This window comes from Nonomuraea sp. NPDC059023, from assembly GCF_042740095.1.
Classification (GTDB): Bacteria; Actinomycetota; Actinomycetes; order Streptosporangiales; family Streptosporangiaceae; genus Nonomuraea.
The window spans coordinates 110,317-220,797 of the sequence record NZ_JBHYIO010000013.1; the positions used below are offsets into that span (position 1 = coordinate 110,317).

The 110,481-nt window shown below is 71.5% G+C and carries 113 protein-coding genes and 1 pseudogene (2 of these 114 cut by a window edge); 72 read left to right on the forward strand and 42 right to left on the reverse strand.

Translation table 11 applies throughout. From position 1 onward, the window contains the following. The 4 genes from ACFWYW_RS23000 to ACFWYW_RS23015 all read left to right on the forward strand — a co-directional run. Positions 1 to 118 carry the 3' portion of an endonuclease/exonuclease/phosphatase family protein gene (locus ACFWYW_RS23000; RefSeq protein WP_379612552.1) on the forward strand. The gene continues 800 nt to the left of window position 1, outside the view, so only the last 118 of its 918 coding nucleotides appear in the window; its start codon lies off the left edge, out of view; the stop codon is at positions 116 to 118. Positions 119 to 205: 87 nt separating this feature from the next. Next, positions 206 to 1,003: a hypothetical protein gene (locus ACFWYW_RS23005; protein ID WP_379612553.1), complete on the forward strand. Its 798-nt coding sequence runs from the start codon at positions 206 to 208 to the stop codon at positions 1,001 to 1,003. Further along, entirely contained in the window at positions 1,003 to 2,109 is a 1,107-nt protein-coding gene (locus ACFWYW_RS23010) for a sensor histidine kinase (RefSeq protein ID WP_379612554.1), read from the forward strand. The genes ACFWYW_RS23005 and ACFWYW_RS23010 overlap by 1 nt, the downstream gene beginning before the upstream one ends. After that, a complete protein-coding gene (locus ACFWYW_RS23015; protein WP_379612555.1) occupies positions 2,106 to 2,747 on the forward strand; it encodes a response regulator in 642 nt (213 codons plus the stop codon). Before ACFWYW_RS23010 ends, ACFWYW_RS23015 begins: the two co-directional genes overlap by 4 nt. A gap of 51 nt (positions 2,748 to 2,798) precedes the next feature. Here the strand turns inward: ACFWYW_RS23015 and ACFWYW_RS23020 are convergent, their stop codons facing one another. Together ACFWYW_RS23020 and ACFWYW_RS23025 are read right to left on the reverse strand one after the other, a co-directional pair. Next, positions 2,799 to 4,019 (reverse strand): serine hydrolase domain-containing protein, encoded by a 1,221-nt coding sequence (locus ACFWYW_RS23020; protein WP_379612556.1) that lies wholly within the window; start codon positions 4,017 to 4,019, stop codon positions 2,799 to 2,801. 218 nt (positions 4,020 to 4,237) lie between these two features. Beyond that, positions 4,238 to 4,798, reverse strand: a complete 561-nt coding sequence (locus ACFWYW_RS23025; protein ID WP_379612557.1) for a TetR/AcrR family transcriptional regulator — start codon at positions 4,796 to 4,798, stop codon at positions 4,238 to 4,240. A 76-nt stretch (positions 4,799 to 4,874) separates the two neighbouring features. Here ACFWYW_RS23025 and ACFWYW_RS23030 point away from each other — a divergent pair, with 76 nt between their 5' ends. Next, on the forward strand, positions 4,875 to 6,599 hold the full coding sequence (locus tag ACFWYW_RS23030) for an amidohydrolase (protein WP_379612558.1): 1,725 nt from the start codon (positions 4,875 to 4,877) through the stop codon (positions 6,597 to 6,599). Between the two features lie 22 nt (positions 6,600 to 6,621). Here the strand turns inward: ACFWYW_RS23030 and ACFWYW_RS23035 are convergent, their stop codons facing one another. Further along, positions 6,622 to 7,551 carry an SDR family oxidoreductase gene (locus ACFWYW_RS23035; RefSeq protein WP_379612559.1) on the reverse strand — a complete coding sequence of 310 codons (930 nt, stop codon included), beginning with the start codon at positions 7,549 to 7,551 and terminating at the stop codon, positions 6,622 to 6,624. A 158-nt stretch (positions 7,552 to 7,709) separates the two neighbouring features. Here ACFWYW_RS23035 and ACFWYW_RS23040 point away from each other — a divergent pair, with 158 nt between their 5' ends. From ACFWYW_RS23040 to ACFWYW_RS23055, 4 genes are all read left to right on the forward strand, one after another. Continuing rightward, a complete protein-coding gene (locus ACFWYW_RS23040; protein WP_379612560.1) occupies positions 7,710 to 8,219 on the forward strand; it encodes a PadR family transcriptional regulator in 510 nt (169 codons plus the stop codon). Then, positions 8,216 to 8,908, forward strand: a complete 693-nt coding sequence (locus ACFWYW_RS23045; protein WP_379612561.1) for an ABC transporter ATP-binding protein — start codon at positions 8,216 to 8,218, stop codon at positions 8,906 to 8,908. Before ACFWYW_RS23040 ends, ACFWYW_RS23045 begins: the two co-directional genes overlap by 4 nt. Beyond that, on the forward strand, positions 8,905 to 11,391 hold the full coding sequence (locus ACFWYW_RS23050; protein ID WP_379612562.1) for an FtsX-like permease family protein: 2,487 nt from the start codon (positions 8,905 to 8,907) through the stop codon (positions 11,389 to 11,391). The genes ACFWYW_RS23045 and ACFWYW_RS23050 overlap by 4 nt, the downstream gene beginning before the upstream one ends. Positions 11,392 to 11,511: 120 nt before the next feature. Further along, positions 11,512 to 12,153 carry a TetR/AcrR family transcriptional regulator gene (locus tag ACFWYW_RS23055; RefSeq protein ID WP_379612563.1) on the forward strand — a complete coding sequence of 214 codons (642 nt, stop codon included), beginning with the start codon at positions 11,512 to 11,514 and terminating at the stop codon, positions 12,151 to 12,153. Here ACFWYW_RS23055 and ACFWYW_RS23060 read toward each other — a convergent pair. Both ACFWYW_RS23060 and ACFWYW_RS23065 read right to left on the reverse strand, forming a co-directional pair. Beyond that, on the reverse strand, positions 12,124 to 12,543 hold the full coding sequence (locus tag ACFWYW_RS23060; protein WP_379612564.1) for a VOC family protein: 420 nt from the start codon (positions 12,541 to 12,543) through the stop codon (positions 12,124 to 12,126). The genes ACFWYW_RS23055 and ACFWYW_RS23060 overlap by 30 nt on opposite strands. Then, positions 12,540 to 13,436, reverse strand: a complete 897-nt coding sequence (locus ACFWYW_RS23065; protein WP_379612565.1) for a sigma-70 family RNA polymerase sigma factor — start codon at positions 13,434 to 13,436, stop codon at positions 12,540 to 12,542. Before ACFWYW_RS23065 ends, ACFWYW_RS23060 begins: the two co-directional genes overlap by 4 nt. Positions 13,437 to 13,528: 92 nt before the next feature. Here ACFWYW_RS23065 and ACFWYW_RS23070 point away from each other — a divergent pair, with 92 nt between their 5' ends. From ACFWYW_RS23070 to ACFWYW_RS23095, 6 genes are all read left to right on the forward strand, one after another. Further along, a complete protein-coding gene (locus tag ACFWYW_RS23070) occupies positions 13,529 to 13,942 on the forward strand; it encodes a VOC family protein (protein ID WP_379612566.1) in 414 nt (137 codons plus the stop codon). Positions 13,943 to 14,016: 74 nt separating this feature from the next. Next, positions 14,017 to 14,178, forward strand: a complete 162-nt coding sequence (locus ACFWYW_RS23075) for a hypothetical protein (protein ID WP_379612567.1) — start codon at positions 14,017 to 14,019, stop codon at positions 14,176 to 14,178. Positions 14,179 to 14,276: 98 nt separating this feature from the next. Next, a complete protein-coding gene (locus ACFWYW_RS23080; protein ID WP_379612568.1) occupies positions 14,277 to 14,648 on the forward strand; it encodes a DoxX family protein in 372 nt (123 codons plus the stop codon). A 29-nt stretch (positions 14,649 to 14,677) separates the two neighbouring features. Further along, a complete protein-coding gene (locus tag ACFWYW_RS23085; RefSeq protein WP_379612569.1) occupies positions 14,678 to 15,871 on the forward strand; it encodes a cytochrome P450 in 1,194 nt (397 codons plus the stop codon). Positions 15,872 to 15,994: 123 nt separating this feature from the next. Beyond that, on the forward strand, positions 15,995 to 17,476 hold the full coding sequence (locus ACFWYW_RS23090) for an FAD-dependent oxidoreductase (RefSeq protein WP_379612570.1): 1,482 nt from the start codon (positions 15,995 to 15,997) through the stop codon (positions 17,474 to 17,476). Then, positions 17,473 to 18,087: a TetR/AcrR family transcriptional regulator gene (locus ACFWYW_RS23095; RefSeq protein ID WP_379612571.1), complete on the forward strand. Its 615-nt coding sequence runs from the start codon at positions 17,473 to 17,475 to the stop codon at positions 18,085 to 18,087. The genes ACFWYW_RS23090 and ACFWYW_RS23095 overlap by 4 nt, the downstream gene beginning before the upstream one ends. A 17-nt stretch (positions 18,088 to 18,104) precedes the next feature. Here the strand turns inward: ACFWYW_RS23095 and ACFWYW_RS23100 are convergent, their stop codons facing one another. Next, entirely contained in the window at positions 18,105 to 18,974 is an 870-nt protein-coding gene (locus tag ACFWYW_RS23100) for a sigma-70 family RNA polymerase sigma factor (RefSeq protein ID WP_379612572.1), read from the reverse strand. Between the two features lie 84 nt (positions 18,975 to 19,058). Here ACFWYW_RS23100 and ACFWYW_RS23105 point away from each other — a divergent pair, with 84 nt between their 5' ends. Next, a complete protein-coding gene (locus tag ACFWYW_RS23105; protein WP_379612573.1) occupies positions 19,059 to 19,403 on the forward strand; it encodes a VOC family protein in 345 nt (114 codons plus the stop codon). A gap of 31 nt (positions 19,404 to 19,434) precedes the next feature. Continuing rightward, positions 19,435 to 19,866, forward strand: coding sequence for a DoxX family protein (locus ACFWYW_RS23110; RefSeq protein WP_379612574.1), 432 nt, complete (start codon positions 19,435 to 19,437; stop codon positions 19,864 to 19,866). An 8-nt stretch (positions 19,867 to 19,874) separates the two neighbouring features. Here the strand turns inward: ACFWYW_RS23110 and ACFWYW_RS23115 are convergent, their stop codons facing one another. From ACFWYW_RS23115 to ACFWYW_RS23125, 3 genes are read right to left on the reverse strand one after another with little or no spacing between them, the layout of a single operon-like run. Then, the gene (locus ACFWYW_RS23115; protein ID WP_379612575.1) at positions 19,875 to 20,765 is read right to left on the reverse strand and encodes a phosphotransferase enzyme family protein; all 891 of its coding nucleotides are present in this window, start codon (positions 20,763 to 20,765) and stop codon (positions 19,875 to 19,877) included. 24 nt (positions 20,766 to 20,789) lie between these two features. Further along, the gene (locus ACFWYW_RS23120) at positions 20,790 to 21,161 is read right to left on the reverse strand and encodes a hypothetical protein (protein ID WP_379612576.1); all 372 of its coding nucleotides are present in this window, start codon (positions 21,159 to 21,161) and stop codon (positions 20,790 to 20,792) included. A 48-nt stretch (positions 21,162 to 21,209) separates the two neighbouring features. Further along, complete coding sequence (locus ACFWYW_RS23125; protein ID WP_379612577.1) at positions 21,210 to 22,082, reverse strand: helix-turn-helix transcriptional regulator; 873 nt, start codon at positions 22,080 to 22,082, stop codon at positions 21,210 to 21,212. Positions 22,083 to 22,183: 101 nt separating this feature from the next. Between ACFWYW_RS23125 and ACFWYW_RS23130 the strand changes: the two genes are divergently transcribed. The 5 genes from ACFWYW_RS23130 to ACFWYW_RS23150 all read left to right on the forward strand — a co-directional run bounded on the left by ACFWYW_RS23130 (position 22,184) and on the right by ACFWYW_RS23150 (position 27,402). Then, the gene (locus ACFWYW_RS23130; RefSeq protein ID WP_379612578.1) at positions 22,184 to 23,605 is read left to right on the forward strand and encodes an MFS transporter; all 1,422 of its coding nucleotides are present in this window, start codon (positions 22,184 to 22,186) and stop codon (positions 23,603 to 23,605) included. 134 nt (positions 23,606 to 23,739) lie between these two features. Continuing rightward, complete coding sequence (locus ACFWYW_RS23135) at positions 23,740 to 23,928, forward strand: hypothetical protein (protein WP_379612579.1); 189 nt, start codon at positions 23,740 to 23,742, stop codon at positions 23,926 to 23,928. Between the two features lie 240 nt (positions 23,929 to 24,168). Then, entirely contained in the window at positions 24,169 to 24,366 is a 198-nt protein-coding gene (locus tag ACFWYW_RS23140; protein ID WP_379612580.1) for a hypothetical protein, read from the forward strand. A gap of 22 nt (positions 24,367 to 24,388) precedes the next feature. After that, complete coding sequence (locus tag ACFWYW_RS23145) at positions 24,389 to 26,590, forward strand: MarR family transcriptional regulator (protein ID WP_379612581.1); 2,202 nt, start codon at positions 24,389 to 24,391, stop codon at positions 26,588 to 26,590. Between the two features lie 401 nt (positions 26,591 to 26,991). Then, positions 26,992 to 27,402 (forward strand): VOC family protein, encoded by a 411-nt coding sequence (locus tag ACFWYW_RS23150; RefSeq protein WP_379612582.1) that lies wholly within the window; start codon positions 26,992 to 26,994, stop codon positions 27,400 to 27,402. A 215-nt stretch (positions 27,403 to 27,617) separates the two neighbouring features. On the opposite strand, the gene ACFWYW_RS23155 is transcribed toward ACFWYW_RS23150, so the two are convergent. Further along, entirely contained in the window at positions 27,618 to 28,217 is a 600-nt protein-coding gene (locus tag ACFWYW_RS23155) for a TetR family transcriptional regulator (RefSeq protein ID WP_379612583.1), read from the reverse strand. A 78-nt stretch (positions 28,218 to 28,295) separates the two neighbouring features. On the opposite strand from ACFWYW_RS23155, the gene ACFWYW_RS23160 reads away from it, so the two are divergent. The 6 genes from ACFWYW_RS23160 to ACFWYW_RS23185 all read left to right on the forward strand — a co-directional run bounded on the left by ACFWYW_RS23160 (position 28,296) and on the right by ACFWYW_RS23185 (position 33,278). Then, a complete protein-coding gene (locus ACFWYW_RS23160; RefSeq protein WP_379612584.1) occupies positions 28,296 to 29,648 on the forward strand; it encodes an FAD-dependent monooxygenase in 1,353 nt (450 codons plus the stop codon). 1 nt (position 29,649) lies between these two features. Beyond that, complete coding sequence (locus tag ACFWYW_RS23165) at positions 29,650 to 30,834, forward strand: FAD-dependent oxidoreductase (protein WP_379612585.1); 1,185 nt, start codon at positions 29,650 to 29,652, stop codon at positions 30,832 to 30,834. After that, on the forward strand, positions 30,831 to 31,103 hold the full coding sequence (locus ACFWYW_RS23170; protein ID WP_379612586.1) for an FAD-dependent monooxygenase: 273 nt from the start codon (positions 30,831 to 30,833) through the stop codon (positions 31,101 to 31,103). Before ACFWYW_RS23165 ends, ACFWYW_RS23170 begins: the two co-directional genes overlap by 4 nt. 124 nt (positions 31,104 to 31,227) lie before the next feature. Next, positions 31,228 to 31,653 carry an SRPBCC family protein gene (locus ACFWYW_RS23175; RefSeq protein ID WP_379612587.1) on the forward strand — a complete coding sequence of 142 codons (426 nt, stop codon included), beginning with the start codon at positions 31,228 to 31,230 and terminating at the stop codon, positions 31,651 to 31,653. A 116-nt stretch (positions 31,654 to 31,769) separates the two neighbouring features. Continuing rightward, a complete protein-coding gene (locus ACFWYW_RS23180) occupies positions 31,770 to 33,068 on the forward strand; it encodes an erythromycin esterase family protein (protein WP_379612588.1) in 1,299 nt (432 codons plus the stop codon). A gap of 24 nt (positions 33,069 to 33,092) precedes the next feature. Next, positions 33,093 to 33,278 (forward strand): PKD domain-containing protein, encoded by a 186-nt coding sequence (locus tag ACFWYW_RS23185; protein WP_379612749.1) that lies wholly within the window; start codon positions 33,093 to 33,095, stop codon positions 33,276 to 33,278. On the opposite strand, the gene ACFWYW_RS23190 is transcribed toward ACFWYW_RS23185, so the two are convergent. From ACFWYW_RS23190 to ACFWYW_RS23205, 4 genes are read right to left on the reverse strand one after another with little or no spacing between them, the layout of a single operon-like run. After that, positions 33,271 to 33,891 carry a response regulator gene (locus tag ACFWYW_RS23190; protein WP_379612589.1) on the reverse strand — a complete coding sequence of 207 codons (621 nt, stop codon included), beginning with the start codon at positions 33,889 to 33,891 and terminating at the stop codon, positions 33,271 to 33,273. The genes ACFWYW_RS23185 and ACFWYW_RS23190 overlap by 8 nt on opposite strands. Beyond that, positions 33,888 to 35,096, reverse strand: a complete 1,209-nt coding sequence (locus ACFWYW_RS23195; protein ID WP_379612590.1) for a sensor histidine kinase — start codon at positions 35,094 to 35,096, stop codon at positions 33,888 to 33,890. The genes ACFWYW_RS23190 and ACFWYW_RS23195 overlap by 4 nt, the downstream gene beginning before the upstream one ends. 37 nt (positions 35,097 to 35,133) lie before the next feature. Beyond that, the gene (locus ACFWYW_RS23200; protein ID WP_379612591.1) at positions 35,134 to 36,975 is read right to left on the reverse strand and encodes a hypothetical protein; all 1,842 of its coding nucleotides are present in this window, start codon (positions 36,973 to 36,975) and stop codon (positions 35,134 to 35,136) included. After that, the gene (locus ACFWYW_RS23205; protein WP_379612592.1) at positions 36,960 to 37,727 is read right to left on the reverse strand and encodes an ABC transporter ATP-binding protein; all 768 of its coding nucleotides are present in this window, start codon (positions 37,725 to 37,727) and stop codon (positions 36,960 to 36,962) included. The genes ACFWYW_RS23200 and ACFWYW_RS23205 overlap by 16 nt, the downstream gene beginning before the upstream one ends. Positions 37,728 to 37,865: 138 nt before the next feature. On the opposite strand from ACFWYW_RS23205, the gene ACFWYW_RS23210 reads away from it, so the two are divergent. Then, entirely contained in the window at positions 37,866 to 39,320 is a 1,455-nt protein-coding gene (locus ACFWYW_RS23210; protein WP_379612593.1) for a hypothetical protein, read from the forward strand. Here ACFWYW_RS23210 and ACFWYW_RS23215 read toward each other — a convergent pair. Beyond that, positions 39,286 to 40,296: an alpha/beta fold hydrolase gene (locus ACFWYW_RS23215; RefSeq protein WP_379612594.1), complete on the reverse strand. Its 1,011-nt coding sequence runs from the start codon at positions 40,294 to 40,296 to the stop codon at positions 39,286 to 39,288. The two genes, ACFWYW_RS23210 and ACFWYW_RS23215, sit on opposite strands and share 35 nt — an antisense overlap. Positions 40,297 to 40,537: 241 nt before the next feature. On the opposite strand from ACFWYW_RS23215, the gene ACFWYW_RS23220 reads away from it, so the two are divergent. Then, positions 40,538 to 41,569, forward strand: coding sequence for a hypothetical protein (locus ACFWYW_RS23220; RefSeq protein ID WP_379612595.1), 1,032 nt, complete (start codon positions 40,538 to 40,540; stop codon positions 41,567 to 41,569). A 177-nt stretch (positions 41,570 to 41,746) separates the two neighbouring features. On the opposite strand, the gene ACFWYW_RS23225 is transcribed toward ACFWYW_RS23220, so the two are convergent. After that, positions 41,747 to 41,998 (reverse strand): hypothetical protein, encoded by a 252-nt coding sequence (locus ACFWYW_RS23225; RefSeq protein WP_379612596.1) that lies wholly within the window; start codon positions 41,996 to 41,998, stop codon positions 41,747 to 41,749. A 171-nt stretch (positions 41,999 to 42,169) separates the two neighbouring features. On the opposite strand from ACFWYW_RS23225, the gene ACFWYW_RS23230 reads away from it, so the two are divergent. From ACFWYW_RS23230 to ACFWYW_RS23240, 3 genes are read left to right on the forward strand one after another with little or no spacing between them, the layout of a single operon-like run. Beyond that, entirely contained in the window at positions 42,170 to 43,000 is an 831-nt protein-coding gene (locus ACFWYW_RS23230) for a helix-turn-helix domain-containing protein (protein WP_379612597.1), read from the forward strand. Between the two features lie 46 nt (positions 43,001 to 43,046). Further along, positions 43,047 to 43,481 (forward strand): SRPBCC family protein, encoded by a 435-nt coding sequence (locus ACFWYW_RS23235; RefSeq protein ID WP_379612598.1) that lies wholly within the window; start codon positions 43,047 to 43,049, stop codon positions 43,479 to 43,481. Positions 43,482 to 43,494: 13 nt separating this feature from the next. After that, complete coding sequence (locus ACFWYW_RS23240) at positions 43,495 to 44,355, forward strand: hypothetical protein (protein WP_379612599.1); 861 nt, start codon at positions 43,495 to 43,497, stop codon at positions 44,353 to 44,355. Between the two features lie 3 nt (positions 44,356 to 44,358). Here ACFWYW_RS23240 and ACFWYW_RS23245 read toward each other — a convergent pair whose 3' ends face one another. Then, positions 44,359 to 45,057, reverse strand: coding sequence for an NAD(P)-dependent oxidoreductase (locus ACFWYW_RS23245; RefSeq protein WP_379612600.1), 699 nt, complete (start codon positions 45,055 to 45,057; stop codon positions 44,359 to 44,361). 146 nt (positions 45,058 to 45,203) lie between these two features. Here ACFWYW_RS23245 and ACFWYW_RS23250 point away from each other — a divergent pair, with 146 nt between their 5' ends. Continuing rightward, the gene (locus tag ACFWYW_RS23250) at positions 45,204 to 45,437 is read left to right on the forward strand and encodes a hypothetical protein (protein WP_379612601.1); all 234 of its coding nucleotides are present in this window, start codon (positions 45,204 to 45,206) and stop codon (positions 45,435 to 45,437) included. Further along, positions 45,434 to 46,357, forward strand: a complete 924-nt coding sequence (locus ACFWYW_RS23255) for an RNA polymerase sigma-70 factor (protein ID WP_379612602.1) — start codon at positions 45,434 to 45,436, stop codon at positions 46,355 to 46,357. Before ACFWYW_RS23250 ends, ACFWYW_RS23255 begins: the two co-directional genes overlap by 4 nt. 153 nt (positions 46,358 to 46,510) lie before the next feature. On the opposite strand, the gene ACFWYW_RS23260 is transcribed toward ACFWYW_RS23255, so the two are convergent. After that, a complete protein-coding gene (locus ACFWYW_RS23260; protein WP_379612603.1) occupies positions 46,511 to 47,521 on the reverse strand; it encodes a hypothetical protein in 1,011 nt (336 codons plus the stop codon). A gap of 243 nt (positions 47,522 to 47,764) precedes the next feature. Between ACFWYW_RS23260 and atpE the strand changes: the two genes are divergently transcribed. Continuing rightward, positions 47,765 to 47,998 carry an ATP synthase F0 subunit C gene (gene atpE / locus ACFWYW_RS23265; RefSeq protein WP_379612604.1) on the forward strand — a complete coding sequence of 78 codons (234 nt, stop codon included), beginning with the start codon at positions 47,765 to 47,767 and terminating at the stop codon, positions 47,996 to 47,998. 87 nt (positions 47,999 to 48,085) lie between these two features. On the opposite strand, the gene ACFWYW_RS23270 is transcribed toward atpE, so the two are convergent. After that, positions 48,086 to 48,574, reverse strand: coding sequence for an RNA polymerase sigma factor (locus tag ACFWYW_RS23270; protein ID WP_379612605.1), 489 nt, complete (start codon positions 48,572 to 48,574; stop codon positions 48,086 to 48,088). Next, positions 48,571 to 49,035 carry a hypothetical protein gene (locus ACFWYW_RS23275; protein WP_379612606.1) on the reverse strand — a complete coding sequence of 155 codons (465 nt, stop codon included), beginning with the start codon at positions 49,033 to 49,035 and terminating at the stop codon, positions 48,571 to 48,573. Before ACFWYW_RS23275 ends, ACFWYW_RS23270 begins: the two co-directional genes overlap by 4 nt. Before the next feature lie 72 nt (positions 49,036 to 49,107). Between ACFWYW_RS23275 and ACFWYW_RS23280 the strand changes: the two genes are divergently transcribed. Further along, a complete protein-coding gene (locus tag ACFWYW_RS23280) occupies positions 49,108 to 49,539 on the forward strand; it encodes a DUF3995 domain-containing protein (RefSeq protein WP_379612607.1) in 432 nt (143 codons plus the stop codon). A gap of 16 nt (positions 49,540 to 49,555) precedes the next feature. On the opposite strand, the gene ACFWYW_RS23285 is transcribed toward ACFWYW_RS23280, so the two are convergent. The 5 genes from ACFWYW_RS23285 to aztB form a co-directional block, all read right to left on the reverse strand. After that, positions 49,556 to 50,095, reverse strand: coding sequence for a hypothetical protein (locus ACFWYW_RS23285; protein ID WP_379612608.1), 540 nt, complete (start codon positions 50,093 to 50,095; stop codon positions 49,556 to 49,558). 118 nt (positions 50,096 to 50,213) lie between these two features. Then, positions 50,214 to 51,347, reverse strand: coding sequence for a zinc metallochaperone AztD (gene aztD, locus ACFWYW_RS23290; RefSeq protein WP_379612609.1), 1,134 nt, complete (start codon positions 51,345 to 51,347; stop codon positions 50,214 to 50,216). A 14-nt stretch (positions 51,348 to 51,361) separates the two neighbouring features. Continuing rightward, positions 51,362 to 52,237 (reverse strand): zinc ABC transporter substrate-binding protein AztC, encoded by an 876-nt coding sequence (gene aztC, locus ACFWYW_RS23295; RefSeq protein WP_379641059.1) that lies wholly within the window; start codon positions 52,235 to 52,237, stop codon positions 51,362 to 51,364. Further along, positions 52,234 to 53,340: a hypothetical protein gene (locus ACFWYW_RS23300; protein WP_379612612.1), complete on the reverse strand. Its 1,107-nt coding sequence runs from the start codon at positions 53,338 to 53,340 to the stop codon at positions 52,234 to 52,236. The genes aztC and ACFWYW_RS23300 overlap by 4 nt, the downstream gene beginning before the upstream one ends. Continuing rightward, entirely contained in the window at positions 53,340 to 54,167 is an 828-nt protein-coding gene (gene aztB, locus ACFWYW_RS23305; RefSeq protein ID WP_379612613.1) for a zinc ABC transporter permease AztB, read from the reverse strand. The genes ACFWYW_RS23300 and aztB overlap by 1 nt, the downstream gene beginning before the upstream one ends. A 52-nt stretch (positions 54,168 to 54,219) precedes the next feature. On the opposite strand from aztB, the gene aztA reads away from it, so the two are divergent. The 6 genes from aztA to ACFWYW_RS23335 all read left to right on the forward strand — a co-directional run bounded on the left by aztA (position 54,220) and on the right by ACFWYW_RS23335 (position 57,335). Continuing rightward, positions 54,220 to 54,897 (forward strand): zinc ABC transporter ATP-binding protein AztA, encoded by a 678-nt coding sequence (gene aztA, locus ACFWYW_RS23310; RefSeq protein WP_379612614.1) that lies wholly within the window; start codon positions 54,220 to 54,222, stop codon positions 54,895 to 54,897. Positions 54,898 to 55,073: 176 nt separating this feature from the next. Then, a complete protein-coding gene (locus ACFWYW_RS23315; RefSeq protein WP_379612615.1) occupies positions 55,074 to 55,892 on the forward strand; it encodes a permease-like cell division protein FtsX in 819 nt (272 codons plus the stop codon). A gap of 196 nt (positions 55,893 to 56,088) precedes the next feature. After that, on the forward strand, positions 56,089 to 56,688 hold the full coding sequence (locus ACFWYW_RS23320) for an acyl-CoA reductase (RefSeq protein ID WP_379612750.1): 600 nt from the start codon (positions 56,089 to 56,091) through the stop codon (positions 56,686 to 56,688). After that, positions 56,685 to 56,951, forward strand: a complete 267-nt coding sequence (locus ACFWYW_RS23325) for a hypothetical protein (RefSeq protein WP_379612616.1) — start codon at positions 56,685 to 56,687, stop codon at positions 56,949 to 56,951. The genes ACFWYW_RS23320 and ACFWYW_RS23325 overlap by 4 nt, the downstream gene beginning before the upstream one ends. Continuing rightward, a complete protein-coding gene (locus ACFWYW_RS23330) occupies positions 56,948 to 57,082 on the forward strand; it encodes a hypothetical protein (protein ID WP_379612617.1) in 135 nt (44 codons plus the stop codon). The genes ACFWYW_RS23325 and ACFWYW_RS23330 overlap by 4 nt, the downstream gene beginning before the upstream one ends. Before the next feature lie 82 nt (positions 57,083 to 57,164). Further along, positions 57,165 to 57,335: a cytochrome P450 gene (locus ACFWYW_RS23335; protein ID WP_379612618.1), complete on the forward strand. Its 171-nt coding sequence runs from the start codon at positions 57,165 to 57,167 to the stop codon at positions 57,333 to 57,335. A gap of 208 nt (positions 57,336 to 57,543) precedes the next feature. Here the strand turns inward: ACFWYW_RS23335 and ACFWYW_RS23340 are convergent, their stop codons facing one another. Further along, a complete protein-coding gene (locus ACFWYW_RS23340) occupies positions 57,544 to 58,170 on the reverse strand; it encodes a fasciclin domain-containing protein (RefSeq protein WP_379612619.1) in 627 nt (208 codons plus the stop codon). A gap of 40 nt (positions 58,171 to 58,210) precedes the next feature. After that, complete coding sequence (locus ACFWYW_RS23345) at positions 58,211 to 59,701, reverse strand: molybdopterin-dependent oxidoreductase (RefSeq protein WP_379612620.1); 1,491 nt, start codon at positions 59,699 to 59,701, stop codon at positions 58,211 to 58,213. Positions 59,702 to 59,783: 82 nt separating this feature from the next. Between ACFWYW_RS23345 and sigK the strand changes: the two genes are divergently transcribed. From sigK to ACFWYW_RS23430, 17 genes and pseudogenes are all read left to right on the forward strand, one after another. Next, the gene (sigK, locus tag ACFWYW_RS23350) at positions 59,784 to 60,389 is read left to right on the forward strand and encodes an ECF RNA polymerase sigma factor SigK (protein ID WP_379612621.1); all 606 of its coding nucleotides are present in this window, start codon (positions 59,784 to 59,786) and stop codon (positions 60,387 to 60,389) included. Continuing rightward, positions 60,386 to 61,102 (forward strand): anti-sigma factor domain-containing protein, encoded by a 717-nt coding sequence (locus tag ACFWYW_RS23355; RefSeq protein WP_379612622.1) that lies wholly within the window; start codon positions 60,386 to 60,388, stop codon positions 61,100 to 61,102. The genes sigK and ACFWYW_RS23355 overlap by 4 nt, the downstream gene beginning before the upstream one ends. A 42-nt stretch (positions 61,103 to 61,144) precedes the next feature. Beyond that, a complete protein-coding gene (locus ACFWYW_RS23360) occupies positions 61,145 to 61,738 on the forward strand; it encodes a TetR/AcrR family transcriptional regulator (RefSeq protein ID WP_379612623.1) in 594 nt (197 codons plus the stop codon). Positions 61,739 to 61,817: 79 nt separating this feature from the next. Then, the gene (locus ACFWYW_RS23365) at positions 61,818 to 62,954 is read left to right on the forward strand and encodes an aromatic ring-hydroxylating dioxygenase subunit alpha (RefSeq protein WP_379612624.1); all 1,137 of its coding nucleotides are present in this window, start codon (positions 61,818 to 61,820) and stop codon (positions 62,952 to 62,954) included. Beyond that, positions 62,951 to 63,718 (forward strand): alpha/beta fold hydrolase, encoded by a 768-nt coding sequence (locus ACFWYW_RS23370; protein WP_379612625.1) that lies wholly within the window; start codon positions 62,951 to 62,953, stop codon positions 63,716 to 63,718. Before ACFWYW_RS23365 ends, ACFWYW_RS23370 begins: the two co-directional genes overlap by 4 nt. After that, complete coding sequence (locus ACFWYW_RS23375) at positions 63,715 to 64,965, forward strand: MFS transporter (RefSeq protein WP_379612626.1); 1,251 nt, start codon at positions 63,715 to 63,717, stop codon at positions 64,963 to 64,965. The genes ACFWYW_RS23370 and ACFWYW_RS23375 overlap by 4 nt, the downstream gene beginning before the upstream one ends. 15 nt (positions 64,966 to 64,980) lie before the next feature. Continuing rightward, on the forward strand, positions 64,981 to 65,943 hold the full coding sequence (locus ACFWYW_RS23380; protein WP_379612627.1) for an LLM class flavin-dependent oxidoreductase: 963 nt from the start codon (positions 64,981 to 64,983) through the stop codon (positions 65,941 to 65,943). Continuing rightward, entirely contained in the window at positions 65,940 to 67,118 is a 1,179-nt protein-coding gene (locus ACFWYW_RS23385; RefSeq protein ID WP_379612628.1) for a cytochrome P450, read from the forward strand. Before ACFWYW_RS23380 ends, ACFWYW_RS23385 begins: the two co-directional genes overlap by 4 nt. A 3-nt stretch (positions 67,119 to 67,121) precedes the next feature. Further along, on the forward strand, positions 67,122 to 68,348 hold the full coding sequence (locus ACFWYW_RS23390; protein ID WP_379612629.1) for an NADH-ubiquinone oxidoreductase-F iron-sulfur binding region domain-containing protein: 1,227 nt from the start codon (positions 67,122 to 67,124) through the stop codon (positions 68,346 to 68,348). Positions 68,349 to 68,351: 3 nt separating this feature from the next. Beyond that, the gene (locus ACFWYW_RS23395; RefSeq protein ID WP_379612630.1) at positions 68,352 to 68,540 is read left to right on the forward strand and encodes a ferredoxin; all 189 of its coding nucleotides are present in this window, start codon (positions 68,352 to 68,354) and stop codon (positions 68,538 to 68,540) included. Between the two features lie 31 nt (positions 68,541 to 68,571). Next, positions 68,572 to 69,009, forward strand: coding sequence for a YybH family protein (locus tag ACFWYW_RS23400; protein ID WP_379612631.1), 438 nt, complete (start codon positions 68,572 to 68,574; stop codon positions 69,007 to 69,009). Beyond that, positions 69,006 to 69,893 carry a DUF1028 domain-containing protein gene (locus ACFWYW_RS23405; RefSeq protein WP_379612632.1) on the forward strand — a complete coding sequence of 296 codons (888 nt, stop codon included), beginning with the start codon at positions 69,006 to 69,008 and terminating at the stop codon, positions 69,891 to 69,893. The genes ACFWYW_RS23400 and ACFWYW_RS23405 overlap by 4 nt, the downstream gene beginning before the upstream one ends. Further along, positions 69,845 to 70,732 (forward strand): dimethylarginine dimethylaminohydrolase family protein, encoded by an 888-nt coding sequence (locus ACFWYW_RS23410; RefSeq protein ID WP_379612633.1) that lies wholly within the window; start codon positions 69,845 to 69,847, stop codon positions 70,730 to 70,732. The genes ACFWYW_RS23405 and ACFWYW_RS23410 overlap by 49 nt, the downstream gene beginning before the upstream one ends. Before the next feature lie 60 nt (positions 70,733 to 70,792). Continuing rightward, positions 70,793 to 70,864, forward strand: a pseudogene (locus tag ACFWYW_RS23415) (helix-turn-helix domain-containing protein); the annotation flags it as partial. 83 nt (positions 70,865 to 70,947) lie between these two features. Then, complete coding sequence (locus ACFWYW_RS23420; RefSeq protein WP_379612634.1) at positions 70,948 to 72,387, forward strand: aldehyde dehydrogenase family protein; 1,440 nt, start codon at positions 70,948 to 70,950, stop codon at positions 72,385 to 72,387. An 8-nt stretch (positions 72,388 to 72,395) separates the two neighbouring features. Then, positions 72,396 to 73,973: a class I adenylate-forming enzyme family protein gene (locus tag ACFWYW_RS23425; RefSeq protein WP_379612635.1), complete on the forward strand. Its 1,578-nt coding sequence runs from the start codon at positions 72,396 to 72,398 to the stop codon at positions 73,971 to 73,973. Between the two features lie 274 nt (positions 73,974 to 74,247). Further along, on the forward strand, positions 74,248 to 74,859 hold the full coding sequence (locus ACFWYW_RS23430; protein ID WP_379612636.1) for a TetR/AcrR family transcriptional regulator: 612 nt from the start codon (positions 74,248 to 74,250) through the stop codon (positions 74,857 to 74,859). On the opposite strand, the gene ACFWYW_RS23435 is transcribed toward ACFWYW_RS23430, so the two are convergent. From ACFWYW_RS23435 to ACFWYW_RS23455, 5 genes are all read right to left on the reverse strand, one after another. Beyond that, the gene (locus tag ACFWYW_RS23435) at positions 74,856 to 75,014 is read right to left on the reverse strand and encodes a hypothetical protein (RefSeq protein ID WP_379612637.1); all 159 of its coding nucleotides are present in this window, start codon (positions 75,012 to 75,014) and stop codon (positions 74,856 to 74,858) included. The two genes, ACFWYW_RS23430 and ACFWYW_RS23435, sit on opposite strands and share 4 nt — an antisense overlap. A gap of 314 nt (positions 75,015 to 75,328) precedes the next feature. Then, complete coding sequence (locus ACFWYW_RS23440) at positions 75,329 to 75,676, reverse strand: DoxX family protein (protein WP_379612638.1); 348 nt, start codon at positions 75,674 to 75,676, stop codon at positions 75,329 to 75,331. A 93-nt stretch (positions 75,677 to 75,769) separates the two neighbouring features. After that, positions 75,770 to 76,747, reverse strand: a complete 978-nt coding sequence (locus ACFWYW_RS23445; RefSeq protein WP_379612639.1) for a hypothetical protein — start codon at positions 76,745 to 76,747, stop codon at positions 75,770 to 75,772. Positions 76,748 to 76,778: 31 nt separating this feature from the next. Continuing rightward, the gene (locus ACFWYW_RS23450) at positions 76,779 to 77,312 is read right to left on the reverse strand and encodes a flavin reductase family protein (protein ID WP_379612640.1); all 534 of its coding nucleotides are present in this window, start codon (positions 77,310 to 77,312) and stop codon (positions 76,779 to 76,781) included. Further along, a complete protein-coding gene (locus ACFWYW_RS23455; protein WP_379612641.1) occupies positions 77,306 to 78,271 on the reverse strand; it encodes an LLM class oxidoreductase in 966 nt (321 codons plus the stop codon). The genes ACFWYW_RS23450 and ACFWYW_RS23455 overlap by 7 nt, the downstream gene beginning before the upstream one ends. Before the next feature lie 80 nt (positions 78,272 to 78,351). On the opposite strand from ACFWYW_RS23455, the gene ACFWYW_RS23460 reads away from it, so the two are divergent. Then, positions 78,352 to 78,969, forward strand: coding sequence for a TetR/AcrR family transcriptional regulator (locus tag ACFWYW_RS23460; RefSeq protein ID WP_379612642.1), 618 nt, complete (start codon positions 78,352 to 78,354; stop codon positions 78,967 to 78,969). 70 nt (positions 78,970 to 79,039) lie between these two features. Further along, positions 79,040 to 79,273: a hypothetical protein gene (locus tag ACFWYW_RS23465; protein WP_379612643.1), complete on the forward strand. Its 234-nt coding sequence runs from the start codon at positions 79,040 to 79,042 to the stop codon at positions 79,271 to 79,273. Positions 79,274 to 79,284: 11 nt separating this feature from the next. Here ACFWYW_RS23465 and ACFWYW_RS23470 read toward each other — a convergent pair whose 3' ends face one another. Genes ACFWYW_RS23470 through ACFWYW_RS23490 form a run of 5 tightly spaced genes read right to left on the reverse strand, consistent with a single transcriptional unit; the run spans position 79,285 to position 84,695 of the window. Further along, a complete protein-coding gene (locus ACFWYW_RS23470; RefSeq protein ID WP_379612644.1) occupies positions 79,285 to 80,526 on the reverse strand; it encodes a Gfo/Idh/MocA family protein in 1,242 nt (413 codons plus the stop codon). A gap of 10 nt (positions 80,527 to 80,536) precedes the next feature. Beyond that, the gene (locus ACFWYW_RS23475) at positions 80,537 to 81,703 is read right to left on the reverse strand and encodes an ROK family protein (protein ID WP_379612645.1); all 1,167 of its coding nucleotides are present in this window, start codon (positions 81,701 to 81,703) and stop codon (positions 80,537 to 80,539) included. Positions 81,704 to 81,763: 60 nt separating this feature from the next. Then, entirely contained in the window at positions 81,764 to 82,582 is an 819-nt protein-coding gene (locus ACFWYW_RS23480) for a carbohydrate ABC transporter permease (protein ID WP_379612646.1), read from the reverse strand. Then, a complete protein-coding gene (locus tag ACFWYW_RS23485) occupies positions 82,579 to 83,370 on the reverse strand; it encodes a carbohydrate ABC transporter permease (RefSeq protein WP_379612647.1) in 792 nt (263 codons plus the stop codon). The genes ACFWYW_RS23480 and ACFWYW_RS23485 overlap by 4 nt, the downstream gene beginning before the upstream one ends. Before the next feature lie 59 nt (positions 83,371 to 83,429). Then, positions 83,430 to 84,695, reverse strand: coding sequence for an extracellular solute-binding protein (locus ACFWYW_RS23490; protein WP_379612648.1), 1,266 nt, complete (start codon positions 84,693 to 84,695; stop codon positions 83,430 to 83,432). A gap of 247 nt (positions 84,696 to 84,942) precedes the next feature. On the opposite strand from ACFWYW_RS23490, the gene ACFWYW_RS23495 reads away from it, so the two are divergent. From ACFWYW_RS23495 to ACFWYW_RS23520, 6 genes are all read left to right on the forward strand, one after another. Continuing rightward, positions 84,943 to 86,475: a phosphodiester glycosidase family protein gene (locus ACFWYW_RS23495; RefSeq protein WP_379612649.1), complete on the forward strand. Its 1,533-nt coding sequence runs from the start codon at positions 84,943 to 84,945 to the stop codon at positions 86,473 to 86,475. 119 nt (positions 86,476 to 86,594) lie between these two features. Beyond that, positions 86,595 to 86,993 carry a VOC family protein gene (locus tag ACFWYW_RS23500; protein ID WP_379612650.1) on the forward strand — a complete coding sequence of 133 codons (399 nt, stop codon included), beginning with the start codon at positions 86,595 to 86,597 and terminating at the stop codon, positions 86,991 to 86,993. A 42-nt stretch (positions 86,994 to 87,035) separates the two neighbouring features. After that, positions 87,036 to 87,374, forward strand: a complete 339-nt coding sequence (locus ACFWYW_RS23505; RefSeq protein ID WP_379612651.1) for a YciI family protein — start codon at positions 87,036 to 87,038, stop codon at positions 87,372 to 87,374. Next, positions 87,371 to 88,585 (forward strand): RNA polymerase sigma factor, encoded by a 1,215-nt coding sequence (locus tag ACFWYW_RS23510; protein WP_379612652.1) that lies wholly within the window; start codon positions 87,371 to 87,373, stop codon positions 88,583 to 88,585. Before ACFWYW_RS23505 ends, ACFWYW_RS23510 begins: the two co-directional genes overlap by 4 nt. Positions 88,586 to 88,744: 159 nt before the next feature. After that, positions 88,745 to 89,371 carry a MarR family winged helix-turn-helix transcriptional regulator gene (locus ACFWYW_RS23515; protein ID WP_379612653.1) on the forward strand — a complete coding sequence of 209 codons (627 nt, stop codon included), beginning with the start codon at positions 88,745 to 88,747 and terminating at the stop codon, positions 89,369 to 89,371. Positions 89,372 to 89,607: 236 nt separating this feature from the next. Then, on the forward strand, positions 89,608 to 90,198 hold the full coding sequence (locus tag ACFWYW_RS23520) for a protoglobin domain-containing protein (RefSeq protein WP_379612654.1): 591 nt from the start codon (positions 89,608 to 89,610) through the stop codon (positions 90,196 to 90,198). A gap of 14 nt (positions 90,199 to 90,212) precedes the next feature. On the opposite strand, the gene ACFWYW_RS23525 is transcribed toward ACFWYW_RS23520, so the two are convergent. After that, entirely contained in the window at positions 90,213 to 91,190 is a 978-nt protein-coding gene (locus ACFWYW_RS23525) for a phosphotransferase (RefSeq protein ID WP_379612655.1), read from the reverse strand. 79 nt (positions 91,191 to 91,269) lie between these two features. Between ACFWYW_RS23525 and ACFWYW_RS23530 the strand changes: the two genes are divergently transcribed. After that, a complete protein-coding gene (locus ACFWYW_RS23530; protein WP_379612656.1) occupies positions 91,270 to 91,647 on the forward strand; it encodes a hypothetical protein in 378 nt (125 codons plus the stop codon). 26 nt (positions 91,648 to 91,673) lie between these two features. Here ACFWYW_RS23530 and ACFWYW_RS23535 read toward each other — a convergent pair whose 3' ends face one another. The 3 genes from ACFWYW_RS23535 to ACFWYW_RS23545 form a co-directional block, all read right to left on the reverse strand. Next, entirely contained in the window at positions 91,674 to 92,984 is a 1,311-nt protein-coding gene (locus ACFWYW_RS23535; protein ID WP_379612657.1) for a TolB family protein, read from the reverse strand. Then, positions 92,981 to 93,472: a SigE family RNA polymerase sigma factor gene (locus ACFWYW_RS23540; RefSeq protein WP_379612658.1), complete on the reverse strand. Its 492-nt coding sequence runs from the start codon at positions 93,470 to 93,472 to the stop codon at positions 92,981 to 92,983. The genes ACFWYW_RS23535 and ACFWYW_RS23540 overlap by 4 nt, the downstream gene beginning before the upstream one ends. 103 nt (positions 93,473 to 93,575) lie before the next feature. Then, complete coding sequence (locus tag ACFWYW_RS23545; protein WP_379612659.1) at positions 93,576 to 98,885, reverse strand: SDR family NAD(P)-dependent oxidoreductase; 5,310 nt, start codon at positions 98,883 to 98,885, stop codon at positions 93,576 to 93,578. Positions 98,886 to 99,218: 333 nt separating this feature from the next. Here ACFWYW_RS23545 and ACFWYW_RS23550 point away from each other — a divergent pair, with 333 nt between their 5' ends. Together ACFWYW_RS23550 and ACFWYW_RS23555 are read left to right on the forward strand one after the other, a co-directional pair. Continuing rightward, a complete protein-coding gene (locus ACFWYW_RS23550; protein WP_379612660.1) occupies positions 99,219 to 105,503 on the forward strand; it encodes an amino acid adenylation domain-containing protein in 6,285 nt (2,094 codons plus the stop codon). After that, positions 105,494 to 108,553: an amino acid adenylation domain-containing protein gene (locus ACFWYW_RS23555; RefSeq protein WP_379612661.1), complete on the forward strand. Its 3,060-nt coding sequence runs from the start codon at positions 105,494 to 105,496 to the stop codon at positions 108,551 to 108,553. Before ACFWYW_RS23550 ends, ACFWYW_RS23555 begins: the two co-directional genes overlap by 10 nt. Before the next feature lie 13 nt (positions 108,554 to 108,566). On the opposite strand, the gene ACFWYW_RS23560 is transcribed toward ACFWYW_RS23555, so the two are convergent. Next, positions 108,567 to 109,040 carry an Lrp/AsnC family transcriptional regulator gene (locus tag ACFWYW_RS23560; RefSeq protein WP_379612662.1) on the reverse strand — a complete coding sequence of 158 codons (474 nt, stop codon included), beginning with the start codon at positions 109,038 to 109,040 and terminating at the stop codon, positions 108,567 to 108,569. A 191-nt stretch (positions 109,041 to 109,231) separates the two neighbouring features. On the opposite strand from ACFWYW_RS23560, the gene ACFWYW_RS23565 reads away from it, so the two are divergent. Beyond that, positions 109,232 to 110,481, forward strand: the 5' portion of a protein-coding gene (locus ACFWYW_RS23565; RefSeq protein ID WP_379612663.1) for a transaminase. 94 nt of this gene lie beyond the right edge of the window; only the first 1,250 of its 1,344 coding nucleotides appear in the window; the start codon lies at positions 109,232 to 109,234; its stop codon lies beyond the right edge, outside the window.

Genomic DNA, 110,481 nt, shown 5'->3' on the forward strand with positions numbered 1-110,481 from the left:
ACGGTTCACCTCCTGCGACTCCGACCAGTCGCTGATGGACCGGACACCGAACGTCAAGGACGTCTCGCCCAACGGCTACTCCGACCACGCGCCCCTGATCGGCTACCTCAAGGTCTAGCGAGCCCTGTCAATACCTCTCAGGTCAGATCTCGTCTGGACCTGACGCGGACGCGGCCGGCGGGCCCCGGCCGCGATCGTTGGCGTCATGCGACTTCAACGTATGCGGATCTCGGCGCTGATCGTTCTCGCGCTCGTCGCGGCAATCGCGCTCGTGCCGTTCCCCACGCTCCCCTACACCACGGGCTTCGCGCCGCACTGGGTGACCGTCCTGGCCGCCGTGCTGGGCGCGATCTTCGTGATGAAGCCGCACCCGGTGGGGCTGCTGCCCGCCGTTCTGCTGCTGTGGTCGGCGGGCGGCGTCGTGCTGGACGGCTTCCGCGCGTTCTTCGCCGTCACCGGGATTCCGGCGGGAGAGTTCGCGCGTGTGGACTGGCCCGGTATGGCGCTGCGCGGGCTCAGCCTGACGGGTTGCGCGCTGCTGGGTGCGGTGCTGCTGCCGCGCCTCAGGGTCCCGGGCGGGGCGTGGCCCGGCTACGGCGCGTTCGCGATCGGGTTCGTCTATCCCATGGCCAAGCTGTACTGGTCCGCGGGCGGCACGCTGCTCCGTCCCATGGGCTATGACGAGGGCTTCCCGGCCGGCGAGCTGGTCATGCTGCTCATCGGGGCGGTGGGTTCGCTGGCCCTGGTTCAGCGGTGGGGGCGCCGGCTGCCGCGGCGGCTGGTGCTGACGGGCGGCTGGGCGGGCGCTGCTATGTTGACCACCATGGGGGCCATGTCCGTTTTCGGTACGTTGTCGCAGATGCTCGGCCTCACCGAAGGGCCCGTGCCCCTGTCCGACCCGGCCGCAGTGGTGACGGTCGGGCTCGTGTACGGGAGCTGGCTGCTGTTCGGGCTGGCGGTCGGCGCGGCCACGCTGTCCTACCAGCGGGCGACGCCGCGGTGATGCCGCGGCGCGCGGACCTGGCCCTGGCGTTCGTCGCCGGCGTGCCGCTGCTGTCGCTGTCGGTGGTGGTGGCGGTGCTGTCGGTGCCGGGTGTACGCGCGGCCCTGCTCGTGGGCGCCTGCCTGGTGGCGCACGCGGCCCTCGCCTACCGGCGGCGGCTCTGGGCCTTCGTCGTGGTCGCCGCCGCCTTCGCCGTCCAGGTCGCCGTGACCGGGTTGTTCCTCGTGCTGCCGTCCGTGGCCGTCTTCCCGATCGCGATCTACTCCTGCACCGCGTACGGCAGGCGTTTCCCGCCCCTGGCCGCGGGACTGGCCGGGGCCGGGGTGGCGGCCTACCGATTCGCCCACGACCCGTCGGTCACCGCCGCCCACCTGGGGCCCGATCCATGGCTCCTGCTCGGCCTGCTGGCCTCGATGGTGATGGCCTCCTGGGGCTTCGGCCTGTACCGGCGAACCCAGCTCGCCTACGTCGCGCTGCTGGAGGAGCAGGCCGAGGCGTCGGCCGCACGGGCGACGCTGGCCGAGCGGGCGCGGATCGCCCGCGAGATGCACGACGTGATCGCGCACGCCCTGGCCGTGATCGTCGCCCAGGCGAGAGGCGGCCGGTTCGCGCCGGAGCGGGCCACGGACGTGCTGGCCACCGTGGAGGAGACCGGCCGCCGGGCCCTGACGGAGATGCGCGGCCTGGTCGGCGTGCTCCGCACCGACACCGCCCCGCTGGACCCCTCCCCCGGGCTGGCCGCCCTGCCCGCCCTGCTGTCCGCGTCGAGCGCGTCCGGCCCCGTCGAGACGGGTACGGCCGGCTCCATCGGCCCGGCCGCCGAGCTCGCCGCCTACCGGGTGGTCCAGGAGGCGCTCACCAACACGCTCAAGCACGCGGGCCCCGCCGCGACGGCCGCCGTGCACCTGGACTGGACGCCTGACGCCCTGGTCGTCACCGTCACCGACGACGGCACGAGCCGCGGGGCGGCGGACGGCCGGGGGAACGGCCTGGCGGGGATGCGCGAGAGGGTGACGGCCGTGGGCGGCACGCTGGTGGCGGGGCCGCGCGAGGAAGGCGGGTTCGCGGTGGTGGCCCGCCTGCCGTACCGGAAGGAGAGCTTGTGATCCGGGTGTTCGTCGTGGACGACCAGGACCTCGTCAGGACGGGAACGGTCATGGTGCTTCAGGCGCAACCGGACATGGAGGTCGTGGGCGAGGCCCGCGACGGCGCCGACGCGCTGGCCCGGCTGCGCACCGTGCGGGCCGATGTCGTGCTCATGGACGTGCGCATGCCCCGCATGGACGGCGTGGCCGCCACCCGCGAACTGCTCGCCGGCACTCCGGAGGCGCCGAAGGTGATCGTGCTGACCACCTTCGATCTGGACGAGTACGCCTTCGCCGCGCTGCGTGCCGGGGCCTCCGGATTCCTGCTCAAGGACGCGCCCGCCGAGGAGATGCTGGCGCCCGTGCGCACCGTGCACGAGGGCGACGCGGTCATCGCGCCCTCCACCACCCGCCGCCTGCTCGACCACGTGGCTCCCACCCTCCCCGCGCCGGGACCCGACCCGCTGACCGCCCGCGAACGCGAAGTCCTGCGCCACATCGCCAGGGGCCACACGAACGCGGAGATCGCGGGCCTGCTGTTCCTGTCGGAGGGCACGGTGAAGACGCACGTGGGCCGCATCCTGGCCAAACTGGGGCTGCGCGACCGCGTCCAGGCCGTCATCTGGGCCTACGAACACGGCCTGACCCGCCCGCGCTGACGGCAGTCCGGCACCGGCCCGGCACGGCGCGGGTGGTGGCCGCGCTGATCGTCAGTTGCCTTGCGTCGGGGAGCCGGATGGGCAGAACTCCGCCTGCAACACGGTCTTGATCGTGTCGAGCGAGTTGTTCCGGCCGTACCGGTCGATGTTCATGTTGGTGGCGATCATGCGCTTGGCGTCCCTGGTGCCCATCGCGAAGGAGAACCCGCCGGTGATGGCGCCGCCGATGCCCCACACCTTCACACCGCACGACAGGTCCCACGAAAAGACACCGGTGCCGTACGTGGTGGCGGGGATCCACGTGTCCTTCCAGCTGCCGTCCGGCAGCTCGATCCCGGTCTTGACCATGGTGAACATCTCCCGCTGCTGGGCGGGCGGGAGTAGCTTGCCGCGCAGCAGCGCGCCGGCGAATCGGCGCAGATCGCCGAGGGTGGAGACCACACCGCCGGCCGCCCAGCCGGTGGTGGCGCTCTGGTCGGTCACGTCGTAGACCTTGGCGTCGTCTTCCGCGGCGAACAACGTCGAGTAGTGCCGGGGGTGCGAGCCGCGTATCTTCGTCTCCGTGCCGGGCAGGTACGTCCCGGTCAGGCGCAGCGGGCGGACGATCCGCCGCGAGATCTCCTTGGCGAGCGTCCTGCCGGTCACCTTCTCGACGATCATCCCGGCGAGGATGTAGCCGGTGTTGGTGTACACGAAGCCGTCACCGGGCGCCTCGAAGGAGCGCGGATTGCGCAGGCCGATCTTGACGAGCTGCTCGGGCGTGTAGGCGTCGTAGCGGTGCTTGAGCCACGCGGGGCCGGAGAACTTGGCGAACTCCTCCTTGTCGTTGCCGTAGTTGAAGATCCCGCTGGTGTGGTTGAGCAGGTGCCTGATGGTGATCGTGCCGCCGTCGTTGCCGTTGCCCGTGACCAGGCCGGGCAGCCACTTGTCCACGGTGTCGTCGAGGCTCAGCTTCCCCTCTGCCGCCAGTTGCAGGACCACGGTCGCCGTGAACGGCTTGGCGGCGCTGCCGATCCTGAACCGCTCGTGCGGCTGACGCTTGCGGCCGGTGCGGGTGTCGGCCACGCCCGCCGAGCCGAACCACCGCCCGTGACGGTCGCGTACCTCGGCGGTCATTCCGGGCACACCGGCATCGGCCACGGCCCGGTCGAGCGCCTTCTGCACCTGGGTGTGGCCGGGGGCGTCCGCCGCGGCGGGGGCCGCGGTCACCGTCCCCACCAGCATCACCGTGGCCAGGAGAAGCCCTGCCGTTGAGGGGAGAGATGTGGTCATGTCGATTCCTTCCCGGCGGGCGACACAGATCGCCCGGCTCGCGATAGTACTCATTCAGTGCGAGCCAAAAGCTATCTTGCATTCACAGAATCCGCAACATAAATCCTTGATGCATTTGCATTTACGCAGGCCAATAGCGATAAGGCTTGCAATGAATGTGACGATGAACGCAAGGCGAGAAGAAGCCAACTTGCAATGAGATGCCGATGAATGCACGATCAGCCGTCAGCGGGCCCCGGCCGGATGCCGTCGAGCAGGGTGGACAGCACCATCCCGGGGGCGTCTCGGGGTGCGAGCCTGCCGAGTTCGATCGACTCCCACGCGCCGTAGACGGCGCCGTTCAGCGACGAGACGATCCACCAGGCGGCCAGGTCGGAGCGGAGCACCCGCGCCCGCTGGCCGCGTTTCACCAGGTCGATGACGAGGTCGTCGAGCGCGTCGAAGCGGGCGTGGAGGGCGTGCTCCTCGTCGAGGCCGCGTTCGCGATGGATGAACTCCAGTTGCGGGCCGAGCGGGATCAGGGCCGAGAGCAACCGGCGCAGCGCGGCCTCGGCCTCCTCGCCCGGCGCCGCCAGCCCCGCGTTCGCGTAGGCGCGTTCGACCCGGTCGACGGCTTCGGTGGCGACCGCGACGAGCAGCGCCCGCCTGGTGGGGTAGAGGCGGTGCAGGGTCGTCCGGCTCACCCCCGCCGCGGTCGCCACCTCGGCCAGCGACGCCGTGGGGTTGGCCAGCAACGCCTGTGTGGCGATCTCTACGAGCGTTCCCGATGATCCGCGCATGGCCTGCGAGCTTAGCAGCACTGCTCTGTTTGAAACGTTGTTGTTTCAAATGGAGCATGTGAGTACCATGCGCGGCATGGCTCATCCCCTCCCCCGCCGCACCTTGCTCACCGCCCCGATCGGGCTGCTCGGCACGGGTTGCGCCCCTGCCCACGAGAAGCGCTCCGATCGGCTGATCGTGGGGGGCCGGGTGTACACGGTGGACCCGCGGCGTCCGTGGGCGGAGGCGGTGGCGATCTCGGGCGACCGGATCCAGGCCGTCGGCTCCCGCGCCGAACTCGACCCTCTGGTGGGTCCGCGTACCGAGATCATCGACGCCGAGGGCGGGCTGGTGCTGCCCGGGTTCCACGACGTGCACTGCCATCCCATCGAGGGTCTGTCCGGGCAGACGGAGGACGACTGCCTGCTCGACTTCGACGCCGACGCGCGTCGCCTCGTCCAGCAGGTACGCGCCTGCGCCGGCCACGGGCGGCACGGCTGGGTCACCGGCTACGGCTTCGACATCACGCGGCTGCACCCCTCCGAGCGGGCTCCGCGCGACCTGCTGGACGCCGCCGTCCCCGACCGGCCGGCGCTGCTGTACGACCAGAACGGGCACGCGGCCTGGCTCAACAGCCGGGCCCTGACCGCGCTCGGCATCGACCGCGACACCCCCGAGGTCGCCGGCGGCCTCATCCTGCGCGGGCCCGGCGGCGAGCCGAACGGCCTGCTGCTGGACAACGCCATGATGGTCTACTCCAACGAGCTGGTGCGGTCACTCCCCTCCGACGAGTACCCGGTGCTGCTGGCCAGCCAGCGCAAGCTGGCCGAGGCCGGCATCACCTCGGTCGCCGACGCCCGCGTCACCTGGCGGGGCCGCCACCATCAGCTCGACCTGTGGCAGCGGGCAGAGCGCGAGGGCAGGCTCGCCGCGCGCACCACGCTCGGGCTGTGGGCCTACCCGGAGCTGGAGGACGATCTCCAGCTCCCCGCCCTGACCGGCGCCTTCCGGCACCGCCCCGGCGGCATGCTCAGCACCGGCGAGGTCAAGATCTGCGCCGACGGCATCACCAGCAATCTCACCGCCGCCCTGCTGGAGCCGTACCTGATCGACACCCCCGTGCCCGGCGACCGCGGCCTGAACTACTTCGACGCCGACCGGCTGGCCCGCTACGTGACGAGGCTGGAGCGGACGGGCTTCACCGTGCACATCCACGCGATCGGCGACCGCGGCATCCGCGAGGCGCTCGACGCCGTCGAGACGGCCCGCCGGGCGAACGGCGACCTCGGGGCCCGCCACCGGATCACCCACATCGAGTACCCCCACCCCGACGACCTGCCGCGCTTCGCCCGGCTCGGCGTCGTCGCCGACTTCCAGACCTCGGCGCCCGGCATCGACGTGCCCGCCTACCGCCGCGGCGACGAGCCGGTCCTCGGCCGCGAGCGCACCGGGCGGCTCCAGCCCATCCGCGCCCTCATGAACAACGGCGCCACCGTCACGCTGAGCAGCGACTTCAACGTCGGCGCGCTCTCCCCGCTGCCCAACATCGCCGCGTCCCTGCGCATCGGCCCGCACGCCGTACCGAGCCTCGGGCATGCCATCCGCGCCTACACCCTCAACGCCGCCTACGCCCTGCGCCAAGAGCGGTTCACCGGCTCCATCGAGCCGGGCAAGCTCGCCGACCTCGTCATCCTCGACCGTGACCTCTTCGCCCGCCCGGCCGGGGAAATCGAGCAGGCCACCGTTCGCCACACCCTGCTCGGGGGCCGTCACACCTTCGGACCGGCCGGCGAGGGGCACGCGTCCCGGTTCACCGGATAGGACGGCCGCCCACGGGGCGCGGTCAGCGGAAGCGGTCGGCGTTCTCGATGGCCCAGTCGTCGTAGGTGCGCGGCGGGCGTCCGATGAGGTCGCGGACCGAGGGCCGCTGGTCGAGGGTCCACTGGGTCAGTTCGGCCAGTCGCGTGCCGTACTCCTCAAGGGCGTACAGCGTCACGTCGATTCCGCTGTCGGGCCAGCCGTCGCGGTGCCAGCCGGCGCGGCCCTCCTCGGGGGTCACCTCGGCGACGTCGATGGCCCGGCCGATGGCCTTGGCGATGCTGTCCAGCCGTGACCGGGTGCTGAGCGGCACGCCGACCGCCTCGACGACCGTTCCCACATGGGCCCCGGTGCGCAGGACCGCCAGGGCGACGGCGGCGAGATCGTCCTCGTGGATGAACGGGTAGTGGCCCATGCCCAGGAAGGGCTCACGGACGGCCAGTCCGGCGGGGATGGTTCGCGGCCAGTCCGATCCGGTGGCCGGGTAGGTGCCCTCGATCATGGCGCCCATCACGGCCGAGGGACGGATGTGCGTCCATTCCATCCCCGAGCACTCGACGGCCTTTTCGATGGCCAGCCAGAACCAGGTTTCGGGGGGATAGTCGGCTTCGTACTCGGGCCCGTGAGAGGACAGCACCGCGATGCGGCGGACACCGGCGGCGAGCGCCAGGTCAAGCGCGTCCCGCACGGTCGAGGGGTGGGCGCCGGCGAGGAAGACGCCGTCGACGTCGTCGAAGGCGGCGGCGTGTTCGCGCGGCCGGGTGATGGAGCCCTCGACCACCTCGGCCCCGGCCGGCCAGCCGTCCAGGAGACCGCTCTCCGCGAGCACCCGTACCCGGACGCCCGTGGCGAGCAGCTGACGCGCCAGGCTCCTGCCGATGATCCCGGTCGGGCTGCTGCCCGCTTCCCTGCGCGCGGCGACCACGGTCAGCAACACCCGCTCGACTTCACCCATCACAAAATCTCCCAGTCGGCTCGACGGAGATCTTGCGCCATCCCGGGGTCGTTCAACCACCGGGGAAGGGTGCGGATCTGCCCGCAAACTATCACCATCGGCGCCTTGGCCGTCAATCTCCTTGAGCAGGGCATACCGCGTATGCATACTAAGTACTCATGCCAGTCAGACACGGGCTGCTCGCGCTCCTCGGCAGGGGGCCGCGGCACGGCTACCAGCTGCGGGTCGAGTTCGAGGCGTCCACAGGGGCGACCTGGCCGCTCAACATCGGCCAGGTCTACACGACGCTGTCCCGCCTGGAGCGCGACGGCCTGGTCGAGGCGGGCGAGGCGGATGCGCAGGGCCGGGTCGTCTACACGATCACCGCGGCCGGTCAGGAGGAGGTGGCGCGCTGGTTCAGCACCCCCGTCATCCCGTCCGACCGGCCGCGGGACGAGCTGGTCATCAAGCTGGCCGTGGCCGTCGCGGCCAAGCAGGGGGACGTCGCCGAGGTCATCAACACACAGCGGACGGCGACCATGCGCACCCTTCAGCAGCTGACCAGAGCCAAGCGCGCCGCCACGGGCGGCGCGGCCCAGCGGCTCGTGCTCGAATCCATGATCTTCCAGGCTGAGGCCGAGCAACGGTGGCTGGACCACTGCGAGGCCGTTCTCGAGGAGGAAAGATGACGTTTGTACGGCTGGCCGAGGTGGCCAGGGTCCATGGCGAAGGGGCGACGGCCGTACACGCGCTGAAGGGTGTGAGCCTCGCGGTCGACGAGGGAGAGCTCGTCGCGGTCATGGGCCCGTCCGGGTCCGGCAAGTCGACCCTGCTCAACCTCGCGGGCGCGCTGGACCGGCCCTCGTCGGGGACGGTGTACCTCGGCGAGCAGGACCTGTCCGCTGTGCGCGACCTGGCGGCACTGCGGCGCCGCCGCGTCGGCTACGTCTTCCAGGACCTCAACCTGATCACGTCGCTGACCGCGGCGGAGAACGTGATGCTGCCGCGCGAGCTCGACGGCGTGCGCCCTGGCCCGGCCAGGAAGGAGGCCATGGCGGTGCTGGCCGAGATCGGCACGGCGGACGTGGCGGACCGCTTCCCCGAGGAGCTGTCCGGTGGCCAGCGCCAGCGCGTCGCGATCGCCCGCGCGCTGGTGGGTGAGCGGCGGTTGCTGCTGGCCGACGAACCGACCGGCGCGCTCGACACGCCCACCGGCGACGAGATCATGCGGCTCTTACGGGCCCGCTGCGACGCGGGCGCGGCGGTCCTGCTGGTCACCCATGAGCCGCGCTACGCCGCCTGGGCCGATCGGGTGGTGTTCCTGCGCGATGGGATGATCACCGACACCACGGACACGTCGCTGGTGAGTGCCCGATGAGCGCCGGGCTGGTCGCGCTGCGCCTCGCCCGCCGGAACGTGTGGCGTTCCCGGGGCCGGAGCGCGCTCATCATGACGATGATCGGCTTACCCGTCCTGGTGATCGCGGCGGTGCTCACCCTCATCGAGACCGTGACGATCAATCCGCGCGAGGGGCTGGTGGCCGAGCTCGGCGCGGCCGACGCCCGCCTCGTCCAGGCACCGAAGGGCATGGTGCTGCGGCAGCAGCCGGACGGGATGAGCTGGAGCACGGGAGACGACGCGGCGGCCACTCCCGGGCTCAGCTCCGCCGAGGTCGCGGCCCTGCTCGGACCGGACACCCGGCTGCTCCCGTTCAGCGAGGGCGTGCTCCGGCTGGGCGCCGAACGGGTCGACGCGCTGGAGATCGACCTGCGCGACCCCCTCACCAGCGGGATGATGACCCTGAACGAGGGCAGGCTGCCCGCGGCCGCCCACGAGGTCGTGGTGACACCCGCGCTCGGCCTGCGACCCGGCGGCCTCCTGCGGCCACCCGGCACGCCGCCGCTGACGGTGGTGGGCGTGGTCGAGCACCCGCACCGGCCCACGCTCCGCAAGGTCGTGGGCCCGGATCTGCCGCTGGCGTCCATGGATGAACTGTGGACTCCATACGAGTACGGCGCCGGCTGGCTCGCCGACACCGCGAAGCCCGTGTCATGGACCGATGCGCCCGCGCTGAACCAGGCCGGCCTGTACGTCACCGCCCCCGCCATCATCCCCGGCTCCGCGTCCTACTCCCCCGGTGTCCAGTACACGGTCGGACTCGGCGCCATGGTGATCATGGTGGTGCTGGAGACCGTGCTGCTGGCCGGGCCCGCCTTCGCGGTCGGGCTCAGGAGACGGCGTCGGGAACTGGCCGAGATCGCCGCCCAAGGCGGCTCGGCCGGGCACCTGCGGACGATCGTGCTGGCCGACGGGCTGGTCCTCGGCGGCGCGGCCACCATCGTGGGGAGCGTGCTGGGCGTTGGAGCCGGACTGCTCGGCGCCCAGGTCGTGGCGCGCTGGGGCGGGCAGGCCGGCCCGGTCGACGTGCCGTGGGCGCCGGTGCTGGGTGTGGCCGCGCTGGGCCTGTTCGCCGGGATCGTGGCGGCGCTGGTGCCGGCCGTACAGGCGGCTCGTCAGGACCCCGCGAGCGTGCTGGCCGGCCGCGCGCCCGCGGTGGCCGACCGGCGCGGATGGCCTGTGCTGGGGGTCGTTCTGGTGCTGGTCGGGCTGGGGGCGACCGTGGTGGCGCGGCGCCAGCCTGGCCCGGTGTGGGTGTGGGCCGCCGCGGTGCTGGTCATGATCGGCCTGGTGGTGCTGACTCCCTGGCTGGTGCGCTTCACGGGCCGGGTGGCCCCTCGGCTGCGGCTTCCGCTGCGGGTGTCCGTCCGCGACGCGGTCCGCCATCGATCCCGTACGGCGAGCGCCGTGGCGGCCGTCATGGCGGTCACGGCCGCGGTCGTCGCCGTGGGCATCGGCACGCAGAGCGAATTCGTGGACCGGCGCAACGCCTACACCTCGGCGCGACCGACCGGCACGCTGGCGATCTGGGGCGGCACCATGGCCGACGGGACCTGGACCAGGCTTCGCGCGGAAGCGGTCCGGCAGTTGCCGGGCGTGCCGCTGACCGCCGGCTATCAGGCGAACGACGCCCAGGGCCGCCGCTACGCGCTGCGGTACACGGTGCGATGGAACGGCACGCGCACGCGGCGCACGGCGGCCATCGGAGACCAGGCCCTGCTCAGGCTCCTGCAAGGGCGCCACGATCCGCGGGCGGCCGCGGCGCTGGCGAGCGGTAAGGCCGTGGTGTTCGACGCGGCGGCGGTGCGCGACGGCAAGCTGGCGCTACGGGCGGGTTCGACATCGGGTCCCCCGCGCAAACTCGAGGTGCCGGCGGTGCTGGCCACACCCGCCGCCGAGCACCAGGGTGGCGCCCTGCTGCCGCGTGCCCTCGTCGAGCAGGCCGGTTTCACCACGGTGGAGCGCCAGCTCTACGCCATGTACCGGCCGTCGGCCGACTCCACGCTGGGGCGCGATCTCGCCAAGGTGACCCCCCGGGTGACGGTCGCCTCCGAGGACGGCTTCCGCAATGTGCCCTCCCCCAGCTTGTGGGGATGGCTTGCGGGCGCTCTCGTCCTCGTCGTCGGTGGCACGCTGGCCGCCACGCGCCTGGCGGCCGCCGACATGCGGCCAGAACGCTCGACGATGATGGCCATCGGCGCGCCGCCGGGGACGTTGCGGATGGTCGTGGCCGGCCAGGCCCTCTACATCTCCGGGCTGGGCGCGCTGGTGGGGCTGGGCGCGGGAACGGTGACGGGCGTGGCGCTGAGCCGGCCGATGACGACGTACGGCGCCGGAGATCCCGCCACGATCGCCCTGCCGTGGCCGTTCTTGATCGCCGTGGTGGTGGGCCTGCCCGTTCTGGCGACGGCGGCGGCACTGATCACCCGGACCAGACTGCCCCTGGCCCCTCGCATCCCCTGACCCGACCATTCCATGCCGTGCTGGGCCCGCACCCGCCAGACTGGTGGTGGTCACGGTGACCATCAGTTGAGTTTACGATTCGTGTATTGAATATAAGCTCTGACACGACTTGGTGCGATCATGGAGAATGAGACAGGGCGGCGCCGCTACACCTCGCTGCGCCGCGTGACGCAGGCACATCAGACGCGAGCGGAGATCGCCGACGCCGCGCGCAGGCTGTTCCTGTCCCAGGGGTGGGCGACGACCACCGTGCGGGACGTCGCCCGGGAGGCGGGGGTCTCCGTTCCGACCGTGTACGCGGCCTACCAGAACAAGGCGGGGCTGGTCTGGGCGCTGGCCGATGCCGCGGACATGGCCGCGGGGCTGCCCCAGACGCTCGATGAGCTGGAGGCCACCACCGACCCCCGAAAACACCTGGCCACGATGGCCGGCTACGACCGGCGTCTTTTCGAGCGCGCGGGCGATCTGATCGCGCTGATGCGGGACGCGGGCCGTACCGAGCCCGATTTCGCGGACTTTTACCTGCGGGGCCGGCGACAGGTCGGCGAGTACCGCACCCAGGTGTTCTCCTCCTGGCCGGACGGCGCGCTCCGCCCCGGGCTCGACATCCCGACCGCCGTCGACATCTACGCCGCCCTGTGCAACATCGACGTCTACACCACCCTTCACATCGAACGCTCCTGGTCGCCCGACCGGATCGAGAGCTGGTGGGGTGAGGCGCTGGCCCGCGAACTACTGAACCCTTCGGCCGGCACCCCATGAGATCCAACGTCGCGACCCGGCAGGCTCGGCGGGTTCGGTGAATCGCAGCATGTTGCCGGACGGGTCGAGGAAGGCACAGTCCCTGGTCCCGTCGGGCCGGTTGATCGGTTCTTGCATCACTTCGGCGCCCGCGGCCTCGATGTGCGCGAAGGTGGCGTCGCAGTTGTCGGTCGCGAAGGTCAGACCGCCCAGCGATCCTGTGCCGGGTGCCGTGAGGTGGATCCGGATGTGCGGCTGCGCGGGCGGGGTGACGCTCACCCATCGCATCCCCTCGTGCGCGACGTCCTCGCCGGCCGCGAAGCCGAGCACGTCCCGGTAGAAGCCGAGCGCCTCATCGACGTCATGGACGGCTAGAGCACAGGAGGCCAGCCGGAGGTCCGGGCCGGTCACCGCCGCTCCTTGTCGCTCGCGGTGAGGACGACGATGTCGAGGTCGCGCAGCCGTTCCGGATCGGTGTCGATGACGATACGGGTGATCTTCCCGTCGCTGACGGTGAACGCGAACACGGCCTTCGGCCGGCCGAGATGAAACCAGGCCGCCGCCGCGACGCCGTCGACCAGAGCGAGCCGGGCGGCCTCGGCCCGTCCGGCGAAGAAGGTCGCCACCGCGTGGCTGCCGCGGACCTCGCCGACCACGACATCCGGATCGAGGATCTCCAGCAGGGCGGCGAAGTCCCCGTTGCGGGAGGCGGACAGGAAGGCGGCGACGATCTCCCGCTTCGGCGACCGCGCGGCGTCGGAGGCGTCGGCCGCTCCTTGCAACCGGCGCCGGGCGCGGCTGGCGAGCTGCCGGGCCGCCGCCGGGGAGCGTTCGATGATCTCCCCGATCTCGCCGAACGACACCGCGAACACGTCGTGCAGGACGAACGCGAGCCGCTCGGCGGGCGTCAGCGTGTCCAGCACCACCATCAGCGCGGCACCGACCGAGTCCGCCAGCAGCGCCTCCTCCTCCGGGCCGGACGGGCCGGTCGGATGCATGCCCGCGTGCGTACCCGGGGGGAGGCTCGTCCGCGGTGCGGCCGGTTCGGGCGGCAGCACGCCGGCCGGCTCCTCGCGCCGGTTGCGGCGTGCCTCGAGCATGTTCAGGCAGACGCGGGCGGTGATCGTGGTCAGCCAGCCGGCCGGGTTCTCCAGGTCGCCGGTGCCGGCGCGGCTGACCCGCAGCCAGGTTTCCTGAACCGCGTCCTCGGCCTCGCCGGGTGAGCCGAGCATCCGGTAGGCCAGCGCGTGCAGGCGGTCCTTGTGCTCGGTGAACCGCTCGCTCAGCCAGTTCTGCTCGGCCATCTGTCACATTCCTCCGTTTCGCCGGTCATACCTATTGACCGGCGAACGCACGCCGATGTGACGTCCCCGGGCGAGACATAGGGAGATATGCCATGAAAGCGCACGTCAGCTCCATCCTTCTCGGCGTCCGGGATATGGACCGGGCCAAGCGGTTCTACACCGAGGGGCTCGGCTGGAAGATCAAGGACGACTACGGCATCTCGGTGTTCTTCGCATCGGATGGAGCCTCGCCCGTCGGCTTCTACGGCCGCGAAGGCCTGGCCGGCCAGGTGGGCACGAGCGCGGATGGCAGCGGTTTCAGCGGGCTGGTGCTGACCTACGTCGTCCGTAGCGAGGCGCGGGTGGACGAGATCATCGCCGAGGCTCAGAAGGCCGGCGCCACGATACTCAAGCCGGCCGGCGCCCTGCCCTGGGGCGGGTACGGCGGCGTGTTCGCCGACCCGGACGGCTACATCTGGAGCCTGGGCTACAGCGCCCACGGAACGGACCAGCCCTACGCGGAGTAGCCGGCAAGCCCGGGTGTCCCCTCGGAGGTGGGTTCGTTCGTCGAGCCGGGTTCACCGGGCCGAAGGCCGACAGGGTGCGTGCGGCGTTCGTCCCGGTCGGCCGGGTGGAGCTGCTGCGGCGCGGGGCGCTGACGCGGATGCTCAAGATGCCGGTGATCTCCCGGTTGTTCGTGCCGTGGCAGCGCAGGGTGGCGTTCATGAAGGAGATGGACTTCGCCCATCCAGCGCCCGCCTGAAAGGCATGGGCCACGGTGGTGTCCCCGTGGCGGCCGCTCGTTCGTCGCCTGGACAGCGGGAATCCCCGAACGTCGACGACAACAGATGAGACACCTCTATGAACATGTTCCTGTGGATCGTGCAGGCGGTCCTCGCCGCCATGTTCGCCATGTCCGGCCTGGAGAAACTCCTCCGGCTCAAGGACAAGCTGACCGGCAAGTACCCGTGGGCGCGGATGTTCTCCCAGACGGCCGTGCGGGCCATCGGCGTGGCGGAGCTGCTGGGCGCGATCGGGCTGATCGTGCCGGCCGCCGTCGGGATCGCACCCGTCCTGACGCCGATCGCCGCGACCGGGCTGGCGATCATGATGGCCCTGGCCGGGGCCATGCACCTGCGCAGGAAGGAGCCGGCCGGGCTGAGGGCCACGTCCGTCCTGCTCGTGCTCTGCGTGCTCGTCGCCTGGGGGCGGTTCGGCCCCTACGGCTGGTGAACGTGCCCCATAAGGACGGATGGACGAACATGACGCAAACGAACCAGCCGCCGCTGCAGATGCGGCGGAACGGATTGGACCCGGCGGATGAGCTGGCCCGGGCCCGCGACGATGAGGGCGTGGTCCGGGTGGAGACGCCCTGGGGCCTGCCCGGGTACCTGGTCTGCCGCCACGAGGACGTCCGCCGGGTCCTTGCGGATCCGGAGCGGTTCAGCAGCGCCCTGACGCCGCTTCGCGGAGCCGGCGCCCTGGACCCCGGCGAGGTGGCCAGGATGCGCGCCGGGCAACTGATCGGGCTGGACCCGCCGGTCCATACGCGGCTGCGCCGGATGCTCACCCCCGAGTTCACGGTACGGCGGATGCGCCGGCTCGAACCGCGGATCGTCGAGATCGTCCAAGCGGCTCTGGACGATCTGGAGCAGGCGGGCAAGCCGGCCGATCTGGTGGCGCACTTCGCGCTGCCGGTGCCGTCCTTGGTGATCTGCGAGCTGCTGGGCGTGCCGTACGCCGACCGCGCCGCGTTCCAGGATCGTTCCGTGCGCCAGCTGGACACCTCCCTGCCGGCGGAGGAACTGGCCGCGGTGCGGCGGGAGGAGCGCGCTTACCTGGCCGGCCTGGTCGCCCAGGCACAGGCCGATCCGGGCGAGGACATGCTCGGCATGCTGGTACGCGAGCACGGCGACGAGCTCAGCACCGACGAGCTCATCGGCGTCGCCGGGCAGCTGCTGCTGGCCGGGCACGAGACGACCTCGAACATGCTCGGCCTGGGCGCCCTGGCCCTGCTGCGTCATCCGGACCAGGTCGCGATGATCCGTGACGACCCGGCGCGGATCGAGCCCGCCGTCGAGGAGTTGCTGCGGTGGCTGTCCATCTCCCAGTCCCCTCCGCCCCGCACCACGACGACCGAGGTGGAGATCGCCGGGCAGGTCATCCCGGCGGGCGCGCTGGTGATCTGCTCGCTGCCCGCCGCCAACCGCGACCACGCGTTCGTCGCCGAGCCGGACCGGCTCGACGTCACCAGGGAGTCCGCCGGTCATGTCGCGTTCGGCCACGGGGTGCACCACTGTCTCGGCGCGCCGCTGGCGCGCATGGAGATGCGCATCGCCCTGCCCGCCCTGCTGCGGCGCTTCCCCGGCCTCGCTCTCGCCGACCCCTTCGAGCAGACGAGCTTCCGGACCTTCAGCGTCGCGTTCGGCCTGAACGCGCTACGGGTGACCTGGTGAGGAGGTAAGGCCGACGCGACCCGGCCCGAGCCGTCAGCCTCTAGGAGCACGCGCTGGACAAGACCGGCCCATCAGCGGCATTATTTATTTACGGAACCGTCTCGTAAATATATTGGAGGTTCGATGGACGCGGACGTCCTGGTAGTCGGAGCCGGACCGGTGGGGCTCGCGCTGGCGTGCGGGCTGCTCCAGCACGGCGTCTCGGTACGTGTCATCGACAGGGCCGCGCTCCCGGCCACCACCTCCCGGGCGAACTTCGTACACGCGAGAGGCTCGGAAGTGCTGGACCGGCTGGACGCCCTCGACGGCCTGGCGCAGGAGTCGGTACGGGCGATGACGATCACCACCTACGCCGGCGACCGGCCGATGATGCGCATCCGGTTCGGCGACCCCGGGCTGGGCACCGCCGCCCCGCCCATGGTGATCTCCCAGGCGCGGGTCGAGGCGCGGCTGCGTGAACGGCTGGCCGCCCTCGGCGTCCGGCCGGAATGGGGCAACGGCCTGGTCGAGGCCCATCAGGACGGCACCGGCGTCACCGCGATGCTGGCCGACGGCTCCACCGTCCGGGCCGGCTGGATGGTGGGCTGCGACGGCACCGGCAGTGCGGTGCGTAAGCTGGCCGGCATCGGCTTTCCCGGGGTGAAGGTCAGCGAACGGTTCCTGCTCGTCGACGGCCACCTCGACGAGCCGGCGCTGGACCGGTCGGGCACCAGCGGCTGGGTGCACGCCGACGGCATGCTGGGCGCCATGCCGATGCCGGGCGGCCTGTGGCGGCTGATCGCGTACGACGCCGCCTTCCAGGATGACAAGCCCGGCGAGGAGCAGATCGCCGAGCGTATGCGGCGTATCCTCCCCGCGCGGACCGGCCTGTCCGGCCTGAACCTGGGAGAGGTCACCTGGGCGTCGCTGTTCAGCGTGCACCGGCGGCTGGCCGACGCCTACCGCGCCGGACGCGTCCTGCTGGCCGGGGACGCCGCGCACGTGCACGCCCCGTTCGGCGGCCAAGGCATGCTCACCGGGCTCGGTGACGCCGAGAACCTCGCCTGGAAGCTCGCCCTCGTCGTTCAGGGCCGGGCCGGGGACGCCCTGCTGGACACCTACCAGGCCGAACGCCGCCCGCTGGCCACGGCGGTGTTGCGCGGCAGCACCGCCGCCACCAAGGTCAACATCGCGGGCAGCCCGCTCGGCCGGCTGCTGCGCGACCAGGTACTGCTGCGCGTCTTCAACCGGGCGTGGATCCAGCGGTGGACCACCTACACCACCTCCCAGCTGTGGGTGAGCTACCGGCGCGGCCCGCTCGGCGGCAGGCGCGGCGCCAAGCCCCGCCCCGGTGACCGCGTCGGCGATCTGGCGTGCGAGCGTCCCGACGGCGGCCGCACCCGGCTGTACGCCGAGTTGCGAGGCACCTGGGCAGTGCTCGGCGACGGCCCCGGCGCCGAGTCCGCCTTCGAGGCGGCCCGGCGGCGGCTCGGCGACCGCGTCGTCCGGCTCCGCCCCACCGCGCCCGCCGGCGGGCTCGCTCTGCTCATCCGCCCTGACGGCCACCTGGCCTGCAAGGGCGGCTCCACCGAGGTCACCCGCTGGCTGGACGGAGCCCTGGCATGACCGCCACCCGAGGCCGGGGACGTCCGCGCGACCCCGGAACCGACACCGCGATCCTGGCCGTCGCGCTGGAGCTGTTCGTCGAGCGGGGGGTCGAGGGCACCAGCATGGAGCAGGTCGCCAAACGCGCCGGCGTGGGCAAGCTGACCCTCTACCGCCGCTGGAGCAGCAAAGAGGACCTGCTCGCCCAGGCCATCGAGCAGTGGGTACGCGCCGAGGTGATCCCGTCCGCCGCCGACGTCCACGCCCTGCGGCCGCGTGACATCGTCGAGCGCGTGCTGCCCGCGGCGGCCGAGATGGCGGCGAGCGCGGACTTCCGGGCGCTGGTCGCCCGCATCATGGGCTCGGCGGTGAGCCACCCGCGGCTGATGGCCGTCTACTGGGAGCACTACATCCTGCCCCGCCGCGAGCTGGCCGCCGTGATGCTGCGCCGCGCCCAGCAGGACGGCACCGTGGCCGCCGACGCCGACCTGGACGTGCTGATCGACATGATGGCCGGCGCGGTCACCTACCGTGTCCTGCAGCCCACCCCGCCGGACGCCGCCGAGATGCTGCGGTACCTCACCGCGATCTACCGCCAGGCCGGGCTGTACCCGCCCGCGCGGGACGGCTGATCGCCCGGCCGGCGTGGTCAGTCCTCGACGACCTCCAGATGGAGTTCGCGAAGGTGATCGGGATCGGCGATCAGGTTGATCTCGGTGATCCGCCCCGCGGCGATCGTGAAGTCGAACGCCATGCGCGGCTGACCGCCCCCCGACCAGAGGGCCCCGGCGGCCCCGTCGATCAGCGCCAGCCGCGCGCCTTGGGCACGGCCGCGGAAAGTCCCGGCCACCGCCGTGGCGCCGCGGAGCCGTCCGGACGCGCCCGTCAGCACGGCCGTACGATCGGCGTGCAGCACCACGTCCGGATCGAGCAACGCGATCAACGCGCCGAAGTCGCCGCCCCGTGAGGCCGCGAGAAAGGCGGCGACGATCTCCCTCTGCCGCAGCAGGTCGGCTCCGGACGGCGGATCCGCCCCCTGGACCCGCCGCCTGGCCCTGCTGGCGAGCTTCCTGGCCGCGGCCGGAGAGCGCTCCACGATCGGTGCGATCTCCTCGAACGGCACGGCGAAGACGTCATGCAGGACGAAGGCCAGCCGCTCGGCCGGAGCGAGCATGTCCAGCACCACCCGCATCGCCAGGCCGACCGAGTCGGACACCAGCGCGGCCTGCTCCGGCTCGCTCCCGCCGTCACCGGCCGGGTCCGGGGCGACCGCCTCCCACGGGTCCTCGCGCAGGGTGGCGCGCGAGCGCAGCATGTTCAGCGACACGCGGGCGACGACCGTGGTCAGCCATCCCCGCAGGTTCTCCACCTCGCTGGTGTCGGAACGGCTGAGCCGCAGCCACGCCTCCTGGACGGCGTCGTCGGCCTCGCTCGTCGAACCGAGCAGCTGGTTGGCCACCGCCCGCAGGTGGCGGCGATGCTCCTCGAATCGGCCGGCCAGAAACTCGTGGTCACCCATCGGTCACATTCCTTCGTCGGGTCGTGTCATGTCTATGACCCGCCGGCCTTCGCCGATGTGACCGGCACACACGAGGAGTACGTCATGACTCATGGCATCAAGACCGTCATTCACCCGGTCAAGGATCTCACCGCCGCCAAGGCGATGTTCGGCGCGCTGCTGGGCGTCGAGCCGTACATGGACGAGCCGTATTACGTGGGTTTCTCCGTCAACGGCCAGGACATCGGCCTGGACCCGCAGGGCCACAGGAAGGGGATGTCAGGGCCTGTCGCGTACTGGCACGTCGACGACATCGAGGCGAGCCTGCGGGCGCTGCTCGACGCGGGGGCGACGACGTCGCAGGAGGTCAAGGACGTCGGCGGGGGCAAGCTGGTCGCTTCGGTGACCGACGCGGACGGCAACGTCATCGGCCTCATCCAGCCCGCCTGAACCGCCGCCATCCCTTTCGGAGGAAACCATCATGTCCACCCGCGTGTGGCCGCGACGGCTGCTGACGGCCTTCTACTGGTTCGTGGCGTTCACCTTCTTCATGGGCTTCGTCACGAAGTACTGGCCCGGCCCCACGTTCTTCGGGCCGGCGTACTCGGTGAAGTTCGTCGAGTGGGGGTACCCGTCCTGGTTCAGGTTCGTGGTCGGGACCATCGAGGGGGTGTGCGCCGTTCTGCTGGTCATCCCCCGCCGGCGGTTCAGGTTCGTCGGCGCGACGGCCCTGATCCTGGTCCTCACCGCCGCGACCACGACGCACATCGTGGCCGGCAGCGAGCTCTACGAACGTGTCGCCGCGCCCACCAACCTGGTGATCATGTTCGTCTTCGCCCTGCTCAACTGGCCGGCCGACTGGCGGGATCTGCTGCGCGGGGAACGACCGCCCAGCGTGCCCCAGCGTGCGTGACCCGAGGGTCAGGGCCGGAGGCGGTGGAAGAGCTCGGTCCGGTCGTGGTGATAGTCGAGGTCCTCCTGGTCGTGCGTGACGCCGCGGGCGACGGACTGCTCGAAGTAGGCGGCCTCCCTGCGCAGCTTGTGCCTGATCAGCTGGGCCAGCGCCTCGTCGCCGAGGTCTCCGGCCGTTCCGCCCTCGTCCAGGTACGCGTCGACGAACCGGCGTACCAGGGGAAGCTCGTCTTCTCCCCATTCGGTCGCGGCGGCGGCCAGCTCGTACTCCGGAGCGCCCACGAAGGACTCGTCCCAGTCCAGGACCGCCGTGAGCACGTCTCCATGGGCCAGCGTGTTGCCCGCGTAGTAGTCGCCGTGCAAGGGATGACGGCTCGCGTGCGTACGGTGGAACTCGGTGAGCCAGCGATCCAGATCGGGGTCGTCGAGGCCGCCGTGCCCTCCGGGGCCGTCCTCGGCGCCGAACAGCCCGTACTCCGCGAAGGACCGGACGGGGCGGGGCCCCGGGCGGGCCGTGGACAGGGCGTTGTGCAGGCGGGCCAGCAGACGGGCCGCCTGGTCGGCCTGCTCCGACTCCTGCGGCCAGCTCCCCTGGACAAGCGGCCACAGCGACACCGGCCGTCCTTCCACCCGCGTGACCGTCGCGCCGTCGAACGTGGTCAGCGGTGCGACGGCCTCGGGCATCCGGGTGGCGGCGTGCCGGGCGACCGCGTGACACCACTCCGTCTCCTCGCTGCCGCGCCACTCGGGACCGACGCGTACCACATGGTCCCCGAGCCGGTACGCGGCCGACTCCTCCCCACCGTGCAGCCGCACCGCCTCCGCATGTCCGTCAACACCCCACTGCTCCTTGACGGCTCGCCGGACGGTATCGGTCAAAGGGATCACCGCGTAGATCATGTGCCTACTCTACGAACCCCGTGCCTACCACTCGACCAGGAGCCGACCCACGCCGTAGACCACCCGGTCCGTCCGCGTCGGCACCTCCTCGGGGAGCACCGCCAGCCTCAGGGCCGGGAAGCGCCGCAGCAGCGCGGGACAGGCGATGCGCGTCTCCACCCGGGCGAGGTGGCGGCGCGTCCGCCGCGACAAGGGAGAGAGATCCGGATCGGCGAACCGTACGGGATCACGGTTGACGGCAGGCAGGTACGCCGCGACCGATTCGTTCGCGGTGGTCTCGTGTCCGGCGAGGGCGAGCGTGTAGCCGTTGAGCGCCCATAACGCCTGGCCCAGTGAGGCGCCGAGGCTGGCCCGCAGGCCGGGGATCGCGATGTTGACGATGGTGGTGTCCAGCATCGTCATGAAGAAGGCCAGGCAGACGGTGGCGAGTACGCCTCTTCTCGGTCACCGCCGATCACCCAGGAGACCAGGCACGGTCGCCGCCAGGCCTGACAACTGTTCCAGCCTCCGCGATGTCTCCTCGTCGCCGGGGGTCATCACCATCAGCCGGTGGCCCGTCTCCGTGACGTCGGTGGAAACGAAGTTCAGCTGGAGAAGCCCCACCAGCGGACTCTCAAGGCGTTTCACCTCGTAGTGCTGGAGGAGCACGTCGTGGCGGCTCCACAGCCGCGCGAACTCGTCCGACCGCTCCAGCAACCGCCCGACCACGCTCGAGGCATCCGCTCCCGCCGTCCCGGCACTCGCCGCGGCGCGCATCCTCGCCACCATCCTGGTCGCGACGATGTCGTCGTCGACGTACCGGCTGCGCCAGTCGGGGTCGGTGAAGAACTGCACGGCGCAGTTCCGTTCAGTGGACGGGATCAGGTCCATGTCGGTGAAGAGGTGCCGGTACGCGCGGTTGTACGCCACCACGTCGAACAGCCGCGTTTGCAGGCACGCGGGATAGGGATCCAGCTTGTCCAGCACCGGCTGGAAGGCGGCCAGCAGAGCCGGGTCGCATCCGGCCGGGTCCGTGGCCGGTGTCCGTACGCCGGCAAGCCTCCGCAAATGCCGCGTTTCCGCCTCGTCCAGCCGCAACGCCCGGCCGACCGCCTTGAGCACCTGCGTGCTGACGTTGATCGGCCGCCCCTGCTCCAGCCAGGTGTACCACGTGACCCCCACCCCTGCGAGCACCGCGACCTCCTCGCGCCGCAGCCCCGGCGTGCGACGCCGCCCGGTGGCCGGAAGTCCTACCCTGCCGGGACTCAGCCGCTCGCGCCGGGTGCGGAGGAAATCGCCGAGCTCACGCCGGGCGCTCGGGGAGATCGTGTCGGTCATGACTCCATACTGCTGCACCCACGGTCGCCCATCCAGGTTCGGCTGATACCCCCATAACCAGGCTTCTGGTACCCGGATCAGCGACCACGCAGCATCGACCCGTGACCACAACCTCGACACCAACGACCCGATCCCGGCCACGGACGCTCGGGCTTCCCGGGCTCCTCGCCACCCTCTCCGCTCTGCTCCTCTCGGTGGTCAGCTTCGCCGCCGCGGGCATCGCCGTACCCGATATCGGAGCGTCACTGCACGCCTCCCCTGCCGAGCAATCGCTCGTGGTCTCGGCGTACTCGCTCGGCTTCGCGGTGCCGATGGTCCTCGGCGGGCGCCTCGGTGACCTGTACGGGCGCCGCCGCCTGTTCCTTCTCGGCATGGCCGGTTTCACCTTCTTCTCGCTGATGGCGGCCCTCTCCCCCACCGTCATCGTCCTGATCGCCGCGCGCGCCCTCACCGGCGTCTCAGCGGCGGCGATGGTTCCCCAGGTGCTCGCGACGATCACCGCGTCGACGCAGGGCCGCGAACGCGCCAGGGCGGTCGCGTTGTTCGGAGCCACCGCGGGAGGCGCGACGGCGATCGGGCAGATCCTCGGCGGAGTGCTGCTCTTCGGCTCCGGCTGGCGCATGGTCTTCGCGGTGAGTGTCGTCATGGGCGTCCTCGCGTTTCTCGCCGCCCTGCGCTGGGTGCCGGCCACCAGCTCTCCCGGCCACCACTCGCTCGACCTGATCGGCACCGTGCTGCTGGGCTCCGCCCTCGTCTCGTTGCTCGTCCCGCTGTCCCAGGGCGCCGCGCTCGGCTGGCCCGCCTGGTGCTGGGGGCTGCTCGCCGCCGTCCCCGTCCTGTTCGCGGCGTTCTGGAGCCGGCAGCTACGGCTGCACCGCGCCGACCGCGTCCCGCTGGTCCCGCCACCCCTGTTCCGCCTGGGTTCCTACCGCGTCGGACTCGTGATGGCCCTCATGCTCCAGTCGGCTTTCGGCGCGTTCACCTTCCTCTACGCCGTCACCACACAGACCGGGCTGGGCTGGACCCCGATGCACGCCGCTCTCGTGCTGCTTCCGTACGCCCTGTGCTTCTTCGCCGTCTCCGTCTGGTCCGGGAAGCTCGCCCCGCGCTTCGGGTTCCGCCGGCTGCTGATCATCGGCGGCGTCATCCAGGCGGCGCTGCTTGCGGTCACCGCGGCTTCCGTGTTCCTGCAGGGCACCGGCCTGAACTCCTGGACTCTCGCCGCGTCCCTGGTCGGCGTCGGCATCGGGCAGGCGTTCATGTTCGGCCCCCTCGTCGGCGCGATGATCGCCGACGTCCCGCCTGCTTCCGCCGGGGCGGCGTCGGGAGCGCTCCAGACGACACAGCAAGCCGCGATGGGCCTCGGCGTCGCCGTGGCCGGCGGGCTACTCGCCGCGGCTACTGCCGGATCAGCGGCACCCGCCGGTGCCACCTACACCATCGCACTCGCCGTGTGCATGATCGTGCAAGCCGCCTTCGCCGTCGCCTTCGCACTCTGCGCCCTCGCCCTCCCCCGCCGCTGACCCCCCGGCTCGGGCCTTCCACGTTGGCGGGTGTGTTACGCACCCTGAAGTGCGCACTTCCCAGCAGGATGTTACTCACCAATAGTGGTGCAGGGCGCCGATGGGCACCCCCGACACGAGACGGAGGCCCCAGCATGTTCTCCACCTCACTTCCCGGCGGCACGTGGGCCCTGGGCGACCTGACCGTCACCCGGTTCGGCTACGGCGCCATGCAGCTCGCCGGCCCCGGCGTCATGGGACCGCACGGCCGAAGGCATGCGCCGCGAGATTTCGGCGGGCGAGCGGTAGTCATGCATTTCTCGTGGCCGGTGGTTGAGTTCTGATGCCATGGCGTCGAGCTGGGCCTGTGTGAATGTGCGGAGGTCGGTGTTCTTCGGGACGTACTGCCGGAGGAGGCCGTTGATGTGTTGTCGTTCGTGCCTTGCTGTCACGGTCTGCGTGATCAGGCAGAAGTAGACGGGCAGGCCCGTCGCCGCGGCCTCTCGACAGCCGACAACGACCGAATGATGATGATTTCGCGTGCGACCCCGCCGAACGGCATGCCCAGAGGGGACGATGTCAGCGTGAACAGACGCAGGGGCGGCTTGCGGATCTCGCTCGCCGTGCTGGCCACCATCGCCCTGGGTACTCTGGTGGTTTTCGTGTGGCGTGCCTGGAAACCGGCCGCCGATGTCAACCTCGCGGACGTCGTCGCCGTGACGCTGGCCGCCGCCAGCGCCGTGGCAGCGCTGGTCGCCCTTCGCTCGACGTTCCGATGGTGAAACCTTCCCGACCGATGCCGCAGTGGACAGCGCCGCCCGGGCGCTGGCCATTCTGGTGGATCGGCAGTGGCAGGACGAAGCCCGGCACCGCCTACTGAATGACCCCGACCCGATTCCCGTGCTCTGGCGGCTGTCCACCGATGAGACGCTGATGAGCCACCCCCGCCTGGTCACCGCCGAGGCGGAACCGGACTTCACCGGCCGCAGCGACGACATCGAGCGCCTGGCCAAGGCGTTCCAGGCTCTGGCCCGGCGCCGGCTGGTCATCACCGGCGCGGCGGGGATGGGCAAGACCACCCTGGCGGTGCAACTGCTGCTCCACCTGCTATCCGTCCGCGAGGCCGACAAGGCCCGCGCCGCCCCCGGGGAGATTGTGCCGGTGCCGGTGCTCCTCCCAGTCTCCAGCTGGGACCTCGACGCCCACCCCCACCTGCAGGACTGGCTCGCCGTTCGACTGGTCCAGGACTACCCGGCGCTGGCCGCCCCCGAGTTCGGCCCCGGCGCCGCAGCCGCGCTCGTGAACGGCGGTCACATCCTGCCCGTCCTGGACGGCTTGGACGAGATTCCCGACGATGCCCGCGCTCGGGTCATCGCCGCGCTCAACGCCTCACTGTCCGCCCGCGACCAGCTCATTCTCACCAGCCGTAGCGCCGAGTTCGCCACCGCCGTCAGTGCTGCAGGCCGGCCACTCACCGCCGCCGTGATCATCATCCCCCAGCTTCTCACCCCCGCTGACGCCGCCGGTTACCTGCGCTCCTGCCTGCCCGACGCCTTGCCGGACGCCTGGGAGCCGGTCTTGACGGCCCTGACCGCCGGTCCCGCACCGGCCGGCCTGGCCAGGATGGCAACCACCCCGCTGGGCCTGTGGCTGATCCGCACCGTCTATGTCACCCCTGACGCCGACCCTGCCCCGTTGACGGGCCCTCTGGGCAGCGACTACCACGCACTACGCTCCCACTTATTCGACCGCCTCATCCCCAAACTCATCGAAACTCGTCTGCCCAGCAGTAATCCCGCCGAGCATTTCCGGCCTCGCCGCCATTACGACCCCGGCCAAGTGGCCCAGTGGCTCGGCTACCTCGCGCATCACCTGGACAAGACCGGCACTCGTGAGCTCGACTGGTCGCACCTTCGCAAGTCGGTGCGGGGACCGCTACACGGGGTCCGAATAGCGGTCGGGATATGCGGTGGCCTTGTGTTCGGGTTCGGATTCGGATTCGAGTTCTCCCTTAAAGTCGGGCTCATACTGATGATCCCGGGCGGTGTCTTAGGAGGACTTCTCTTCGGGCTCAGTGAGGAACTCCACCCGGAACCCACCCATGCCAATCTGCGAATTCGCGGGCGCATCGGCCGGTTCGCCCGCGAATTCCGCCTCGCGCTCAGGCTCACGGCCGTGGTCGGGATCGTGATCGCGCTTGCGGTCGCGTTCATAGTCGGCCCGGTGGCGGCGCTGACCGTCGCACTCGTCTATCCGATCGTCACAGGACTCGCGTTCGGGTACACCGGCTTGATCGCAGAGCCCTCGGCCACCGCCCGCGCAAGTACCCCCTCATCCACGCTCAACGGCGACCTGAAGATGACGGGAGCACATACCCTCGCGGTCGGGCTCACTGTGGGGATAACGTTCGGGCTCACTTTCGGGCCGGCGGCGGGTTTCGGAGCTGCGATCGCGTTTGGGCTCACCGGCGGTCTCGGCACTTCACTCAAGATCCCACTTCCGCGACGGCAGGGATTCATCGTCACAGTGCCGTTCGGATTCAGAGAACTCGGTACGGCTGCGGTGACCTACCTCACCACGATAGCCATGCTCCGGGCCAAGCGGCGTCTGCCTCGACGGCTGATGAGATTCCTTGACGACGCCCATCGACTAGGACTACTGCGTACCGTCGGGCCGGTTTACCAGTTCCGGCACGCCGAACTGCACGACCGCCTCTCCGCCACCTACACAGGGTGGACGTTTCTGACCAGCCACGCCCGGGCGTTGGTCGCCATCGATCGCGATCCGGACCTGCTGAGCCGCGACATCGCCGACCGGCTGGGGCTCAGCGAGCGGGCGGTGCAGGCCATCGTGGCCGACCTGCAGCAGGCCGGCTATGTGGAGGTGGTGCGCCGCGGCAGCAGCAACCACTACACCCTGGTCCCGGGCCGCTACCTGCGCCACCCCGATCCGCAGGACATCCCGATCCGGCGGCTCATCGACCTGTTCGACGTCCCCAAAGCGTGACACAGGGCGCCGGACACGGCACCTTGCTCGTCTCCAGACGCGCACGATGCGGGTGGCTCTCCTCATAGCGCTGGACGTGAGTAGGAGTGGGATCACACCTGAAGACCAGGAGAAAGGCAGCAGCGCCACCCGGCGCGGTTCTACGAGGTGGCTGAGCGGGCGCACGATCGAGATCGGCCCGCCACAACCTGCCTGAGCCGGCTACGACAGGCGCGCAGACGGTGCCCGCTCTGCCTGCCCCGCGGACCCGACAAGCGTTGGTCGTTGTCCCGGTGGAACAGGGGCACAGCCTGGGCGGCATGGTGAATGGCTGTGGCATCCCGGTCACCGCTGTCTCAAAGAATCATCGGGGTCCAGCGACACGTTCTCGGGCTTCCGTGATCTTCTGGCAAGCTCGCGGGATGCTCAAGCTCACCGATTTCATCATCGACTGCCCGGACACCATGGCGCTGGCGGCCTTCTACTCCGAGGTGACAGGCCGCCCGATCAAGGAACGCAGCCACGAGGACTGGGCCGGTATCCAGTTCGGTGAGATCGAGCTGGCCTTCATCCGGGTGGACGACTACCGCGCCCCGCAGTGGCCAGACACCGAGCACCCCAAGCAGTTCCACCTCGATTTCGAAGTGGACGACATCGAATCCGAGCAGCGCCGCGTGGTCGAGCTCGGCGCGACGTTGCGGCAGGACTTCATCGGCCCCGAGGGCTTCGGCTGGCGGATCTACACCGACCCGATCGGCCACCCCTTCTGCCTGTGCCGCAACAAGGGTGTCACCTGGACCGACCAGGGGCCGACCTGGCCCAAGCACGACTAAGACCTGACTCGACGCGAGGTCAGCGGCCGAGCGATGCGGTGGCAGGCCTCATGGCGGACCTGGGCGCTCTCCTCGGTCGTGCGGGCGGTCGGCGCCACGCCATGGCCGCCTCTCCCTGCCGCCGCGTGGCGGCGCGGCTGCGACCCGCCCGCTTCACCATCGACGCACCCCTGCAACTGCCCATCCCCGCGGACCTGGACCGGGTGAGCCGATCCTCACCGATCGGGGACGGCGTCGCCGTCGAGCATGGCTTGAACGGCCGGCCCCGCCCACGTCACGATCGCATCGTGGCCGGCCGAGGCGATCGGTTCGACGCGCACGGCGTACCTGGCCACCGCCAGCCCCATGAGCTGGGCGGTGATGAGCGCGCCGCGCATCGCCGCGTCGGGGCCTTCGAGCCGGTCGGCGACCTGCGCCGTGAACTCCTTGTCGATGAACTCGCGCAACATCTGCGCCGACGGATCCTGGCTGCCCGCGGACATGGTCAGCGTCAGGATCGGCTCCAGGCTCGCGCTGGCGTCCCACACCTGCAGGAAGCGCCGGACCAGTTCGGCGCCGACGCCGCCGACGCCATGGGCGAGCAGTTCGGCGACCGGCTCGCGGGGGCTGTCGGGCGCCTCGAGTACGGCGGCGAACAACTTGTCCTTGCCCCCGAAGAAGTAGCTGATCATGGACGGATCCACGCCGGCGTCGGCGGCGATGGCCCGTACGGTGGCGCGATCGTAGCCGTCGCCGGCGAATCGCACGCGTGCCGCCGCCAAGATCTTGTGGCGGCTCTTCTCCCCGCTGCGCCATCGGCCTGATCGTCCGCTCATGACGTGATTCTACATTTTCTCCAACACCCGTTGAAGTATGCGTGCCATGACGCTAGATTCTCCAACGGGTGATGAAGAATGGATGTACTGATTGCCGGCGGCGGCCTCAGCGGGCTGACCATGGCGGCTCTCCTCGGCCGGTACGGCCTGGCATGCCTGGTGGTGGAGAGCGCACGGGACGTACCCCGGGCGCCGCGAAACCACCGGCTCAACCCGCGCACCATGGCGGTGCTGCGAGGCGCGGGGCTGGAACGGCCGGTCCGCGCCATCGAGCTCGGATACGACAGCGGCGGCCTGATCATGGCCGACACGCTCACCGGTAGGGCGGGCACCCGCCTGCCCTCACTGTGGCAACCCGTCCCTCCACAGGTCAGCGAGGTGCCGGTGTGCGTCTGCAACGAGCGCGACCTGGAGACGGTCATGCGTACCCAGGCACGCGAGCGTGGCGCCGAGCTACGCCTGGGCGCCACGCTGACCGGCTTCGACGTGGGCACGGACCAGGTCACCGGCATCCTGCGGGACGGTACGACGGTCGAGGCCCGCTACCTGATCGCGGCCGGCGGCCCGCCCCTCAGGGACGCGGCCGGGGTGCCCGCACACGGACCGGACAACCTCGGCCGCCAGCTCACCATCAGCTTCCGCGCCGACCTCGACCTGCGCGACGGCTACCTGCTCGGCAGCGTGAACGGCTTGCTGCTGCCGGAGGAGCCCGGCGTGTTCGGGCTCACCGTAGCGATGACCGACCTCACGCCGGAGCGGTGCGTGGAGCTGATCAGGACCGCGGCCGGGCGCCCGGACCTGCCCGTCGAGCTGGTCGATCGCACGCCGCTGGAGATCTCGGCGCGGATCGCCGACCGGTTCGTGCGCGGGCGCGTGCTGCTGGCGGGCAAGTCCGCGTACAGCTCGCCGCCCACGCCCGGATTGATGGGCAACGCCCGTATCCAGGACGCCCACAACCTCGCCTGGAAGCTCGCGCTCGTCCTGTCGGGCCAGGCGGGACCGGCCCTGCTCGACTCCTACGACACCGAGCGCCGGCCGCTGGCGGAACTGACCGTGCGTGACGCGCTGAGCAGACTCCCCGCGCACATGGCCGCGCCCGCCGAACCACTGCCCGTCGATCGCCTGACGTTCGAACTGGGTTTCCGGTACGGCGACGGCGACCGCTTCGAAGATCCCCGCACGCCCTCGCTGCTGCCGGGCGGCATGATCCCCCACTTCGACCTGTCGGCCCGATCCTTCGTCCTCCTGGCCGGGAGCGACGAACAACGCTGGCGCGCGGCCGCCGAACCGCTCGGCATCGAGGTCCGGCCGGGCGGCACCGGACCTGAGGCGCTGCTCGTCCGGCCCGACGGATTCGTCGCCTGGCGTTCGGCCGACCCTGACCATCTCGCGGAGGCGCTGGACCGCCTCCTACACAGAGAAAGGCTCTGACATGAACCAACGGCTACGCGTACTCATCGCGGGCGCCGGCCTGGGCGGGCTCTGCCTGGCGCAGCGCCTGCGCCGGGCGGGCATCGACGTGCTGGTCTTCGAACGCGACGCCGGCCCGTACAGCCGGGCCCAGGGGCATCGCGTGCACCTCGATCAGCGCGGCGAGGACGCCCTGCGCGCCTGCCTGCCCGAGCACCTCTTCGATCTGTACGAGGCCACCCGTGGCCAGCCCAGCGAACGCCTGATGCTGATCGACGCCGAAGGCGAACACCTGCGGGAGATCCCCGTTCCCCCGCTGCCCGATGCCACCTCGATCATCAAGAAGGGCAGCGCGGTCAGCAGATCCACCCTGCGCGAGATCCTGCTCGCCGGCCTGGACGACGTCGTGCGGTACGGCAAGGCGCTCACCCACTACGACCACGACGTACGGGCCTGGTTCGCCGACGGCACCCACGAGAGCGGTGACGTCCTCGTCGGCGCCGACGGGATCGGCTCCGCCGTACGCCGGCAGCGCCTTCCCCAGGCACGGATCGACGACCTGAACATCCGCTGGATCGGCGGCAAGACCCCCGTCACCGCCGGCATCGAACGCTCACTGCCGGACGGGCTGCACAACGCCTTCGCCGCCGTCACCGGCATGGACCCCGCCATGATGATCGGCTACATGCGCTTCGGGAACCCGCCCCCGGCGATGGCCGAACGCCTGGCGCCCGGCCTTCGCCTCACCGACACCGAGGACTTCGTCATGTGGGCGATCACCGTACAGCGCGATCGGCTGACCGCCGCGGACGCCGCCCTGCCCGCCTCCGGCCTGCACCGGCGGGCCCTGGAGCTCACCACGACCGCGCACCCCGCCATGCGCCGCGTCGTCGAACAGGCCTGGCCCGAGCACACCTTCCACCTGTCGATCGGCACCTCGGTCCCCGTCCCCGCATGGGACAGCGACCACGTCACCCTGCTCGGTGACGCGATCCACGCCATGCCGCCCTCCCGCGCCTCCGGCGCGAACACCGCGCTCAGCGACGCCGCCGACCTGGCCCGGCACCTGATCGACGCCCGGCAGGGCCACAGCAGCCTGCCGGAGGCGATCGGCGCGTACGAACACATCATGATCGAACGCGGCTTCGCCGCCGTGGAGTCCTCGACACGGGCGATCGACGCCTTCGCCCGGAAGATCATCCGATGACCACCGTCGGCGACGCCGCGCACGCCATGTCACCGATCGGCGGATTCGGCGTCAACCTCGCCATCCAGGACGCCGTCGCCACCGCCAACCTGCTCACCGGACCCCTCCTTCACGCCCAGGCGCACGCCACCCCGATTCCCAGCACCGCGGTGGAACGCAGAAGACGCCTTCCTGCCGCCGCGGCCCAGCCGCTGCAGCGGCTGACCCAGCGCTTCGGCGTCGAACCCGCCATGAGGGACAACCGGCTCCGGCTCACGCACCGTCCGTAAGACGATGGCCTACATGATCGGCATCGGCCTGAGGGCGTCGCCTGCTGGAGGAAACACGGGACCTCTTGATCACCCCCTCGTGTGCGCTGTAGGCATGGAGAAAGGATGAGGAGAGAAGGGCCCCATGCGTGAGATCAGCACATCCATCGACATTCAGGCATTACCCGAACAGGTCTGGGAGGTGCTCGTCGACTTCGACGGCTACAAGACGTGGAACCCCTTCATCCGTGAGGGCTCGGGTCAGGCCACCGTGGGAGCCACGCTGACCCTGCGCATGTATCCCGAGAGCGGAAAGCCGATGACCTTCCGCCCCAAGGTGCTCGCCGCCGAACCTGGTCGCACGCTCCGCTGGCTCGGGCGGCTCACCATCCCGGGCATCTTCGACGGCGCCCACGAGTTCACCCTGACCGCGACGGAGACCGGAACCCACCTCGTCCAACGCGAGACCTTCAGCGGCATCCTGGTGCCCTTCCTCGGAAAGACGATCGCGGGCACCGAGCGGAACTTCGTACGCCTGAATGAAGCGCTGAAGCAGCGCGTGGAGAGCTGACGCGAGCCGCGACTGCTCCGCGGGGAGTAGCGGAAACCCACTCCCACGGGACGACGACCATGGTCGGCGCACCGTGACATGGTCATCGTCCTGAAGCGACGACACGGAGGCGAGAGATGACCAGCCGGCGGACGGTGACGACCTGGATCCGTGATCACGGATCCGCGCTGGACACCCTGAACTTCGAGGCTCCCCTGGACGATCTCGAACCGCTCCGGGACGTCGTGGGCGACGCGCGGGTGGTGGCCTTGGGGGAAAGCTCCCATCACATCCGGGAGTTCTACCAGGTACGCCATCGCATCCTGCGCTTCCTGGTCGAACGTTGCGGTTTCCAGGTGTACGCCCTGGAGGCCCCCTTCACCCAGGGGCAGATCCTCGAGAAGTGGGTCCGGGGCGGCCCGGGGACTGTGGAACAGGTCGCCGAGACCGGCATCGCCATGTCCCTGGGGCAATGCCGGCAGATGTACGAGGTGCTGACCTGGATGCGGCAGCGGAACGAGAAGCCCGGAGGGCCGTCGCTGCGATGTGCCGGGACCGACCTGCCCGGCGCCTTCGGATCGCCCCTGCCCGCGCTCGAAGCGCTCGCCGGCTACCTGAGCCGGGCCTGTCCCGGCGCGCTCCCCGCCCTGGAGACAGCCTTCAAGGTGACACGGAGCTTCCACGACCCGGTCACCATGCGAGCCTTCGCCCGCTACCAGGAACTCGGCCCCGGCGAGCGCGACACGTTGACCAGCGCGTTGAGCGAGCTGACGGCCGTCATGCGACGGCTGACCTTCGTCCAGCGGAGCCGCGGCCACGGGGCCGAGCACCAGACAGCGCTGTGGCACCTTCGCGGCGCCTGGTACCTGGATCAGCTCCATCGCGCCACCGCCGCCGGGGAGAGCTTCGAGGTCGCGTCGACGTTCCGCGACGTCTACATGGCGGAGTCCGTCCTGCGACTCCTGGACGGCGACAAGTCCGGCCAACGCGTCGTGCTGGCCGCGCACAACTGGCACATCCAGCGGACTCCCGCGGCCGAGGACGGCGAGAGCCCGCTGCTGCCGGCCGGAGCCCACCTCGCCGCCGCCCTGGGAGACGACTACCGCGCCATCGGCGTGACCTCGAGCCACGGCCGTACCACCACCGTGGGCGAACCGACGCCGGAACGCCCCGAGGGCACCTGGTACGACGCGCCGCTCCCGCCGCCCACCGGCCACAGCATCGAAGCGGCGTTCCCCACCGACGCGCTCTGGACTCTCGCGAACCTGCGCGCGGCTCGGTCCCAGGTCGAGGACGCGGAAGCCGTCCGGCAGTCCCGCATGGCCGACTATTTCCTGAACCTGCCGGTGTTCGACGCGTTCGACGCCATCGCCCACGTCTCGCACACGACCGGCTCCGACTACGTGACTGATCCTGGCGCCGGTGGATTCCGTTAGAGGTGATGTCACGACGGCACCACCCTGCGCGACGGCGGCCCCGCATCCACCCATGCCTACCGGCGACCGGGCAGATTCACCGCGACCGTCACCGTCACCGACGACGAGAACTGCTCGACCGCCCTGATCTTCACCGGAACCTCGGTGCGCTGCAACGGCTTCTCCCGGGCCCGGGCCTCCCAGGCCGTCAGGGTCCGGCCGGCTAGCTGAGCAGGCCTCGCCGATAGCCCTCGCCGACGGCGGCGGCGCGGTCGCGGACGCCGAGCTTGTCGTAGATGTGCAGCAGGTGGGTCTTGATGCTGGCCTCGCTGATGAAGAGTTTGGCGGCCGCCTGGCGGTTGGAGGCGCCGTCCGCGACGAGGGCGAGGACCTGGAGTTCGCGGTCGGTGAGGGCGGCCTTGACCGGCCGGCGTACCTGGCCCATCAGGCGGCCGGCGACCGACGGGGACAGGACCGGCTCACCTGCGGCGGCGGCGCGTACGGCACGCAGGAGTTCGTCGGTGGGGGCGTCCTTGAGGAGGTAGCCGGTGGCACCGGCTTCGATGGCGGGCAGGACGTCGGAGTCGCCGTCGAAGGTGGTCAGGACGAGGACCTTGATGTGGGGATGGGAGTGGCGCAGGGCGGTGATGGCGCTGACGCCGTCCATTTCGGGCATGCGTAGGTCCATGAGGACGATGTCGACCTCGAGTACGGCGGCGCGGTCGATGCCTTCGCGGCCGTTGGCGGCTTCGCCGGCGACGTGGATGTCGGGCTCGGCTTCGAAGGCGGCGCGCAGGCCGTCGCGGACGATCGGGTGGTCATCGACGATGAGGAGGCGGATCATCGGGGGTTTCCTTGGAGTGCGGGAACGGTGGCGCTGACGGCGGTGCCCTCGCCGGGCGTGCTCTCGATTTCGAGGGTGCCGCCGACGCCGCGCAGGCGTTGTCTCATGCTGCTGAGGCCGAATCCCTTGCCGCTGGGGTTGTGGATGCCGGTGCCGTCGTCGCGGATGTCGAGCAGGACGACGGCGCCGGTGTAGGAGAGGGTGAGGCCGGCGCGGGTGGCGCCCGCGTGCTTGGCGACGTTGGCGAGGGCTTCCTGGGCGACGCGGAACAGGGTGACCTCGATGGCGGGGCTGAGGGGGACGCGGTCGCCGGTCACCTCGACGTGGAGATCGACGCCGGTGGTCTGGGTCCAGTTGCGGGCCAGGGTGGCCATGGCCTCGGGAAGGTGGGCGTCCTCGAGTTGGTGGGGCTGCAGGGCGGCGACGGAGCGACGGGCCTCGGTCAGGCTTTCCCTGGCGAGGTTGAGCGCGAGTTCGACGTGGGTGTCGGAGTCCTCGACGCGCTGGGCGGCGCGTAGCTGGGTGATGATGCCGGTGAGGCCCTGGGCGAGGGTGTCGTGGATTTCGCGGGCCATGCGCTGGCGTTCGTCGAGGATGCCGGCCTGGTGGGCTTGGGTGAGGAGCTGGGCGTGGAGGTCGGCGTTCTCCTCCAGGGCGGTCTGGAGGTCGCTGACCGCCTTTCGATATTTGCGCTGCCGCTCCTCGATCCTGATGCCCGCGATCTGGCCGCCGCCGATGGCGACGGTCTGCACGGCGATGATCGCCAGGTGGAAGGAGACGAGCTGGATGGTGGCCTGGGTCCAGTCGAGCGACGAGCCGTACAGGACGAAGGAGGTGGCGGCGACGGCGGCGAAGGTCCACTTGGAGGGGGCGAAGTGGCCGGCGAGGAAGAAGCCGGAGATGCAGTAGATGATGAAGATGGGGTCGTGGAAGGTCAGGAGCGCGGCGGTGGCCAGCACGCCGGCGAAGTGAACGGTGACGAAGCTCCTGCGCCGGCGTACGGCGGCGGGCAGAAGGGTGTGGGCGCCGAGAATCCAGGCGAGGGCCAGGGCGGCGAGCGCGAGGGTGCGGAGGATCCCACCCTCGGGCCGCTCGGGTGAGGCGAGGCTGATGACCAGGGCAGCGGCGAGGGTGAGGAAGGGGACGATCTCGACGATGCGCTCGAAGCGTCGTTCCCAGGTGGAGAGCGGGAAGGGGTCGTTCATCCGGGACGTGGCCCTCCTCTGGGGGACGGATGGGGTTTTAGCTGGTCGTGACGGTCGAGGATGAGCTTAGGCGCATGGGGATGAGGATGGCGTAGCCGTACAGGAGCAGCCCCAGGGCGATCATGAAGATGATCGTGGGCCATTGCCAGATCGGCGGGAGATGAAGGGCGAGGAACCACCCGGGATCCCCGATGCCGAAGATCTTCATGATCAGCGGCACGATGCCCTGGGGGAACAGGGGCAGCCAGGCGATGGTGTAGCTGACCGTGACGCCGATGCGGTGCTGGATCGGGAGGTCCGCGGTGGTCGGTTTGCCGGCCTGGGGTGACGGGCCGTGCTTCATGAGGTTGAGCAGATCGATCCCGTGGTTCTCGAGTCTGCGGTACGCGATCCTGCCGAGGCCCCAGGCGCTGAGGGCGCCGGTCAGCACGCCGGTGGCGATGCCGGCCCAGGGGTGCAGGAGGATGGCGCCGGCCGCGGGCAGGGCGGTGGCGGGAACCGCGAGGAGCACGAGCCAGGCGAGGCTGGTTTCGGCGGTTTCGTCGGCGCCGGTGCTGAGCGGGTTGCCGCCGCGCTTGTGCGGGTCGGTGCCGGGGACGAGCGAGGTGACGGCGAGCAGGACGATGACCCCGGCGCCGCCGCCGAGGAGGGCGGGGAGCAGGCCGAGTACCCACGGCCAGGCCCACGTCAGGCCGCTGACGAGGGTGCCGGCCAGGGAGAGGAGCACGGCGGCGGGGCCGACGATGAGGAGCCAGGCCAGCTGGCGTCCGCGGACGTCGGCGCGTTCCGCGCCGGGGGTCATGAGGGTGAGCCAGAGAGCGGTCCCGTCGGCGCCGTAGAGGTTGGCCGAGGACGCGGCGGCCATCACGATCGCGATGAGCCCCATGAAGGGCACCATGATCCAGACGTCGAGGGCCAGGAGCAGGAGGGGGGTGACGACGGCGAAGGAGAAGGCGGTGGCGAGCAGCTGGATGCGGACGAGGTCACGCCACCAGGCGCGCAGTTCCTTGGCGGCCGTGATGCGGGCGCCACCGGTGCTGGGGAGGGGGCGGGGCGTGCCCCGGCGGGGCGGTACGCCGCCGCGTGCGGCCGAGACGACACGCCGCGACAGCAGGCCGGCCCATGCGGCCAGGAGGAGGGCGATCACGCCGGCGCCGGCGACGAGGATGACGAGGGCCAGGGGCCACGGGGCTTCGATGGCGGCCACGCCCCATCCGGAGGGCAGGACGCGGACGAGAACCTCGGACCAGGCGGCGGTGGCGTCGGCGCCGCCCACAGCCGCGACGGGCGCCCAGCCGTTGCTGCACAGGGCGATCGCGGTGCCGGTCACGATGCCGACGGCGGCCGCGGTGGCGCGGGACCTGACGAACAGGCCGATGAGCGCCACGATGACGCGGGAGATCATCACCATGGTGACGAGCGTGGTGACCGCTGCCACCAGGCCGATGAGCACTCCGGCCGGGCCGAAGCGCCAGCCGTACACGGGCAGGGACAGCAGGGCGATGAGATTGATGGCGGGTGCGGGGCCCGCGAAGGCTCCGGCGAGCAGCGCCGCCGCGATCCGGCCCGGCGTGGCCGGGAGCATGGAGAAGTATTCGGGGCGGAGGGCCTCGTTGCCGCCCCCGATGAAGATGGGGCCGAAGATCCAGCCGCCGAGCCAGACGGCCAGGGTGACGGGCAGGTAGGCGGGCCACAGGACGGCGACGGCGATGGTGCCGAGGGCCAGGATCAGCCCGGCCGAGACGCCGGTGTAGAGGTTGGTGGCGGCGTCGCCGCGCAGGGAGTTGCGCATGAGTGCCAGCCGCATGCGGACCATGTGCTGTGCCAGGGCGGCCAGGCCGGGAGTGCCGGCCGGGCTGAGGGTCAGGCCGTGAGCCATGCCAGCCCCTCCGTTCCTCCGGCGCGGGCGCCGACGAGCTCGACGAAGGCGTCCTCCAGGGTTGCGGAGCCGCGTACCTCCGCCAGCGGCCCGGCGGCTACGACACGGCCGTCGGAGATGACGCCGACGTGGTCGCAGAGCTGCTCGACGAGGGCCATGACGTGGCTGGAGATGATCACGGAGCCGCCGTTGCCCGCGAACCTTCGCAGGATGGCCTTGATCGTGGCCGCGGAGACGGGGTCGACCGCCTCGAAGGGCTCGTCCAGGACGAGCAGGCGGGGCGCGTGCAGGAGGGCGACGGCCAGCCCGATCTTCTTGCGCATGCCGGTGGAGTACTCGATGACCAGGGTCCGCTCCGCGGAGTCGAGTTCGAAGATCTGGAGGAGCTCGTCGGTGCGCTCGGCGACGACGGCGGGCCGCATGCCGCGCAGCAGGCCGAGGTAGGTGAGGACCTCGCGGCCGGTGAGCCGCTCCGGCATGGCGTTGCCGTCGGGCAGCACGCCGATCAGTTCCTTGGCACGGACGGTGTCGCGCCAGACGTCGACGCCGAAGATCTCGGCGCTGCCGGCGTCGGGGCGGAGCAGGCCGACCGCCATGGCCAGGGTGGTGGTCTTGCCGGCGCCGTTGGGGCCGACCAGGCCGTAGAAGGATCCGGCGGGGACGGTGAGGTGGATGTCGTCGACGGCCACGTGGTCGCCGAAGGCTTTACGGAGTCCGGTGGTGCGGAGGGCGGGCTCCTGGTGTGTTGGCATGCCTTGAGAATCGCGCGGGTAGCGGGGGTGGCGGATCGTCCGGCCGGAGAGCGGAGCGGTGGATTCCGGCATCAACCGATCGGTTGATGCGGAGCCCGCCCCTTGCCCGGCCGCGTTTCCCTCCACCATCCTCGATGGGTGATCTGGTGGCTGTCCTTCCGGGCCAGGCGCGGAGACCCGGCGGCGATCCGTGAGTTGTGGCGGCGCTGGCGCACGGGTGGCGACCCGGCGATCTGGGAAGTGCTGCGGCGTACGGGCCTGATCGACGACGAACTGGTGCTCTCCGTGCTTCAGGGCATCCCCGTCGTACGCGCCACCGCGCTGGAGACGATCATCGCCCGGGGCGACCAGAACGTGATCGACAAGCTGTTCCACCCCGACTGGCGCGACCCGGACGCGGCGCTCGCGCTGCTGCGCGAACTGACGGCGCGCGACCTGGCGCCCCGTGGCGACGCACACCTCTCCAAGGTACGGCTGGCGGTCGGCGACCGGGACGGCTTCCTGGAGGTCGGCGAGTCCGTGACCACGCCCGTCCCCGGGCTCCTGTGGCCCGGCCCGATCATCGCCGGGCATCTCCAGCAGCTCGAACTGGAGGACTGGTTTCTCCGCCAGAGCCTCCGCCGAGACGATGCGGACTTCGCACCCTTCGCCAGGATGTTGAAGCGCCCCATGCCCATCGACCTCGTGGCAGCCGCCCGGCGCAGCGAACACCAGCCGACCGCCGACCTGGCCCGGGATCGGTGCCGCACCGCCCGCGGGGGCGAGCTCGCGGCCCTGTGGTCCCAGGCGCTGCGCGGCGGGGAACCCTGGCCGGCGTTGTTCGGCAACCACACCCGGCTCGACGCCGAGGCGAGCGGATACGGCTGGCGACTGTGGCTGGCCGCCCCCACCCGAGAGCTGTCCGCCCACCTGCTGCGGCACGGAAGCGAGGTCACCGACCCGGCCTTGGACGACACGAGCGTGGCCGGTGACACGGACCTGCTCATCGAGGTTCTCCTGTCCCCCCGCCTGCCACGCGCGATCCGCGTGCTCATCGCGCGCTCCCCCACGCTCCGCGGCCACATGGTCCACGACCTGCTGAACGGCCGCCTGGACGCCCTGGACACCGAGCGGCTGACGGCCGGCTACCGGCATCCGCCGCTGCGCGAACCGATCCGCGCGGCCTTGCGTGAGGCCCGCGGCCTGGACGTTCTCGCGATCGTCAACCCGGCGTCACCGGAGGACCGGTACTTCGTCGCCGACGCCTTCCTCGGGTGGGAGGACTGGGCGAGCCTGCGCGACTACCTGCTCACCTGGCCCTTCCTCGACGTCCTCCAGTACGGGCCCCGCCTGGCCCGCCACCACCCGCCCGAGCTCTCCACCCTGAGGCCGGCTCTCGATGCCGACCGCGCGATGATCCGCTACGCCCGCGTGACCAGATCGCCCCGGATCAAGCCCATCCTGCGATGCTCGCTGGCCGGCATGACCGGCGATGATCTGGCGGTGGTGCGCTGGATCCAGAAGAGCGCGAAGAGCAACCCGAAGCTCTGTCTCCTCGCCCAGGTGATCGAATCCTGCCTCACCCGGCGAAGAAGGCCTGGAGGTGACGGTTGACCGGGTCCGGGCAGTCCAGCTGGGGGGCGTGGCCGCAGCCGTCCACGATCACGAGCTGGTCGTTCGGCAGCAGGTCGGCGAACCGGTGGGCGCGCTCGACAGGCTGGACGGTGTCCTGCCTGCCCCACAGGACCAGGGCCGGAGTCCTGGTGGCGGGGAGGGCGCGTTCGGTCGGTGCCCAGTCGAGGCGGCGTTCCAGCAGGTAGGTGGCGCGGATGTTGTCATGGAAGGTCATCGGCGCCCACCACTCGTCCACCAGCTGATCGGTGACGCGGCCCTTGTTGACCATCATGCCCTCGGCCAGGCCCCGCACCGTGGACTTGCCGGTGGACAGCTTGACGGCCAGCTCGCCGACCACAGGGATCTTCAGGGACTCCCACATCAGGGTGCCCCGCAGGTCCAGGCCGGTGGCGTCCAGTAGGGCGAGCTTGGTGACGCGCTCGGGATGACGCTGCGCGAAGGCCAGGGCCCAGCCGCCGCTCCAGGAGTTGCCGGCCAGCGCGGCCCGCCGTACACCGACACTGTCCATGAACGCGCCGACGGCGGCGACCATGGAGTCCAGGTCGTAGGCGAAGTCCGGGTCCTTCACCCGGGTGTAGCCCTGGCCGGGCAGGTCGGCCACGTAGACCGTGTGGTCGCGGGCCAGCACGTCGAGCTGGTCCTTCCAGCCGATGACCGAGGTGCCGCCGGGCGAGAGCAGGATCACCGGCGTGCCGGATCCGGCCTGGACGTAGTGGAAGCGGGCGATGGGAGTGTCGGCGTAGCGTGAGCCGACTTGGGCCAGGTAGGGCGAGCGGAAGGCCCTTCCGTCCTCGGCGGGCTGCCAGCCGTAGGCGCCGAACAGCAGCGCGGCCACCAGCAGCGCCGGCACGACCGCGAGCCTGCGGCGCCGGCGTGCCGGTCGGGCGGCGGCGGTCTGCGGTGCGTTCTCAAGGCCAACCATGGTGATCTCCGGCGTGGTCGGGGAATCGTTCATGCGTCTGGACGGACTGGCGTGCCGCCCTGTGACAGGCACGGCAGGTGAATTGGCTCACGCGGCAGGTGAGCTCTTCTCACCAGCACCGGCCGCGCCGCCGCTGACGACGGGCCTCCGGCTCGTGAACCGCCACGCCTGCCCCGGTGAAGACCGCGCACCTCCCCGGGCGGCGTGGTGTGCTCCCATCGGCCCGTCCGGCGGGACCACGGTCTTGTCGGACCCGCCTGTCAAGATCGCCCGTATGAGCACGCAACCCCCCACGTCCGCGAGAGCGGACGTGCACGTGAGCCATCATCAGATGCTGGTGAACGACGACACGGGTGCCGGCCATCCGTCCCACGTCCCCAATGGGCTGACGGCGTCCTCCCCCGGAGCGGCGGTGATCCTCACCGGCGTACACACCGGAGTCGTGGACGTCACGGTTCAACTCGCCGACGCGCCCCCTGCCACGACGGCGCGGGGGTGGGACGAGGTGGAGAACGTGGAGCTGATCAGTTTCACGGGCGAGACACGGTTGCGGGGCCTCATGGGCCACCTGCCGCAGGCGCTCCCCAACCTCACCCCGCATGGTCCCGGACGCTACGGCATGCGTGTGCACGCGCGCGGCCGTGATATCGATCCCTGCGCCGTGCCGAACGTGCCGTTCGAGTTCTACCTGGTCACGATCTGGCCCATCGAAGTGGGGCCGAAGGCGTGCGCCAAGCTCGGCGTGGGCGTCGCGGAAGAACTGGGGCTTCCGGACAAGTCCGCCGAGATCAGGCGCTGGGCCCAGGAGCACGCACGGCCGGAAAGCGAAGCGGGGCGCATCATCAGGAACATCGTCGTACCCCCTCTGCCACCCACGCCCGTCCAGGGCTCCGCGGGGGCGGCCGAGCATCGGCTGCGGATCGTCAACCCCTACCAGGAGCCCGCCGCCGGACCGGCGCTGCCGGAGGGCCTGGTCGCCGCCGCTCCGGACGCGGTGGTCATCAGGACGCTCAAGAACCGGGGCGCGGTGGGGGTTCACGTGCGGTGGGATGCGTCCAGGCCCCGCGAGCCCATCTCCTCCAGGTGGGAGGAGACGGAGGAGATCGAGTTCGTCACCACGACCGGCATCATGCAGATCGAGGGCATGCACACCCGCGACGAAACGCCGTCCCCCAACCTGACCTACCAGGGCACCGGACGCTACGGCCTGCGCGTCCACGGGCGAGCGCGGCCCGGCGCTGGACTGTCGAACCGGCCCGGCGAGTCGTACCTGCTTGTGGTGTGGCCGATCGCGCTCGGAGTCTGAAAACGACGCTGATCAGGGCTGGTGGGATGGTGGCTGGATCCCGGCTCTGAACTGGGGGCAGTCCTCAAGCGACGGGCCATGGTGGCACTGCTTCAAGTGGCCGAGATATCGCCGGGCGGCGGCCAGCCGGTCCAGTTGCGCGTCGATGTCGGCCATCCGGGTGTCCACGATGTCCTGTCAGTTCTCGGTCCGCGTCAGCAACGCCGCGACCTCGTCGACCGCCATCAGCCCGCTCTGCCGCCACAGCTGGATCAACGCCACCCGGTACACCTGCGCGGTGTCGTAGAACCGCTCCCGCGCGGCGGCCGCGAACTCGGCCGGCGCGTCGAAGCCGGTGTCCGCGGCGTCGGCATAGCTGATCAGCGTGCTGAAGACGGGTGTGGGGTCGTCGGCCCAGCGGGGCAGCCCGAGGTCCATCTCCGCGGCCACCCGGCAGCCGTGGCGCGCGAGAAAGGCGCGCGTCCCCGCCTGCAGGGCCGCGGGCAGACCTTCTTGCCGGTACGCACCGCTTGGGACTGGAACGCCTGACCGAGCACTGCGCGCTACGCACCCACCCGCCAGCGGTGACGGGGCGGCCCGCGGGGCGCGATAGTGACGGGCATGGAGTTCGAGTTCGTGACGCGGCGGCCGGCGGGGGTGCTGGAGCCGTTCGTGGAGTCGGTGTGGTTCGCCCGGGGGCGGATGACGTACCCGCGCGAGCGGATCGCGCCGACGGGATCCACGGTCGCGGTGCTCGTCCTCGGATCCCCGATCGTGCAGACGCCGCGCAACGGCGACGGCCCGGCGTTCGTGGCGACGGAGGGCTGGCTGGCCGGGCCGCATGACCAGCCGGTGATCAATGCCCCGACCGCCGAGACGCTCGCCGTCGGTGTGGTGTCGTCGCCGGTGGGCTGCCGCGCGCTGTTCGGCGTCGATCCCGCTCCGCTGCGCGGGCGGGTCGTGGACCTGATGACGGTCTGGCCGCCCGCCCGTGCGCTGCGCGCCGCACTGCTCACCCGCCCGGACCCCGCCGCCTGCCTCGATTCCGTGGAGGCCACGCTGCGCGCCGGCCTCTCGCCGGCACCCGGATGGCGACGGTGTACGGCCGCCGTCGCCGCGCTGGAGGCCGATCCGCGACGGCGCATCTCCGGCCTGGCCGCCGAGCTCGGCATCACCCCCGCCCATCTGGACCGGGAGTTCGTGCGCGTCATCGGCCTGACCCCGCGCTCCCTCGCGCGCATCCTCCGCCTGCGGCGGCTCCTGAAGGGTGTGGACGTGCACTCCGATCTGAACTGGACCGGGCTGGCCGCCGAATGGGGGTGGTTCGATCAGAGCCACTTCATCAGGGACTTCAAGCGGCACAGCGGGGTGACGCCGTCCGCGTACGTGCTCGCCCAGCGCGGCGCGTACGCCACCGGGCAGAACGAGCCGGGGTTCGTCCCCGAGATGTGAATTCCGTACAAGTCACCTTCCGCGCCCTGCGGGCACACTATGGGCCATGAAACGGGCATTCGCCGTCGACGCCGTCATCGACCGGCCGGCACGGGACGTGTGGCAGATCCTGACCGACTGGGAACGGGCTCCCCGATGGATGACCGGCGTGGAGTCGATGCGCGCCGAGTCGGGCACCCGCATCGGCTCGACGATCATCTTCAACGCCCGCGGCAAGACCCGCACCAGCGAGATCGCCGACCTGGACGAGGGGCGATCGATCACACTCGTGACCATCCAGGGCGGAGTCACCGCCCGATACGTCTACCGCCTGGAGCCGCTCGACGACGCCGCGCGTACCCGCGCCCACCTGACCGCCGACCTCGCCACGACCGGATTCCCCTGGACCTTGTTCGCCCCCTTGATCCGCATGGCCGTACGCCGCACCGACGCCGGCCAGCTCCACGCCCTGCGCGCGACCGCGGAGAACGCACAGGCGTAGCGATAATCTTCGGATGCTGCGATTACTGGTGACGTTCCTGGCGGTGACCCTTCTTCTCAGTGGCGGCAACTTCCTCAGCGGACGGCTCAGCTTCGATGACCACGCCGCCAGTGCCGTCTGGATCTGGCGGACCAGCGGCGCGGCGGAGATCTGGCGGAACGGCTTCGTCCCGATGGAAAGCCTGAGCCAGATGTCGCGGGAGGTGGAGGAGCGGATCGCCCGTGATGAGGAGTACGGCTTCGCCGTGACCGGCCCGCTCCCCGTGACCCCGGAGGAGGCGCGGATCCGCTGGGACGACGGCTCCACCCTGCGGGTCCCCGTGATCAGTGCCCGCCGGGCGCTGGCCGCCCTGTCTCCCTTCGCCGACGTGGCGTCCGCCCGGGACGATCAGGCGTACAAGATGACCGCCGCCACGTTCACCACCATGCGTTTGCGGACCTTACGCGGCACGGCCACGGTCCCGGCGTGGCGGCTGTACTTCTCGAACCTGCCCGGCCCGGTCGACTACGCCGCGGTCGACACCGCCACGCTCGGCACCGTGGAGAAGGCCGTTGGCGACCACCTGCCGGCCGACATCAGCGGCTTCGAGATGCTCGACGCGCGCACGCTGCGGGTGACGTTCGAGTACGGCGTCTGCGGCGGCCGGGCGATTCCGTCCGTGCGCCTCCGGGCCGACGAGCGGCCTGACGTCGTGGTCCTCGGAGTCGAGGTCCGGGAGCACACCGGAGGCGGCCTGTGCGCGGGCGTCGGCCTGCGGGGCGAGGGCGTCGTCCGGCTCGCGGAGCCGCTGACCGATCGGGTGGTGCTGGACGCGAGAAGCCGGCGCCCTGTCTGCCTCCATCGGCCCGCCCCCTGCGCCGCCGTACCTCGATAGCCGTCAGGACCTCCTCGCGAGTGCTTCGCGGCGGATCCACTGGAGCAGGCCGGGGTTGTCCACGGTGGTGATGACGCCGACGGTGGTACGCAGGTAGCGGTCGCCGTCCAGGAGGGCCAGCAGGCTCGCGGCCAGGTCCGCACGGGCGGTGAACCTGCCGTCCGCGTGGTCCTCGACGAGGGTGTAGTCGGTGGCCGCCGGCAGGTGGTAGAGCCCGCTCGGGCGCACGATCGTCCAGTCCAGATCGCTGGCGCGGACCAGCGCCTCCATCCGCCGCATGTCGTCGTACAGGGTCCTTCCCATCACTCGCGTCACGTACGGCAGCAGCACGCGGTTGAACAGGAATCCGCCGTCGGAGTACGAGCGCGGCGCGACCCCGCTGGAGCTCACCACGACGAGACGGCGCACCCGGTGGCGTTCCATCGCGGCGGCGATGTTCGTCACACCCCGCGAATAGGTGCTGATCGGTTCCTTCCCCGCGGGTACGCCGAGCGTCGAGAGCACCGCGTCCCGCTCCGCCACGACGTCGTCGACGGCCGCCGGATCGAGCACGTCGGCGCCGGCCACCTCCAGCCGATCATGGCGGAGCGGGAACGAGTCCGGCCGCCTGGTGACCGCGGTGACCTGGTGTCCGGCGGCGAGTGCCTGGTCGGTGAGCAGGCGGCCGGTGGGGCCGTTGGCCCCGAAGACTGCGATACGCATGAGGGTCGTCCTTTTCATGGCCTGGCGGCGATGGTCCTCCCCGGGACGAGACAGCCCGGTCGTTCTGTGACATGGGAGGAACCTCCCTTGTCACAGGCCGCGGGGCTGTCTCGTCCCAGGGAGTGGAGAGACAGGAGGTGATGGTCATGCGGATGTTCGTGGCAGGCGGGCCCCATGTCATCGCGCAGAGCTATGGCGCCTGGAACGGCGTGCGTACCTGCGGATGGGTGAAACCCGAGCATGACCCGGCGATCCGGATCCCCCGGCGGCCCGCCGGGCGTACGGCGGTGACCATGACGACCGAGGGCCGCGCCCTTTCCGACGCCAAGGCCAAGCGGGAGCTCGGCCCGCGGCAGGGCTTGAAGGCGGAGCCGGCATGAGGCGGGAGGAGGAGTTCGTGGAGCTGCGGCCGCTGCTGTTCTCGATCGCCTACCGGATTCTCGGCAGTGTGAGCGAGGCCGAGGACGCGGTCCAGGAGACCTGGCTGCGTTACGAGGCGTCCCCGACCCAGCCCGTCTCGGTCAAGGCGTTCCTGTCGGCCACGGTGTCCCGGATCGCGATCGACGTGCTGCGCTCGGCGCGCGTGCGGCGGGAGGTGTACGCCGGGCGCTGGTTCCCCGAGCCGCTGCTGGCCGACCCATATGAGGACCCGGAGCGATCGGCGGAGCTGGCCGACTCGCTGTCGACGGCGGCCCTGCTCCTGCTGGAACGGCTCAGCCCGCTCGAACGGGCGGTCTTCGTGCTCCGGGAGGTGTTCGGGTTCGGTTTCGCCGAGGTCGCGTCCGCCGTGGGACGGTCGGAGGCGGCGTGCCGCCAGCTCGTCGTCCGGGCGCGTCGTCACATGGACGCGGGACGCGCCCGGTTCGAAACGGATCATCGGGAACGGAACGAACTCGCCGGGCGGTTCTTCGACGCCTTCCGGGAAGGTGACGTCGACGGGCTGCGCAAACTGCTGGCCGCCGACGTGCAGATGGTCGCCGACAGCGGCGGCAAGGCTCCGCAGTGGGGCAACGGCGTCTTCGGCGCCGGGAACGTGGCCAGGACGCTGGCCGCGATCGTCGCGCCGTTCGCCCGGATCGGCGGCGTCGTGGAACCGCACGAGGTGAACGGCCAGCCGGGCGCGATCTTCCGGGACCGGGACGGCAAGGTCGTCAACACGTTGACGCTCGACATCCTCGACGGGCAGGTTCAGGCGATCCGCGCGGTCATCAACCCCGACAAGCTCGGGCACCTGGGTCCGGTGGCCGACACCTGGACGGTCGTCCGCGAGGCGAACCAGGCCCGCCGGTCCACGGACTGACCTGGCTACGCGGCGGGTTTCCGCTTTCTGATGTTTTCCTCGCTCGGACGAAGGCCGCCGGTGCCAGACTCGAGTCTCACGACGTGACGTCGCGGTGCCCTGTTCTCCCTGTGGGGGGTGGGTCCTCCGGTACGGGGCTCCGCACACCTCCTGTCAGATCTTGAGTCCGGAGTAGACGGTGTCGAGATAGCCGACGAAGTCCGCGGTGTACTCCTGGTACTGCTTCCGCCAGCGTCGCAGGTCGGCGGCCCTCACCGAAGTGCCCAGGACCGACGTCAGGTGGGAGATGAGGAACGCGTCGTCCTGACCGGCCTCGAATCTGACGCGGCTTTCGACGATCTCGAACCTGCGCATGAGGTCCAGGCGGAGTAACTGGTAGAGGAAGGACTGGGCGGCGAACCTGAGGGATTCCGGCATCTCCTTCGAGATCGACTGCGGGCCGTGGTACCAGGAGAGGTAGATGGCGTCGTCGAAGATCTCGAACCGGTAGGTCGCCGTGTCCTCGATGTAGACCAGGTCCACCGGGCAGATGTGCCGGTAGTCGAAGAGCGCGACCGTGCTCATGATGAGCTCTTCGCGAAGCTCCTCCGCGAGCGTCGCGTTGTCCTTGCCCGCCAGCCTGACCCAGGTGGTCCTGTCGGTGGCGCGGCGCGAGATGGCCAGTTTGTCGCCGGGGCTGAGCATCGCGACCCGGACCTGGTGCGGGAAGTGACGCGACCTGGTCAGCCGGGCCGGCACGTACCGGGCGCTCGGCCCGCAGAAGGCGTAGAACCCGGTGGTCTCCAGGCTCGCGGTCATGTCCCTGTTGAAGGCGTCTCCGTATGTGCCGTCGATCGGGTCGAAGGGTGAATAGGTGGCCGTGGGCATGAAGTCCTTGTGCTGTGCGGCCACCTCGGCGCGCAGTCCCAGCGCCATGTCGTCCAGGTGCTGGGCGATGTTCTCCTCCAGGCCGCGCTGCTGCACCTGGGAGCTCAGGATGGTGAACACGACGGCGAAGACCACGGACGCGATCAGGTTGAGGCCGATCGCGGAGAGTACCGCCGCCGTGGTGAGACCCGGGTCGAAGATCACCATGAGCACCGCGGCGAGCAGAGTCACCACGCAGGAGAAGCCGAACGCGTACCAGCTCAGAGTGTTGCGAAGCTTGCGCGGGCTCGTACGCATGCAGAGATCTCTCTTCATCGCCGTGGGCCGCCACGATCCCCGATCCCGCTTCATGCTAACCGCATCAGCCCTTGCCGCGAGTATCACCGTGGCGTTTATGAACGAACTGCATTGACTTGTCTAGCGCGTCCATTGACGAGCAATTTCCCGTCACATTGGAGCATCTGAACATTTCTCTTCGGAGCCCTTATGTGAGGAAATATCACTAAATCTGCTTCACCGGACGTCCAGAAAGGCGACACCATGAGTGTTCTCGCTCAGATCTCCGGCAATGTCACCGCCATAGGGTACGGCCTTGCCGCCATCGGCCCCGGCATCGGCGTGGGCATCATCTTCGGCCAGGGTGTGCAGGCCATCGCCCGCCAGCCCGAAGCCTATGGGCTGATCCGCCAGAACATGCTTCTCGGCTTCGTCCTCACCGAGGCCCTGGCTCTGATCGGACTGGTCGCGCCGTTCATCTTCCGGACCATCAAGTAATCGCGCACCAAGCGGAAATTGTTCTCCTGGCGAATACATAAGCAATATTCCGAATCTGACGGCACCGGCCGGACGGCCGACGTTCCCTCAGGACTGCCAGGCCTGGCGGAAACTCCGTCGTGCCCGCGCCAGCCTCGACTTGACCGTGCCCACGGGCACCTCCAGCAGCCGGGCGGCCGCCGCCTCCTCCAATCCTTCGAGGTCGCGCAGCATCAGCACGGCCCGGTGCTCGGGCGAGAGCCGTTCCAGGACGTCGCGGATGTCCACCGCGCTCTCCACGTCCTGCCGCGACGGCAGCTCGGCCAGCTCCGCGGGCCTGGCGCGGCCGTCGCGTCTGGCGATTCTCACCGCTTCCCGTACGGCTATCGCCCGCGCCCAGCCGTACAGCGCCTCGGGCTCACGCAGCCCGCGCAGGTTCTTGAAGACGGCGATCAGCGCCTCCTGGACGGCGTCGGGTCCGCTGTCGAGCGCGATGGGGCCGCAGATCCGGCCGAGGTACGGCGTCAGCTCGTTCAGCAGGTCGCTCATCGCCATGGTGTCCCCGCGCTGTGCGGCCAGGACCAGTTCGGCCGTCACCGGGCCCGCTCCTCGATCCGGGCGGCCAGCCGCGCCAGCGCCTTACGCCCGGCCGACCGCACGCCCAGCGGCACCAGCGCGGACTGTCCCGGCACACGAAGGCCTCCGGTCTGCGCGACGAGCGTGCCACCGGGTACGGCCGTCGCCGCCAGGCCGACCAGCAGGAACCTGGACTGCATCCAGCACCAGCCCGGTCGCAGGTCGACGGCGAACCGGGCGCGCATGCCGTACCTGCTGCGAGCCTTTGCGACCAGCCGCCCGTGGCCGTCGTCGGCGACGATCCGCAGGTGCCGCATGTCCGGCTCGAACGTGCCGAACTCTCGCTCCAGGTCGCTGGCCACCTCCCAGATCCGCTCGAAGGGGGCGGGGATGACGCGCTCGGCGACATGCGCGCCCGGGATGGCGGCGGCCAGCGCGTGCAGGCGCCGCACCGGGTCCAGATCAACGACAGGCCAGTTCATATACGTCCAGAGGCGGCGAGGTTCCCAAAGGTTCCATGGAACCATCCGGGAATTCGCCGCCTCCCTGAGGGCATGAACACCACACGTCTCGGCGCCTTCGTCGCCGCCATCCTGGTCGTTGACGCCCTGGCCCACCTGTACTGGCTCATCTGGCCCGCTTCCGACCCCCGTGCGCTGTCCATGGCCGTCCTCAACATGGACGTGCCCTTCACCCCCCGGATTCTGCTGCCGCTGATCTTTCTGCTGAGCGCGGCGGCGGCCGCGATCGTGGCGGTCTCCAGGGGCCGGGGCGGATGGCCGGCGAAGGCGGTCGCGCTCGCCCTCGGGGCGGGGCTGCTGGCGCGGGGCGTGGTGGGACTGGTGTGGTGCCTCGGCTTCGGCACGGACACCGGCACGCCGTTCTACTGGCTCAACCTCCTGCTCTACACACCTGTCTGCCTGATCTCGGCCGGCGCGGTGGGCCTCATCCTGGCGCGTACGCGGAAGACGGTTGTGCGGGTTTGATCAGCGCACCGCGCCGCTACGGGACGTCCCCCGCGTGGTCGACGATGCCGGCGGCCACCTGAGCCACCGCGAAGATCACCTCGCCCTCGGGCAGCGCGCCGCCGTACGGCGGCGGCGCGGCCGATCCGCCGACGTAGACGGTGCGCCCGCCGAGCAGGACGTAGGTGTCCGGGTCGATGATGACTTCCCGGCGTATTCCCTCGCCGTCGATGTAGATGCCCACTCCTTCCCTGCCCAGCAGGTCGCTCACCTTCTCCACCCCGACGCCGTCCAGCTGCGAGAGGACGGTGTAGAGAGCGGCACGCAGGCGAGCCGCGGGAGCGCCCTCCTGGAGGATGGTCAGGACCTGACCGAACACCGCCTGCGCCTCGGGCAGGGGGATGTCCTTCGTGTCCTTTCTCAGGCGTTCCCGCAGAACGGCCGGCTCCAGGGGGAGCGAACGCAGGTAGGCGGGGTCGAACCGGCGGCGGGGATCTTCCCCGCCCTGACGCCTGGTGATCGTCTCGCTGCCTTCGTTGCGCTGGGCTCTCTCCTTTCCGTCGCCCCGGGTCCACATTTCGGTGGTGTGCCGCGAGCCGGTCTCGGCTCCTTCCTTCGGCGACGCGGCCGGCGCGGGCGCTATCTTGGGCGATCGGTAGAAGTCTCTTCTGGCGTAGCCGCCGCGGCGGTCGGGGTCAGTGGGTGATGCCGCTGAGTTCGTTGGGACTGTTCGGGAGGGACGCGGTCTTGAGGATCTTGCCTGAGGCGAGGTCGATCGCGTGGAGTCGCTTCTTCGCCGGGTCGGTGACGTACACGCTCTGGGCGCGGACGAAGATGTTCGGGCGGGGCTGCTGCCAGTCCAGGGGCTCGGTCCAGGTGCCGAGGACCGGGATGGTCCTGACGACCTTGGCCGCCACCGGGTCGATGACGTGGATCTTGCCGTCGGTGCCGAGGACGAGGGCTTCGCCCTGCGGGCCGCGGGCCAGCGAGCGGAAGGTGTAGCTGGCGCCGAGCTCCACGAGCCGCAGCTTGCCGGTCTCGGTGTCGATGAGCGAGACGCGGGTGGGACGTTCGTTTTCGGCGTCGGGGTCGGTCTTGTAGTCGCCGAGGACGATCGGCGAAGCATCGGAGCCTGACTGGTTGCCGATCCTGCCGTACTTGTCCGGGCTCGCGATCTTGGTGAACTTGCCGTTCCGGTAGAGGAGCACGCCGTTCTCGCAGCCGACGACGACGGCTTCGTCCTTGGCGGTGGCCTCGCCGTGCACGCCGGGGCACTGCTCGCTGCGGGCGAGTTCCTTCCTGCCCTTGTCCAGGACGACGATGCCGTGGCGCTCCTCTTCCGTTCCGAGGGTGACGACGAGTTCTCCGTTCCCAAGCTTGATGGCCACGCCGTGGTGGGGGGCGGCGGCGGTGTAGACCTCGCCCTTGGGCAGGCCGTTGCCGAGCTGCGCGGGGTCGAAGAGGGTGACCTCGCCGCTGCCGTCGGCGAACAGGACCGTGGTGCCGCCGTGCCTGACCACGTGCCCCGGCTTGGCGGCCTTGAACTCGTCGTTCTTGAGCGCCGGGGAGACGGCGTCGAGCACGCGGAAGCCGGTGGCGGTCGAGACGAGCATATGGCGGTCGTCTCCGGCGGGGTTGACCCGGTTGTATCCGGCCAGCGGGATGTCCTTGGCCAGGCGGAGGGTCTTGCCGTCGAGGACGTACAGGCCTCCGGCGTAGGTGGCGACGAGCGGGTCGGCGACCGGGGGCGAGGGCGGGGCCGCCGCCCGCGTGGTCGTGCCGCAGGCGGTCAGGAGGAGACCGGCGGCGATGAGGGTCGGGAAACGCATGGTGAGGACACCTTTCATTGGAGGGATGTGACGATGGCCGTGGTGTTGGTGCGCATCATGTCCAGGTAGGTCGCGGCGCCCGGTTCGCGCCGGCTGAGCGACTCGGAGAACAAGGTGACGACGCGTACGTCCAGGCGGGTCTCCGAGGCCAGGACCTGGGCCAGGCGGTCGGGATGGGAGGAGTCGGCGAAGATCGCCTTGACCTTGGTGCGCCTGATGGCGTCCGCGAGCGACTTCAGGTCGGAGGCGCTCGGGGAGGCGAGTGTGGTGCCGCTGGGGATCACCGCCCCGACGACGTCGAAGCCGTACCTTTTGGCGAAATATCCGAAGACATGGTGGTTTGTCACTAGCTTTCGGTTGCCGGCGGGGATGGCGGCGATCTGGGTGGCCATCCAGGTGTCCAGTTCGGCGACGCGGCCGCGGTAGGCGGCCGCGTTCGCGCGGACCCGGGCGGCGTCGATGCCGTCGACCTCGGCGATGACGCGCTCGGCGATCAGGTCGACGGCCTTGGCGACCTGCCGCGGATCGGTCCAGAAGTGCGGGTCGGCGTCCGCGTCGCCGATCACGCCGTCGCCGACGGCGAGGGTGGGGACGGCGGCGTCGCGCGCGGCCCGGACGTTGCGCAGCACGCCTTCTTCCAGCCCGAGGCCGTTGTAGACGACGAGGGCGGCGTGTTCCAGCCGGGCGGCCTGCTGGGCGGAGATGCCGAAGGAGTGCGGGTCGGAGTCCGGCTTCATCAGCACGGTCACCTCGGCCTGGTCGCCGACGATGTTGCGGGTGATGTCGCCGAGGATGTTCGTGGTGACGACGATGCCCGCGCCGTTCCCGGTCCCCGTCGCGCAGCCCGCCAGAACGACGATCGCCAGGAGGGCGGCGACGACGCGGCTCATCGGCCGATCTCCGTCATGTACCGCGGCGCGAAGCCGAGCCTGAACGTCCGCGCCCGTCTGAGCCCGTCGTTGTAGTCGATCTCGTGGACGGCCTCGCGCGCGGGGTCGTTGACGTAGGCGCGGGCCGTGTCCACCTGGATGACGGGATTTTCCGGTACGGCGAGCAGCTTCGTGCGCGCTGTCCGCTTCCCCGAGACGGGATCGTGGGACTGGAGCGTTCCGTCGCCGGTCAGCGACAGGACGGGCAGGCCGTCACCGGCCGCGTTCACCGCGAGCACGCCCTTGCCCTTGATCAGCTTCCAGGTCGAGCGGGTCACGTCGAGCACCCAGATGCCCTGGTCACCGGCCTTGGCGGCGAGCGTGGTGCTGCCCGGCCGGTGACGGAACTCGGTCGCCCGCGTGCCGCGTACCGGATAGCCGATCTTCTTCGCCGCGAGGTTCCCGTCGACGACCAGGGCGCCGTCGGCGCAGCCGACGACGACCCCGCGGCGGGTCACGGCGGCGCCTTCCGGCTCGCGACATTCTTCGCCGATCGTGCGGACCTGCGCCCCGGCCCTGGTCTTCACGTGTACGGCGTCGCCATCGGCCACGAGCAGGTGCCCCGCGTAGGGCACGACGGGACCAGTCGCCGAGAGCCCGCCGATCTGGGCGATCTCCCCCTTGTCCAGGCGGGTCCGGTCGTACAGCTTGACCGTGCCCTCCCCGAACCGCACCGCCGTGACGGCCGTGTCGCTGAACGCCTCGTGCGGCCCCCGCCCGGCGACCTCGCCGAGGTCGCGAACCGCTGACCGGTAGTAGTGAACGTGGTCGCCGTGATCGACCATCCACGCGCCGCCATCGACGATCCGCAGCGCGCCGCCGGACAGGAACGCGTGCCGTCCGTCACCGGTGACGGACGTGACGTCCCCGGCCTCGCCCGCGGCGGTAACCTTCCCGCTGAGCAGGTCGAGGACGTGCGCCTTCGCGCCGTCGGCCAGGACGAGCCGGTACTGCGGCTCGGCGGTCTCCTCCGCGCCCGCCACGTAACCGTGGGGAGCGGCGTTCCCGGCGGGCTGGGCGGCGCATCCGGCCAGTACCAGCAGCCCCGCGAGGGCGGTCCTCATCACTGCGTGCGATTCCTTCCGGCGATTCCGCGACCGATGGCGGAGACGAAGAACAGAGCGACGGCGACGGCCGCGATCGTGGCCCCGGCGGCCGTCCCGGCGTGCCACGACACCACCAGCCCCGCCGCGGTCGAGACGACACCCAGCACCGCGGCGCCCAGCATGATCATCGGGATGCGGTTCGCCCACAGCGCCGCCGCCGCGGGCGGCGCGACCAACAGGCCGAAGACGAGCAGGGTGCCGACGATGTGGAAGGACGCGACGATCGCCAGCGTGAGCAGGCCGAGCAGCAGCACGTGGGCCAGCCGCGGCCGCATGCCCAGCGTGTGCGCCTTACGCGCGTCGAAGGCCAGCGCGACGAACAGCCGATGACCCAGCAGCGCGACCAGCGAGCAGACGCCGAGCGCGACGGCCAGATGGACCAGATCCCGCGGCCGCACCCCGAGGACGTCTCCGAAGAGGAACGCGGTCAGATCCACCGCGAACGACTCCGAGTGCGACACCACGATCACGCCGAGCGCGAGCATCCCGGCGAACAGCAGGCCGATGCCGGTGTCCTGCGACAGCTTCGGCGACCTGCTGATCGCGCTCACGCCGAGCGCCATGGCACCGGCGCTCACCAAGCCGCCGACCAGGACATTGACCCCGATCAGCGAGGCGACCGCGACCCCCAGCAGCATCCCGTGCGACATCGCGTCGCCCAGGAAGGCCATACCGCGCAGCACCACCCACGTCCCCGCCAGGGCGCAGATGAGGGAGACGAGGATCCCGCCCATGAGGGCATGCCGCACAAACGACACCTGAAACGGATCTAGCAACCAATCCATGGCAAAGCACTCTACAATGAAAACCATTATCAAATTCAACTCGGAGGTGTCCGTGACCGTCGTGATCAGTGATCTCAGTGCCGGGTACGGCAGGCGGACCGTCCTGCACGGCCTCGACGCCCGCTTCCCGGGGCCGGGCGTCACCGCCGTGGTGGGGCCGAACGGTTCCGGGAAGTCGACGCTGCTGGCCGTACTGGCCGGAGTCGTCAAGCCGCTGGCGGGAACGGTGTCGCGGGACGGCGGCAGGCGTCCCGGCTACGTGGTTCAGCGCAGCCAGGCGTCCGACACCCTGCCCATCACGGTCCGGCAGACGGTGGCCATGGGCCGGTGGGCACGTCGTGGCGCATGGCGGCCGCTGTCCCGGCGGGACTGGGCGGTGGTCGAGGCGTGCATGGCCCGGCTGGGCATCCAGGACCTGGCGGGCCGCCGCCTGGGCGCGCTGTCGGGCGGGCAGCGGCAACGCGCGCTCCTGGCCCAGGGGCTGGCGCAGGAGCCGGACCTCCTGCTGCTCGACGAGCCCGCGACAGGGCTCGACGCGGAGGCTCAGCAGCACATCTCCGACGTACTCGACGAGGTACGCGCCGACGGAGCCACGGTGATCCACGCCACCCATGACCTGCGCACGGCGAAACGCGCGGACCACTGCCTCCTGCTCGACCAGGGCCGCCTCACCGCAGAGGGGCCCCCGTCCGAGGTCCTGACCGCCCAACGCCTGGGCCCGCTTCCCTGATCGAAGCGGCACCCCCGAGCGCGAGCAGCCGGAACCCGCCCCAGCCCGCGCACCCCGAGCGACGGCCCGATCCTGAGCTCCACGGAGCCGGAGTGCACGCGGGCGAACCTATGGGGATTGCGTTTGACCGGGATCATGGCTGATCGAGATCATGTTCCGTTATGAGGCGTAGATGGGTGATTGCGACGTTGACAACGGTGCTGGCGGCCAGCGGGGGTGTAGCGGCGGCGGACAGCGTCGATCCGCCGGAGGCGGGCGCGCCTACCGGTGCCGACGGCGCAGTGAAGCATGGGGCCTCGCCACTGCCCCCACCCAAGGGGGCATGGCCGAAGTCCGGGACCCTCACGGTCTATCTGTGCGCAAAGGACAGCGCGCTGCCGGGTTGTCGCGGCAGGGCGGCGACGGCGGAGCAGAAGAGGCGGCTCGAAAGGCTCCTCAAGCGGCTGCCCGGTGTTTCCGGGCTACGGTTCGAGGATCAAGAGGAGGCCTACCGGAACTTCCGCGATAAGTACCGTGACAACAAGCCGCTGATCGCAGCCGCCCGTAAAAGCGACATGGCCGAATCGTTCAGGGCCAAGGTCGAGGTCGTGAACACCCGGCAGACCGACAGACTGGCCAAGCTGAATGGAGTCGCCTCTGTCTATGCGTGGAGAACAGACTTCTGGGTCGGCAAGGCTCACGCGAAGGTCAGTCTCTGCGCTCCGTCGAATGAGCCAGGACTCTGCGAGGGCCAGACCACAGACCCTGAGCGCGAGGCCATCTTCGAGGCCCTGAGAAATCTCCAGGGCGTGAAGAAGATCTACTTGGAGCCGCGCGAGCACGCGGCCAAGAACTGGCGGCGCGTCTTCGCCACCACCACCCTCAAGCCGAAGGTCATCGCATCGTTCTCCGGCGAGATCTTCCACCTCGTGCTTGCCAACCCGGCCGACCTCGCTCCGATCACCGCCGCACTCAAAGGGCTTCCCGGAGTGAAGGAGATCTCACTGCACCGCTGACACCGCCCCATGCGGCCGGCCACCTCGGTCAGGCGCCTGATGCGGCGCTGGAGCGAGCACCTCGCCTCGGTCCGCCACGTCACCGGTTACGTCCGCCCCGGGCTGGAGCTCATCTCGCTCGACCCCAAACTGAGCGCGACCGTCATCGGGCCCGAGGCGTTCGCGGACGAGGCGGCCATGACCATCAGCTCCCCGGCTGGCGGCCGTCGACGTCGGCGCGCTCAACCAGCTCGGCTGCTTCAACGCCCAGGTCATCTACACGGTCACCGATCCCGGGACGGCCGGCCGATGGGCCGCCTTGCTGTATGAGGAGATCCAGAAACTGCCCGAACAGGCCAGCACCCCCGCCAGGCGGTTCGACCCGGCGCTCAGATCCGACCTGCTCGCGCTGCGCACGAGCGGCGACTGGTACCACATCATCGGCGGCCGCGACGACGAGGGAGCCGTGATCGTCTCCCTGCTGCCCGAACCCGTCGGCTTCAGCGACGCCCTGTCCGGCAGGGTGGCCAACGTCGTCCCCGTCCCCACCGTGCGGGACGCCGCCCGCCGGATGAACGCCTACACCCAGACGGTGGGCGTCTATCCCGACTCGCTCAAGGCCCAGCTCAGGGACATCGTCCCGCTGTACGGCGTGCAAAGGCTGGTGTCACTCGGCTACGCCACCCACTTCCGCCCCGAACTCCCCCAGGACGCGATGGAACCACTGCGCCGCATGGTCAAGTGGATCGTCGACGAGACCTACGAGCCCGCGGACACCCCTCCGCTCGGCCACCTGCCGCCGCGGGAGGGGCGATGACCGAGCGCCTGGCCGAGGACTTCGACCACCTCGACCCCGCCTTCACCCCCGACGTGGCTCTGCGCGTCCATCGGAGCATCAGGGAACGCGGCCGCGTCGTCCGCTCCTACGCGCACGGTGGATTCTGGATCCTGTCGCACTACCAGGACGTGCGGAACGCCCTGCGCGATCACGAGACCTTCAGCTCGGCCTCCGGCGTCTTCTTCCCCCGAGCCGCCGGAACGCCGCTGTTCGCCCCGCTCGAATACGACCCTCCCGGGTGACCGCCGCGTTCGCCCGCCGGCTCAAGGAGGCCGGCAGCACCGTGGTCTACAAGGAGTACGGCACGGCCGACCACGACGTCACGGGCACCTCGTGGCCCGACGTGAAGGCGTGGCTGTCCCGGCACCTCTGAGGGCGGGGCGGCGGGCGGCCGGTCAATCGTCCGGGGGGCTGAGCCAGGCCTGGAGGCCGTCCAGGAACAGGTCGAGCCGGCGGTGGAGGAACTGCTGCGCTGCCTGACCATCGCCCACACCGGCATCCGCGCCGCCCTGCGGGACGTCGAACTGCACGGCCACCTCATCAGGAAGGGCGAAACGGTGGTCCTGGCGGCCAACGCCGCCAATCGCGACCCCGCCAGATTCCCGGCCCCGACACCCTCGACCTGAAGCGGCTGGCCGTCCGGCCGGAAGAGGTACCGATGCGCACCGACTCCAACATCTACGGCGTACGCGCACTACCGGTCACCTTCTAGACACCGATGGGCCGTAGCCATGAAGCCGATCGCGAGGCTCCCTCGGATTTCAGGTGTGGGGCATACCCTGCCGCACGAGTGGGAGGGCCAGGCCTGGCCCTCCCCGCAGGCCGAGTCCGCGTCTACTTCGGCATGAGGACCTTGTCGATGATGTAGACGGTGGCGTTGGCGGTGGGAACGTTGCCGCAGACGACCTTGGCATCGTTGACCGTGTAGGTCTCGTCGGAGCCCTTGGTCATCAGCTTGCCGCCCTGCAGGGTGGCGAGCTCGGCCTCGGCGAGGTCGGCGGGCGCGTTCTTCCCGGCCACGACGTGGTAGGTGAGGATCTTGGTCAGCGTCTCCTTGTCGGCCAGGGCCTTGTCCAGGGTGGCCTTGGGGATGGCGGCGAACGCGTCGTTGGTGGGCGCGAAGACCGTGATGTCCTTGGCCGAGTTGAGGGTGTCGACCAGGCCCGCCTTCTTGACCGCGGTGACCAGCGTGGACAGGACCGGGTTGTTCGAGGCCGCGGTGGCGACCGGGTCGTCGGCCATGCCGGTGAAACTGCCCTCCCCATCAGCCGGTACGGCGGAGCAGGCCGCGCCGAACGGCCCGTCGGCCATGGCGGAGCTGGTGGCCGGGGCGGGCTGAGTGGTGGTGGCGGCGGGCGCGCTGGGCGCGGCCGAATCGGTGGCGCCGGAGCCGCAGCCGGTGGCCACGATCAGGGCGGTGGCGGAGGCGGCGAGGATGCCGGAGTACTTCATGGGGTTCATCTCCTAGGTGATGGAATTACCGTGGTGAGAGGGGTGGCGGTCACGCGACGGTGACCACGATCGAGTGCCTGCCCGTGGCGCCGTCCGGGAAGGGCGGGACCCTGGTGGGCGGTTGGGTGCGGCCGGTGGTGTCGGTCGCGCGGACCTGGAGGGTGTGGGTGCCCGGAACCGCCTGCCAGGTCCAGCTCCACTGGACCCAGGTGTCGGCGCTGGGCGTGGCGGCCAGCCGTACCGGCTGCCAGGGGTTCTCTCCGACGCGGACCTCGACGGCGGCGACGCCGCGGTGCTGCGCCCAGGCGACGCCGGCCACCGTCACCGGGCCCGGGCGGAGGGTGGCGAGCGGGACGGGTACGTCGATCCTGGAGGCGGTCTTGATCGGCGCGTCGGTGGCCCAGCCGCGCTCGGTCCAGTAGGCCTGCCGCCGGTCGTAGCGGGTCGGGTGGAGCTCGACCACCCATTTGGTGGCGGAGACGTAGCCGTACAGACCGGGAACGACGAGGCGGGCGGGGTGGCCGCGCTCGGCGGGGAGCGGCTCGCCGTTCATGCCGACGGCCAGCATGGCGTCGCGGCCGTCCAGGATCGCGGCGAGCGGGGTGCCGGCGGTCCATCCGTCGGCCGAGCGGCTGAGCAGCTGGTCGGCGCCGGGCGGGATGCCGGCCTCGCGCAGCAGGGTGGCGAGTGGCAGGCCCAGCCAGCGGGCGTGGCCCGCGTACGGGCCGCCGACCTCGTTGGAGACGCAGGTGAGGGTGATGTCGCGTTCGATCAGTCCCCGCGCGAGCACGTCCGCCAGGGTGAGCTCGATCGTCGAGGCGCCGACCACGCGCAGGGTCCAGGTGGCGGCGTCGAGCCGGGGGACGGACAGGGCGGTGTCGACGCGGTAGAAGGCGGCCTTCGGCGTGGTGAAGGGGGTCAGTCCGGGGATGCGCAGATCGGTCCCGGGTGGCAGGGGTCTGGCCGGGCTCGCGGGTCTGGGCAGGGTGAAACGGGCACGTGGCGGTTCGGCGGGCAGCAACCGCGTGGCCAGCCCGCCCAGGCTCGCCAGCGCGACCACGCCGAGCCCGGCCCGGAGGATCCGCCGCCGTGCTGCCGGCTCTTCGGCGGGCGGGCGGGTCAGCGTGGTGAGGGTGAACGTGCCGGTCAGGACCGCGGCCAGGGCGGGCAGCAGATCCGTCGCGACCATCGCGGGCCGGGTCGCCGCGGCGAGCGTACCCAGGACGCCGAGCCCGGCGACGCCCGCCATCGCGAGGCCGCGCCGGTGGGCTGCCAGGACACCCAGCCCCGCCGAGATGGCCATCAGGGCCAGCAGGATGCCGCCCACCAGCACGGCCTTGTCCGCGGTCCCGAACGTGCGTACCGCGAACTCCTTCACCGGCGCCGGCGCCAGGTCGATCGCGGTCGACCCGATCGTCACCACCGGCGAGCTCTGCCCGCCGGTGAAGCGCGCGACGAGCTCCGCGACCGCCAGCGCGGCGGCCACGCTCAGCAGCCCGGCGCGAGCTGCGCGGATGACGTGGTGCGATTCTCGTCTCACGGCCGGTATTCGGAGCAGGCCGCCGACCGGCTTGGTCGGGCGCCGCCCAATCCGTGAACGGCGCCGCTCCGAATACAGGGACGTGACCAACAGCCGCGAGCGGAACGAGCCCGATCAGCACCGGACGGGCCCCGGGCCGGCGCCCCCGGTGCAGGAACTGCTGCGGCAGAGCGGCCGAGGCGACCGTGACGCCTTCGCCCGGCTCTATGACCAGGTCGCGGGGGTGCTGTACGGGCTCGTGCTCCGCGTCGTCCGCGATCGCGGCCAGAGCGAGGAGGTCGTCCAGGAGGTGCTGCTGGAGATCTGGCGGCAGGCTCCCCGATACGACGGCTCACGCGGCGGCGCGATGGCGTGGATGACGACCATCGCCCACCGGCGCGCGGTCGACCGGGTCCGTTCCGCCCAGGCCGGCGCCGACCGTGAGGCCGCGGCGGGACGGCGCGAGGCGGCCGGCGGCGACTACGACAGCGTCGCCGAGGCGGTCGAGGACCGGCTGGAACGCGAGCGGGTACGGCGCTGCCTCGGCGGTCTGACCGACCTGCAGCACCAGGCCGTGACGCTGGCCTTCTACGGCGGCCACTCCTACCCCGAGGTGGCCCAGCTGCTGGCCACGCCGCTGGGCACGATCAAGACACGCATGCGCGACGGGCTCATCCGGCTGCGCGACTGCCTGGGGGTGACGACGTGAAGGAGAACACCCACACGCTGTCGGGCGCCTACGCGCTCAACGCGCTGCCCGCGGAACAGGCCCGCGAGTTCGAACGCCACCTGGCCCGCTGCCCCGACTGCGCCGAGGAGACCCGGGGGTTGTGCGAGACCACGGCCCGGATGGCCGCGGCCGTCCGGCACGAGCCTCCGTCCGCCCTCAGAGCCCGCGTGCTGGAGGAGATCGGCGCCGTCCGCCAGGTGTCCCCGATCGTCCCCGCCGCGGTGGGCCGGGCCGGCCGCCCGCACGCGCGGCTGCTCGCCGGACGGGCCGCCGCCGCACTCCTCGTGGCGGCCGCGCTGGTGCTGGGAGTCCTGCTCGTACGCACCAACGACCGGCTGGCCGAGGAACGCGCCCAGGCCGGCCGGATCTCCGCCCTGCTGGCCGCACCCGACGCCCGCCAGGTGTCCGCCCGCGTCGGCGCCGCGACCGTCACGGCGATCTACTCCCCCGCCAAGGCGTCGGTGGTGCTCGTCACCGCGGGCATGCCCACGCCGCCGCCCGCCCACGACTACCAGGTGTGGCTCATCGGCCCGGACGCGATCAGGCCGGCGGGACTGATGCCCGGACGCCCGGTGCCGATGCTGGCCGGACCGGTCCGCGCGGGCGACAAACTGGGCATCACCCTGGAACCTCAGGGCGGCTCCCGGCAGCCCACCACACCACCGCTGACCGTGATCGCACTCAGGTCCTGATGAGGCTCGACAGAATAAAAATATTGCCATACACTTATTTCCATGCCGAGAGTCGCCGATCACGCACAGCGCCGCCGCCAGGTGGTGGAGGCCACAATGCGGGTCATCGCGGCACGGGGCATGGAAGGGCCCACGGTGGCCGAGGTCGCCGCGGAGGCCGGGGTCTCCGTCGGGCTGGTGCAGCGCTACTTCCCGACGAAGGACGAGATGCTGCTGCTGACCTTCGAGTTCCTCGGCGCGCGGCTGGTGGAGCGGCTCAAGAACGTCTGGGAGTCGGGTGGCACGGTCAAGGACCGCCTGCGCCGCTGCCTGCTCGAACTGCTTCCACTGGACGACGAACGCATCGCCGAGATCAGGATCTACCAGGTCTACTGCGGCAGGGCGGTGAGCAATCCCGCCCTGCGCAGGGTGCAGGTGGCGCTGTACTCCACGGCCCGGGCCGATCTCGCGGCGGCCCTCGCCGAGGCGCAGGCCGCGGGCGAGATCTCTGCCGCCAGGGACCCGGACGAGGAGGCGGCGGCGCTGTGGGCGCTGGTCGACGGGCTCGCGCTGCACGCTTGCGCCGATCCCGGCGGGCTGCCGCCGGCCATGGCCGAGCGCCTGGTCGACCGGCAGCTTGACCGCCTGTTCGGCTGAGGCCCAGCCTCGTGACTTGTTTTTGAACGAACGTCCAGCGATAGAAATTGGCCAAGCGTACAAGAAAGAGGTGAAGGCCATGACGGACACCGCGACGCAACTCCTCCCGCCGAGCGCGTATTTCAGCGCCGACTGGTACGAACGGGAGCAACTGCATCTGTTCGGCCGCACCTGGCGCTACGCCGGCACCACCGACGACCTCAAGGCGCCCGGTTCCTATCGGGCGCTGCAGGTGGGGCGGCACCCGCTGGCCGTCGTGCGCGGCAAGGACGGTGAGCTGCGCGCCTTCCACAACGTGTGCCGGCACCGCGGCACCGCCGTCCTGTCCGGCAGCGGGGTGGCGGACAAGCGGATCGTCTGCCCGTACCACAACTGGACCTACGGGCTCGACGGCTGCCTGCTGGCCGTCACCCAGCGCAACGAGGTCGACCCGCACCTCGACCGCTCCACGCTCGGCCTGCACCCGGCCTCGGTGGCGATCTGGCGCGGCCTGGTGTTCGTCCACCCGGACCCAGAACCGGAGCCGCTGACCGACTGGCTGGCCGACCTGCCCGACCGCATGCCGCCCTACGATCCGCAGCAGCTCGCCGAGGTGGTCGCCCCGCAGCAATACCACATCAAGGCCAACTGGAAGGTGTTCATGGAGAACGCCTTGGACAACTACCACCTGGGCTACGTGCACAAGGACACGCTCGTCGGCTACGACCACAAACGCCAGGAACAGTACGCCTGCGGGGACCGGCACTGGTTCTTCTACGAGCCGCCGCTGAAGCCCGGCCGGTTGACGCCCATGGAGGCCCAGGCCGGGCTCAGGCCGATCGCCACCGAACCCCGCTGGTACGGCTCCGCGTTCGGCCTGTTCTTCCCCAACCTGTTCGTGCTGTCCTCGGCCGTCTGGTGGTCGAGCATCGAGGTGATCCCCACGGGCCCCGAGACCACCACGTTCGAGATGCGCACCCGGTTCCTGCCCGGCCAGAAAGGCAGGCTCGCCGTGGCGGGGCTGAAGGCGGCCGTGGGCGAGCTGACCAGGCGGCTCCTGCGCAAGGAGCGTACCTACGACCTGATCGAGGAGGACGTCTTCTGCTGCGAAGCCGTACAGGTGGGCATCAGGTCGCCGCACTTCTCCGTCGGCCCGATCGCCTACCGCTACGAGCGCGGCATCCAGGCCTTCCAGCGCAACGTCCTCGACTACGTGCCGCTGGAGACGGGGCGGTGATCGTCACGGTGCCCGGCGGCCGGCTGGCCGTCGTGGTACGGCAGGGCGGCGCCGCCACGCCCGTGCTGTTCCTGCACGGGCTCAACAGCTCGGCCGACGTGTGGACCGCCGTCATGGGCCTGCTGCCGCGCGACCGCGCGCTGGCCGCCATGGACCTGCGGGGGCACGGCGGCTCCACTCGTGAGGGTTCCTTCGGGGTCGAGCGGCAGACGGCCGACGTGCTCGCGGTTCTCCACCGGCTCGGCTGGCCGAGAGCTCACCTCGTCGGCTCCTCGTACGGCGGCGGCCTCGCCCTGGCCGTGGCCGCCGCACACCCCGGCCGGGCCGCCACGGTGACGATGTTCGGCACCGCGCTCGACCCGGCTCCCGGCACCCTGAAACCGGCCCTGGACCTGCTGGCCCACGCCGGGGTCACGGGCTTCTTCGCCGCGATCGCCCCCGAGTGGACCTTCGCCCCCGGCGCCGATCCGGGCGTGGTGGCCGAGGCCAACCGGGTGGCCGCCGCGAACTGTCCGGCGGCTGTCGCCCGGCTGCTGGAGGCGGGATTCACCGCCGACTTCCGGCCGGCGGCGGCAGAGGTGGCCTGCCCGGTGCTCGTCGCGCGCGGCGAGCACGACAGGACCTGCCCGCACGAGGCCGCCGCGAAGACGGCGGCAGCGCTGGGCACCGAGCAGCACACCGTGCCGGGCGCCGGTCACCTGCCCATGGCCGAGGCGCCCGAGCCGACCGCCGCCCTGATCGCGAGCACCTGGAGGCGGCGATGAGGGACGGCCCGGCGACAGCGGCCGGCCAGGCGGCGCGTGTGGGCGTGGGCTTCCGGGTGGGCCTCGCCGCCAGCTCCTTCGGCGTGCTGGCGGCGCTGCTCACCCCCGCGCAGATCCTGCTGCCGCTGCAGGCCGCCGAGCTGGGCGGCGCGTCCAAGGCGGGCACGCTGGCGCTGGTCTCCTCCTTCGGCGGCCTGGCCGGTATCGTCGCCGCCCCGCTGGTCGGCATGGTCTCCGACCGCACCCGGTCCAGGTACGGCAGGCGCCGTACCTGGGTGCTGGCCAGTGCGGCGGCCGGGGCGCTCGGGCTGGCCGGTCTGGCCGCGGCGACCAGCGTCCCGGCGCTGATCCTGGCCTTCGGCGTGCTCCAGATCGGTATCGGCGGCGTGATCGCCAGCTCGCTCGCCCTCGTCTCCGACCAGGTGCCGCGGCGGCAGCGGGGCGAGGTCTCCGCGGTGTTCGGCGTGGCCGGCGCGCTGTCCCCCGTCTTCGGCGCCTGGGTGTTCAGCCTGCTGGGTGGCGACGTGCCCCGCGCCTACCTGGTGCTCGGCGTGCTGATGCTGGGCGGCGGGCTCCTGCTGCTGGTCACCGTCCGCGAGCCGTCCAGCAGCTCGGACGCGGTCCGCCCGTGGGACTGGCAGGAGTGGCTGGCCTGTCTGCGGCTCAGCCCGCGCCGCGACCCCGACCTCGGCTGGATGTGGCTGACCCGGTTCCTGGTCTTCCTCGGGCTCGCGCTCTCGCTCGGCTTCGGCCTCTACTGGGTGCAGGAAGTACTCGGTCCCGGCGCCGGACCCGCCGAGGTGGCCGAGTACATCGCGGTCTCCACCACCGTGTACGCGCTGGTGGCCGTGGTCTCCGGGATCGTCGCCGGCGTCGTCTCCGACCGGCTGATGCGCAGGAAGGCGTTCGTCGTCGGCGCCGGGCTCGTGCTCAGCGTGTGCTCGGTGGCCAACCTGGCCTGGCCGACGTGGACGGGCATCCTCGTCGTCGCCGCCGTCACCGGGCTGGCCTTCGGCGTCTACTCGACCATGGACCTCGCCGTCGCCGCCGACGTGCTCCCCCGCGCCGGCGAGCGCGCCCGCGACCTGGGCGTGCTGCAGAGCGCCAACACCTTTCCCAGCCTGGCCGGACCGGCGCTCGGCGCCGTGATGTTGTCCGGCGCCGGATTCACCGGCCTCTACGCCGCCGCCGCGCTGTGCATGGCCGGCGCCGCCTTCACCGTCACCCGGATCACCGCGATCCGCTAGCCGAAGGAGTACACCGTGCGATTGAGCCTCAGCTTCAGCGGGTTCGGGCCGCTGCCGCCCACGCTGCGCGCGGCCGCCGCGGCGGAGGCGGCCGGGCTGGACGGCGTGTGGATGTGCGAGCACCTCGGCTTCACCGACGCCGTGGTGCCCGCCGCCGCGGTGCTGGCCCGCACCGGCCGCCTTGAGGTGGGCCTGGTCGGGCCCGCTCCGATCGCCCGGCATCCCGCGCTGCTGGCGATGGAGCTGGCCTCGCTGGCCGCGCTCGCCCCCGGACGGGTCCGCGTCCAGGTCGGGCTCGGCGACGCCATGCTGGCCGGCATGCTCGGCGGCGACCACCGCCAGGGCCTGCGCGTCGCCGGAGAGCTGGTCGAGGTGCTGCGGCGGCTGCTGGCCGGGGAGAGCGTCGACGGGGAACTGGCCGGGCACCGCTTCGCCGGCTGCGCCATCGCCGCGCCGCCGGTGGCGCCGGTCATCGACCTGCTGGCCGTCCGGCCGCGCATGCTGGATCTGGCGGGGCGGGTCGCCGACGGCGTCTCGCTGACCGCCGGCGCCTCGCTCGGCTATCTGGCCGCCTCCGTCTCCTCGCTGGTCAAGACTCTGGCCGGGGCCGGGCGCGACCGGGCGGACTTCCGGATCTCGGCGACCGTGCTCGGCGCGATCGCCGAGGACGAGGAGAGCGCCGCGGCGATGCTCGTGCCGATCCTGGCCGGGTTCAGCCCGTCCGGGTTCGAGGTGACCGCGCCCGGCCTGTTCGACCCCGCCGCGCTGGCGGACGCCCGAGCGGGGCGGATGCCGATGGCCGGGCTGCTGACCACCGCCGCCGTGGCCGAGCTGGCTCTGGTCGCCACGCCGGGCACGCTCCCCGCGGCACTGGCCCGCCTGGCCGCGACCGGGATCGACGAGGTCGCGCTCGGCCTGGTCAACCCGCCCGAGCAGCTGCCCGGCCTGGTGGAGTCACTCGCGAAGGCCAGGCCATGACCTACACCCTCGCCGACCTGGTCGTCCCCGACCCCTATCCGCTCTACCGGGAGCTGCGCGAGCGCGCGCCGGTCCATCGGGTACGCGACGGCCTCTGGCTGATCAGCCGGTACGCGCACGTGCGGGCCCTGCTGCTCGACCCGCGCGCCACCAGCGATCCGTCGGCCCGGCCCGACTACCGGGACTGGGCCGAACGGCACCTCGACGGGGTGGACGGGCCGGTGGCCCGCTGGCAGCGCTCGATGTTCGTCTTCATGGACGACCCCGAGCACCGGCGGCTGCGGCAGCTGTTCCAGCAGGCGTTCACGCCCGCCTCGGTGCACGCGCTCCGGCCCCGGCTGGAGGCGGCGGCGGCCGGATTGGTGAAGGCGGCGGGAACCTCCCTGGAGGTGGTGTCGGAGTTCGCCCTGCCGCTGACGACCGCGCTCATCGGCGAGCTGCTCGGCGTGCCGGAGGAGGACCGCGCCGCCTGCGTGCGCAGGGCCGAGATCACCGGGCGCACGCTGGCGCCGGTCGTGCCGCCCGAGGCGCTGGAGGCGGCCGCCGAGTCGCTGGCCGAGTCGACCGGCTACTTCCTCGGCCTGGTCGAGCGGCGCAGGCGGGAGCCGCGCGAGGATCTGCTGACCGCGCTCACCGCGGTCATGACGCCGCAGGAGGCGGTCTCCAGCGCCCTGCTGCTGTTCAACGCCGGGCACGAGACGACCACCGCTCTCATCGCCAACGCGGTGCACGTGCTGCTCGGACATCCCGGCCAGCTCGATCTGCTGCGGGCCACGCCGTCGCTGCTGGCCGGCGCGGTCGAGGAGGTGCTCAGGTTCGAGCCGTCCTTCCAGTTCGGGGCCAAGGTGACCCGCGCGCCGATCGAGCTGGACGGGGTCACGATCCCGGCCGGGGCCGTGGTCGTCCTGCTGGGCGCGGCGGCCAACCGGGATCCGGCCGAGTTCCCCGACCCGGAACGCTTCCTGATCACCCGCACGGAGGGCAGGCACCTGGCGTTCGGGATGGGCATGCACCACTGCCTGGGCGCGCCGCTGGCCCGCATGGAGGCGCAGGTCGCGCTCGGCGCGCTCCTGGCCGCCTGGCCGTCCTTCGAGGCCGGTCCGGGTGAGCCGGTGCGAGCGGCTCCGGCCGGCGCGCTGCGCACCCTCGAACGCCTGCCCATCAGGAGGTGCTGAACGATGAACATGACGACCCGCGTGGCCGTACCGGCCGGGGGCGGCGCTGCCGTACGGGGAAATGTCAGGGAGGATCTCGCCCGGCATCTCGCCTCGGGCGGCGACAGCGCGTTGCACCACTCACCGGAGGCGGCGCTGGCCGCCATCCGCGCCGCCGGGCTGCGCGGCCGTGGCGGCGCGGGCTTCCCGGTCGCCGCGAAGATCGAGGCGGTCCGGGCGGCGAGCGGGCCGCGCGTGCTCGTCGCCAACGGGGATGAGGGCGAGCCGGCCAGCGTCAAGGACCGCTACCTGATGCGCACCCGCCCCCACCTGGTGATCGAGGGCATGCTCCTCGCCCGCCGCATCGTGGGAGCCGACCGCGCGATCATGTACGTCTCCGACGGGCCCTCTGCTCGTTCGGTACGGCAGGCGCTGGCGGAGCGACCGGCACCGATCGAGGTTTTCGACGCCGAGCCCGGATTCGTCAGCGGCGAGGAGACCGCGCTCGTCCGCGCGATTAACGGCGGCCCGGCCAAGCCCACGGCCAAGCCGCCCCGGCCCTACGAACAGGGCGTCGCCGGCCGTCCCACGCTGGTGCTCAACGTCGAGTCGCTGGCCAGGACTGCGCTGCTGACCCGGTTCCGGCGCAGCGGCCTGCTGGTGACGCTCTCGGGTTCGGGTGGCGCGCCGGTGCTGACGGAGGTCCCTCACGGGGTACGGCCGGCCGAGCTGGCCGCCCGCTTCGGCTTCGACGCCCGCCGGGGCTTCCTGGCCGGTGGCTTCTCCGGCGGCCTGCTGCCGCCCTCGGCCGGGGACACACCGCTGACCCACGAGGCCATGCGCGCGATCGGCAGCACACTCGGCTGCGGCGCCCTGGTGGCCATCGGCCGCGACGACTGCCCGGTCGCGGCCGCCGCCGACGTGCTGGCCTTCTTCGACCGGGCCAACGCCGGCCAGTGCGGAAGCTGCTTCAAAGGCACCAGCGCCATGGCCGGGGCCGTTGAGGCACTGCGCGCCGGAACGGCGGTCCCCGAGCAGGTGGAGCGGTTGGAGCAGTGGGCGGCGCGGCTGCGCGGCCGGGGCGCCTGCGGCACGCTCGACGCCGCCTGCCTGACCGCGGACAGCCTGCTCCGCCACTTCCCGCAGGAGATCCGGCACCACCTGGCCGAGTCGTGCGCGCGCTGCGCCCGGCTGCCGGTGGGCGCCGACACCCGCTTCCGGGTGCACCCACCCGAACCCGAGGAGGACTGACGGATGCGCGTGAACGTCGACGGCACCAAATGCGCCGCCTACGCGCTGTGCGCGGAGATCGCGCCCCAGGTCTTCGACCTGGACGACTTCGGCTACGCCGTGGCGACGCGGGAGGACGTCCCGGCGGAACTGGAGGCGGCGACCGGGGAGGCCGTCGAGGCCTGCCCCGCCCAGGCGATCCGCCGCCTTTGACCGCTGGCGGACCAAACCAAGGGAGTGTGACATGAGCGACGACGAGCGGCGTATCCGCGAACTGCACGACGGCTGGGTGACGGCCAACGGCACCGGTGACATCGGCTGGCTGCGTGCCCATCTGGCCGGTGACGACTTCGTCATGTGGAACACGCTGGGCAGCAACTTCTTCGGCCTCGACGGCATCGTCGGGCTCTGGAAGCAGCTGATCGCGATGGCGGGCGAGGCCGTACCCCGGAAGGTCGTCTCGCGGGCGTGGGACGAGCGGATCACGGTCGGCGGGGACCTGGCCGTGGTCAGCTACCTGTGCCGGCTGACCGTCGACTTCGGGCCACGCGGCGAGGAGGCGGGCGGCGACCTGGACCAGCGCTACCGCGCCACCGAGGTCTACCGCCGGCGCGACGGCGACTGGAAGATGATCCACTACCACGGCTCGCCGCACGAGCCCGGCGTCATGGGCGGGTCATGACCTTCTCCGTGGCCGCCCGCTGCGCGCGTACCGGCCAGATGGGTGTCGCGGTGGCCTCGCACTCCCTCGCGGTCGGCGCGGTGGTGCCGTGGGCCCGTGCGGGCGTGGGCGCCGGAGCCGCCCAGGCGCTCACCGACCCGCGGTACGGCCGGCGACTGCCGGAACTGCTGGCCACCGGCCTGACGCCCCGGCTGGCGCTGAAGCTCGCCATGACCGATGACGGGAGCGCCGCGCTGCGCCAGATCGGCCTCGTGGACGTCCATGGCCGCACCGCCGGGCACACCGGCGGCGGTTGCGTGGCCCACGCGGGCTGGCGGGCCGGCGCGGGCGTCGTGGCCCAGGGCAACATGCTCGCCGCCGACGGGTTGTGGGACCTCATGGCCGACCGGTTCACCGGCACGCCGGGCGAGCTGGCCGACCGGCTGCTGACGGCCCTGCGTGCCGCCGACAAGGCGGGTGGCGACGTGCGCGGCAGGCAGGCCGCGAGCCTGCTGGTCGTGGACGCGACGCCGGCGGGCGGCGTCCTGCTCGACCTGCGCGTCGACGACCACCCCGACCCGCTGGCCGAGCTGGAGCGCCTGCTCGGGCTCTGGCGCGGCGACCGCCTGATGCGCTCGTCCATCGACGCCATGCTCGCGGGCGGCGACCCGGAGCCGATCCTGGCCGATCTCGACCTGGCCCAGCAGGCCTTCGGCGCGGGCAACAGGGAGCCCTCGTTCTGGCGGTGCCTCGCCCTGGCCGCCGCCGACGAGAGCCTGCTCGACGAGCTCGTCCGGGAGAACCCGGGCTGGGGCGAGCTCTATCGCAGCATCACATCCACCGTAGAGAGGACATCATGCTCGAAATCAGTGTCACCAGCGACGTCGGCCGGCTCCGGGACGTGATCGTAGGCCCCTCCAAGGCGTTCACCATGGAGGACCTCATCACCGAGGCGGAGGCCGACGGCCATGACGGCGACGAGGAACTCCTCACCGAGATGCTCGCCCGCTACTCCATCGAGGCCCCCGACCCCACGATCGCGGCCAAGCAGCACGCCCAGCTCATCGCGGTACTGGAGGAGCACGACGTGACCGTCCGCTGGGCGGACCCCGTCGACTGCGCCGTCCAGATGTACACCCGGGACATGGGCTTCGCCATCGACGACGTCTTCTTCCTGGCCCGCCCGGCCACCCCCACCCGGCGGCGGGAGCAGTCGGCGTTGCTGAGCCTGCACTCGCGCATGTCCAAGGTACGCGCGCTGGACGCCGGCTTCATCGAGGGCGGCGACGTGCTGGTCACCCCCTCCGAGGTGCTGGTCGGCATCGGCGACAGTACCGACGAGGAGGGTGTCGAGGCGCTGCGCCGGGCCATGGCCGCCGCCGGACTGTCGCGCGAGGTGGTGCCGATGCGCTTCACCCACCGGGCCGTGGTCCACCTGGACGTGCACTTCACCCTCGCCTCGCCCGAGGTCGGCCTCGTCAGCCCCGCCGCCTTCGACGCCGAGAGCCTCGACCACCTCCGCAACCGCTTCGAACTGATCACCGTGACACCGCAGGAGGTGCGGGCGCTCGCGGTCAACACGGTCGCGCTCGGACCTGACCGGCTCATCATCCAGGCCGGGCACGAGCGGCTCGAGGCCGAGCTGTCCCGGCGCGGCATCACCCCCGTACCGGTCGAGTTCTCGGAGGTCACCCGCTTCCCCGGCGGCCTGCACTGCGCGACGCTCCCGCTGGTCAGGGAGTAGGCAGGTCGTGGCCGGCCTCGACGCCGTCGCCGGGCATCTGCGGAACACCCGGTTCAGGTTCACGCCGCCGCGATGCTCGGAATCGGCCGGACCACGTGGTATCGCCGGCTCAAGGAGCTCGGCTTCGACTGACCGCTGTTCCGGATCGGAACAGTTACCGGCCCTCGTCCCGATCCACGATGGCCGCCATACGCGACGACCCACGGGAGGCTGACATGTCCTTTCAGTTCGACGACGACTACGTCCTGACCATCAACGGGAAACCACAGCGGTCCGCGGAGACCTCCACGGTGGTCAACCCCGCCACCGGCGAGATCATCGCCGAGGTTCCGGTCGCCGGTCCCGAGCAGCTCGACGAGGCCGTGGACGCGGCGCGGGCCGCCTTCCCCGCGTGGGCGGCCACCCAGCTCCGGCAGCGGCAGGCGATCGTGAACGCCATCGGCGACCGGCTGGAGGCCCACGCCGAGGAGTTCATGACACTGCTGACCCGCGAGCAGGGCAAACCCGGCGGCGGCGCCGCGTGGGAGGTCTTCGGCTCGGTCGCGTGGCTGCGCGCGATCGCCGCCCAGTCCCTTCCGGAGGAGGTCGTCGAGGACACCGCCGACCGGCGCGTGATCACCCGCTACACGCCCCTCGGCGTGGTCGGCGGCATCACACCGTGGAACTTCCCCATCCTGCTCGCGGTATGGAAGATCGCCCCCGCGCTCGTCGCCGGCAACTGCATCATCGTCAAGCCCTCGCCGTTCACCCCGCTGTGTACCCTCAAGCTCGCCGAACTGGTCCAGGACCTGCTTCCCCCCGGCGTGTTCAGCGTACTGTCGGGCGACGACGACCTGGGGAAGTGGCTCACCGCGCACCCCGGAATCGACAAGATCGCCTTCACCGGCAACACCGAGACCGGCAAGCACGTCATGCGCTCGGCGGCCGGCAACCTCAAGCGGATCACCCTGGAACTCGGCGGCAACGACCCGGCGATCGTGCTGCCGGACGTGGACCCGGCCAAGATCGCGCCGCAGCTGTTCTGGGCGGCCTTCCAGAACAACGCGCAGTTCTGCAACGCCGCCAAGCGCCTGTACATCCATGCCGACGTCTACGAGCAGGTCCGTGACGCGCTCGTCGGCTACGCGCGCACGGTCACGGTGGGCGACGGCGCCGACCCGGGCACCGATCTCGGCCCGATCCAGAACCGGCCCCAGTTCGAGAAGGTCAAGGAGTACTTCGACGACTGCGCCCGCAACGGCTACACCTTCGCCCTCGGCGGCGAGATCGACGAGTCCGCCCGAGGCTGGTTCGTCCCGGTGACCCTGGTGGACGACCCGCCGGAGAACTCGCGGCTGATGCGCGAGGAGCCGTTCGGCCCCATCCTGCCGCTGGTGCGCTGGACCGACGAGGCCGATGTGATCGCGCGCGCCAACGACACCGAGTTCGGCCTGGGCGCCAGCGTGTGGGGCAAGGACCTGGAGGCCGTCGAGCGCATCGGGCGGCAGATCGACGCGGGCACGGTGTGGCTCAACGAGGTGCACCAGTACTCCCCCGCCCAGGCCTTCGGCGGGCACAAGCAGTCCGGCATCGGTTGTGAGAACTCGTTGCACGGGCTGATGGAGTACACCAACTGGCAGACGGTCACCCTGAACAAGCGGCCCGACGCCGTCTGATGGCTGAGATGAACGGGCCCGGTGAGATCCTGCCGCACAGCGCCGCGCTGTTCCCGCACAAGAGCGCGCTGGTGACGGCGACGCGTGAACTGACCTACGCCGAGCTCGACCACGCGTCCGCGTCCGTCGCCGCGGCGCTGGCCGAGCGCGGTATCCGGCCCGGCGAGCGCGTCTCGCTGTACGCGCAGAACCGGTGGGAGTGGATCGTGGCCTACCACGCCGTGCTCAGGGCCGGTGCGGTGGTGAACCCGATCAACGTGATGCTCACCCCGGACGAGGTGCGCCACGTCCTGCGCGACTGCCAGGCGGTGGCGCTGTTCGCCTCAGGCGACGAACTCGCCGCCCTGGGCGGGGTGCTCGACGCGGTCGGCACGCTGCGCACCGTGATCTGCTTCGACGACCCGCCTCCGGGCGCCGAGGCCTTCTCCGCCTGTCTCGCCACGACCGCGCCGCGGGAGGCCGTGCGGGTGCGCCGGGAGCAGCCGTCCACGATCGGCTACACCTCGGGCACCACGGGGCATCCCAAGGGCGCCGTCCAGTCCCAGCACGCGGTGCTCATGAACTGCGAGCTGACCGCCCGCATGCACCGCAGGACCGCGGCGGACACGCTCCTCACGGCGCTGCCCGCCCCGCATGTCTACGGCAACGTGGCGATCAACAGCACGTTCCTCTCCGGCGGGACGGTCGTGCTTCTGGAACGCTTCGACGCGCGCACCGTGCTGGAACTCATCGCCGAGCACCGGGTGACCATGTTCGAGGGCGTACCGGCGATGTACGCGATGCTGCTGGCCCACGAGCGGCTCGGCGCCACCGATCTGAGCTCGCTGACACGCTGCACCGTCGGCGGGCAGACCATCGCCCGCTCCACCATCGAGCGCTGGGAGCGGATCAGCGGCGCACCGCTGATCGAGTTGTGGGGCATGACCGAACTGTCCGGCCTGGGGACGACGCATTGGGCCGGCGCCGAGCCATGCCCCGGTTCGATCGGCGTGGCCCTGCCCGGCATCGAGGTACGGATCGGCGACCTGGACGACGCCTCCCGCACCGCACCGCCCGGGACGCCGGGAGAACTGCTCGTGCGGGGCCCGCTGGTCATGCTCGGCTACTTCGGCGACGACGAGGCCACGTCGGAGACGATCGACCAGGACGGCTGGCTGCGCACCGGCGACATCGCCTACGAGGACGACACCGGCCATCTCTTCATCGTCGACCGCCGCAAAGACATGATCATCACTGCGGGCTACAACGTCTATCCCGCCGAGATCGAACGTGTCCTCGCCGCGCACCCCGCGGTGGCGATGGTCGCGGTCGGGCCGATCCCCGACGAGGTCAAAGGCGAGACCGCCCGCGCCTACGTCGTCCCGTCCGGCGGCGCCGCGACCACCCCGGAGGAGCTGATCGAGTACTGCCGCACCCGGCTCGCCGCCTACAAGCTGCCCCGTTCCATCCAGTTCGTCACGGCGCTGCCCCAGACGTCCACCGGCAAGATCATGCGCCGGAAACTGATCGAGCTGGCACCGCCTCAGCCCCAAGGAGCCCGGCGTGATGGTCTTCCACCAGAACCTGCCACGCGCCCTGACCCGTGAGGGCGACGCCTGGCCCGGGGAGCTGTGACATGGCGCGCCACCTCACCCAGGCCTGGACACAGCTCGTGCTTTAGGGAACCCGGGACCTTCCCGAACACCGGGGCGCCGACGCCCGCATGCAGTACATCCTGACCGGCGACCGCGACGTGCGCTTCTACTGGACGCTGGAACACGGCCGGGTGACCGACGTCGTGCTGGGCACCCTCGACGAATCAAGGCGGCGATCGCCCGCGTCCGGGCTGCCACCGAACTGTGACCGGCTAGTCTGGCCCGCATGCCCGCACCGCAACGGAGCCCGTCGGCCGAGCGCATTCTCCGCACGGCCGCCAGGCTCTTCGCGATGCACGGCTACTCCGCCACCTCCACCCGCGACATCGCCGCCGCCGTCGGCGTCCAGCAGCCGGCCATCTACAAGCACTTCTCCGCCAAGGACGACATCCTGGCCGCGCTGGTCAAGCTGGGCCTGGAGCCGCCGCTGACCGTGGCCGACTCACTGGACGTCGTGGCGGCGCCGGCGGTGGTCAAGCTGCATCGATGGCTGCGCGAGTCGCTGCAGCACCTGCTGGACTCGCCGTACGTGCTGGCGTCCATCCTCACCACGCCCGAGCTGGAACGCGACCGGTTCGCGGCCGAACGCAAGCTGATCGAACGGCTCGAACTGCAGGTCACCGACATGATCGTGCAGGGGCAGCGCGAGGGCGACGTCCGGCCGGTCAACCCGGTGTCGGGGGCACGGCTGGTGCTGGTGCTGTTCGACGCGATGGCGCTGCCTGAGTTCGCGGTCAGCCCGCCCGAGATCATCGACTTCGCTTTCACCGCCCTCCTGAACGACCCCTCCCGCCTGCCCGAACTCCAACGCCAGGCGAACGCCCTCACCCTCCTCTAGAGCGTGCCGTCCGGCCCTGACGCGACGGCGGTCCCCGTCACGCGCTCCTGCCAGCGGGCGAGGTCGCTACGCGTGGCCTGGGCGTCGGGGTGGTCGGGACCCAGCACCCGCTTGGTGACCGGCAGCAGGTCCGCGAACCTCTCGCAAGCCGCCACCGCCTCACCGGCGTGCCGGTTACGCGGGGTCGGTCCTGGTCTGGCCCCTCGGCCAGATCGGCATCGCCGCCCTCGCGCCGGGGGACCTGCGCGGCGGTTACATGGGCGTGGCCTCCGCCACGTGGAGTGTCGGTGCCGTTTTCGATCCGCTGGCCGGCACCGTCCTTGCTCGACCATGCCAGGCGAACCGCCTGGGAGCGGTGGGCGCGATCACCGGGGTCGTCCTCTTCGCCGCCCAGCAGGCGCTCGGTCCGGCACTCCGCCGCCGGACCGCGGCGCAAGCGGACGCTCGTCCATGACCGTGGTCAGGGCCGCTAGGCGATGAAGCCCAGCGCCAGGGCGGCGATCACCGGGCCCATGTACAGCAGGGGGTAGACGACGGTCGAGTACGAGCGTGCCCGGAGCACGGTGACCACGGCTCCGGCGAAGTACAGAACCAGGCCGATCCCGGCCAGCAGGCCGATCACCGGGACGAACAGGCCGGCCAGCAGGCCCACCGACCCTGCGGCCTTGGCCGCGCCGAGCCAGGGCCACCACGAGCGGGGGACGCCGTAGTCCATCAGCGGCTTCACGACCCACTCGGCCTTGCGGAGCAGGGAGAAGGCGGAGAATCCCACCCAGAGGGCGGCCAGGACGGTGACAATGGTGGCGGTGGTGGACATGGGTGACTCTCCCTAGCTGGTGTTCTTCGTGGTGATGCCCATCCTGTGGGCCTCGGTTGATAGCTCCGCGATGCGTTCACGATGTGCCGGAGATCACCCAGTTCTCCGCTCCAAGGTGGCGGCTTGGGCGCGGCAGGTCCGCAGGACGGTGGCCATGAGCACGAGGCCGGCGCAGACGCTCAGAGCGTGCTCCGTCACGGCGACGACCGGATACTCGACCGTCGCGAAGCCGCCGGGCCGGACGACGGCCCACAGAAGCTTCCACGACCCCCAGGCGAACAGCGAACCCGACGCGAGAAACACCACCGCCACCGGAACCCCCAAGGGCAACCGGGACGGCCGCGCCGCGATGAGAGACCAGCCGCACCCGGCGCCGAGGAGCGCCCACGCTCCCCAGTTGCCGCGCATCAGCAGGCCGTCCAGCGTCTCGCGGCCGACGTGGGCGGGGTCCAGTCCCAGACTCCCGCCGAACGCCCGATATCCCCAGAGCAGCCCCAGCCCGGCGCTCGTCATCAGCCCGGCCAGGAGGAACGCCCGGCCGGTGCCGGGAAGCTCGCCCGGTCTCCCTGCCCGGCCGGTGCCGGCAAGCTCGCCCAGTCGCCCCAGGAAGGCTCGCGGCCAGCGTTCTCGCAGATAGATCGGCAGCGCCACCGCCAGGCCCACCGCCATCCCCGCGAACCCGACACCGATGCCGATCGTCTCCCATCCCGGCATCGCCGCGTCCCCGCCGTCCGCGCCGAGCACGACGCTCACAATCCCGTACGGGATCATCGGAACCAGGAATCCCGCGCCCACCCACGCGAAGAAGAGCAGCGGCGGACCAGGGATCCGCCGGCCCCACCGCTGCGCCAGCGCCAGCCCCAGTGCCACTCCGGCCAGCGCCATCACCACCGTGATCGCGTTGAGGGTCACCCACTCCGTGGTGTCCATGCCGCTCTGCGCGGGCGCGATCCCGAGGAGGGCGGCGGCGACCCAGGCGACCTTGACGACGAGGTACAGGGACAGGGTCGCGGCGGCGCCGTACCCGGCGACTTTCCTGACGGCGCTCCACCGCGGATGAACTCTCGTCATGGTCACGAGTGTTCCGGCGCGAACCGAGCCCTCACCTCCCCCTGAGGAGCCACGATTCTCCCCTGTCAAGGGGAGCCGACGTTTCGGCGAGCCTGTGGTAGACGCGTCTGGCGTACACCAGCGGCTCCTCACAGGCACGAAGGTGGTGCACCTCCTCGACGGCGCCGACGAACAGGGTGTGATCGGCGGCCGGGACGGTCGCGGTGATCGTGCAGTCCATCGCGGCCAGCGCCCCGGCCAGGACCGCGTTGCCGGAGCAAGGGGAGGGCGACCAGCCCACGTCCCGGAACTCGCTCTCCCCGACGGGACGCTCGCCGGCGAAGTGCGCGGCGAGGGCGCTCTGCCCGGCGGCCAGGAGATTGGCGGTGAAGCTCCGGTTCTCCATGATGAGCTGATGTGTACGGCTGCGCCGGCTCAGCGACACGAGGAGCGTCGGCGGTTCCAGCGACACCGACAACAGGCTGTTGATCGTGACGCCGTGCGGCCCCGTGGCGGAGCGGGTGGTGACGACGGCGACCCCGGTGGGCCACTGGCGCATCACGGCCCGCATCCGGGTGCTCACCACGCGGCCACCCGGGGCGCGGCGGTCTCGATGGCCGGGAAGTGCGGCAGTACCTCCTCGCCGAGCTGGGCGATGACCTCGTGGGCCGGCCGCGTGCCGTGCTGGACACCCAGGGCGGCGTGGTTGATGCCGGCGTCCCGCCAGCGTCCGAGGAGTTCCAGCAGACCCTGGGACCCGGTACGCAGGACGAAGCCGCCGCGCAGCGGGGTGGGCGGGTGGCGCGGGTCTTCGGCCAGGTCGATCCATTCGTTGGTGGCCACGGGCTTGAACGCGCCGCCGGGGATCAGGCCGCGCCAGCCCGCCGCCTTCTTGCCCAGCGCGATCGGGCCTTCGGGGGTGGAGGCGGAGCCCGGGTAGACAAGCCATCCGTCGGCGTGCTCGGCGATCCACTCCAGAGGCTGCTGGGACGAGCCCGTCACCAGCAGCGGAATGTGGCCGTGCACCGGCTTGGGCAGCAGTTCCACGCCGGAGGCGGAGGGCCGGAGGAGGTCGCGGAACGCGTGCACCGCCTCCCGGTAGCGAAGGCCACGGCCCTCGAAGTCGACCCCATACGCGGGGAACTCGCTGGGCCGGTCGCCCGAGGCGGCGCCGAGCACCAACCGGCCCCCGGACAGGTGGTCGATGGAGGCCGCCTGCTTGGCCAGGTCGATGGGGTGCCGCAAGCTGAAGATCACGCTGCCGGTCGCCAGGGTGATCCGTGAGGTGTGCGCGGCCAGCCAGGTCAGCGCGGACCAGGGGTCGTACACCTGCCCGACGTCCCCGAAGGTCGCGTCCGCCAGCGGGATGTCCCTGACCCACGCGGCGGCGAAGCCCGCCTGTTCGGCTTCCTGGACCAGCTTGCTCTGCCCGTGCAACGCCGCCATGTCACCGGTATAGGGCCACAACGGCAGGAACAGCCCGACGGTCAGCCGGCCGTTCGCGAACATGCGGTCAAAACCGACGTGGGCAGCTCGGTCACTCATGACATCCCCTTCTGGTTGGAACGTTCGATCCAGAGCATAGCTGGATTGGGTCGAACGTTCCAACCAGGTAGGGTGAAATCATGCACTCCCAGGACACGCGCACGCGGATCGTGCGGGCCGCCGCCGAACTGTTGCAGCGGCAGGGCTACGAGGGCGCCTCCGTCAAGCCCATCGCGAAGGCGGCCGGAGCCTCGGTGAGCTCGGTGTACCACTTCTTCCCCGGCGGCAAGCAGGAGCTCGCGGTCGAGGCCCTGCGTCACGGCGCGGCCGAGTACGCCGACCTGCTCAGCCAGGGCATGGCCACCAGCGCCGATCCGGCCGAGGGCGTCGCCGCCTGCGCCCATCTGATGGTGTCCTCGCTGAGGACCTCGTCCTGGGTCGACGGCTGCCCAGTGGCGGTCACGGCGCTGGAGACCGTGGGGCGGGTGCCGGGCATCCAGCAGGCGGCCGAGGAGGCGCTCGCCCACTGGCAGCAGCTCATCAGCACCTCGATCCAGGCGTCGGGAGTCCCCGCGAACACGGCGGACGAGCTGGCCAGCACCGTCATCAGCACGCTGGAGGGCGCGGAACTGCTCAGCCGGGTTCGGCGTGACGGCCTTCCCCTCCTGCGCGCCGCCGACCACCTGTCCCAGCTCGTCCGCCTCACGACACAAGGCACGGCACAAGGTACGACACAAGGGGCGACCCACTCGCGGTAGCGCGGCGGCATGGGCGTGAGTCGTGGAGCCGGACCAAAACCGGTGGCTTCCGCGCGGCCGACCGGGACGGGTGTCCACCCACCGCCACGTGGTCGGCGACCACCTGCGAGCCGCGCTGGCGGCGGGGCTCCAGGTACGGCGGTGCGAGGAGCCCCTGCACCCGCCGGCGGAGCCGGGCGAGCCGGCCGACGTCCTGGGGCCGTGGGATGTGTGGCCCTGGGCGCTGCGCGACCTGGTGCCCGAGGCCACGCACGCGGCCGTCGCCGGGACGCCGTCGATGCTGTTCTGGCATTTCCAGCGCTAGCCGGAGGCGACTCACTCCACCGTGACGATCCGGCCGGTGAGCCTGGCCCGTTCGGCGGCGAAGACCGCGAGGTGGGAGGCGAGGGATTCGGCGGGGCCGGAGCGGATCCGGTCGTGCTCGCCGGTGGCGACCGCGGCGACGAACGCGGCCATGAGGCGCTCGTCGCCGCCCGCGTGGCCGCCGCCCGCCGTCGCGTCCCCGTCCGGCGTCACCGCGATGACCGAGGACGTGCCGGTGCGGAAGTCGTCGACCCGCACGTGCTCGCCGTCGCAGGACAGCTCGCCGTGCGTTCCGAAGATCCGGGTACGGCGGTGCCCGCCGGTCGTGAAGGCGGTCATGGTGAACGTCGCGCTGGCCCCGCCGTCGAACTCCATGGCGACGACCTGGTGGTCGACGACGTCGTTGTCGCAGTCGTAGACGCACCTGCCATAGGGGCCGTCCCGGAGCGCGCCGGTGAGGGCCTCCTCGGTGAAGGTGGGCGTGACCACGCTCAGCGGCCACCCGTGCCGGCCTTCGCGCAACCGGCCGAAGTACAGTCGAGGCGCCGAGTAGGGGCATTCCGGCTCGACGCCGCAGTCCAGGCATCTCGCGGCGGCCCCTTCCGGGCGGTTGTCCGGGCGGAAGTGCCGGAGCCCGCCGAAGCTGGAGACCCGCCGGATGCGGCGGCCCACGACGTACTGCAGCCAGTCGAGGTCGTGGGAGGACTTGGCCAGCAGCATGAACGCCGACCGGTCGGCGCGGCGCCAGTTGCCGCGCACGTAGGAGTGCGCCTGGTGCCAGAAGCCGACGGGTTCGAGGTGCTGGAGCGACACGATCTCGCCGATGCGCCCGGAGTCCAGCACCGCCTTGACGGTGTCGGTGTAGGGCGCGTACCGCAGGACGTGGCAGACCGCGAAGATCACGCCGGCCTTCTCGACGGCCGCGACGATGTCACGGCACTCGGCCTCGGTCGGCGCCAGGGGTTTCTCCACCAGGATGTGGTAGCCGAGTTCTGCGAAGGCCTTGGCGGGCTCGGCATGCTCGCCGTCCTGGGTGGCGATCACCACGGCGTCGGCGATCCTGCCCCGCCCGGCCAGGTGCCGCCAGTCGGTGAAGTACTCGGCGCCGCTCTCGGCGGCCAGGGCCGGACCCCGCTCCGCCGACGGGTCGGCGACGGCCACGATCCGCGCCTGCTCCGGTCGCGCCAGCGCCCACCGGGCGTATCCGCTGCCGCGGTCTCCGGCTCCGGCGATGGCCAAGGACACGGGTGTCATGCTTCTCCACTCAGGTGTTCAGGTCGTCCAGCAGGGAACTCTCGACCGCGTCCAGCGCGGTGCGCAACGCGCCGACGGTGACCGCCCGGTCGCCCAGCAGCGACACCCGCAACTGGGGTGGCAGGGAGGTCATCTGCGGCAGCCTGCGCCGGATCGGCTCGGCGATCTGCTCACCGGCCGCCGCCACGCCGCCCCCGATGACGATCAGCTCGGGGTTCAGGAGCAGGGCCAGGGTGCCGACCGCCCTGGCCATGCGGGCGAGGATCTGTTCGAGCACCTGCTGGGCCTCGGCGTCGCCGTCACGGGCGGCGGCCAGCAGGAGCGCGGCGTCACCGGTCAGCTCGTGGGTGTGCTCGCGCAGCCTGACCACGACCTCCTTGCCGATGTTGGTGGCCAGCGCGCCGATGCCCTCGGCGCCGGGTGTGTGCTCCAGCAGGCTGAGGAAGGCCATTTCCCCCGCTCCCCCGTCGTGGCCGCGGAAGACCTGGCCGCCCGAGACGATGCCGGCGCCCAGCCGTTCACCCGCCAGCACGTAGATGACGTCCCGGCTCTCGGCCGCGACGCCGCGCCAGCGCTCGCCGACCACGGCGAGGTTGGCGTCGTTGTCGGCCAGGACGGGCGCGGCGAAGGAGCGGCCCAGCTCGGCCCGCAGGTTCAGGCCGGTCCATTCGGGCAGCACGTCGCAGGTCAGCACCACCCCGGTGCGGGGGTCGACGATGCCGGGCGTCGCCGTACAGGCCGCCAGGACGGCCGAGCGCTCCACCCCGGCCCGCTTCAAGGTGTCGCGTACGGCCCGGCGGACCCCGTCCAGCCGCGCCTTGCGGCCCAGTTCCTGGCCGAGTGCGCGCACCTCGGTCGCCAGGACGGTCCCGCGCAGGTCCGCCACCGAGACCATGCACTTGTGCACCCCGATGTCGATGCCGACGACATGCCCGTTCTCCGCCTTCAGCCGGACGAGCCGCGCGGGACGGCCGCGCCGTCCGGGAGTGTTGTCCTCCACCTCGGCGATCAGCCCGATCCGCCGCAGGTCCTCGATCACCGCGTCGACCGTCGGCCGGGACAGTCCCGCGGCGTCGGCGAGTTCGGTGTGCCGGATCGCCTCGACCTCCCGGAGCACGTGGAGGACCCGTTCGGCGTTGAGACGGCGAAGCAGGGGGGCGGTCGCGGAAGCGGTCATGGAAACACCTTCGGGTAGACACCGGTGATTCTGGCAAGATCGGCGGGTTCCCGCATGAGATCACCCCTTGACCGCGCCGGAGGTGAGCCCGGCGACGATGCGGCGCTGGCCGATCAGCACGAGAATCACGACCGGCACCGTCACCAGCAGGGCGGCCGCGGCGATGGCGCCGTACGGCTGCTGGAACTCCGAATCCCCGGTGAAGAAGGCCAGGGCGGCGGGCACCGTACGGGAGGACTCCGTCGAGGTGAGCGAGATCGCGAACAGGAACTCGCCCCAGCACGCCAGGAACGTGAGCAGGAACGTGGTGACCACCCCCGGCGCGGCGACCGGAAGGATCACCCTGACCAGGGCCTGGAGGCGGGTCGCGCCGTCCATCTGCGCGGATTCCTCAAGATCCCACGGGATGGTACGGAAGAAGGCGGTCATCAGCCAGATCGCCAGCGGCAGTGAAAACGACACGTAGGGGATGATCAGCCCCAGCCAGGTGTCGAACAGGCCGATATCGGTCCACAGCGTGAACAGCGGTCCCACCAGCGCGATCGCCGGGAACATCGTCAGGCTCAGCGCGACGCCGAGCACCAGGCGGCCGCCACGGAAGCGCAGGCGGGCGATCGCGTACGCGGCCAGCACCGCGACGAGCACCGAGACGCCCGTGGCCACCAGCGAGATGCCCACGGAGTTGCCCAGCGCGCTGGTGAACACCGGCTTGGTGAACAGCCCGGTGTAGTTGTCCAGCGTCGGCGAGGCGGGCAGGAAGCGGCCGTCGTTCTGCAGCGCGGGCGGCTTCAGCGACAGGCTGACCACCCAGGCCAGCGGCGCCAGCGTCCAGATCGCGACGATGAGGGTGACCAGCAGGTCGCCGATGCGGCGGCTCATCGCCCGCCTCCCAGCTCGGATCGGAACGCCCTGACGAAGCCGCTCGCGATCAGCGCGACGCACACGAACAGCAGCACCGACACGGCCGAGCCCAGCCCGACCTCCAGGTCCCTGATCAGGAAGCGGTAGCTCAGGAACGACAACGTCTCGGTGCCGACCGCGCCCTGGGTCTGGATGTAGACGGTGTCGAAGATCCGGAAGGCGTCCATGGTGCGGAACAACAAGGCGACCATGATCGCCGGCCGTACGCACGGGACCGTCACGCGCCAGAACCGCTGCCAGGCGCCCGCCCCGTCCACCTTCGCGGCCTCGTACACCTCGCCCGGCACGGTGACCAGCCCGGCCAGCAGCATCAGCGCCATGAACGGCGTGGTCTTCCAGACTTCGGTGAGCACGATCACGGTGTAGGCCGACCAGGTCTCGCCGAGCCAGTTGAAGTCGCCGCCGACGAACCCGACCGACGGCTGGAAGGCGAAGCGGAAGGCGAAGGCGGACACCACCGTGAGCACCGCATACGGCACGAGCACCACCGTGCGCAGCAGGCGCCTGCCCCACAGGACCTTGTGCATGGCCATCGCGAGGGCGAAGCCCAGCACGAACTCGACGCCCACGCTGGTCACCGTCAACACGATCGTGGCGGCGAGGTCCTGCCACCAGTCCCGGGCGGTGAGGATCTCGCGGAAGTTGTCCAGCCCGGCGAACGCGCGCTCGTCCGGGGCGCTCAGCGAATAGCGCTCCAGCGACAGCCCGGCGGTGCGCAGGATCGGCACGACAGTCACCGCCGTCATGAGCAGCAGCGCGGGCCCGGCCATGAGCCGGCCCAGCCGCCGCTCGGCGCGCGCCCGGTTCAGCTCCCCACCGCCTCGGTGACGGCCGCGTTCGCCTTGGCCGCGGTTTCCGCCGACACGGACGCGGGCGGGTGGAAGGCCGTCTGGACGGCGGTGGACACGGCGTTGTACTTGCGGACCATCGGACGGGGCGCGGCCTCGGCGATCGAGTCGCGCATCACGTCGGCGAAGGGGAACCTGGCGCGGATCTCCGCGTCGTCGTAGACCGCCGCGCGGGCGGCGGGGATGCCGGCCCGCGTCATGAAGTCCTTCTGCGCCTGCTCGGAGGTCAGGCAGGTCAGGGCGGCGAAGGCGTTGTCACGCTGGTCCTCGGGCGTGCCGGCCCCGACGGCGATGTTGGAACCGCCGAGCGGAGGCGCGCTGGCCTGCCCGGCCGTGACCCTCGGGTAGCGGGCCCAGCCGTAGTCGTCGAAGACCTTCTTGAACGCCGGCTCCTTCCGGGCGCGTTCGGCGGCGGCGGCGTAGACGTAGCCCCAGTTCGTCATGAACGAGGCCTCGCCCTTCTCGAAGGCGGCGCGCATGGTCTCCTCGTCCAGCGTGCTCATGCCCTTCAGCGCGGACGGGCCGGAGGCCAGGGAGCCGATGACGGCCGCCGCGGCCCGTCCGGCGTCGCTGTCGAGAGCGGGCCGGCCACCGGCGTCGACGATCTGACCGCCCGCCGAGGCGACGAGCGCGTTGACGAAGACGGTGTAGCCCTCGTAGCGGTTGCCGGGCGTGGCCACGCCGCGCTCCCCCTCGGGCATCCGGCCGGCGGCCGCGAGCAGTTGTTCCCAGGTCAGCTCGCCCTTGGCCAGGTCGATGCCCGCCCGCTGGGCGCGCGACTTGCGATACCAGAGCAGCTGCGAACCGGACAGCAGCGGCGCGGCGTACAGCTTGTCCTTCCACGTCGCGGACTTGAGCGCGCCTTCCAGCGTGCCCCGCGTGACGGTGGCGGCGGTGGTGGCGGGGAGCGGCAGGATCCAGCCGGCCTCGGCGAACTCGGCCGTCCAGACGACGTCCATGGTGACCAGGTTCACCGCCCTGTCCTTGGCCGACAGCCGCCGGACGAGCTGCTCGCGCTGCTTGTCCGACCCTTCCGGCAGGGTCTCGACCTTGATCGTGTACTTGCCGTCGCGGGTGCAGGCGGCCACGGCGGCCTGGGTGGGGCTTTCGGCGTTGGGCCCCTGCCACCAGGTGAGCGTGACGGGGCCCTCGCTCCCGGCGGAGCATGCGGCCAGCGGCAGCGCGGTGAGCGCCGCCGCGGCCAGGCGAAGCGGGTTCTTCATGGGGGATCCTCCGGGGGCGAGAGGCTTTTTTTAATGACATTTATTAATTGACTCGGAAGAATAGGGTGATGCGGCGCCGTCGTCAAGCATCGGTGACCGTGCAGGTCAGGTGGGGTGAACGGCGCGTGTACGCGATCAGTCTCGGCAGCGGCGGTACGGCGCAGCCCTCGTACATCGTCTTGACGGCGGCTCCGGGAGACCGGTAGTCAATGAGGCCTCACGACGGCCCGAGACCAGAAGGACGCACATGCAGCACAGAGTTCGACCCGCCTTAACGTGCCTCGCGACGGCGTTCGCCGTCCTGCTGCCCGCCACCACGGCCGCTCCCGCGGCGGCGACCCCGGCGCAGCTCCCTCCGGGCGTGACGCTGAGCACGCTCTCGCTGGGCGCGCAGGACCCCGGCGACGTCTGGACGGTGCACGTCTACCTCCCCGCGACCATCGACGGCCCGCTCGGCACGGCCGCGACCGCGCTCGGCTCGAAGGAGATCGCCGACCGGGTCGCCGGCGCGCTGCGGGACAAGGGCTTCGAGCCCCGCCTGGAGCAGGTTGACCTGCCCGAGTTCGCCGACCGTCCGGCGGGCGTGCTCGGCTGGATCGTCCGGGTGGGCCGCTACCCCACCAGCGGCGCGGCGGCGACGGCGCTGGCCCAGGTCAAGGCGGCGGGCTTCGCCGGCGGCACCCGCTACACCGCGCAGGACGGCGCCGACGCGGGCGCGCCGCAGAAGGTCCATGTGCTGCGCGTCGACTTCCGCCGGTTCCGCGGCACCGTGGACACCGACTTCGGGCCGGCGCTGAAGGGCGCGGAGACGTTGACGGACCTGATGGCGGCCAGCGGCGCCGCGGCCGGGATCAACGCCCAGTGGTTCTACAACAGCGCCCCGGGCGGGCTGTACGTCAAGGACGGCAAGCTTCTCGGCTCCGCCACCCAGGGCCGCGGCGGCATCAAGATCACGCATGGTGGCCGCCGGGTCGACGTCGACGCGTACACCGCGCGCGTGACCCTGCGCGCCGGCCGGGAGTCGGTCGAGCTCGACGGGGTCAACCGGGTGCCGGGCGAGATCTGGAACTGCGGCGGCGTCGGCGGCGACCAGCCCACGCAGAAGCCGCAGCATGACCTGAAGTGCACCGACTCCAGCGAGCTGGTGCGCTTCACCCCCGAATGGGGCGTTCCCCCGCAGGGTGAAGGCGCCGAGGCCCTGCTCGACGCGCGCGGCGAGGTCCTCGCGGTCAACACCACGCGCGGTGCGAGCGTCCCGCCCGGCGGGTCGGTCATCCAGGCCATCGGCGACAGTACGGCCTGGCTGCTCGAACACGCCAGGCCGGGACGGCGGCTGACCGTCTCGGAACGTGTCGAGGACAGCCGGGGACACCGCGTCCCCCTCACCCCCGGCACCACGATCCTGCAGGTCGGGCCCACTCTGGTCCGCGACGGGCGGACGTCGGTCAACGCCGGGGCCGACGGCCTGATCCGTGAGGGCGCGGACCAGACGTTCACCTACAACTGGACCGTGCGCGCCAACCCGCGCTCCATGATCGGCGTCGACGCGCGCGGCCGGTTGATGCTCGTGGTGGTCGACGGCCGGCAGGCCGGCTACAGCGAGGGGCTCGGCATCGCGCAGACCGCCGAGCTGATGAAGCGGCTCGGCGCGGTGGAGGCCATGAACCTCGACGGCGGCGGCTCCAGCGTCATGGCCACCGCCGGCACCGGCATCGTCAACCGTCCATCGGACGCGACGGGCCAGCGCTCGCTCGGCAACGTCATCCTGGTCCGGCCGTAGCGAGCGGAGATCCCGGCCCGGAACACGTGTGCAGGTGTCGTATCGAGGGTCCCGCCGATCGTCGTGCTGGTGAAGGGTCCGGTCCACGGGCCCCCGGGAGAACACTGGGAGCGCGCGTCATGAATCCGACGCTCAACATCATCGACATCGTGGTGTCCGATCTGCGGGCCTCGATCGCCTTCTACGGCCGGCTCGGGCTGGAGTTCAAGATCGACGAGTACTCGCCGGAGCACGCCGGCTGTGACCTGCCGAACGGGCTGCACGTGATGCTCGACACCGAGGGGTTTCGCACCCCGTTCCTGCCGGGCTGGAGCAAGCCGTCGGGCGGGCCGCGCACGCTGCTGTGCTTCGAGTTCGAGACCCCGGCCGGGGTGGACGCCAAGTACCGCGAGCTCGCCGAGGCCGGGTACCGGGGGATCGCCGAGCCGTTCGACGCGTTCTGGGGCATGCGCTACGCCACGGTGGCCGACCCGGACGGGTGCGGCGTCGACCTGTACGCCACGTTGCCGGCCGGCTGAACGCGTCCGGGTACATCATCGACAAGCGGGAGGAGACAGAGAATGAAGTATGTGCTGATGTTCATCGAGACCGAGCGGTTCGCCCGGCAGCTGGAGGAGATGGGCGAGCTGGAGCAGCGCGAGGCCTATGAGGCGGTGGGCCGGTGGTTCACCGACAACGCCGCCGTGATCACGCACCATGTGCATCTGGCGCCGGTGCACACCGCCACCACCATGCGCCTGGACGGTGCCGAGCCGGTCGTCACCGACGGACCGTACATGGAGGGCAAGGAGGTGGTGAGCGGGTTCGCCGAGGTCGAGGTCGCGGATCTCGACGAGGTGCTGAAGATGGCCCGCTCGTGGCCGGCGTGCCCGATCGTGGAGATCCGCCCCGTCTCATGACCAGCCCCGCCGACCCGCCCGACAGCGCGCGCGTGCTCGCGCAGGTGTTGCGTGAGCACGCGGGCCGGCTGGCGGCGAGCCTGATCTCGCTGCTGGGCGACTTCTCGGCCGCCGAGGATCTGGTGCAGGACGCGGTGGAGACGGCGCTGCGCCGCTGGCCGGAGGAGGGGGTTCCGGACCGGCCGCAGGCGTGGCTGTACACGGTCGCCCGGCGGCGGGGCCTGGACGTGCTGCGCCGGGAGTCGAACTACCGGGCCAAGCTGGCGCAGCTGCGCTGGCCGGAGCCGCAGGAGGCCGACGACCGGCTGCGGCTGATCTTCACCTGCTGTCATCCGGCGCTGGCCCCGGAGGCCAGGATCGCCCTCACCCTGCGGGTGGTGTGCGGGCTGTCGGTGGCGCAGATCGCCGCCGCGTTCGTCGTGCCGGAGGCGACGGTGGCCCAGCGCATCACCCGGGCCAAGAAGAAGATCGGCCAGGCCGGCATCCCCTACCGCGTCCCCGCGGCCGACGAACTGCCGGAACGGCTGGCCTCGGTGCTGTCGGTCGTCTATCTGCTGTTCAACGAGGGCTACCTGTCCAGCACCGGCGAGCGGGCCCAGGCGCGGGACCTGGTCGACGACGCCGAATGGCTGGCCGCGCTGCTGGCCAATCTGGTGCCCGGCGAGCCGGAGGTGGCCGGGCTGCTGGCGTTGATCCGGCTGCACCGGGCCCGCGGCCCGGCCCGTTTCGACGACCGCGGCCGGCTGGTGCTGCTGGCCGACCAGGACCGCTCGCGCTGGGACCACCGGGCGATCGAGCAGGCGGCCACGCTGCTGACACGGGCGGCGCGGGCACATCGGCGGCCGGGGCCGTACCAGCTGCAGGCGGCGATCGCGGCCTGCCACGCGGAGGCGCCGTCGTTCGCCGACACCGACTGGGCGCAGATCCTGGTGCTCTACGACATGCTGGCGCACTTCGCTCCCTCGCCCATCACCCGATTGCACCGGGCGATCGCCCTGCGCCACGTGCACGGCGCCGCGGTCGCGCTGGCCGAGGTCGACGCGCTGGAGCACGACCTGGCCGCCTACGCGCTCTGGCACGCCACCCGCGCCGAGCTGCTACGCGAACTGGGCCGGGCCGGGCAGGCGCGGGCCTGCGACGAGCGGGCGCTGGAGCTGACCGCCAACCCCGCCCAGCAGGCGCTGCTGGCCGAGCGGCTCACCTGGACCTGACCGAGGCCACCGGCGCTTCGGCGAGCGACACCTCCAGCGCCCCGCGGGCAGGCGCAACGGCATGACGCGGTGTTCCATGCCGCGATCCTACGGGCGCCGCCCGCGGCACCCGGACTGTATCCTGGCCGGGTTAGGAGTCCTATCTTTGTGGGCGGGTACATGACGGAGACGGACGGCATGGGCGGCCTGGAGCGCGGCGAGGGCGACCTGGAACGGCGGCTGGCCGACGCGGTCGAGCGCCTCGGGCACGGTTTGCGCTCGCTCGCCCAGAGCAGCGCCCGCGAGCACGGGTTGTCTCCGCTGCAGCAGCAGACGGTGCTCGCCCTCGTCCGCATGCCGGCGGGCCGCCGGGAGGTGAGCGCGCTGGCCGCGGAGTTCGACGTCACCTCGCCGACCTTGTCCGACGCCGTCGCCGCGCTGGAGCGCAAGGGGCTCGTGGCGCGCTCGCCTGGCCCCGACGGGCGGCGGCGGCTGCTCAGCCTGACCGACGGCGGCCAGGAGGTCGCGCGGCAGCTCGCGCCATGGGACGGGCCGCTGCTGGAGGCGTTCGCGAGGCTGCCGGACGCCGACCGGGCGACGACGCTGCACAGCCTGCTGCGGGTGATCGCGGACCTGCAGCGCCGGGGTGTGGTGAGCGTCGTGCGGACGTGCACGACCTGCCGCTTCTTCGAGTCCCACGCCCATGCCGACCCCGCCGCGCCGCACCACTGCCACCTGCTGCGGGCGCCGCTGGCCCTGGCCGACCTGCGTATCGACTGCCACGAACACGAGCCGGCCACGGCGTAGCCGGTCTTCAAGGGCATCGACGGACAACGCCTGCCGCTCCTCGCCGATCATGAACCGGAACAGGCCGCCCGGACTTGGGCGCACAAGTAGGTAGGACTCCTAACAAGATTGTGGCATGCTTCCTGAAGGCACCACAACGAACAGGAGGCCCATGTGCGCGCAGTGGTGATCCTGCACGGCTCGCCCCAGGCGACCGAAACCTCATCCACCTTTCTCCGACGCGACCAAGGAGCGACATGAGCGCCACCAGCCCGATCCCCGGATACACCCACGACGACCCGGCGCTCACCGCGTCGCCGGTCACCCTCGACGACCTCGCCAAACTGCAGGCCAGTGTCCTGTTCGGCCCCGACGACCAGGCCGCGCTGAAGACCGCCGGAGACGTCCTCGGCGGGCAGATCGAGCAGATCCTCGACGTCTGGTACGGCTTCGTCGGCTCACACCCCCACCTGCTCGCCTACTTCTCCACGCCCGGCGGCGAGCCGATCGGCGAGTACCTGACGCGCGTGCGGGCGCGTTTCGGCCGCTGGATCATCGACACCTGCACCCGTCCCTACGACCAGCGCTGGCTGGCCTACCAGCACGAGATCGCCCTGCGCCACACCCGGGAGAAGAAGAACCACACCGATCGGGCCGGCTCGGTCCCCGACATCCCGCTGCGCTACCTCATCGCGTTCATCTACCCGATCACCGCGACGATCCGCCCCTTCCTGGCCGCGGACGGGCACGACGACGACCAGGTCGAGGCCATGTTCCAGGCCTGGTTCAAGGCCGTCACCCTGCAGATCGCCCTGTGGTCGCAGCCCTACGCCGGCCCCGCCTGGTAACCGCCACGACGCCATCACGGCAGAAGCGCCAGCGCCTCCTCGGTGTTGTGTTCGGCGATCATCAGCATGAACGACCGATCGGGGAAGTCTCCGTCGAGGAGGCGCAACGGACCGGCCACCAGCGACAGGCGCGTCGCGAGCATGAACAGGTCGAGGCGCCGCGGATCGAGGCCCGGCCGGGACAGTGCCGCGTACCGCTCGCCGAAGCGGAGCTGAAGAAAGACGTGCTCCCACTCGACGTCGAAGTACATCAGGCCCTCGATGTCGATCAATACGGCGTGCCCGTCCCCGTCGACCAGGACGTGGTCGGGGCCCAGCTCCCCGTGGATCAGTCCGTACTCGGCGCGCGGCGTCACCCGCCCCGCCAGCTCCCGCAGCCGGTCGCCCAGCGCACCGGCCGCCGCGGCGATCCTGCCGTCCCGCTCCGCCGCCTCCTCCAGGTCCCGCAGAGCACGTTCGAGCACCAGGGCCTCGCACGAGACGCCCCCCGCCGTGACGCCCCGCTCCAGCAGGCCGACCCGGCCATAGCGGGGGGCGTGGTCGCGGTGCATCACCGTGAGCATCCCGGCGAGGTCGCCCAGGGCCGATCCCGCGCGCGCGGGATCGGCGTCGAAGAGCTCCTCCAGCGTGCCGCCGCGGACGTCCTCGACCACGGCCACGTCCGCCCGATGCCTGCGCCGGCTGCCGTCGGCCAGGAGCAGCCGTGGAACCCGCACCCCCAGCCTGTCCAGGCTCCGCTGCGCGGCCAGGAAGGGTGCCAGCCCGGACGCCGGCGAGAGCGGGCCGGCCTCGTCCGCGGCGGGCCAGAAGTTCTCCGTATCGGCCCAGTTGTACACGATCACGCTCGGCACGCGGGTTCCGTCGACACGGACCCGGTAGACGCCCTTCTTGCTCCCCCCGCGCAACCGCTCCACTCCGGCGACCCGGCACTTCGCGCCCAAAGCTTCACCCACAAGTCCGGACAGGTCGTCGATCTCCGCGAATCTCCGCATCCCCACAACCTAGTGATGGCCGGACGGCGGGCTCCTGAGGTCATGGTGTTCCAAGCCGGGATGAGGCAGGATCGCCGCCATGACGACCAGCGGCGGCGACCCGATCGCGATCACGATGTCGGTCGATCACTGGCTGGTCATCGATGCCGCGCTGGCCGGCGAGAGCGCCGCCGGCGACCACGGCCAGAGCCTGCGTGAGCTGCGTGCTCTCGGCTCGGCCGCGCTGCCTGACCGGCCCGCCGACGCCGACGCCGAGGGCATGCGGCGCCGGCCACACCCCGGCCAGACCGTGACCCTCACGCTGACTCGCGGCCAGTGGGACGCGATCGCCTCCGTGCTGCGCCGGGAAGCCGATGCCATCACCGCCGGCAGCGGGGCCGCCGGGCTTCATCGTGCGATCGCCGCCTTTCTCGGCTCCCGCACCGGCGACACCGGCCCGGATTCAAGCACCCTGTAGCGGGAATCTCGCTTGCCCTTCTTCGCTTACTTGATCGCGGCCAGGTCCAGGACGTACATCTCGTTCTTGATCGGGTAGGTCATCAGGCGGTCCAGGCCGCCGTCGGGGATTCCCATGCTTCCTCGCGCGTCCGGGCGGATGCCGAGATCCGCGGACCGGCCGGTGTCGGCGTCGTACAGCGTCAGGACGGACTGGTTGCCCGGTCCTTCCAGCGTGACCTTGAAGAAGCGCTCCAAGCCGGCGTCGTCGCCGGCCTGGAAGGTGCCCGGCAGCTCGCGTTCCCGGGAGCCGTCGCGGTCGCGGACGAAGCTCCGCAGGATGGTCTGGCTCTGTACCGTGTCCGGGCAGCGGCGCGTCCCGCACCGGATCTCCTTGCCGGAGCGGTCCCGGGGGCGTTCGACCTTGACGGTCTGGTATCGCACCAGCACGCCCGCGCACCGGTCGACGCCGCACCTGACCTCCTCGCCCGCCTTGACCATGGCGTCGCGCCGTTCACCGGTCTCGGCGTTGAGCAGCTCGCGGAAGATCGCCTTTCCGTGGTGGACGCCCACCCACGGCCATCGCAGGACGTGGTGCCGCTCGGCGCCCTTCACCGGCCGCGGCGTGCCCCCGCTCAGAGGCACCCGGTAAACCCCGCCCTTCTCGTACGCGAAGACCACGTCCGAACCCGTCACCGTCAGCCCGTTGATGTGCCCCTGCTTCATGACGTTTCCGAGCGGCACGTCTGTCACCCTCCGAGGCCGGCCACCGGCGGCCGGTACCGTCCAGATCCGGGCGACGCGCGGGCCGCCCGCCTCCTTGTAGGACGCCCACCAGACGATGTGGCCGCCACCGGCGGCGACGCCGTCGGCGAAGATGGCCGATCCCTTCGTCGCGGGGATCTCGGCGATCTGCCGGGGCTTGCCGGTGCCCAGGTCATAGCTCCACAGGAACTGCCGCTTCCCGTCGGACACGCCCGTCATGACCAGCAGCGTGCGATCGTCCAGGAGCAGTTGCGGGTAGTACGCGCGGCCGCCGGGCAGCTTGGCCGGGATCTTGTGGACCGCCTGCGGCCACACCTTCTCGATGGGCGGCGGAATCCTGTCCGCCGGCAGCCCGGCCTCGCCGGTCGCGCTGACCACGGGGTACGGCCCGGCCGGCGCGTCCAGAACGCTCACCACCGCGCCCACCCCGCCGGCCACCAGGACCACGGCCGCGGCCGCGCGTACGGCGGCGATCCTGGCCCGCCGCCGGCGATGGCGGGTCTTGACCGTCGCGGCCAGCCCGGCGGGCGCCTGCGGCGCATGATGGGCCGCCCCGGAAAGAACGCGGCTCAGCTTCTCTTCCAGGTCGGTCATCGCAAGCTCCTGTTGGTCGCCGGTAGGGAGGAACGCAGCTTGTCCAGGCCCCGGAAGGCCTGGCTGCGCACGGTTCCGGAAGAGATGCCGAGCACCTCGGCGATGTCGGCGTCGCTGAGCTGCTCGTAGTAGCGCAGCACCAGCACGGCGCGCTGTCTGCGGGGCAGCGCGGCCAGCTCCTGCCACAGGCCCTGTTCCTCGTCGGGAAGGAAGACTTCGTGGTGAACCCGCTCCGGCGGTTCTCCGGTGAGCTGTTCACGCCTGCCCCGCCGCCAGACGCTGATGTGCAACCGCGCCATCGTGGTCCGGACGTAGCTGTGCGGGCTGTCCTTGCGCCGCACCCTCGGCCAGGCGCCGCACAGCCGTACCAGAGCTTCCTGGACCAGGTCGGCGGCGTCATGTGGGTTTCCGGTCAGGACGTATCCGTAGCGGAGCAGGGCGTCCGTCTGCTCTGCGACGAAGTCGTCGAAGCCGGGTTCGTCATCCACTGGTCGTCCCTTCGGTCGTCATGTCCCAGACGGCCGAAGGGACGAGGACGTTGCATCGCCCGGCGAATGTTTTCCGAGATAGCGAGCGGGTGCGGGACGGTGCTCAGCCGCGGGCGTTCCTGGGCTGGGGTGTGATGCCGGTGGACCGCGGCGCGGCGCCCTCCGCCCTGGCCTGTGCCACCAGGGCGGCCATCCCGGTCACCGTCGCCTCCCTGAACAGGCTGCGCATCGGCAACCGGACGCCCAGCTTCTTGCGGATCAGCGAGATGAGCTGGACCGCGACCAGCGAGTTGCCGCCCAGCTCGAAGAAGTCGTCCTCGATGCCGACCCGAGGCGTGCCCAGCACTTCCGACCACAGCGCGGCCAGCGCGGCCTCCACCTCGTCCCGCGGCGCGACGTAGCCGGTGTCGTCCTGCTCGCCGCCCTCGGCGGCGGCGCCCGCGGGAAGGGCCACCTCCAGGGTCTCTTTGGTCAGCGTACGCACCCCGGCCACGAACTCGGCCAGCGGCGTGGCGTTGACCACCACCTGGGTGCCGACCGCGTGCCCGAGCAGGCGGCGGAAGGCCTCGGCGCCCAGCGCGGGCAGGATGCCGGCCTGGGCGCCCTCGCGGTCGAGCGCGACCCCGGCGGCGGCCGACTTCTCCGCCACCTCCGGCTGCCCGTCGTCCTCCCCCACGCTCTGGGTGACCGACTCGACGTCCACCCGCCGCAGCACGAACTCCGAGATCTCCACGACCGGCCGCCCGGTGTCGTCGTACATCGTGATGTCCACCGCGATCACCTCGCCGCCGCCCTCCCGGTGTACGGCGTGGCTCCACACCCTGGCCGGCAGCGGCGCGTGCACGGTGAGCCGGCCGTACCCGAGCGGGAGGTAGCTGTGCTCACCGGCGGCGCTGACGAACGCGGTGGCCTCGTCGAGCAGCGCCGGATGCAGGCCGTAGCGGCCGAGCTCGGCGGCGGTCTCCGGCGCCGCCTCCAGCAGGGCGATCTCCTCCCCCGCCCCCTGGGCGACCGAGCGCAGGCTGCGCCAGCGCGGGCCGAAGGTGACCAGGCCGGAGGCGGAGGCGAACATGTTCTCCGTGCGCGTGCCGTACGAGCAGCGGGCACGGATCCCGGCGAGGTCGGCCGTGCTCGCGGCGGCGCCGGCCACCCAGGCGGCGCTGCCCCTCACATGGGTACGCGGGGCGCCGCCGGCGACGCTGACCACCTCGAAGTCGGCGCCCTCGCCGGTCGCGGTGAACAGCACCCGCAGCTCGGCGGAGGAGGTCACCGGCAGCGGCGCGGTGAAGGCGACGTCGCGCAGCTCGACCACGTGCTCCGGGCCGGGGGCGGGCACCACTGAGGTGAAGGCGAAGCGGGCGCACTCGAGGTAGCCGGTGCCGGGCATGACGGGGACGCCGGCCAGGCGGTGCTCGTCCAGCACCCAGTGGGTGGCGGGTGAGAGCCTGCCACCGCACCAGGCCGGGCGGCCGTCGCCGGGCTCGTGCAGCTCGGTGAGCAGCGGATGCGCCAGGGGGTTGGTCCGGTCGCCGCGCTGGAGCGCGCGGAAGACCTTGGGCGCCTCGACCTCGGCGGCCATGCCCACCTCCAGCCAGGCGCCCCAGTCGACCGACAGCACCCGGCCGGGCCAGGTGGCGGCGTAGGCGTCGAGGAAGGCGTTGGCCGCGCAGTAGTCGACCTGGCCGAAGCCGCCGGCCACGGCGGTGACGGACGAGCAGAGCATGACGAAGTCGAGGTCCAGGTCGCCGAAGACGTCGCGCAGCGCCCGCGTCCCGGCGATCTTCGGCGCCATGACACGGGCGGCGTCGGCGGGATCCTTGACCTCGGCCATGCCGCCGCCGGGCAGCCCGGCGGCGTGGACCAGGCCGTCCACGCGGCCGAAGCGCTCCAGCGCGCTCGCGCGCGCCCGGCGCAGCGCCTCCGGGTCGGTCACGTCGGCCGCCAGCACGAGCACCCCGGCCCCGGCCGCCTCCATGCGCGCGATGGCCGCCCGCGCCCGCGCTCCGGGCGTGCCGGTACGGCTGAGCAGGACCACCGCGCCGCGAGTACTCGTGGCCAGGTCCTCGGCGAGGGTGAGCCCGATGCCGCCCAGGCCGCCGGTGATCACGTAGACGCCGCCGTCGCGCAGCCCGGCCATCGGGTCGGGGGACGGCGGCAGCTCGACGGCCTCGTGGTGCAACGTCCACCGGCGTCCAGAACGCAGGACGACCGGCGTGGTCACGGCGTCGGTCAGCTCGGCTACCAGCGCGTCCAGGTCACCGGCGGCCGACTCCACGTCGATGTGGCGCACCGACAACCACGGCGCCTCCAGCGGCAGCACGTTGGCGATGCCGGCCACGGTGGCGTGCTCGGGCCGGCGAACGTCGTGGCCGAGCACGTTCTGCGCGCCTTCGGTGACGACGTCGAGCCGGACCTCGTTCTCCCGCTCGGACTGGGCCAGCGCCTGGAACAACGCCAGCAGGGTGGAGAAGCCGTCCTCCTGCGCGGTGCCGGGGTCCAGGGCCCAGGCGTGGACGACGTGCCCGGGTGTCCCGATCTCCGCCAGCAGGCGCTCGCAGTCCTCCCGGGAACCCGGGCGCAGGGTGAACGAGCCGCCGGCGGCGCCGTACGCCTCGCCCTTGCGGACGGTCACCACCTCGGCGCCGGCCGAGCGCAGCGCGGCCGTCAGCGGCTCGCTCGCGGGCCCGGCGAACACGAGCAGGCGCTCCCCCAGCGGTGCGCCGGCGACGGGCCGCGGGGTCTGCCGCCAGGCGGGCAGGCTGAACCACTGCTCGATCGGCAGCGCGCCGGTCCTGGGCGACCTTGGGTAGACCAGCTCGGGGTCGGCCTGGACCGGCACCCAGTGGCGGGTGCGCTCGAAGGGGTAGGTGGGCAGCGGGACCCGGCGGCCTGGCTCGCCGGGGACCTCCAGCGGCGCGCCGGCGACCCAGAGCGCGCCCGCCGCCGCGTACAGCACCCGCAGGTCGGAGCCGGAGTCGGCGGGGCCGGGCAGGCTTGGGAGCGGCTTCGGCGCGGTCTTCGGGAGCTGGCTCCTGATCAGTCCGGAGAGCTGCCGGCCGGGGCCGCATTCGACGAGCTGCCACTCGCCCTCGGCCGCCAGCGCGGCCACGCAGTCGCCGAACCGGACCGGTTCGCGCAGGTGACGAGCCCAGTAGGCGGGGTCGACGGCCTCGGCGGGGGTGATCCAGGTGCCGCTCACGTTGGACAGGAACGGCAGCGCCGGCACGCGGCGCTCGGTGGCGGCGACGAGCTGGTGGAACTCACCCACGATCGGGTCCATCATCGGCGAGTGGAAGGCGTGTGAGGTGCGTAACGCGGTCGAGGTGACGCCCTGCGCGGTGAGCCGGTCGCGGTACTCGGCGACCAGGCTCTCCGGCCCCGCGACCACGCAGGTGCCGGGGCCGTTGACGGTGGCGATCACCAGGCCGTCGGGCAGGCCGGGCCGTACGTCGTGCTCGTCCAGGCGGACGGCCAGCATCGAGCCGGCCGGCATGCTCTGCATCAGCCGGCCGCGGGCGGCGACCAGGCGGATCGCGCCGGGCAGGTCGAAGACGCCCGCGACGGTGGCGGCGACGTATTCGCCGATGCTGTGGCCGATCATCGCGGCCGGCTCGACGCCCCACGAGCGCCAGAGCCGGGCCAGCGCGTACTCGATGGTGAACAGCGCGGGCTGGGTGAGCTCGGTGCGCCGCAGCGCCTCGGCGTCGTGGGTGAGCGGGTCGAAGCCGAGCAGCCGGGCGCACTCGCCGACGGCGTCGCGGAAGACCGGCTCCGTCTGGTACAGCTCGCGGCCCATGCCCTCGTACTGGGCGCCCTGACCGGGGAACAGCCAGGCCACGCGCGGGTTGCCGGCCACTCCCCTGACCAGGCGCCGCTGGTCGCCGAGTGCCCGTACGGCCTCCTCGTGGCTGCCCGCCACCACGACCGCGCGGTGCTTGAACCGGCGGCGGCCGGTCCGCAGGGTGTGCGCGACGTCGGCCAGGTCGAGGTCCTCGGTGGCGAGCCGGGCGGCCAGCCGTTCCGTCATGGCGGCCAGCGCGGACGGCGTGCGGGCCGACAGCCGCAGCAGGTGGTGACCGCGGTGCTCACGCACGGCCGGAGGGAGCGGCGGCGCCTCCTCTAGCACGATGTGGGCGTTGGTGCCGCCGATGCCGAAGGAGCTGACGCCCGCGCGGCGGGGCACGCCGTTCGACTTCCACTCGGTCAGCTCGGCCGCCACGTGGAACGGGTTGGCGCCGAAGGGGATGCGCGGGTTGGGCCGCTCGTAGTTGAGCGTGGGCGGGATCTTGCCGTGCTCGATCGCCAGGACCGTCTTGGTCAGCCCGGCGATGCCGGCGGCCGGACCCAGGTGGCCGATGTTGGTCTTGACCGAGCCGATCGCGCACCAGCCCGCGTCGTCGGTGTCCCGGCCGAACACCGAGCTCAGCCCGCTCACCTCGATCGGGTCGCCGACGGAGGTGCCGGTGCCGTGCGCCTCCACGTACGTGATCGTGCGCGGGTCGATGCCGGCGACCGCGAGCGCGCCCGCGACCGCCCCGGCCTGTCCCTCGGAGCTGGGCGCGGAGAAACCGGCCTTCGAGGAGCCGTCGTTGTTGATGGCGTTGCCGCGGATGACCGCGCGGATGTGGTCGCCGTCGGCGACGGCGTCGGACAGTCTCTTGAGTACGGCGATGCCGCCCCCGCCGCCCCAGATGGTGCCCTGGGCCGAGGCGTCGAAGGCGCGGCAGTGGCCGTCGGGCGAGTAGATGCCGTCCTGGTGGTACAGGTACCCCCACTCCGGCGGCAGCTCGAAGGAGGCGCCGCCGGTCAGCGCCATGTCGCACTCGCCGCCGCGTAACGCCTCGCAGGCCACGTGCACGGCCACCAGCGAGGAGGAGCAGGCGGTGTGCAGGGTCAGGCTGGGGCCGCGCAGGTCGAGCTTGTAGGAGACGAACGTGGCCAGGTAGTCGGGGTGGTTGCCCACGTAGACGGCGAGGTTGCCGGCCGAGGCGTGGGTCTTGCGGTCGCGCCGGATGTAGAGCCACTGGTACTCGTCGGAGCCGATGGCCCCGTACACGCCGATCTCACCGTCGTAGCGGGCCGGGTCGTAGCCCGCGTCCTCCAGCGCGGTGTGCGCCAGCTCCAGGAAGAGGCGCTGCTGCGGGTCGCGCAGCTCGGCCTCCCGTGGCGACATGCCGAAGAAGGCGGCGTCGAGTGCGCCGTAGTCGGCGGCGACGGACGCGGCCCGGACGAAGCCGGGGTCGTCCAGCAGGTAGCCGGGCACGCCGAGTTCGGCCTGCTCATCCCGGCTGTAGAAACGCACAGACTCCACGCCGTCCACGAGGTTGCGCCAGAACTGCGGCACATCCCCCGCGCCGGGCAGCCGGCAGGCCAGCCCGACGACTGCGATGGGCTCGACCGTCGGTTCGGTCATGTCTCACTCTTTCCTTGTGGGCCTGGTCCGGGCACGGCTTGCGGCGATCGGCCGGGCGCGGCCGGAACCGGAGGTGGTGCTGTGGCCGTCGAAGAACTTCTCGTCGACGGCGATATGGGGGACGACGCGGCGGCGCGTCTCGGGTCGCGGTGAGCGGCATTCTCTAGAGTCCGGATAAATCCTTATAGCCAAGGACATAATTCCAAGTCAACGCCGATTTCGGCCGCATACAAAACCGATAAAGGGCGTGACAGAAAGTAGTGATTGTCAGGCCTGTGGTGAATGTGTATGAATCTCGTTTAATGTGGCGTTCACCGAGAAAGTGAGGCAGTGGTGACATCCTCGGCGGGGCTGTCCTCAGACGAAATCCAGCTTTCCGACACCAAGCGAGCTCTGCTGGAGCAACGCCTCCGCCGCCGGTCCACCGGCAAGTCAGCGGGCATCCCGCGGCGCGAGCCGGGTGCCGAGATCCCCTTGTCCTATGCCCAAGAGGGCCTGTGGTTCATGGAGCAATTCGCTCCAGGAACAGCCGCCTACACCATCCCTTTCGTCCTGCGGCTGCGCGGCAGCCTCGATGATGAACGACTTCACCAAGCCCTTAATACGGTCGTGGCCAGGCACGAGATTTTGCGCACCCGATTTCCGGCCGACGCGGACGGCAGGCCCCGCGTGGAGGTGTCCGATATCGGACACGTCGAGTTGCGGCGGCTGGCCGCCACCGACGAGGCGCACGCCCGCGACCTCCTGGGCGCCGAACTCGCCCGCCCCTTCGTGATCGCCACCGAACCGCCCGTACGCGCCGCGCTCGTCCGCCTCGCCGAGGACGACCACATCCTGCTGGTGACGCTCCACCACATCGCCGGTGACGGATGGTCGCTGGAGATCCTGGCCGGGGAACTGCGCACCCTCTACGCCGGCGAGACCCCGCCCGAACTGGCCCTGCAGTACGCCGACTTCGCCCTCTGGCAGCGCACCCGCCCGGCCGACCGGGCCGACCTGGCCTACTGGCGCGAACGGCTGGCCGGCGTGCCACCCATCGACCTGCCCATCGACGGCCGGCGCGGCGCCGTGGCCACCTTCGACGGCGCCTCCCACTCCTTCCGGCTCGGCCCCGACCTGCTGGCCGCCGCCGGCCGCCTGGCCAGGGAGCACGACGCGACGCTCTACATGGTCGTGCTGGCCGCCTACCAGGTACTGCTCGGCCGTCACAGCGGGCAGACCGACTTCGCCGTCGGCACGCCGGTCGGCGGGCGCCCGCGCAGCGAGCTCGAACCCCTCATCGGCATGTTCGTCAACATGCTGGCCATGCGCGCCGACCTGGACGGCGACCCCACCTTCACCGAACTGCTCACCCGGGTCAGGCGGAACACCCTGGACGCTTTCACCCACCAGCGGCTGCCCTTCGAGCAGTTCGTCGGGGAGCTGGGGCACACCCGGGACGTCTCGCGCACCGCCGTCTTCCAGGCCGCGCTCGCCCTGCAGAGCTACGACGAGGACAGCTTCGCCTGGCCGGGGCTGGCGGCGGAGCCGTACCCGCTGACCGCGAAGGCGGCGCCCTACGAGCTGGAGTTGTTCCTGACCGAGCGGGACGACGGGCTCGACGCGCTGTTCGTCTACAACCGGAACCTGCTGGACCCGGTCACGGTCGAGGAGTTCGGCGCCCGGTTCACCACCCTGCTGCGCGCCGCCGTCGCCGGGCCGGACACGCGGGTGTCGGACCTGGAGATGCTGACCCCGCGGGAACACGAAAAACTCCTGGCGCTGGCCGAGGGGCCGCGCGAGCCGTACCCCGGAGAGAAGACGCTGGGCGGGCTGTTCGAGGAGCAGGCCGCCCGCACGCCCGGCGCCATCGCCCTGGAGTACGGCCGGCAGCGCCTCACCTACGCCGAGCTGGAGCGGCGCTCGGCCCTGCTGGCCGGGCGATTGCGCGAACGGGGCGCGGGGCCGGGGACCCGGGTCGCGGTGGGCATGGAACGTTCGCTCGACCTGGTCGTGAGCCTGCTGGCCGTGGTCAGGGCGGGCGCCGCCTACGTGCCGCTGGACCCCGACTATCCGCAGGAGCGCCTGGACTTCATGCTGCGGGACGCGCGGGCGGCGATCCTGCTGCCGCAGGAGACGGCCCTCGCGCCCCTCCCGGCGACGGACACGCCGCCGACCTCGGCCCACCCCGCCTACATGATCTACACCTCCGGCTCGACCGGCCGGCCCAAGGGCGTGCCCAACACGCACGCCGCCATCGTCAACCGCCTGGACTGGATGCAGCGCCGCTTCGGCCTGACCGGCGCGGACGTGGTCATGCAGAAGACGCCCGCGGGCTTCGACGTCTCCGTCTGGGAGTTCTTCTGGCCGATCGTCACCGGCGCCCGTCTCGTGGTGGCCGAGCCGGGCGGGCACCGCGACACCGCCTACCTGCGTGACCTGATCATCGGCAGCGGCGTGACGACCATGCACTTCGTGCCGTCGATGCTCGCCGCCTTCCTGGAGGAGGAGGGCGTCGAGGGCTGCGCCTCGCTGAAGAGGGTCATCTGCAGTGGCGAGGAGCTGCCGCCGGCCGTCGCCGCCCGGTTCTTCGAGCGCCTGCCGGACACCGAACTGCACAACCTCTACGGCCCCACCGAGGCCGCCGTCGACGTCACCGCCTGGCGGTGCGCGCCCGGCGAGAGCCGGATCCCGATCGGCCATCCGGTACAGAACACCCGCATCCACGTCCTCGACGCGCGGCTGCGGCCGGTGCCGTCCGGCGTGCCCGGCGAGCTGCACATCGGCGGCGTCCAGGTCGCCCTCGGCTACCACGACCGGCCCGCGCTGACCGCCGGCCGCTTCGTGCCCGACCCCTACGGCCCGCCGGGTGCACGCCTGTACCGCACCGGCGACCTGGCCCGGGTACGGCGCGACGGCGCCGTGGAGTTCCTCGGCCGGCTGGACAACCAGGTCAAGATCCGCGGCCAGCGGGTGGAGCTGGGCGAGATCGAGGCCGTGCTGCGCGAGCGGGCGGGCGTGCGCGAGGCGCTCGTCGTCGCCGGCGCGGACGGACTGGTGGCCTACGTCGTCACCGACGCCCCGGACACCGGCCTCCGGGCGGCGCTGAAGGAGATCCTGCCCGACCACATGGTGCCCGGCGCGTACGTGACCATGGACGCGCTGCCCCTCAGCCCCAACGGCAAGGTGGACCGCGCCGCGCTGCCCGCCCCCACCCGGACCGCCGGAGCCGGCGCCCCGCCCACCACCCCGGCCGAGATCGCCGTCGCCGGGATCTGGGGCGAACTGCTCGGCCTGAGCGACATCCGGGCCGACGACGACTTCTTCGAGATCGGCGGGCACTCCCTGGTCGCCATCCAGGTCGTGGCCAGGCTGCGCAAGCTGCTCGCGCCGGTCGAAGGGCGCTCGGTCGGCGTCATGGACCTGTTCAGGAACTCCACCGTGCGGGCGCTGGCCGAGCTCATCGAGGGCCCCGCCCCGGACGAGGACACGCCGCGCGAGCTCCTGCACCGCCTCACGCGCTCGCGTACCACGCCCGCGCTCACGCTCGTCTGCTTCCCCTACGGCGGCGGCAGCGCCCTGGTCTACCAGCCGCTGGCCGACGCCCTGCCGGAGGAGTGCGCGCTGTACTCCATGGCCTTCCCCGGCCACGACCCCGGACGCCCCGACGAGCCGGTGATGCCCCTGGACGAGGTCATCGGCCAATGCGTGCGCGAGATCCTCGACGGCATCGAGGGCCCGATCGCCCTGTACGGCCACTGCGGCATCGGTGGCGCCGTCACCGCCGAGGTCGCCCGGCGCCTGGAGGCCGCGGGGCGCGACCTGGAGGCCGTCTACATCGGCGCCATCTTCCCCTTCGCCCGGCCGCAGGGCCGCGTCGCCGGGCCCCTGGGCAGGCTGCTGCGCTCCGACCGGCTGCGCGGCGACCGTACCTATGAGAACCGCATGAAGGCCATGGGCAACGACATCTCCGGCCTGGACGAGGAGCAGGTCACGTTCATGGTCCGCAACCAGCGCCGGGACACGCTGATCGCGGAGGAGTCGTTCACCCGCATGCTCGGCGAGCGGGCGGAGCCGTTGCGCGCGCCGGTGATCGCGGTCGTCGGCGAGCAGGACCCGGCGACCGACTACTACCGCGAGCGCTACCGGGAGTGGCAGTTCCTGTCGCCCACCACCGCGCTCGTCGTCCTCAGCGAGGCCGGCCACTACTACCTGAAGTACCGCGCGGACGACCTCGCCCAGGTCCTCACCAACACGCACATCGCGATGGAGTACGGCTCGGCCGCCGCGCTGAACCGCTCCGCGAGGGGGCCGGCCGCCCGGTGGTGGGTCGAGGAGACCGCCTCGCCGGAAAAGGAGAAGCACGCGCCGCCCCCGAGCATGCGGCGCTTCCTGAGCGTGTCGGCCGCCCAGCTCGTCGCCCTGGTCGGCACCGCGATCACCGACTTCGCGATCCCGATCTGGGTGTACACCACGACCGGATCCCTGCTGAACTTCGCCCTCCTGGTCGCGTTGGCGATCATGCCGGGCGTCCTGGCCGCCCCGCTCCTCGGCGCGATCGTCGACCGGTCGGGCAAACGCGCGATGATGGCCCTGGGCAACAGCCTCGCCGGCGGCGTGCAGCTGATCTTCGGCGCGCTGTTGTGGACCGGCGCCCTGGCCACCTGGCACATCTATCCGCTCGTCGCGGCGCTCTCGGTCATGATGGTCTTCCAGCGGCTCGCCTACTCCGCGGCGCTGCCGCAGCTCGTGCCCAAGCGCTACCTCGGGCACGCGGCCGGCGTGGTGCAGATGCTCCTGGGCACCTCCCAGTTCGTCGCCCCGCTCCTGGCCGTGGCGCTCCTGGCCGGCGTCGGCCTGAGCGGCATCCTGGCGATCAACGTCGCCGGCTTCTGCGTGATGCTGGGCGCGCTGGCCGTCATCCGCTTCCCCGCCACCCTCGGGCTGGAGCGGCGCGAGACACTGGCCGCCGAGATCGCCGGCGGGTTCCGCATGTCGCTGGGCAACCGGCACCTGCGGGCCGCGCTGCTCTACTTCGCCGTGCTCAACGTCATGCTGGCCGCGGTGCTGATGTCGATCTCGCCGCTGGTGCTGTCGTTCTCCGACCTCGGCACCGCCGGGCGCATCGCGTTCGTCGGCGGCCTGGGCGCCACCCTCGGCGGCATGATCGTCGCGCTGTGGGGCGGGCCGCGCCGGCGCCGCATGCGCGCCGTGCTGCTCGGCACGCTGGCGCTCAGCCTGTTCGCCGTCGTCACCGGAGCGTACGCCTCGCCGCTGACCGTCGGGCTCGGCGCGTTCGGGCTGTGGTGCAGCCTGTCGGTGGTCAACGGCGTCTTCATGACGATCATCCATGTGAAGGTGCCGCAGCGCTTCCACGGCCGGGTGATGGCGTTCAACCAGATGATCTCCTGGTCCACGCTGCCGGTCGGCATGGCCGTGGTCGCGCCGCTGGGCGAGCGGGTGCTGGAGCCGCTGCTCATGCCGGACGGCGCGCTGGCCGCCACCGTCGGCGCGGTGATCGGGGTGGGACCCGGGCGCGGCATCGGGTTCATGTACGTCCTGCTCGGCCTGGGCATCGCCGTACACGCGCTGGTGTCGATGCGGATCCCGCTCCTTGCCAGGTTCGACCGGGAGGTGCCGGAAGCCGATCCCGACGACCTCGTCGGTGCGCGGGCGCTGCAGGCCGGCGCGGGCAACACCGTCAGCCTCGCCTGGAGCGCGCCCGCCTTCGCCAAGGCGCTGACCATGCCGCTGAGCGCGGACACGGCGGCGGGCCTGCTCGGGGAGCCGGTCGAGCGGGTCCTGCTGCGCACCGGCGGCGAGATCAGCGCGGTGTACGAGGTCAGGACGCCCAGCCGCGAGCTGATCTTCAAGCTGTATCCCGGCCTGTTCACCGACCGCATGCGCAAGGAACAGCGGGTGTACGAGCTGCTCGCCCGCACCGGGGCGGCGGCGCCCAGCGTGGTCCTGGCCGACGACTCCAAGCGTGACCTGCCCCAGGCGTACCTGGTGATGACGAAGATCCCCGGCCGGCCGCTCTCGCAGGTCTCCGCCGCCCTCGACGCCGCGACCGTCGAACGGCTCTACCGCGAGATGGGCCGCGTGCTGCGGGCCGTGCACAGCGTCGAACTCACCGCGTACGGCCCGCTGGACGGGGTCCAGGAACCCACGAACGACGCCTACCTCGGCGGCCAGTTCGACCTCAAGGTCGCCCGGTTCGCCGAGTTCGGCGGCGACCCCGACGTGCACGCGGCGCTCGTCGCCCGCGTGCGCGCCGACCGTCACCTGCTGGCGCGCTGCGCCACCCCCGTCCTGCTCCACCACGACTTCCACGAGCGCAACGTCATGGCCGACGAGCACGACGGGCGATGGGAACTGACCGGCGTCATCGACGTCGAGAACGCGCTCGCCGGCGACCCCCTCATGGACCTGGCCCGCACCGACTACTTCGCGGTCAAGGACGACCCCGCCCGCCGCCGCGCCCTCCTGGACGGGTACGGCACGCTGCCCGGCGACTGGGCCGAGCGGCTGGCCTTCTACCGGCTCTACCACGCGCTGGACCAATGGCACTGGCTGGCCACCCTCGGCGAGGTCAGCGCGCTGGAGCCGATCACCCGGGAGATTCGCGCATGCCTGTGACCGAAGACGCCTTCCCCGCCTCCTCCGCGCAGGAACGGGTCTGGTTCCTCACCACGCTGCTGCCCGGCCTGCCTCTCTACAACATCGCGGGCATCTCCCGGCTGGAACGGCTCGGCGACGTCGACCCGGCGCTCATGGAGCGGGCGCTCCGGCTGGTGACCGAGCGGCACGAGCCGATGCGCACCCGCTTCGAGCTGCGCGAGGAGCAGGTCATGCAGCTCATCGCACCCGAGATCCCGGTACGGCCGGCCTACACGGACCTGACCGGCGACGAGGCGTCTTTGGCGGCGCTGGCCGCGCGCGACGCCGCCGAGCCGTTCGCCCTCGACCGGGCGCCGCTGTGGCGGGCCAGGCTGGTCAAGCTCGGCGGCGGCCGGTGGCGGCTCGTCCAGGTCTTCCACCACGCCATCTACGACGCGTGGTCCGCGGAGATCTTCAGCGCCGACCTCACCGAGGCGTACCTGTCGCTGCGCGAGCAACGTGCCCCCCGCTTCGCCAAGCTGACCGTCCAGTACGCCGACTACGCCGTCTGGCAGCGCGAGCAGGGCTTCGAGACCGACCTGGCCTACTGGAGCCGGCGCCTGGCCGGATCGGCCCCCCTCGAACTGCCCGCCGACCACCCCCGCCCCGCCGAACTCGGCTACGCCGGAGCCAACCACCCGTTCACCGTGCCGGCCGAGCTGACGGCGCGGGTGGCGGCGCTGGCCAGGAGCCGCGGCGCCACCCCCTTCATGGTGCTGTTCACCGCCTACGCCGCCCTGCTCGCCCGCTGGAGCGGCCAGCACGACGTGGTGATCGGCTCACCCGTGGCCGGCCGCGACCAGGACGAGCTCAACCCGCTCATCGGCATGTTCGTCAACACCCTGCCCCTCCGCACCGACCTGGGCGGCGACCCCGCCTTCGGCGAAGCCCTGGACCGCGTGCGCACCACCGTCCTGGAGGCGCTCGAACACCAGGACGTGCCCTTCGCCCGCATCGTCGGCGCGCTCAACCCGCCCCGCGACCCCGCCCGCACCCCGCTCTACCAGGTCGCCTTCAACCAGCTCCCCTTCGACGTACGCGGCCAGATCGGCACCGGGACCACCAAGACCGACCTCACGCTGGAGTTGCAGAACGCGCGGGGCGACATGAGCGGGTGGCTGGAGTACAGCACCGACCTCTATGACCCGGCCACGATCGCCGGGCTCGCTGAGGGATACCTCGCCCTGCTCGACGCCGCCACCGCCGACCCGTCCCTGCCGCTGTCGCGCCTGCCGCTCATGCCCGCCTCCCGCCGTGCCGAGGTGGCCGGCGCCTGGCACGGGCCGCGGCTGCCGTACCCGTCGCGGCCCCTTCACGATCTCGTGGCGGCCCGCGCCGCCGAGACGCCGGACGCCCCCGCGGTGATCGTCCCGCACGAGGACCGCACGCTGACCTACGCCGAGCTGGACGCCCGCGCCGACGTCCTCGCCAGGACGATCGTCTCCCGCGGCGTGGGAATCGAGTCCCCGGTCGCGGTCTGCCTCCCGCCCGGCGCCGACCTCGTGATCGCCCTGCTGGCCGTGCTGAAGTCCGGCGCCTGCTACGTCCCCCTCGACCCCCGCTACCCGGCCGACCGGCTGCGCCTCATGCTCGAGGACTCCGGGACCGAGCTCGCGCTCACCACCCCGGAACTGGCCGACCGCCTTCCCTGCGTCGCCCTGCTGACCGACCTGGGCGAAGAGGTTCCGGACCACCATCCGCTGCCGGCCGTCACGCTCGATCACCTCGCCTACGTGATCTACACCTCCGGCTCCACCGGCGTGCCCAAGGGCGTCATGGTCCCGCACCGGGGCGTGGTGAACCTGGTCGAAAGCCTGGCGTTCCCGGCGGCCGAGCGGGTGCTGCTGCTGACCCCGCTCTCCTTCGACATCGCCGCACTCGAACTCTTCGGGCCGCTCCTCCGAGGAGGGGCGGTCGTGGTGGCGCCGCCGTACGGCAAGCTCACCAAGCTTCTGGCGGACGTGACGACCGTCCAGGCGCCCCCGTCCGTCCTGGAGGAGATCGTCGCCGACCTCCCTGACGGCCTGCCGAAGATCCTGAGCGGCGGCGAACCCCTCGGCCTCCCCCTGGCCCGCCGCCTGCTGGGCAAGACCAACGAGCTCCACAACATGTACGGCCCCACCGAGACCACCATCTGGTCCCTCACCCACCGGGTACACCCGGAGGACACGGCCGTCTCGATCGGCCGCCCCGTGGCCAACACCACGTCCTACGTCCTGGGCCCCGGCCTCGACCCGCTCCCGCCCGGCGTGGTCGGCGAACTCTACCTGGGCGGCGACGGCCTGGCCCGCGGCTACCACCGCCGCCCGTCCCTGACCGCCGCCCGCTTCGTCCCCGACCCCTTCGGTACGGCCGGCGGCCGCCTCTACCGCACCGGCGACCTGGTCCGCCGCCGGCCCGACGGCACCCTCGAATTCGTCGGCCGGGCGGACGACCAGGTGAAGGTCCGCGGCGTCCGCATCGAACTGGGCGAGGTCGAAACCGCCCTCACCACCCACCCCGGCGTCACCCGCGCGGTTGCCGCCGTCCGCGACGACGCCCCCGGCGGCCGTGCCCTCGTCGCCTACGTGGACGACCGGGCCCCGCTGGCCGAGCTGCGCGGCTACCTCCAGGACCGCCTGCCGCCCACCATGGTCCCCAGCCTCTACGTGCCGGTCGGCCACTTCCCGAAGCTCCCCAACGGCAAGCTCGACCGCGCCGCCCTCCCCTCCCCGCGGACCGCCCCCGCCACCGCCGCACCCGCCACCCCGGAGACGGCCGCGGAGGAACTGGTCCACGACGTCTGGGCCGGCGTCCTGGGCAGGCACGCGTTCGGCATCGACGACGACTTCTTCGACCTCGGCGGCCACTCGATGCTCGGCACCCGGGTCGTGGCCAGGATCTGCTCGGAGCTGGAGATCGAGCTGCCGCTCAACACGCTGTTCCTGACCCGGACGGTCCGCCGGCTGGCGGCGGCGGTGGAGGCGCACCTGGCGGCGGAGATCGACCAGTTGTCGGAGGAGGAGGCGGCGGCGCTGATGGAGGGGTGAGGTCAGGTCTACGTCACAGCGCGCCCCAGGAGTACGTGACCTTCTCGATCTTCATGTAGGTGAACAGCTCCGTGCTGCGCACGCCGGGAACCCGCCGGACGACGTCGTTCAGGATGGTCAGCAGTTCGGCCGAGTCGCGCCCGATGACCTCGACGAGGATGTCGTAGCGCCCGGACGACAGCACCACGTACACGATCTGGTCGACCTCCGACAACGCCGCGGCGACCGCCCGCAGGTCGCCGTCCGCGTTGATCCCGATCATGGCCTGGACGTTGAAGCCCATCTTGAACGGCTCGGAGACGGCGACCACCTCGATGACGCCGTTGTCGAGGAGCCGCTGCACCCGCTGGCGTACCGCGGCGCGGGACAGCCCCACTTCCGGCCCCAGTTTGGAGTACGGCATGCGGCCGTCCACCTGGAGAACCCGGATGATCGACTTGTCGATCTCGTCGAGTTCGACCTGGTGTGCCCGGTTGTCCTCGGCCACGCGGCGCCTCCCACGCTGATCTTCACTGCGGGTCCAACCGTACGGCATCGCCGGCCCTTCGATCGTATCGCTTCCCCATACTGAACTCGGCAAGCGATTGGCTTGCCCAGAACCGAAGTGCCAGCGAAAAGCTTGAAAACTTCGCGACCCGGTGTACAGAATGACTGTCTCATCCATAGGAGGCAGTCACGATGAGCGACCTGTTGGGCGAACCGCTGGCCAAGGAACGGGCCGCCTACGCCGCCCGCAACCCCCGATCGCGCGCCGCGCACGAGCGCGCGGACCATCTGCTGGGCCGGGTGCCGATGACCTGGATGGCCAAGTCGGCCGCGGAGTTCCCGCTGTACCTGGACCGTGCCTCCGGGGCGCGGGTGTGGGACGCCGACGGCCATGAACTGGCCGACTTCTGCCTGGGAGACACCGGGGCGATGGCCGGGCACTCGCCCCCGGCCACGGTCGAGGCGGTGAGCAGGCGCTACGCCGAGCTGGGTGGCGCCACCACGATGATGCCGACCGAGGACGCCGCGGCCGTGGCCGAGGAGCTGTCGCGCAGGTTCGGCCTCAGCCGGTGGAGCTTCGCCCTGACCGCCACCGACGCGAACCGGTGGGCGTTGCGGCTGGCCCGCGCGGTGACCGAGCGGCCGCGGGTGCTGGTGATGAGCTTCAGCTACCACGGCAGCGTGGACGAGTCGTTCATCGTGACCGGGCCGGACGGCCCGGTGCCGCGTCCGGGCAACGTGGGCGCGCCCTACGACGTGACGCGGACCAGCCGGGTGGTCGAGTTCAACGACGTGGAGGCGCTGGAGCGGGAGCTGGCTCACTGCGACGTGGCCGCCGTGCTGATGGAGCCGGCCATGACCAACATGGGCATCGTCCTGCCAGAGCCGGGCTATCTGGCCGCGGTCCGCGAGCTGACCAGGCGGGCGGGGACGTTGCTGATCAACGACGAGACGCACACCGTCTCGGCGGGACCGGGCGGCTGCACCAGGGCGTGGGGGCTGCGGCCCGACATCGTGACCGTCGGCAAGGCGATCGCCGGCGGGCTGCCCATCGGCGCCTACGGGCTGACCGGCGAACTGGCCGGACGGCTGCTGGGGCGCGGCGACCTCGACCTGGTCGACACCGGCGGCGTCGGCGGCACGCTGGCCGGCAACGCGCTGTCGATGGCGGCGGCGCGGGCGACCCTCGGCGAGGTGCTCACCGAGGGCGCCTACGACCGGATGATCGCCCTGTCGGGCCGCTACACCGAGGGCGTCCGGCGGCTCATCGACGCCAACGGGCTGCCGTGGGTGGTGACCCAGCTCGGCGCGCGCTCGGAGTACCGGTTCATGACGCCGGGGCCGCGCAACGGCACCGAGTCCTACCTGTCCACCGACGCCGGGCTTGAGGACTACCTCCACCTGTACCTGCTCAACCGGGGCGTGATGCTGACGCCCTTCCA

Coding starts and splice junctions, on each gene's coding strand:
- ACFWYW_RS23360 (WP_379612623.1), top strand. CDS start 61,145: ATGCCGAGAGTCGCCGATCACGCACAGCGCCGCCGCCAGGTGGTGGAG.
- ACFWYW_RS23070 (WP_379612566.1), top strand. CDS start 13,529: ATGAAAGCGCACGTCAGCTCCATCCTTCTCGGCGTCCGGGATATGGAC.
- aztB (WP_379612613.1), bottom strand. CDS start 54,167: ATGGATTGGTTGCTAGATCCGTTTCAGGTGTCGTTTGTGCGGCATGCC.
- ACFWYW_RS23050 (WP_379612562.1), top strand. CDS start 8,905: ATGAGCGCCGGGCTGGTCGCGCTGCGCCTCGCCCGCCGGAACGTGTGG.
- ACFWYW_RS23180 (WP_379612588.1), top strand. CDS start 31,770: ATGACCAGCCGGCGGACGGTGACGACCTGGATCCGTGATCACGGATCC.
- ACFWYW_RS23010 (WP_379612554.1), top strand. CDS start 1,003: ATGCCGCGGCGCGCGGACCTGGCCCTGGCGTTCGTCGCCGGCGTGCCG.
- ACFWYW_RS23555 (WP_379612661.1), top strand. CDS start 105,494: ATGCCTGTGACCGAAGACGCCTTCCCCGCCTCCTCCGCGCAGGAACGG.
- ACFWYW_RS23410 (WP_379612633.1), top strand. CDS start 69,845: ATGCTCGAAATCAGTGTCACCAGCGACGTCGGCCGGCTCCGGGACGTG.
- ACFWYW_RS23455 (WP_379612641.1), bottom strand. CDS start 78,271: ATGAGTGACCGAGCTGCCCACGTCGGTTTTGACCGCATGTTCGCGAAC.
- ACFWYW_RS23480 (WP_379612646.1), bottom strand. CDS start 82,582: ATGAGCCGCCGCATCGGCGACCTGCTGGTCACCCTCATCGTCGCGATC.
- ACFWYW_RS23080 (WP_379612568.1), top strand. CDS start 14,277: ATGAACATGTTCCTGTGGATCGTGCAGGCGGTCCTCGCCGCCATGTTC.
- ACFWYW_RS23220 (WP_379612595.1), top strand. CDS start 40,538: ATGAGCACGCAACCCCCCACGTCCGCGAGAGCGGACGTGCACGTGAGC.
- ACFWYW_RS23545 (WP_379612659.1), bottom strand. CDS start 98,885: ATGACCGAACCGACGGTCGAGCCCATCGCAGTCGTCGGGCTGGCCTGC.
- aztC (WP_379641059.1), bottom strand. CDS start 52,237: ATGAGCCGCGTCGTCGCCGCCCTCCTGGCGATCGTCGTTCTGGCGGGC.
- ACFWYW_RS23300 (WP_379612612.1), bottom strand. CDS start 53,340: ATGAGGACCGCCCTCGCGGGGCTGCTGGTACTGGCCGGATGCGCCGCC.
- ACFWYW_RS23390 (WP_379612629.1), top strand. CDS start 67,122: ATGAACATGACGACCCGCGTGGCCGTACCGGCCGGGGGCGGCGCTGCC.
- ACFWYW_RS23240 (WP_379612599.1), top strand. CDS start 43,495: ATGCTGCGATTACTGGTGACGTTCCTGGCGGTGACCCTTCTTCTCAGT.
- ACFWYW_RS23260 (WP_379612603.1), bottom strand. CDS start 47,521: ATGCGTACGAGCCCGCGCAAGCTTCGCAACACTCTGAGCTGGTACGCG.
- ACFWYW_RS23245 (WP_379612600.1), bottom strand. CDS start 45,057: ATGCGTATCGCAGTCTTCGGGGCCAACGGCCCCACCGGCCGCCTGCTC.
- ACFWYW_RS23100 (WP_379612572.1), bottom strand. CDS start 18,974: ATGGGTGACCACGAGTTTCTGGCCGGCCGATTCGAGGAGCATCGCCGC.
- ACFWYW_RS23205 (WP_379612592.1), bottom strand. CDS start 37,727: ATGCCAACACACCAGGAGCCCGCCCTCCGCACCACCGGACTCCGTAAA.
- ACFWYW_RS23005 (WP_379612553.1), top strand. CDS start 206: ATGCGACTTCAACGTATGCGGATCTCGGCGCTGATCGTTCTCGCGCTC.
- ACFWYW_RS23040 (WP_379612560.1), top strand. CDS start 7,710: ATGCCAGTCAGACACGGGCTGCTCGCGCTCCTCGGCAGGGGGCCGCGG.
- ACFWYW_RS23475 (WP_379612645.1), bottom strand. CDS start 81,703: ATGACCGCTTCCGCGACCGCCCCCCTGCTTCGCCGTCTCAACGCCGAA.
- ACFWYW_RS23440 (WP_379612638.1), bottom strand. CDS start 75,676: ATGTCCACCACCGCCACCATTGTCACCGTCCTGGCCGCCCTCTGGGTG.
- ACFWYW_RS23285 (WP_379612608.1), bottom strand. CDS start 50,095: ATGTGGACCCGGGGCGACGGAAAGGAGAGAGCCCAGCGCAACGAAGGC.
- ACFWYW_RS23255 (WP_379612602.1), top strand. CDS start 45,434: ATGAGGCGGGAGGAGGAGTTCGTGGAGCTGCGGCCGCTGCTGTTCTCG.
- ACFWYW_RS23170 (WP_379612586.1), top strand. CDS start 30,831: ATGACCACCGTCGGCGACGCCGCGCACGCCATGTCACCGATCGGCGGA.
- ACFWYW_RS23175 (WP_379612587.1), top strand. CDS start 31,228: ATGCGTGAGATCAGCACATCCATCGACATTCAGGCATTACCCGAACAG.
- aztD (WP_379612609.1), bottom strand. CDS start 51,347: ATGCGTTTCCCGACCCTCATCGCCGCCGGTCTCCTCCTGACCGCCTGC.
- ACFWYW_RS23020 (WP_379612556.1), bottom strand. CDS start 4,019: ATGACCACATCTCTCCCCTCAACGGCAGGGCTTCTCCTGGCCACGGTG.
- ACFWYW_RS23430 (WP_379612636.1), top strand. CDS start 74,248: ATGCCCGCACCGCAACGGAGCCCGTCGGCCGAGCGCATTCTCCGCACG.
- ACFWYW_RS23120 (WP_379612576.1), bottom strand. CDS start 21,161: ATGCTGGACACCACCATCGTCAACATCGCGATCCCCGGCCTGCGGGCC.
- ACFWYW_RS23045 (WP_379612561.1), top strand. CDS start 8,216: ATGACGTTTGTACGGCTGGCCGAGGTGGCCAGGGTCCATGGCGAAGGG.
- ACFWYW_RS23090 (WP_379612570.1), top strand. CDS start 15,995: ATGGACGCGGACGTCCTGGTAGTCGGAGCCGGACCGGTGGGGCTCGCG.
- ACFWYW_RS23420 (WP_379612634.1), top strand. CDS start 70,948: ATGTCCTTTCAGTTCGACGACGACTACGTCCTGACCATCAACGGGAAA.
- ACFWYW_RS23125 (WP_379612577.1), bottom strand. CDS start 22,082: ATGACCGACACGATCTCCCCGAGCGCCCGGCGTGAGCTCGGCGATTTC.
- ACFWYW_RS23230 (WP_379612597.1), top strand. CDS start 42,170: ATGGAGTTCGAGTTCGTGACGCGGCGGCCGGCGGGGGTGCTGGAGCCG.
- ACFWYW_RS23165 (WP_379612585.1), top strand. CDS start 29,650: ATGAACCAACGGCTACGCGTACTCATCGCGGGCGCCGGCCTGGGCGGG.
- ACFWYW_RS23030 (WP_379612558.1), top strand. CDS start 4,875: ATGGCTCATCCCCTCCCCCGCCGCACCTTGCTCACCGCCCCGATCGGG.
- ACFWYW_RS23155 (WP_379612583.1), bottom strand. CDS start 28,217: ATGAGCGGACGATCAGGCCGATGGCGCAGCGGGGAGAAGAGCCGCCAC.
- ACFWYW_RS23250 (WP_379612601.1), top strand. CDS start 45,204: ATGCGGATGTTCGTGGCAGGCGGGCCCCATGTCATCGCGCAGAGCTAT.
- ACFWYW_RS23135 (WP_379612579.1), top strand. CDS start 23,740: ATGTTCTCCACCTCACTTCCCGGCGGCACGTGGGCCCTGGGCGACCTG.
- ACFWYW_RS23340 (WP_379612619.1), bottom strand. CDS start 58,170: ATGAACCCCATGAAGTACTCCGGCATCCTCGCCGCCTCCGCCACCGCC.
- ACFWYW_RS23085 (WP_379612569.1), top strand. CDS start 14,678: ATGACGCAAACGAACCAGCCGCCGCTGCAGATGCGGCGGAACGGATTG.
- ACFWYW_RS23405 (WP_379612632.1), top strand. CDS start 69,006: ATGACCTTCTCCGTGGCCGCCCGCTGCGCGCGTACCGGCCAGATGGGT.
- ACFWYW_RS23425 (WP_379612635.1), top strand. CDS start 72,396: ATGAACGGGCCCGGTGAGATCCTGCCGCACAGCGCCGCGCTGTTCCCG.
- ACFWYW_RS23515 (WP_379612653.1), top strand. CDS start 88,745: ATGACGGAGACGGACGGCATGGGCGGCCTGGAGCGCGGCGAGGGCGAC.
- ACFWYW_RS23065 (WP_379612565.1), bottom strand. CDS start 13,436: ATGGCCGAGCAGAACTGGCTGAGCGAGCGGTTCACCGAGCACAAGGAC.
- ACFWYW_RS23505 (WP_379612651.1), top strand. CDS start 87,036: ATGAAGTATGTGCTGATGTTCATCGAGACCGAGCGGTTCGCCCGGCAG.
- ACFWYW_RS23235 (WP_379612598.1), top strand. CDS start 43,047: ATGAAACGGGCATTCGCCGTCGACGCCGTCATCGACCGGCCGGCACGG.
- ACFWYW_RS23535 (WP_379612657.1), bottom strand. CDS start 92,984: ATGACCGACCTGGAAGAGAAGCTGAGCCGCGTTCTTTCCGGGGCGGCC.
- ACFWYW_RS23150 (WP_379612582.1), top strand. CDS start 26,992: ATGCTCAAGCTCACCGATTTCATCATCGACTGCCCGGACACCATGGCG.
- ACFWYW_RS23115 (WP_379612575.1), bottom strand. CDS start 20,765: ATGATCTACGCGGTGATCCCTTTGACCGATACCGTCCGGCGAGCCGTC.
- ACFWYW_RS23470 (WP_379612644.1), bottom strand. CDS start 80,526: ATGACACCCGTGTCCTTGGCCATCGCCGGAGCCGGAGACCGCGGCAGC.
- ACFWYW_RS23500 (WP_379612650.1), top strand. CDS start 86,595: ATGAATCCGACGCTCAACATCATCGACATCGTGGTGTCCGATCTGCGG.
- ACFWYW_RS23375 (WP_379612626.1), top strand. CDS start 63,715: ATGAGGGACGGCCCGGCGACAGCGGCCGGCCAGGCGGCGCGTGTGGGC.
- ACFWYW_RS23495 (WP_379612649.1), top strand. CDS start 84,943: ATGCAGCACAGAGTTCGACCCGCCTTAACGTGCCTCGCGACGGCGTTC.
- atpE (WP_379612604.1), top strand. CDS start 47,765: ATGAGTGTTCTCGCTCAGATCTCCGGCAATGTCACCGCCATAGGGTAC.
- ACFWYW_RS23190 (WP_379612589.1), bottom strand. CDS start 33,891: ATGATCCGCCTCCTCATCGTCGATGACCACCCGATCGTCCGCGACGGC.
- ACFWYW_RS23460 (WP_379612642.1), top strand. CDS start 78,352: ATGCACTCCCAGGACACGCGCACGCGGATCGTGCGGGCCGCCGCCGAA.
- ACFWYW_RS23385 (WP_379612628.1), top strand. CDS start 65,940: ATGACCTACACCCTCGCCGACCTGGTCGTCCCCGACCCCTATCCGCTC.
- ACFWYW_RS23195 (WP_379612590.1), bottom strand. CDS start 35,096: ATGAACGACCCCTTCCCGCTCTCCACCTGGGAACGACGCTTCGAGCGC.
- ACFWYW_RS23485 (WP_379612647.1), bottom strand. CDS start 83,370: ATGACGGCGGTGACTGTCGTGCCGATCCTGCGCACCGCCGGGCTGTCG.
- ACFWYW_RS23160 (WP_379612584.1), top strand. CDS start 28,296: ATGGATGTACTGATTGCCGGCGGCGGCCTCAGCGGGCTGACCATGGCG.
- ACFWYW_RS23280 (WP_379612607.1), top strand. CDS start 49,108: ATGAACACCACACGTCTCGGCGCCTTCGTCGCCGCCATCCTGGTCGTT.
- ACFWYW_RS23490 (WP_379612648.1), bottom strand. CDS start 84,695: ATGAAGAACCCGCTTCGCCTGGCCGCGGCGGCGCTCACCGCGCTGCCG.
- ACFWYW_RS23325 (WP_379612616.1), top strand. CDS start 56,685: ATGACCGAGCGCCTGGCCGAGGACTTCGACCACCTCGACCCCGCCTTC.
- ACFWYW_RS23105 (WP_379612573.1), top strand. CDS start 19,059: ATGACTCATGGCATCAAGACCGTCATTCACCCGGTCAAGGATCTCACC.
- ACFWYW_RS23395 (WP_379612630.1), top strand. CDS start 68,352: ATGCGCGTGAACGTCGACGGCACCAAATGCGCCGCCTACGCGCTGTGC.
- ACFWYW_RS23215 (WP_379612594.1), bottom strand. CDS start 40,296: ATGAACGATTCCCCGACCACGCCGGAGATCACCATGGTTGGCCTTGAG.
- ACFWYW_RS23510 (WP_379612652.1), top strand. CDS start 87,371: ATGACCAGCCCCGCCGACCCGCCCGACAGCGCGCGCGTGCTCGCGCAG.
- ACFWYW_RS23275 (WP_379612606.1), bottom strand. CDS start 49,035: ATGAACTGGCCTGTCGTTGATCTGGACCCGGTGCGGCGCCTGCACGCG.
- ACFWYW_RS23445 (WP_379612639.1), bottom strand. CDS start 76,747: ATGACGAGAGTTCATCCGCGGTGGAGCGCCGTCAGGAAAGTCGCCGGG.
- ACFWYW_RS23400 (WP_379612631.1), top strand. CDS start 68,572: ATGAGCGACGACGAGCGGCGTATCCGCGAACTGCACGACGGCTGGGTG.
- ACFWYW_RS23025 (WP_379612557.1), bottom strand. CDS start 4,798: ATGCGCGGATCATCGGGAACGCTCGTAGAGATCGCCACACAGGCGTTG.
- ACFWYW_RS23095 (WP_379612571.1), top strand. CDS start 17,473: ATGACCGCCACCCGAGGCCGGGGACGTCCGCGCGACCCCGGAACCGAC.
- ACFWYW_RS23110 (WP_379612574.1), top strand. CDS start 19,435: ATGTCCACCCGCGTGTGGCCGCGACGGCTGCTGACGGCCTTCTACTGG.
- ACFWYW_RS23365 (WP_379612624.1), top strand. CDS start 61,818: ATGACGGACACCGCGACGCAACTCCTCCCGCCGAGCGCGTATTTCAGC.
- ACFWYW_RS23200 (WP_379612591.1), bottom strand. CDS start 36,975: ATGGCTCACGGCCTGACCCTCAGCCCGGCCGGCACTCCCGGCCTGGCC.
- ACFWYW_RS23055 (WP_379612563.1), top strand. CDS start 11,512: ATGGAGAATGAGACAGGGCGGCGCCGCTACACCTCGCTGCGCCGCGTG.
- ACFWYW_RS23530 (WP_379612656.1), top strand. CDS start 91,270: ATGACGACCAGCGGCGGCGACCCGATCGCGATCACGATGTCGGTCGAT.
- ACFWYW_RS23520 (WP_379612654.1), top strand. CDS start 89,608: ATGAGCGCCACCAGCCCGATCCCCGGATACACCCACGACGACCCGGCG.
- ACFWYW_RS23525 (WP_379612655.1), bottom strand. CDS start 91,190: ATGCGGAGATTCGCGGAGATCGACGACCTGTCCGGACTTGTGGGTGAA.
- ACFWYW_RS23035 (WP_379612559.1), bottom strand. CDS start 7,551: ATGGGTGAAGTCGAGCGGGTGTTGCTGACCGTGGTCGCCGCGCGCAGG.